This is a genomic window from Paenibacillus sp. 01T443 (assembly GCF_056398325.1).
This window is the reverse complement of the sequence record NZ_JBFTPE010000018.1, coordinates 1-115,343: the sequence shown is the minus strand read 5'-3', so window position 1 is coordinate 115,343 and position 115,343 is coordinate 1. Positions and strand designations below refer to the sequence as shown.

109 protein-coding genes, 1 tRNA gene and 2 other annotated features (1 of these 112 running past the window's edge) are annotated in these 115,343 nt (G+C 48.1%); of the genes, 11 read left to right on the top strand and 99 right to left on the bottom strand.

Annotated elements, in window-relative coordinates; genetic code table 11:
* The 14 genes from AC1DLI_RS26715 to cymR form a co-directional block, all read right to left on the bottom strand.
* Positions 1-631, bottom strand: the beginning of a protein-coding gene (locus tag AC1DLI_RS26715; RefSeq protein ID WP_477607554.1) for a methyl-accepting chemotaxis protein. The gene continues 1,586 nt to the left of window position 1, outside the view; only the first 631 of its 2,217 coding nucleotides appear in the window; its start codon is at positions 629-631; the stop codon falls past the left edge of the window.
* A 188-nt stretch (positions 632-819) separates the two neighbouring features.
* Positions 820-2,082, bottom strand: a complete 1,263-nt coding sequence (locus tag AC1DLI_RS26710) for a peptidase U32 family protein (RefSeq protein WP_477607552.1) — start codon at positions 2,080-2,082, stop codon at positions 820-822.
* Positions 2,083-2,219: 137 nt separating this feature from the next.
* The gene (locus AC1DLI_RS26705; RefSeq protein WP_477607550.1) at positions 2,220-3,152 is read right to left on the bottom strand and encodes a peptidase U32 family protein; all 933 of its coding nucleotides are present in this window, start codon (positions 3,150-3,152) and stop codon (positions 2,220-2,222) included.
* A gap of 54 nt (positions 3,153-3,206) precedes the next feature.
* Positions 3,207-4,319 carry an endolytic transglycosylase MltG gene (gene mltG, locus AC1DLI_RS26700; RefSeq protein ID WP_477607548.1) on the bottom strand — a complete coding sequence of 371 codons (1,113 nt, stop codon included), beginning with the start codon at positions 4,317-4,319 and terminating at the stop codon, positions 3,207-3,209.
* Between the two features lie 214 nt (positions 4,320-4,533).
* Positions 4,534-4,845, bottom strand: a complete 312-nt coding sequence (locus tag AC1DLI_RS26695) for a DUF1292 domain-containing protein (protein WP_308999923.1) — start codon at positions 4,843-4,845, stop codon at positions 4,534-4,536.
* On the bottom strand, positions 4,845-5,141 hold the full coding sequence (locus tag AC1DLI_RS26690) for a DUF1292 domain-containing protein (protein WP_308999924.1): 297 nt from the start codon (positions 5,139-5,141) through the stop codon (positions 4,845-4,847). The genes AC1DLI_RS26695 and AC1DLI_RS26690 overlap by 1 nt, the downstream gene beginning before the upstream one ends.
* A gap of 8 nt (positions 5,142-5,149) precedes the next feature.
* Complete coding sequence (ruvX, locus tag AC1DLI_RS26685; RefSeq protein ID WP_139990931.1) at positions 5,150-5,566, bottom strand: Holliday junction resolvase RuvX; 417 nt, start codon at positions 5,564-5,566, stop codon at positions 5,150-5,152.
* 26 nt (positions 5,567-5,592) lie between these two features.
* Positions 5,593-5,853, bottom strand: coding sequence for an IreB family regulatory phosphoprotein (locus tag AC1DLI_RS26680; protein ID WP_054028150.1), 261 nt, complete (start codon positions 5,851-5,853; stop codon positions 5,593-5,595).
* Positions 5,854-5,903: 50 nt separating this feature from the next.
* Entirely contained in the window at positions 5,904-8,537 is a 2,634-nt protein-coding gene (gene alaS, locus AC1DLI_RS26675) for an alanine--tRNA ligase (RefSeq protein WP_477607545.1), read from the bottom strand.
* 355 nt (positions 8,538-8,892) lie between these two features.
* Positions 8,893-9,963 (bottom strand): AI-2E family transporter, encoded by a 1,071-nt coding sequence (locus AC1DLI_RS26670; protein WP_308999926.1) that lies wholly within the window; start codon positions 9,961-9,963, stop codon positions 8,893-8,895.
* Positions 9,964-10,118: 155 nt separating this feature from the next.
* Positions 10,119-10,316 carry a hypothetical protein gene (locus AC1DLI_RS26665; RefSeq protein WP_139990934.1) on the bottom strand — a complete coding sequence of 66 codons (198 nt, stop codon included), beginning with the start codon at positions 10,314-10,316 and terminating at the stop codon, positions 10,119-10,121.
* 13 nt (positions 10,317-10,329) lie between these two features.
* A complete protein-coding gene (locus AC1DLI_RS26660) occupies positions 10,330-10,866 on the bottom strand; it encodes a PRC-barrel domain-containing protein (protein ID WP_477607542.1) in 537 nt (178 codons plus the stop codon).
* A 17-nt stretch (positions 10,867-10,883) separates the two neighbouring features.
* Positions 10,884-12,038, bottom strand: a complete 1,155-nt coding sequence (locus AC1DLI_RS26655; protein WP_477607540.1) for a cysteine desulfurase family protein — start codon at positions 12,036-12,038, stop codon at positions 10,884-10,886.
* A gap of 13 nt (positions 12,039-12,051) precedes the next feature.
* A complete protein-coding gene (cymR, locus tag AC1DLI_RS26650; protein WP_053374835.1) occupies positions 12,052-12,471 on the bottom strand; it encodes a cysteine metabolism transcriptional regulator CymR in 420 nt (139 codons plus the stop codon).
* Between the two features lie 201 nt (positions 12,472-12,672).
* On the opposite strand from cymR, the gene mnmA reads away from it, so the two are divergent.
* Positions 12,673-13,809 carry a tRNA 2-thiouridine(34) synthase MnmA gene (mnmA, locus tag AC1DLI_RS26645; RefSeq protein WP_477607537.1) on the top strand — a complete coding sequence of 379 codons (1,137 nt, stop codon included), beginning with the start codon at positions 12,673-12,675 and terminating at the stop codon, positions 13,807-13,809.
* An 80-nt stretch (positions 13,810-13,889) separates the two neighbouring features.
* Here the strand turns inward: mnmA and AC1DLI_RS26640 are convergent, their stop codons facing one another.
* Positions 13,890-15,230, bottom strand: a complete 1,341-nt coding sequence (locus tag AC1DLI_RS26640) for a hemolysin family protein (protein ID WP_477607535.1) — start codon at positions 15,228-15,230, stop codon at positions 13,890-13,892.
* Between the two features lie 375 nt (positions 15,231-15,605).
* Here AC1DLI_RS26640 and AC1DLI_RS26635 point away from each other — a divergent pair, with 375 nt between their 5' ends.
* Both AC1DLI_RS26635 and AC1DLI_RS26630 read left to right on the top strand, forming a co-directional pair.
* Complete coding sequence (locus AC1DLI_RS26635; RefSeq protein WP_477607533.1) at positions 15,606-16,181, top strand: copper resistance CopC family protein; 576 nt, start codon at positions 15,606-15,608, stop codon at positions 16,179-16,181.
* Positions 16,181-17,266, top strand: coding sequence for a copper resistance D family protein (locus AC1DLI_RS26630; RefSeq protein ID WP_477607531.1), 1,086 nt, complete (start codon positions 16,181-16,183; stop codon positions 17,264-17,266). The genes AC1DLI_RS26635 and AC1DLI_RS26630 overlap by 1 nt, the downstream gene beginning before the upstream one ends.
* Before the next feature lie 80 nt (positions 17,267-17,346).
* Here the strand turns inward: AC1DLI_RS26630 and AC1DLI_RS26625 are convergent, their stop codons facing one another.
* From AC1DLI_RS26625 to AC1DLI_RS26560, 14 genes are all read right to left on the bottom strand, one after another.
* Positions 17,347-18,648 (bottom strand): replication-associated recombination protein A, encoded by a 1,302-nt coding sequence (locus tag AC1DLI_RS26625; RefSeq protein ID WP_477607529.1) that lies wholly within the window; start codon positions 18,646-18,648, stop codon positions 17,347-17,349.
* 161 nt (positions 18,649-18,809) lie between these two features.
* Positions 18,810-19,487: a YdeI/OmpD-associated family protein gene (locus AC1DLI_RS26620; RefSeq protein ID WP_477607527.1), complete on the bottom strand. Its 678-nt coding sequence runs from the start codon at positions 19,485-19,487 to the stop codon at positions 18,810-18,812.
* Positions 19,484-20,239, bottom strand: a complete 756-nt coding sequence (locus tag AC1DLI_RS26615) for a tRNA threonylcarbamoyladenosine dehydratase (protein ID WP_477607525.1) — start codon at positions 20,237-20,239, stop codon at positions 19,484-19,486. The genes AC1DLI_RS26620 and AC1DLI_RS26615 overlap by 4 nt, the downstream gene beginning before the upstream one ends.
* Before the next feature lie 33 nt (positions 20,240-20,272).
* A complete protein-coding gene (aspS, locus tag AC1DLI_RS26610; protein WP_308998496.1) occupies positions 20,273-22,093 on the bottom strand; it encodes an aspartate--tRNA ligase in 1,821 nt (606 codons plus the stop codon).
* Between the two features lie 45 nt (positions 22,094-22,138).
* Entirely contained in the window at positions 22,139-23,386 is a 1,248-nt protein-coding gene (gene hisS / locus AC1DLI_RS26605; protein ID WP_477607523.1) for a histidine--tRNA ligase, read from the bottom strand.
* Between the two features lie 676 nt (positions 23,387-24,062).
* Entirely contained in the window at positions 24,063-24,233 is a 171-nt protein-coding gene (locus AC1DLI_RS26600; protein ID WP_308998498.1) for a hypothetical protein, read from the bottom strand.
* A gap of 94 nt (positions 24,234-24,327) precedes the next feature.
* Positions 24,328-24,771 carry a D-aminoacyl-tRNA deacylase gene (gene dtd, locus AC1DLI_RS26595; protein WP_308998499.1) on the bottom strand — a complete coding sequence of 148 codons (444 nt, stop codon included), beginning with the start codon at positions 24,769-24,771 and terminating at the stop codon, positions 24,328-24,330.
* Between the two features lie 55 nt (positions 24,772-24,826).
* Complete coding sequence (locus AC1DLI_RS26590) at positions 24,827-27,004, bottom strand: RelA/SpoT family protein (protein WP_308998500.1); 2,178 nt, start codon at positions 27,002-27,004, stop codon at positions 24,827-24,829.
* A gap of 197 nt (positions 27,005-27,201) precedes the next feature.
* Positions 27,202-27,732, bottom strand: coding sequence for an adenine phosphoribosyltransferase (locus AC1DLI_RS26585; RefSeq protein ID WP_477607520.1), 531 nt, complete (start codon positions 27,730-27,732; stop codon positions 27,202-27,204).
* Between the two features lie 33 nt (positions 27,733-27,765).
* Complete coding sequence (gene recJ, locus AC1DLI_RS26580) at positions 27,766-29,793, bottom strand: single-stranded-DNA-specific exonuclease RecJ (RefSeq protein ID WP_477607518.1); 2,028 nt, start codon at positions 29,791-29,793, stop codon at positions 27,766-27,768.
* A gap of 34 nt (positions 29,794-29,827) precedes the next feature.
* Positions 29,828-30,745 carry a cation diffusion facilitator family transporter gene (locus AC1DLI_RS26575; RefSeq protein WP_477607516.1) on the bottom strand — a complete coding sequence of 306 codons (918 nt, stop codon included), beginning with the start codon at positions 30,743-30,745 and terminating at the stop codon, positions 29,828-29,830.
* A 147-nt stretch (positions 30,746-30,892) separates the two neighbouring features.
* The gene (gene secF, locus AC1DLI_RS26570) at positions 30,893-31,807 is read right to left on the bottom strand and encodes a protein translocase subunit SecF (protein ID WP_477607514.1); all 915 of its coding nucleotides are present in this window, start codon (positions 31,805-31,807) and stop codon (positions 30,893-30,895) included.
* Positions 31,797-33,029, bottom strand: coding sequence for a protein translocase subunit SecD (gene secD, locus AC1DLI_RS26565; RefSeq protein WP_477607512.1), 1,233 nt, complete (start codon positions 33,027-33,029; stop codon positions 31,797-31,799). Before secD ends, secF begins: the two co-directional genes overlap by 11 nt.
* Before the next feature lie 84 nt (positions 33,030-33,113).
* On the bottom strand, positions 33,114-33,353 hold the full coding sequence (locus tag AC1DLI_RS26560; RefSeq protein ID WP_308998506.1) for a post-transcriptional regulator: 240 nt from the start codon (positions 33,351-33,353) through the stop codon (positions 33,114-33,116).
* A gap of 320 nt (positions 33,354-33,673) precedes the next feature.
* Between AC1DLI_RS26560 and spoVB the strand changes: the two genes are divergently transcribed.
* Positions 33,674-35,248: a stage V sporulation protein B gene (gene spoVB, locus AC1DLI_RS26555; protein WP_477607510.1), complete on the top strand. Its 1,575-nt coding sequence runs from the start codon at positions 33,674-33,676 to the stop codon at positions 35,246-35,248.
* Between the two features lie 54 nt (positions 35,249-35,302).
* Here the strand turns inward: spoVB and AC1DLI_RS26550 are convergent, their stop codons facing one another.
* Entirely contained in the window at positions 35,303-36,001 is a 699-nt protein-coding gene (locus AC1DLI_RS26550) for a YetF domain-containing protein (protein ID WP_477607562.1), read from the bottom strand.
* Positions 36,002-36,290: 289 nt separating this feature from the next.
* Here AC1DLI_RS26550 and AC1DLI_RS26545 point away from each other — a divergent pair, with 289 nt between their 5' ends.
* Positions 36,291-36,683, top strand: a complete 393-nt coding sequence (locus AC1DLI_RS26545) for a TIGR04086 family membrane protein (protein ID WP_477607508.1) — start codon at positions 36,291-36,293, stop codon at positions 36,681-36,683.
* A gap of 65 nt (positions 36,684-36,748) precedes the next feature.
* On the opposite strand, the gene yajC is transcribed toward AC1DLI_RS26545, so the two are convergent.
* The 57 genes from yajC to ispG all read right to left on the bottom strand — a co-directional run bounded on the left by yajC (position 36,749) and on the right by ispG (position 98,255).
* The gene (gene yajC / locus AC1DLI_RS26540) at positions 36,749-37,057 is read right to left on the bottom strand and encodes a preprotein translocase subunit YajC (RefSeq protein ID WP_477607506.1); all 309 of its coding nucleotides are present in this window, start codon (positions 37,055-37,057) and stop codon (positions 36,749-36,751) included.
* Between the two features lie 14 nt (positions 37,058-37,071).
* On the bottom strand, positions 37,072-38,205 hold the full coding sequence (gene tgt / locus AC1DLI_RS26535) for a tRNA guanosine(34) transglycosylase Tgt (protein ID WP_477607504.1): 1,134 nt from the start codon (positions 38,203-38,205) through the stop codon (positions 37,072-37,074).
* 22 nt (positions 38,206-38,227) lie between these two features.
* Complete coding sequence (queA, locus tag AC1DLI_RS26530; RefSeq protein ID WP_477607502.1) at positions 38,228-39,274, bottom strand: tRNA preQ1(34) S-adenosylmethionine ribosyltransferase-isomerase QueA; 1,047 nt, start codon at positions 39,272-39,274, stop codon at positions 38,228-38,230.
* Positions 39,275-39,284: 10 nt separating this feature from the next.
* Entirely contained in the window at positions 39,285-41,405 is a 2,121-nt protein-coding gene (locus tag AC1DLI_RS26525; RefSeq protein ID WP_477607500.1) for a SpoIID/LytB domain-containing protein, read from the bottom strand.
* A gap of 1 nt (position 41,406) precedes the next feature.
* The gene (locus AC1DLI_RS26520; RefSeq protein ID WP_477607498.1) at positions 41,407-41,862 is read right to left on the bottom strand and encodes a thiol-disulfide oxidoreductase DCC family protein; all 456 of its coding nucleotides are present in this window, start codon (positions 41,860-41,862) and stop codon (positions 41,407-41,409) included.
* Between the two features lie 5 nt (positions 41,863-41,867).
* Positions 41,868-42,869 carry a Holliday junction branch migration DNA helicase RuvB gene (gene ruvB / locus AC1DLI_RS26515; RefSeq protein WP_477607496.1) on the bottom strand — a complete coding sequence of 334 codons (1,002 nt, stop codon included), beginning with the start codon at positions 42,867-42,869 and terminating at the stop codon, positions 41,868-41,870.
* A 19-nt stretch (positions 42,870-42,888) separates the two neighbouring features.
* Positions 42,889-43,524, bottom strand: coding sequence for a Holliday junction branch migration protein RuvA (gene ruvA / locus AC1DLI_RS26510; RefSeq protein ID WP_477607494.1), 636 nt, complete (start codon positions 43,522-43,524; stop codon positions 42,889-42,891).
* A complete protein-coding gene (gene ruvC / locus AC1DLI_RS26505; protein WP_308998517.1) occupies positions 43,524-44,024 on the bottom strand; it encodes a crossover junction endodeoxyribonuclease RuvC in 501 nt (166 codons plus the stop codon). Before ruvC ends, ruvA begins: the two co-directional genes overlap by 1 nt.
* Before the next feature lie 168 nt (positions 44,025-44,192).
* Positions 44,193-44,828, bottom strand: coding sequence for a BofC C-terminal domain-containing protein (locus AC1DLI_RS26500; protein WP_477607492.1), 636 nt, complete (start codon positions 44,826-44,828; stop codon positions 44,193-44,195).
* Positions 44,829-45,030: 202 nt separating this feature from the next.
* On the bottom strand, positions 45,031-46,965 hold the full coding sequence (locus AC1DLI_RS26495; protein ID WP_477607490.1) for a LysM peptidoglycan-binding domain-containing protein: 1,935 nt from the start codon (positions 46,963-46,965) through the stop codon (positions 45,031-45,033).
* Positions 46,966-47,166: 201 nt separating this feature from the next.
* Positions 47,167-48,036 (bottom strand): prephenate dehydratase, encoded by an 870-nt coding sequence (gene pheA / locus AC1DLI_RS26490; RefSeq protein ID WP_477607488.1) that lies wholly within the window; start codon positions 48,034-48,036, stop codon positions 47,167-47,169.
* A 2-nt stretch (positions 48,037-48,038) separates the two neighbouring features.
* Positions 48,039-49,010 (bottom strand): homoserine kinase, encoded by a 972-nt coding sequence (thrB, locus tag AC1DLI_RS26485; protein ID WP_477607486.1) that lies wholly within the window; start codon positions 49,008-49,010, stop codon positions 48,039-48,041.
* Positions 49,011-49,015: 5 nt separating this feature from the next.
* Positions 49,016-50,302: a homoserine dehydrogenase gene (locus AC1DLI_RS26480; protein WP_477607484.1), complete on the bottom strand. Its 1,287-nt coding sequence runs from the start codon at positions 50,300-50,302 to the stop codon at positions 49,016-49,018.
* Between the two features lie 24 nt (positions 50,303-50,326).
* Positions 50,327-50,764, bottom strand: a complete 438-nt coding sequence (locus tag AC1DLI_RS26475) for an ACT domain-containing protein (protein WP_308998523.1) — start codon at positions 50,762-50,764, stop codon at positions 50,327-50,329.
* 134 nt (positions 50,765-50,898) lie between these two features.
* On the bottom strand, positions 50,899-52,224 hold the full coding sequence (gene obgE / locus AC1DLI_RS26470; RefSeq protein WP_477607482.1) for a GTPase ObgE: 1,326 nt from the start codon (positions 52,222-52,224) through the stop codon (positions 50,899-50,901).
* Between the two features lie 13 nt (positions 52,225-52,237).
* Positions 52,238-52,975, bottom strand: coding sequence for a Spo0B domain-containing protein (locus AC1DLI_RS26465; RefSeq protein WP_477607480.1), 738 nt, complete (start codon positions 52,973-52,975; stop codon positions 52,238-52,240).
* 134 nt (positions 52,976-53,109) lie between these two features.
* Positions 53,110-53,421, bottom strand: coding sequence for a 50S ribosomal protein L27 (gene rpmA / locus AC1DLI_RS26460; RefSeq protein WP_053374800.1), 312 nt, complete (start codon positions 53,419-53,421; stop codon positions 53,110-53,112).
* Between the two features lie 89 nt (positions 53,422-53,510).
* Positions 53,511-53,849 (bottom strand): ribosomal-processing cysteine protease Prp, encoded by a 339-nt coding sequence (locus tag AC1DLI_RS26455; protein WP_477607478.1) that lies wholly within the window; start codon positions 53,847-53,849, stop codon positions 53,511-53,513.
* An 11-nt stretch (positions 53,850-53,860) separates the two neighbouring features.
* A complete protein-coding gene (gene rplU, locus AC1DLI_RS26450) occupies positions 53,861-54,172 on the bottom strand; it encodes a 50S ribosomal protein L21 (protein WP_053374798.1) in 312 nt (103 codons plus the stop codon).
* A gap of 15 nt (positions 54,173-54,187) precedes the next feature.
* Positions 54,188-54,277 (bottom strand) — a sequence feature (ribosomal protein L21 leader region).
* A gap of 83 nt (positions 54,278-54,360) precedes the next feature.
* Positions 54,361-55,611 carry an Rne/Rng family ribonuclease gene (locus AC1DLI_RS26445; RefSeq protein WP_477607476.1) on the bottom strand — a complete coding sequence of 417 codons (1,251 nt, stop codon included), beginning with the start codon at positions 55,609-55,611 and terminating at the stop codon, positions 54,361-54,363.
* A gap of 37 nt (positions 55,612-55,648) precedes the next feature.
* Positions 55,649-56,530: a M50 family metallopeptidase gene (locus AC1DLI_RS26440; protein ID WP_477607474.1), complete on the bottom strand. Its 882-nt coding sequence runs from the start codon at positions 56,528-56,530 to the stop codon at positions 55,649-55,651.
* On the bottom strand, positions 56,523-57,434 hold the full coding sequence (locus AC1DLI_RS26435; RefSeq protein ID WP_477607472.1) for a peptidoglycan DD-metalloendopeptidase family protein: 912 nt from the start codon (positions 57,432-57,434) through the stop codon (positions 56,523-56,525). The genes AC1DLI_RS26440 and AC1DLI_RS26435 overlap by 8 nt, the downstream gene beginning before the upstream one ends.
* A gap of 158 nt (positions 57,435-57,592) precedes the next feature.
* Entirely contained in the window at positions 57,593-58,738 is a 1,146-nt protein-coding gene (locus AC1DLI_RS26430) for an FtsW/RodA/SpoVE family cell cycle protein (protein WP_477607470.1), read from the bottom strand.
* A 7-nt stretch (positions 58,739-58,745) separates the two neighbouring features.
* Positions 58,746-59,537: a septum site-determining protein MinD gene (gene minD, locus AC1DLI_RS26425; protein ID WP_053374793.1), complete on the bottom strand. Its 792-nt coding sequence runs from the start codon at positions 59,535-59,537 to the stop codon at positions 58,746-58,748.
* 3 nt (positions 59,538-59,540) lie between these two features.
* Positions 59,541-60,206, bottom strand: a complete 666-nt coding sequence (locus AC1DLI_RS26420) for a septum site-determining protein MinC (protein ID WP_308998531.1) — start codon at positions 60,204-60,206, stop codon at positions 59,541-59,543.
* Positions 60,207-60,271: 65 nt separating this feature from the next.
* A complete protein-coding gene (mreD, locus tag AC1DLI_RS26415) occupies positions 60,272-60,796 on the bottom strand; it encodes a rod shape-determining protein MreD (RefSeq protein ID WP_477607467.1) in 525 nt (174 codons plus the stop codon).
* Positions 60,793-61,656 (bottom strand): rod shape-determining protein MreC, encoded by an 864-nt coding sequence (mreC, locus tag AC1DLI_RS26410; protein WP_477607465.1) that lies wholly within the window; start codon positions 61,654-61,656, stop codon positions 60,793-60,795. The genes mreD and mreC overlap by 4 nt, the downstream gene beginning before the upstream one ends.
* Positions 61,657-61,714: 58 nt before the next feature.
* Positions 61,715-62,746: a rod shape-determining protein gene (locus tag AC1DLI_RS26405; RefSeq protein WP_477607463.1), complete on the bottom strand. Its 1,032-nt coding sequence runs from the start codon at positions 62,744-62,746 to the stop codon at positions 61,715-61,717.
* 39 nt (positions 62,747-62,785) lie between these two features.
* Positions 62,786-63,475, bottom strand: coding sequence for a RadC family protein (gene radC / locus AC1DLI_RS26400; RefSeq protein WP_308998535.1), 690 nt, complete (start codon positions 63,473-63,475; stop codon positions 62,786-62,788).
* 188 nt (positions 63,476-63,663) lie between these two features.
* A complete protein-coding gene (locus AC1DLI_RS26395) occupies positions 63,664-64,293 on the bottom strand; it encodes a Maf family protein (protein ID WP_308998536.1) in 630 nt (209 codons plus the stop codon).
* A gap of 54 nt (positions 64,294-64,347) precedes the next feature.
* Positions 64,348-64,590, bottom strand: coding sequence for a DUF4321 domain-containing protein (locus AC1DLI_RS26390; RefSeq protein WP_308998537.1), 243 nt, complete (start codon positions 64,588-64,590; stop codon positions 64,348-64,350).
* A gap of 61 nt (positions 64,591-64,651) precedes the next feature.
* Positions 64,652-66,103: an SPOR domain-containing protein gene (locus AC1DLI_RS26385; protein WP_477607460.1), complete on the bottom strand. Its 1,452-nt coding sequence runs from the start codon at positions 66,101-66,103 to the stop codon at positions 64,652-64,654.
* 899 nt (positions 66,104-67,002) lie between these two features.
* Positions 67,003-67,386, bottom strand: coding sequence for a hypothetical protein (locus AC1DLI_RS26380; RefSeq protein WP_477607459.1), 384 nt, complete (start codon positions 67,384-67,386; stop codon positions 67,003-67,005).
* Positions 67,387-68,191: 805 nt separating this feature from the next.
* Complete coding sequence (gene murC / locus AC1DLI_RS26375; RefSeq protein WP_477607457.1) at positions 68,192-69,586, bottom strand: UDP-N-acetylmuramate--L-alanine ligase; 1,395 nt, start codon at positions 69,584-69,586, stop codon at positions 68,192-68,194.
* A gap of 7 nt (positions 69,587-69,593) precedes the next feature.
* Positions 69,594-70,979: a bifunctional folylpolyglutamate synthase/dihydrofolate synthase gene (locus tag AC1DLI_RS26370; protein WP_477607455.1), complete on the bottom strand. Its 1,386-nt coding sequence runs from the start codon at positions 70,977-70,979 to the stop codon at positions 69,594-69,596.
* A 29-nt stretch (positions 70,980-71,008) separates the two neighbouring features.
* Entirely contained in the window at positions 71,009-73,651 is a 2,643-nt protein-coding gene (locus AC1DLI_RS26365) for a valine--tRNA ligase (protein ID WP_477607453.1), read from the bottom strand.
* 57 nt (positions 73,652-73,708) lie between these two features.
* Positions 73,709-73,952, bottom strand: a binding site (T-box leader).
* A 120-nt stretch (positions 73,953-74,072) separates the two neighbouring features.
* Positions 74,073-75,386, bottom strand: coding sequence for a LysM peptidoglycan-binding domain-containing protein (locus AC1DLI_RS26360; RefSeq protein ID WP_477607451.1), 1,314 nt, complete (start codon positions 75,384-75,386; stop codon positions 74,073-74,075).
* 89 nt (positions 75,387-75,475) lie between these two features.
* Positions 75,476-76,480 (bottom strand): RluA family pseudouridine synthase, encoded by a 1,005-nt coding sequence (locus tag AC1DLI_RS26355; protein ID WP_477607449.1) that lies wholly within the window; start codon positions 76,478-76,480, stop codon positions 75,476-75,478.
* Positions 76,481-76,565: 85 nt separating this feature from the next.
* A complete protein-coding gene (gene hemL, locus AC1DLI_RS26350) occupies positions 76,566-77,867 on the bottom strand; it encodes a glutamate-1-semialdehyde 2,1-aminomutase (protein WP_477607447.1) in 1,302 nt (433 codons plus the stop codon).
* Between the two features lie 4 nt (positions 77,868-77,871).
* On the bottom strand, positions 77,872-78,870 hold the full coding sequence (gene hemB / locus AC1DLI_RS26345) for a porphobilinogen synthase (RefSeq protein WP_477607560.1): 999 nt from the start codon (positions 78,868-78,870) through the stop codon (positions 77,872-77,874).
* A gap of 3 nt (positions 78,871-78,873) precedes the next feature.
* Complete coding sequence (cobA, locus tag AC1DLI_RS26340; protein ID WP_477607445.1) at positions 78,874-80,442, bottom strand: uroporphyrinogen-III C-methyltransferase; 1,569 nt, start codon at positions 80,440-80,442, stop codon at positions 78,874-78,876.
* 5 nt (positions 80,443-80,447) lie between these two features.
* Complete coding sequence (gene hemC, locus AC1DLI_RS26335; protein ID WP_477607443.1) at positions 80,448-81,416, bottom strand: hydroxymethylbilane synthase; 969 nt, start codon at positions 81,414-81,416, stop codon at positions 80,448-80,450.
* Positions 81,416-82,060, bottom strand: coding sequence for a precorrin-2 dehydrogenase/sirohydrochlorin ferrochelatase family protein (locus tag AC1DLI_RS26330; RefSeq protein WP_477607441.1), 645 nt, complete (start codon positions 82,058-82,060; stop codon positions 81,416-81,418). Before AC1DLI_RS26330 ends, hemC begins: the two co-directional genes overlap by 1 nt.
* 37 nt (positions 82,061-82,097) lie before the next feature.
* Positions 82,098-82,910, bottom strand: coding sequence for a cytochrome c biogenesis protein CcsA (gene ccsA / locus AC1DLI_RS26325; protein ID WP_477607439.1), 813 nt, complete (start codon positions 82,908-82,910; stop codon positions 82,098-82,100).
* A gap of 22 nt (positions 82,911-82,932) precedes the next feature.
* The gene (gene hemA / locus AC1DLI_RS26320) at positions 82,933-84,315 is read right to left on the bottom strand and encodes a glutamyl-tRNA reductase (RefSeq protein ID WP_477607437.1); all 1,383 of its coding nucleotides are present in this window, start codon (positions 84,313-84,315) and stop codon (positions 82,933-82,935) included.
* 199 nt (positions 84,316-84,514) lie between these two features.
* On the bottom strand, positions 84,515-84,913 hold the full coding sequence (gene speD, locus AC1DLI_RS26315) for an adenosylmethionine decarboxylase (RefSeq protein ID WP_138752416.1): 399 nt from the start codon (positions 84,911-84,913) through the stop codon (positions 84,515-84,517).
* Positions 84,914-85,192: 279 nt separating this feature from the next.
* A complete protein-coding gene (locus AC1DLI_RS26310; protein WP_477607435.1) occupies positions 85,193-85,864 on the bottom strand; it encodes a YjgB family protein in 672 nt (223 codons plus the stop codon).
* A gap of 168 nt (positions 85,865-86,032) precedes the next feature.
* Positions 86,033-86,623, bottom strand: coding sequence for a non-ribosomal peptide synthetase module (locus AC1DLI_RS26305; RefSeq protein ID WP_477607433.1), 591 nt, complete (start codon positions 86,621-86,623; stop codon positions 86,033-86,035).
* A 213-nt stretch (positions 86,624-86,836) separates the two neighbouring features.
* Positions 86,837-87,424, bottom strand: coding sequence for a ribosome biogenesis GTP-binding protein YihA/YsxC (gene yihA / locus AC1DLI_RS26300; RefSeq protein ID WP_477607431.1), 588 nt, complete (start codon positions 87,422-87,424; stop codon positions 86,837-86,839).
* Positions 87,421-89,790, bottom strand: coding sequence for an endopeptidase La (gene lon / locus AC1DLI_RS26295; protein WP_477607429.1), 2,370 nt, complete (start codon positions 89,788-89,790; stop codon positions 87,421-87,423). The genes yihA and lon overlap by 4 nt, the downstream gene beginning before the upstream one ends.
* A gap of 37 nt (positions 89,791-89,827) precedes the next feature.
* The gene (gene lonB / locus AC1DLI_RS26290) at positions 89,828-91,531 is read right to left on the bottom strand and encodes an ATP-dependent protease LonB (protein ID WP_477607427.1); all 1,704 of its coding nucleotides are present in this window, start codon (positions 91,529-91,531) and stop codon (positions 89,828-89,830) included.
* A gap of 210 nt (positions 91,532-91,741) precedes the next feature.
* The gene (locus tag AC1DLI_RS26285; RefSeq protein WP_477607425.1) at positions 91,742-91,984 is read right to left on the bottom strand and encodes a hypothetical protein; all 243 of its coding nucleotides are present in this window, start codon (positions 91,982-91,984) and stop codon (positions 91,742-91,744) included.
* 12 nt (positions 91,985-91,996) lie between these two features.
* Entirely contained in the window at positions 91,997-93,223 is a 1,227-nt protein-coding gene (locus AC1DLI_RS26280; RefSeq protein WP_477607423.1) for a Ger(x)C family spore germination protein, read from the bottom strand.
* Complete coding sequence (locus AC1DLI_RS26275; RefSeq protein ID WP_477607419.1) at positions 93,220-94,323, bottom strand: GerAB/ArcD/ProY family transporter; 1,104 nt, start codon at positions 94,321-94,323, stop codon at positions 93,220-93,222. The genes AC1DLI_RS26280 and AC1DLI_RS26275 overlap by 4 nt, the downstream gene beginning before the upstream one ends.
* Positions 94,320-95,891, bottom strand: coding sequence for a spore germination protein (locus AC1DLI_RS26270; protein WP_477607417.1), 1,572 nt, complete (start codon positions 95,889-95,891; stop codon positions 94,320-94,322). The genes AC1DLI_RS26275 and AC1DLI_RS26270 overlap by 4 nt, the downstream gene beginning before the upstream one ends.
* Positions 95,888-96,985: a GerAB/ArcD/ProY family transporter gene (locus tag AC1DLI_RS26265; RefSeq protein WP_477607415.1), complete on the bottom strand. Its 1,098-nt coding sequence runs from the start codon at positions 96,983-96,985 to the stop codon at positions 95,888-95,890. The genes AC1DLI_RS26270 and AC1DLI_RS26265 overlap by 4 nt, the downstream gene beginning before the upstream one ends.
* Positions 96,986-97,145: 160 nt before the next feature.
* Entirely contained in the window at positions 97,146-98,255 is a 1,110-nt protein-coding gene (gene ispG, locus AC1DLI_RS26260; RefSeq protein WP_309000404.1) for a flavodoxin-dependent (E)-4-hydroxy-3-methylbut-2-enyl-diphosphate synthase, read from the bottom strand.
* Between the two features lie 15 nt (positions 98,256-98,270).
* Here ispG and AC1DLI_RS26255 point away from each other — a divergent pair, with 15 nt between their 5' ends.
* Positions 98,271-98,456, top strand: coding sequence for a hypothetical protein (locus AC1DLI_RS26255; protein ID WP_477607413.1), 186 nt, complete (start codon positions 98,271-98,273; stop codon positions 98,454-98,456).
* 1 nt (position 98,457) lies between these two features.
* Here AC1DLI_RS26255 and clpX read toward each other — a convergent pair whose 3' ends face one another.
* The 4 genes from clpX to AC1DLI_RS26235 form a co-directional block, all read right to left on the bottom strand.
* Positions 98,458-99,714, bottom strand: a complete 1,257-nt coding sequence (gene clpX, locus AC1DLI_RS26250) for an ATP-dependent protease ATP-binding subunit ClpX (protein ID WP_076271649.1) — start codon at positions 99,712-99,714, stop codon at positions 98,458-98,460.
* Between the two features lie 16 nt (positions 99,715-99,730).
* Positions 99,731-100,324, bottom strand: coding sequence for an ATP-dependent Clp endopeptidase proteolytic subunit ClpP (gene clpP, locus AC1DLI_RS26245; protein WP_053374767.1), 594 nt, complete (start codon positions 100,322-100,324; stop codon positions 99,731-99,733).
* A 229-nt stretch (positions 100,325-100,553) separates the two neighbouring features.
* Positions 100,554-101,843: a trigger factor gene (gene tig, locus AC1DLI_RS26240; RefSeq protein WP_477607411.1), complete on the bottom strand. Its 1,290-nt coding sequence runs from the start codon at positions 101,841-101,843 to the stop codon at positions 100,554-100,556.
* Positions 101,844-101,931: 88 nt separating this feature from the next.
* Positions 101,932-102,753, bottom strand: a complete 822-nt coding sequence (locus tag AC1DLI_RS26235) for a hypothetical protein (protein ID WP_477607410.1) — start codon at positions 102,751-102,753, stop codon at positions 101,932-101,934.
* Positions 102,754-103,072: 319 nt separating this feature from the next.
* Here AC1DLI_RS26235 and AC1DLI_RS26230 point away from each other — a divergent pair.
* Positions 103,073-103,149 (top strand) — tRNA-Arg (locus AC1DLI_RS26230).
* 323 nt (positions 103,150-103,472) lie between these two features.
* Here AC1DLI_RS26230 and AC1DLI_RS26225 read toward each other — a convergent pair.
* Positions 103,473-104,081 (bottom strand): P-loop nucleotide/nucleoside kinase family protein, encoded by a 609-nt coding sequence (locus tag AC1DLI_RS26225; RefSeq protein ID WP_477607409.1) that lies wholly within the window; start codon positions 104,079-104,081, stop codon positions 103,473-103,475.
* A 154-nt stretch (positions 104,082-104,235) separates the two neighbouring features.
* On the bottom strand, positions 104,236-104,568 hold the full coding sequence (locus AC1DLI_RS26220; protein WP_477607408.1) for a hypothetical protein: 333 nt from the start codon (positions 104,566-104,568) through the stop codon (positions 104,236-104,238).
* A 141-nt stretch (positions 104,569-104,709) separates the two neighbouring features.
* Here AC1DLI_RS26220 and asnB point away from each other — a divergent pair, with 141 nt between their 5' ends.
* Entirely contained in the window at positions 104,710-106,554 is a 1,845-nt protein-coding gene (gene asnB, locus AC1DLI_RS26215) for an asparagine synthase (glutamine-hydrolyzing) (RefSeq protein WP_477607407.1), read from the top strand.
* Positions 106,555-106,715: 161 nt separating this feature from the next.
* Here asnB and rdgB read toward each other — a convergent pair whose 3' ends face one another.
* The 3 genes from rdgB to AC1DLI_RS26200 all read right to left on the bottom strand — a co-directional run bounded on the left by rdgB (position 106,716) and on the right by AC1DLI_RS26200 (position 109,506).
* Positions 106,716-107,378 carry an RdgB/HAM1 family non-canonical purine NTP pyrophosphatase gene (gene rdgB / locus AC1DLI_RS26210; RefSeq protein WP_477607406.1) on the bottom strand — a complete coding sequence of 221 codons (663 nt, stop codon included), beginning with the start codon at positions 107,376-107,378 and terminating at the stop codon, positions 106,716-106,718.
* Between the two features lie 5 nt (positions 107,379-107,383).
* Positions 107,384-108,121 (bottom strand): ribonuclease PH, encoded by a 738-nt coding sequence (gene rph, locus AC1DLI_RS26205; protein ID WP_309000412.1) that lies wholly within the window; start codon positions 108,119-108,121, stop codon positions 107,384-107,386.
* A gap of 335 nt (positions 108,122-108,456) precedes the next feature.
* Positions 108,457-109,506 carry a GerMN domain-containing protein gene (locus tag AC1DLI_RS26200; protein ID WP_477607405.1) on the bottom strand — a complete coding sequence of 350 codons (1,050 nt, stop codon included), beginning with the start codon at positions 109,504-109,506 and terminating at the stop codon, positions 108,457-108,459.
* 131 nt (positions 109,507-109,637) lie between these two features.
* Here AC1DLI_RS26200 and AC1DLI_RS26195 point away from each other — a divergent pair, with 131 nt between their 5' ends.
* On the top strand, positions 109,638-110,177 hold the full coding sequence (locus AC1DLI_RS26195; RefSeq protein WP_308999645.1) for a phosphatidylglycerophosphatase A family protein: 540 nt from the start codon (positions 109,638-109,640) through the stop codon (positions 110,175-110,177).
* 142 nt (positions 110,178-110,319) lie between these two features.
* A complete protein-coding gene (locus AC1DLI_RS26190; RefSeq protein WP_308999644.1) occupies positions 110,320-111,000 on the top strand; it encodes a TIGR00266 family protein in 681 nt (226 codons plus the stop codon).
* A gap of 237 nt (positions 111,001-111,237) precedes the next feature.
* Here AC1DLI_RS26190 and glpX read toward each other — a convergent pair whose 3' ends face one another.
* Positions 111,238-112,209 (bottom strand): class II fructose-bisphosphatase, encoded by a 972-nt coding sequence (glpX, locus tag AC1DLI_RS26185; RefSeq protein ID WP_308999643.1) that lies wholly within the window; start codon positions 112,207-112,209, stop codon positions 111,238-111,240.
* Between the two features lie 306 nt (positions 112,210-112,515).
* Between glpX and AC1DLI_RS26180 the strand changes: the two genes are divergently transcribed.
* Complete coding sequence (locus tag AC1DLI_RS26180; RefSeq protein ID WP_477607404.1) at positions 112,516-113,337, top strand: helix-turn-helix transcriptional regulator; 822 nt, start codon at positions 112,516-112,518, stop codon at positions 113,335-113,337.
* On the opposite strand, the gene AC1DLI_RS26175 is transcribed toward AC1DLI_RS26180, so the two are convergent.
* A complete protein-coding gene (locus AC1DLI_RS26175) occupies positions 113,334-114,371 on the bottom strand; it encodes an MBL fold metallo-hydrolase (RefSeq protein WP_477607403.1) in 1,038 nt (345 codons plus the stop codon). The two genes, AC1DLI_RS26180 and AC1DLI_RS26175, sit on opposite strands and share 4 nt — an antisense overlap.
* 2 nt (positions 114,372-114,373) lie before the next feature.
* A complete protein-coding gene (locus tag AC1DLI_RS26170) occupies positions 114,374-115,120 on the bottom strand; it encodes a class I SAM-dependent methyltransferase (protein WP_477607402.1) in 747 nt (248 codons plus the stop codon).
* Positions 115,121-115,343: the final 223 nt, after the last annotated feature.

The following is a 115,343-nucleotide window of genomic DNA, read 5'->3' as shown; positions in this document are numbered from 1 at the left end:
CAACGGTATCCATAAACCAAGCGGTTTTCATTAATCTTTCTGAAGCGCTGCTCGTTGCTGATCCGGCAGTGACAACCTCCAGCTTCGGATTTACCGGCAAGAGCATCAATGAAACAATCGTATTATTACCCATGACGTAGGATTGCATTTTTTCGCTTAAATTACGTGATGCCTCGAACTTCCCGTAATCGTCCGCGCTGTCCAACATCTTCCTTATGGTTTCATGAAAGTCTTTGTCAATTAAGATTTGTAAAGTTAAATCCTCGTATGTCTTATAAATAACGTCCAAATTATTCGATACTTGCTTAATCGTTTCAAAACTGGCATCCGAAACCTTACTTTCAATGATTGATTTCGATTTTGAGTATGCCAATAGTCCTACAGTCAGCACACATGCAATAATGCTGCAAAAAATGATCGTAAAAAGCTTCATACCTACTGATTTTAATGGGTTAGGCAGCTTCGTTCCTTTGACGGAAACCGTTGCCGCCTTCGCCGCTTGCGAAATTGCCTTCATTCCTGATTGCGCTTTCATACCAGGCTCTGATTTTGAGCCGTTTGCGCCGTTCTCGCTTGGTTCTTGCTTCTTTTTCTTCGACTTCTTCGCTTTTTGTTCTTCTTGGTTTTTCATTGGGTAAGACACCGCCTTCAAAATTGTAAGTCTGAATTAGTTCATATGCTTCTAGCGAATCTTGCCGAAATATGTATTTACCTCATATTATTTTATATCGACACTTTCTTGTCAATCTATTATAAGAAATCAAAAAAAAAGAGCCTTATTTTTTTAAAAAATAAGACTCTAGTCATACTTTTACAATTTTACTTTTTCGCTAGCTTCTTTCTCATCATATCCATCGGCTTAACTGGCTTTAGCGTACGGATTCGGATATGCTGCAAAGGATGCCTTGCCGCTTCGATTTCTGCGCCATCGATGTCAGTAATCTCCGTTATTGTTTGCTTAAAGAACATGCCATTCGGACCAACAAACTCGATTTCTTGGCCTTTTTTAAAATGATTGCGCTGCTGAACGGTCGCGAAACCTGATTTTGCATCGTAATCCACTACAATTCCTGCAAAATCATAAGGTGCCGCTTTTTCCTCAGGCTCATAAATATGATCCTCTGCTCCAGGCGTATCAAGAAAAAATCCTGTATTAAGCGGACGGTTCGCAGCCTTATTGATTTCCTCGACCCATTCCTGCTTCAGTTCAAAATGCTCCGGATCCGCGAAATAAGCATCTATCGCTTGACGGTATACGTTAACGACCGTCGCCACATAATGAATGCTTTTCATTCTTCCTTCGATCTTGAAGCTGTCGACGCCAACCTCAATGAGCTCAGGCAAATACTCAATCATGCACAAGTCCTTGGAACCCATCGTGAACTTGTCTTCCTCTTCGCCATACATCGGCATATCGTCAACAAACAAATCATATTTCCACCGGCATGATTGACAGCAGCCGCCGCGGTTAGAGTCACGATCCGTGAAATGGTTGGACAGTACGCAGCGTCCCGAGAACGAAGAGCACATCGCGCCATGAATGAAAGCTTCGATCTCGATATCGACATGCTTCTTTATTTCCGCAATGTCTTTAAAGCTCGTTTCGCGCGCCAACACGACCCGTGGCAAACCTTCTTCCTTCCAAAACTGCACGGCCTGCCAATTAAGCGTGGATTGCTGTGTGCTCAAATGCACCTCAAGCTTGGGAGCAACACGCTGTGCCGTTTCGATTATAGCGGGATCAGCGGCAATGATAGCCGCTATTCCGGCGTTTTCCAAGGCACGCAAATAATCCTCTAGACCGTCTATATCTTCGTTATGCGCATAAATGTTTGTCGCGACAAATACCTTTGCCCCATATCGCTCCGCAAACTCAACGCCTTCCTTCATTTCCTCAAAGCTGAAATTATCGGCATTCGAACGCAAGCCGTATTTTTGACCGCCTATATAAACGGCGTCTGCACCGTAATGGATAGCGAATTTGAGTTTCTCCAAGTTTCCTGCCGGTGCGAGAAGCTCCGGCCTATCGAGCCGATGTCGTTTGCCTTGATAGCGCGGAGTCGTTTTCTCTATTGTCGTCAATTGTGTGCACCTCCTAAAGTTTTGCGAAGCAAAACTCACTCCGTAAGCATAATCCTAAAGTTTTGCGAAGCAAAACTCACTTCGTAAGCATAATCCCAAAGTTTTGCGAAACATACTCGCTTAACTGCATTCGAATATCAGTAAACTTGCTCTTTATAAAAGAACCCGTAGCTCAGCTCGCGATTCGGATCCTGTACCTGCTGAATCGCTTCAAGCCACTCCTCATTGAAGGAGTATTCCGCTGGATCAGCCAAATAAGAATCGATCGCCTGCCGATAAGAGCGAACGACAATTTCATTGTATTCGATTGATTTCATCATTCCTTCAATCTTCAAGCTGCTTATACCCGCTTCCAATAGCTCATGAAGGTTCTCGACCATGCAAATATCGTCGGAGCTCATAATATGCGTTCCGTTACTATCTTCATAGATCGGATAACGCTCATCCTGCCGCTCTGCTTCCATCACGTACAAGCCGCGGTTCTTATCCTTTTGCGTCAGCCGTTCCGGCTCCGATTGATGCTCCATGTAGCTCTCCACAAGCGAGCGTTTGGAATGATAAATATTGGTCATGCCATGGACTTGTACTTGAACTTCAAGGTCGGTGCCCGTTGTCGTATCGATGACCTGCTCCATGTTCAGCTCGCGCGCTAGCACATACCGGGTTGCCCCTCTTCTCCCCCAATAGTTCGCCGTCACATAGTTGGTAGATGTCATCTCTGCATTCCAGTGCAATGCTACCCCGGGAGCATGTGTTTTAGCAGCCATGAGGACGGCAGGATCACCAAACACAAATGCATCCACACCCGCTTCGGCCAGCGCTGACACATACTCATTCAATGATTCTGCCGCATCGTTATCCATCAGGTTGTTAAGAGCCGCATAAATCTTTACGCCCTTTGATTTGGCGATCCCTACTGCCTGTTCGATCATATCCTTACTAAATTCTCCTGCTAAACGCGTACCGTAGCGTGCTTCGCCGATGACAAAAGCATCCGCACCTGCTGCAATGAGCCTTTCAAGCTCCTCTATCGATGCGGCGGTAGCTAACAATTCGGGCTTGTACGCCATGTCTGCTCCTCCTCAAAAGCTCTGAACGAACGCCTTTATAGATAAAGCAGCGTCCTACCCAGCAGTCTGGTTACTCTTCTCGATATTTCTTAAATGTTCTTTATAGGTTTTTGCGAATAAGTGAGACTGGCTGCCGTCTTTTTTGGTCACGTAAAATAAATACTCTGTTTCTTCCGGATACAAAGCAGCTTCAATCGATTTCAGGCTTGGGCTTGCAATAGGTCCTGGCGGCAAGCCTTCGACTTTATACGTGTTGTATGGGCTGTCGACTAACAGATCCTTCTCGTACAAGCGTTCCTTTGGCTTATCAAGCGAATACTGGACAGTAGCATCGATTTGCAGTTTCATGCCGTCGGCAATGCGATTGTAAATGACACCTGCTACCAGAGCCCTTTCTTCATCGACTACGACTTCCCGCTCAACGAGGGATGCAATGGTTAAAAGGTCATGGAACGAGATTTTTTTCTCCTCCAGCACATCCATCCAGCCTTCTGGCAGCTCAACAAGCTTCCGATCAAGCTCCGATACCATTCGTTTAATGATTTCTTCTTCCGTGCTTTCCTTTTTCATTTCGTACGTATCCGGGAAAAGATAACCCTCTAGACGCTCATGCAGTTTATCGCTATCTGGAATGGAGCGAACGGCTTCAGCGTCTCCCCATGTTTTTTGCGATGCAATCAGTCCAACAAATTTTTCTTTATCGATCAGCTTCTCCGCCGCAAGCTTATCAGCTATTTGAAGGACGGTAAAGCCCTCAGGAATGGTAAAGCGAATCGTTTCGGCTGCTACCGTATCACCCGCGTTCAATTTTGCTATTATCGCGTCATTTTCCATACCTGGGCTGAGCTCATATAAACCAGCTTGAAACTGTCCGCCTTGATCCTTCAGCTTCAAGTAATACTTAAAAATAAATGAGTTCTTGATGATCCCATGCTCTTCCAGTAGGTCAGCAACCTCATTCGCAGAAGTTCCTTTAGGTATCTCAAGTTTTTGCACTTCTCCGGCAGCGGTCGGCCGCAGGCTGTTCCAAACGTAAAAGGCTATGCTTCCGGCACCAATAATCATAATGCCCAGCAAGCTCAAAATAACCCATAATGTAATGCGGCTGCGCTTCGGACCGGATGATTGCTGGTCACGATGCTCAAACTGCTGTGATGGCTTGTCCAATCTTAGACCCCCTCTATATGCTTCTTAAATCTGTCTTTAGTCGATTTGCGCAGGCGAAATGGCTGAGACCATATCCTAGCGGCTCAGCTGATGCTGCATGATCCATTGTAAATCAAAGGCAGTTTCAACGCTTTGGAGTAATTGCCCCATAACATGGAACAAAAGAGCGGTTATAAACCGCTCTCTCGTTAAGTACATATACGCTTATTGCTCATTAAGGACGCTCGTCAGTAGCAAACAACAAATCATCATAAGCCTCAGACGCTGCTTCCCACTCTTCATCATCCTCGATGTTTTCCAGCTGCGGTTCYCCGCCAACTTGAATCACCCGGAATAACTCAACGTCTTCCTCGCCTCGCATCGGGTCCGATTGAAGAGCTGCATAAATACGATCACCCAGCTGAAATTCAGCCTTGATATCGTAAACCTCTACACTGCCGTCATCCGCTTCAAGCTCGATTTCATTGCCGAAAGCGGTTCTTAGGCTGTTTAGCTTCTTAGGAGCCTCATGCTCAGTGCCAGACATTAGTTTTCTTCCTCCATCTCGCCAAGAAGAGTATTGAATGTCTCCTCGACCATGTTCCATTCTTCTTCATCTTCGATCGTGTAAAGCTTTAGATCGTCGCCTTCTTCTTCATAACGGAAAGCGTATACTTCATCTTCCTCGTCATTTTCGCCAGTTAGCGGAACAACCATCATATATTTCTGATCGGAACCATCAACTTCAAATTTCATGATGACTTCGAATTCCTCTTCGTTGCCTTCTTCATCCGGGATATAAATAATTTCCGGCTCTTCGAATTCCAGATCTTCTTTTGTCATGTTTACCCTCACCTTTTCGCTTTAGAATCGAGATAATTTTGCAAAATAAGCGTTGCCGCCATTTTGTCTATTACGAGCTTTCGCTTCTTCCGGCTGACGTCCGCCTCAATGAGCGTACGTTCGGCAGCTACCGTTGTCAGCCTTTCATCCCAAAGGTGAACAGGTATGTTTAGTTTCTGCTTAATCTGTTCTGCGAATTCCATGCAAATTTCTCCTCGTGGACCGATGGTACCGTTCATATTTTTCGGCAGACCTACTACGATTTCACTAACCTCATGCTCTTTGACTAAATCGGCAATACGGTCAAATTCGCTTCCATCGCGTCTGCGTTCAATAACCCCGGTCCCCTGTGCGGTCCAACGAAAAGCATCGCTGACTGCAACACCTATGTTGCGGTCGCCATAATCCAATCCCATCAATCTCATGTCTTGTCCGGCTCCTGCCTCAATTGTTATTGTTTCTTATGGTTTAGGTAAAACCGGACAAGCTCTTCGATTAATTCGTCTCGTTCCTTCTTGCGAATTAAACTCCTGGCGTTGTTATGCCGCGGAATATACGCGGGATCTCCGGACAGCAAATACCCAACGATCTGGTTAATCGGATTATACTCTTTCTCGAGAAGCGCTTCATGCACCGATAGCAGAATGTCTTGAGAAGATTCAACCCCCTCCGCCTTCACGTTAAATTTCATTGTTTTGTCCATGGAACTCATCGCCAGCACCTCGCTTTCCAAACCGCTTTTCAATGAGATATACATTTATATCATATCACATTTGTTTGATTAAGAACTAGTTCTTCCGCAAGTTTCAAAGCTTCATCCAGCTTTGTTGTATCTTTTCCGCCCGCTTGCGCCATATCTGGGCGTCCGCCGCCGCTTCCTCCGCAGTGTACAGCTGCCTCTTTTACGATCTTTCCTGCATGAAAACCCTTTTTAATCAGGTCTGCAGAAACAGCGGCAGCCAGGTTAACTTTATCGTCTGCGATTGCACCAAGCACGATTACGCTCGATGCCAGCTTCAGCTTCAGCTCATCGACGATCCCGCGGAGCGCGTCCATGGACGGTGCGTTGACTTTGGCGCACAGCACTGTAATTCCGTTTACGGTTTTAGCATTTTGCTCAAGAGAACCAGCCTCTATGCGGCTCAACTTCGCTTGCAGTGATTCATTGTCGCGGGAGAGCTCCTTCACTTGTCCAAACAAAGCTTCGATACGTTTCGGAACATCGTTTGTATTGGATTTCAGCAGGCTGGCCGATTGCTTAAGCAGCTCAAGCTGACCTTCCAAGTAGTTATAAGCATGTTTACCTGTAACGGCTTCGATTCTTCTTACCCCCGAGCCAATTCCGCTTTCGCTTAATAGCTTGAATAGCCCGATTTGCGAAGTATTTCTTACATGACAGCCTCCGCATAGCTCCAAGCTATAGCTTCCTACCTGAACAACACGAACCTCATCGCCGTATTTTTCACCAAACAACGCCATTGCACCCATTGCTTTTGCTTCATTCAACGACTTGATGTCAATAGATACAGCCGTACCGAGCCAAATTTGCTCATTTACACGGCGTTCGATGGCTACGAGCTCTTCAGCCGTAATGCTGCCAAAATGCGAAAAGTCGAACCGCAGACGATCAGCTTCTACCAAGGAGCCTGCTTGATTGACATGATCGCCAAGCACCTCTTTAAGCGCTTTGTGGAGCAAATGCGTTGCCGTGTGGTTCTTAATCACATCATCGCGAACAGCTCTTGTAACAGCTGCCTCTACAGTATCGCCGGTGCGAACCGTACCTGATGTAACCAATGCATGATGCACGCTTTGCCCATGAGGCGCTTTCGTTACATCTTCGACCTGAAGCGTAAAACCATCGCCAGTAATCGTTCCTTTATCGCCGATCTGTCCTCCGCTTTCTGCGTAGAAAGGGGTGCGGTCCAGAATGACGACGACTTTACTGCCTTCAGCCGCATTCTCAACCAGCAAATCGTCTTGAACAATTGCGATTATTTTGGATTCTGTTACCAGTTCATTATAGCCAACAAATTCACTTTTAACCGTGAAATCGCCAAGCGGACCGCCTTGAACCTTCATGCTTCCTGTGTCTTGACGAGCTGCGCGGGCGCGGTCGCGCTGCGCTTCCATCGCTGCATCAAACCCGCCGCGGTCAACCGTCATGCCATTCTCCGACGCGAAGTCTTCAGTCAAATCAAATGGAAAACCGTAGGTGTCATACAGGCGGAAGGCATCGTCGCCGTTAATTTCTTTGTTGCCGGCTTTCGTTGCCGAAGCCACGAGCTCGGATAGCATAGCAAGACCATCGGATAAGGTTTCATGGAATCGTTCCTCCTCCGTACGGATAACACGCTCGATAAACTCGCGTTTTTCCACAACCTCGGGATAGTAGACGCCCATTACTTCACCAACGACCGCAGTCAGCTCATGCAAGAACGGACGGTCAATTCCGATTGTCTTTCCGTAACGAACGGCACGGCGGAGCAGACGGCGAATAATGTAGCCTCGGCCTTCGTTTGAAGGCATTACGCCGTCACCGACTGCGAATGCGACCGTACGAATATGATCAGCAATGACTTTAAGAGCAACGTCATGCTCCTCATTGGCTTTATAAGTTACCTTCGCGATAGCGCAGGTACGGTCAATAATAGGCCGGAACAAGTCTGTATCGAAATTCGAATCCACGTCCTGCAGGATAGATGCAAAACGCTCAAGTCCTGCGCCTGTATCGATATTTTTAATCGGAAGCGGCGTATAGCTGCCGTCTTTGTTATGGTTAAATTGCGAGAACACAACGTTCCAAACTTCAAGGAAGCGCTCATTTTCTCCGCCTGGCCAGCATTCTGGGTCCGATAGGTCTCCATACTTGTCGCCGCGGTCATAGAATATTTCCGTACAAGGTCCGCAAGGGCCCTCGCCAATATCCCAGAAGTTTTCTTCCAGCTTATAGATGCGTTCTTCAGGCAGGCCGATCTTCTTATTCCAGAATGCGAATGCTTCTTCGTCCTCGGGGTATACCGTTACGGATAAGCGGTTCGGATCAAAGCCGATCCATTGCGGCTCGGTTAGAAACTCCCATGCCCATGTGATGGCTTCCTCTTTGAAATAGTCGCCGATCGAGAAGTTGCCCAGCATCTCAAAAAACGTGTGATGGCGACGCGTTTTGCCCACATTCTCGATATCGTTGGTACGAATGCATTTTTGCGAATTCGTAATCCGCGGATTTTCGGGAACGATACGTCCATCGAAATAAGCTTTTAGCGGTGCCATACCTGCATTGATCCATAAAAGTGACGGATCGTTATGAGGAACAAGCGATGCGCTTGGTTCAATTTTGTGGCCTTTGCTTTCAAAAAAAGCAAGCCATTTTGCCCGGATTTCACTAGCTTTCATTAATATGAGCCCCCTTATCATAATAAAACACAAAAAACGCCCCTGTCATAGACAGGGACGAATAAATTCGCGGTACCACCCTGGTTATTGCTCGCTGTAAACAGCCTGCGCAATCGCCTTCATTAGACTTTAACGGGTCCAACCGGTGAAGTTCATTCACACTCCGAATAGAGCTTTCGGCCACTCTTCGTTATAAAAGCTCTCTCAACCGACGCATAACGGCTGGTAAACAGCCTTTGCGAAGAAGCTTTCTCTCTGGCTAACGGGCATTGGCTTACTTCAATTCGTCAACGCTTTATCACCTTATATTTGACACTTGATTATTTTAAAATTATAGCTACACCCTCTCTGCCTGTCAAATAATCTTTCTCCGCACGTAATAGGCAAACATATGCTGGATGATGACCTTACAAGCCGCAAAAATCGGAACAGCCAAAATCATGCCGACGATGCCCGCAATCTCGCCACCAACCAATAAAGCAAAAATGATCGATAACGGATGCATATGAAGCGTACGACCTACAACCTGCGGGGAAATGACATTTCCCTCGAGGATTTGGCATAGCGTATTGACCACCGCCACAAGAATGACCATTTTTAATGAAACAGTTGATGCCATCAGAAGCGCAGGCGCTGCTCCAAAGAATGGTCCTAAATAAGGTATCACGTTCGTAATAGCAACGATGCCTGCCAGAAGAAGCGCATAAGGCATACCGATAAACAAGTACCCGAAGTAAGCGAGGACGCCTACGATGACACAGACCAAGAATTGGCCGCGTATATAGCTGCCAAGCGCCGTATCAATATCCTTCAGCAATCTGACCGTGTTTTTGCGATGGGATTTAGGAACGTATGTAATAACCGTCCGCTCAAATACATCAAAATCCTTCAATATGTAGAAGGCGAGGAAAGGAATAATGAACGTGATGAACACGGTATTGACCATTGAGCCAATGTTGTTCACAAAATTAAACAGGCTTTCAGACAACTTTTTCTCCATATGCATGAGCGACTTATTTAACCCGCTGCGGATGCTTTCCGGCAAAAACGATGTATTGTTTATATCCGTCACGATATCTTGCGCTCGCATAGACAGCTCCGGTACATGGTGGTTCAATTCCTGCACCTGTTCAATGAACATTGGAATCAGATTCACGAGTAGAACTGTAATCGCTGCGCAAAATACGGCGTAAATAAGCAGCACGGCAATCGTCCGCGGAACCTTCCGTTCATGCAGCATGGTAACGATAGGATTCAAAACATACGATATGATCATCGCAATAATAAACGGAGCGAGTACAGCTCTGACAAAAACATATATACTCACGATCAACGGCTTAATCAGCAGCAAGAGATAAATGGCGAGCAAGCCTAAAATAAAATAAACAAGCCATACGAACAGACGGTTCTTTGTAAAGCGCTCCACCGTCCTCACCCCCGAACCTTCTTTTTCCGGCTTGCTTTACACAAGACAAGCGGAACTAGTTCAGTATATGTACAAGCGGTAGAAATCATCCGTTAACAGCAAAAAAAAGACGGCCAGTGACCGTCTTTTGGCATTCATCTTTATGGAGAAGCACGTCAGTTGACGTGAACCTGCGTTATTTCCTCTTCAAAAAACAAGTCGTCAAGCGAGCTTAACGTGCCATCTTCTTCAACTTGGTAAACCGACATTTTTTCGCCGTTAACCGTCAGTTCAATGAAGCAGCCCCAGCAGTAAAACTGGTGGGAACCGATCTTTCCGATATCTTTCGAATTACAATTCGGACATCTCATCATCTTTCATTTCTCCCTATCCTCTGAAATTGGAAGCTGCGACAGGCTCCAATTCCGCTTCACTGACAGCAGGAACAATGATCGCGTCTTCCCCGAGCAATACGCTATCCGGATCACTCGGCGCTCTCAGCCATCTGCGCCCTTCCATCAGATCCGAAACAAAACCGTCCGTAAGCTCGTAGCCTACTATTTGTGTACCCTCTTTTGGGTAAAAATAAACATCCGACACTCGACCAAGCTGAATGCCTTGAACCGTTACGACGGGCAAATCCTTTAATTTAATTAATCCAGTGTAAAAAGAACGCAGCAATTGCTTCGACTTCATCCGAACGATCGCTGCCTCACTTGCTATAATAACGGTGTCCTCACCGCAAGAAACAACGTGGGACCACTCCACTATTTTCACAGTTGAAGCAAACCATTTGGCACTATCGAGTATCAGGCCCTTTAGCTGCCAATGCTCATCGAACCAAGCATCCTTGACGGTTCCAACTAGCTTTCCGGAATGGATGACGATTACGGGAAGTCCAATAAGCCGTTGAAGTTTAATCACGCTTAAGCGGAGTCCTCCTAGTAGTTATTACGAATACGCCTCACGATTGTTCCAACTTTCTGTGCGGCATCTTCTAATTCCTCCAAAGTATTCCCCAAACCGAAGCTAAATCTTACAGCGGATTGAATTTGTTCCTCGGGCAATTGCATCGCCCTCAGTACATGGGACCTCTCAAGCGCCCCCGAGGTGCAGGCCGAGCCGCTGGCAGCCGCAATGCCCTCCATATCGAGATTCATTAGCATCGTTTCGGTATCGACACCGATAAAGCTGACATTTATGATATGGGACAAATGCTTATGCTTGCTGCCATTTATTACGATAGGCACCTGAACATGTTCATGAAGCAGTTCTATCCATCTCTTACGAAGCTCGTCCATATAAAGTTGCTTTTTTTCCCGTTCGTTCACACAAATGTCAACAGCAGCGGCAAAGCCAACGATTCCTGCAATATTCTCAGTACCCGCCCGGCGCTTTCTCTCCTGTGATCCGCCGTGCTGGAGAGCTTCTAAAGGCGTACCGGCAGCTACATACAGTGCGCCCACCCCTTGCGGGCCGTTGATCTTATGCGACGAGAAGCTCATCAGATCTACCGGCAGCTCACTGAGCCGATAATCGAACCAGCTTAAGGTTTGAACAGCATCCACATGAAAAATCACGCCGTTCTCTTTAGCGATCCGTCCGATTTCTTCAATCGGCTGAATCGTACCTACTTCGTTATTTCCATGCATGATGCTGATTAGGCCCGTTTCTGCTGTTATTGCTGCTTGGACCTGCTCTGGCGCTGTAAGGCCATCTTGGTCAACTGACAGCACCGTCAAGGTAAAGCCTTCTTCTTTGGCAAGCCATTCACATGTATGCAAAACAGCATGATGCTCACCTGCTGAAGTAATAATATGCGTTTTCCCGCGTTTGCGCTGCGCTCTGGCAGCTCCGATCAATGCTGCGTTATCGCTTTCTGTTCCGCCTGAGGTAAACAGCAGCTCAGCCGGCTTGCAGCCGATTGCTGCCGAGATTAAATCGCGTGATCGGTTTAACCGCTGCTTAGCATCTCTTCCGAATGCATGCATGCTGGACGAATTGCCGCCAGGTCCCTGCATGACCTCAAGCATCGCTTTGGCGACGTTCGGATGCATGGGCGTAGTGGCGGCATGGTCAAAATAATGATTTTTCATAGGTCAGCTTCCTTTAGATGTAGAACATGTAGCTATCAGGTTTGCCTTCATCTTCAAAATTGATAAGGTCAGCAAGTGTCGTCGAATCGAGAACCTCCGCGATGCTGTCACGGATTCTTAGCCATAGTTGACGCTTAGCCGGGTCGTCCTCTTCCGTAAAGTCAACAGGTGAGATAGGTCCTTCAAGTATGCGGATGATGTCGCCGGATGTGATGGTTTCCGGATCCTTCGATAAAATATAGCCGCCGTAAGCTCCACGGATACTTTTTACGAGTCCTGCATTGCGAAGTGGTGCTACTAATTGCTCCAAGTAGTGCTCGGAAAGCTGATTTCGCTCAGCAATGCTTTTGAGTGAAGTCGGGCCTTCGCCAAATTTAGCCGCAAGCTCCATCATAATGGTTAAGCCATAGCGGCCCTTCGTCGATATTTTCAAAGTGGCACCTCTTTTATTTGTTTTTATAGTGGTTCATTCATGAGTCTGCTTTATTTGCTGTTAAATCTCTGTATTCCCATTTCACTTATATGTTAACATATCACGCGAGCGCCGTGTGCAAAAAGCTTGACTACTTCATGAAAAAGTTTGCATCCTATGTTACAATAATAGTTGTTTGATTCGAGCAAGGTGGTGTTTACAATGGAGAAACCAAAAGCTTCGACAAGAGTTGTCGTCGGCATGTCAGGCGGCGTCGATTCCTCCGTCACAGCGCTGCTGCTGAAGCAGCAAGGCTATGACGTTGTCGGCATTTTTATGAAAAACTGGGATGATACCGATGAATTCGGTCATTGCACGGCGGAAGAAGACTCGGAAGACGTTCGCCGCGTATGTGAACAAATCGGCATCCCCTACTATACCGTTAATTTTGAACGGCAATATTTTGATAAGGTATTCACTTATTTCTTGGATGAATACAAGCGCGGACGTACGCCTAATCCCGATGTGATGTGCAACCGCGAAATTAAATTCGGCGATTTCTTGCAGCGTGCGATGGAGCTTGGCGCCGATTATTTGGCCACTGGGCATTATGCTCAGGTCGAGCGCACGGAGGACGGTGTGACGAGGCTGCTGCGCGGCGTCGATTCGAATAAGGATCAAACTTATTTCCTTAGCGCTCTAGGCCAGAAGCAGCTGGCGAAAGCAATGTTTCCAATCGGGCATCTTCCGAAACCCGAGGTGCGCCGCATCGCTGAGGAAGCCGGCTTATATACGGCTAAGAAGAAAGACAGCACCGGCGTTTGCTTCATTGGCGAGCGAAACTTCAAAACCTTCCTAAGCGGGTATTTGCCGGCGCAAGCAGGCGACATGATCGATATCCAAACCGGTGAGAAGAAAGGCCGTCACGACGGATTGATGTATTATACGCTTGGCCAGCGGCAAGGACTCGGTATCGGTGGATCAGGCTCAGGCGAGCCATGGTTCGTCGCCGACAAGGATTTGGAGCGCAATATCCTGTATGTCGTGCAGGGCGAGCAGCATCCAAGCCTTTACTCCGAGAGCTTAACGGCTAGCGGCATGAACTGGATCGTCCCAGCGGATCGCAGCAATGAAACCATCCGCTGTACCGCCAAATTCCGTTACCGCCAGCCCGATCAAGGCGTAAGCGTAACGTCCTTCGAGGATGGAACGGCTCATATCGTTTTTGACAAGCCGCAAAAAGCAATTACGCCAGGACAAGCTGTCGTGCTCTATGACGGAGAGGTTTGTCTTGGAGGCGGCACGATCGAAACGGTGCAAAAAATCGATGCTCCCTCGGCTCATGCCAAGCAAGCATAATCATTTAAGCACCAAATAAGGCTGCTCAGCACATTCAACGATGTGCTAAGCAGCCTTTTCTTTTTCCAAATGCATCTTTATCATCCGAAATGCTGACCCTCCTGTCCTGCTCTTCGTTCATCGATTCTTCGAATAAGCAGGCGGGAAATACGCAGATGATCCGTTTCCTCAATAATGAATTCGAATGCGCCCCCGTAATTGACCCGTTGGTTATTAACCGGAGGTATTTCGATTTTCGAATAGATCCATCCTCCGATTGTGTCGTAATCATCCGTCTCGATATCAAGGCCAAAAAAGCTGTTGACCTCTTCAATCAACATCAAGCCGCTGACGGAGAAGGTATCGTCATCCTTTCGTTCCAGCGGTTCCCGCTCCTCATCAAATTCGTCTTGAATTTCTCCGACGATTTCCTCCATGATGTCCTCCAATGTAACCAGCCCTGAGGTGCCGCCGTATTCATCAATCAAAATTGCAATTTGCGATCGCCGTTTTTGCATCAGCTTGAGCAGCGTACTTATCTGCATGGATTCGGGCACGGTAGTTATGGGCCTTGTAATTTGCCTAATGTCATGAAGGCTCTGCAGCGTATCCTTCAACAAATCCTTGATGTGCACAAAGCCGATAATGTTATCCTTGTCATTCTCGCATACCGGATAACGCGTCAGCATTTGTTCCAGCGCAAGTTTTTTATTTTCAGCCAACGTGTGGCTTGTATTGAGGCAAACCATCTCCGTACGGGGAATCATGATTTCACGAGCATTCGTTTCCGCAAAATCAAAAATATTGTCTACGAGCATCAGCTCGGTATTATCAATTAATCCGTTTTTATGGCTCTCCTTCATCAAAATGCGAATTTCATCTTCCGTGTGCGCGGAATCCTTTTCAGTCGCCGGCTCAATCCCTATCCTTCGAAGCAGTTGATTGGCCATCCCGTTCAGCACCCAAATGAAAGGATACATCAGCTTATAAAAGCATATAAGCGGCGTAGCGGTTAACAGCGTAACGGATTCGGCTTTGCGGATGGCTACCGTTTTGGGCGCCAGCTCCCCGAGAACGATATGAAGCACCGTTATTAAGGTAAACGCCAGTATAAAGGATAACGTATGAATGAACACCTCGTTGCGAATGCCGATATAACCAAAAAAAGGCTCGATTACTCTTGCAATAGCCGGTTCTCCGATCCATCCAAGCCCAAGCGAGGCAAGCGTAATGCCAAGCTGACATGCTGACAAATAGGCGTCTAAATTTCCCGTCAAATGAGTTGCGAGCCTCGCGCGTGAATGACCTTCGGATGCAAGCGTATCGATACGGCTCCCTCTGACCTTCACCATCGCAAACTCGGCTGCAACAAAAAAACCGTTCATAAAGACGAACAAAAAAATAAGCAGCAGGGACAAACTAATCGGCATGGGGTCATTCAACAGATTCCTGTCCTCCGCAATAAGGCGGGCAAATTGCGATGACAGGCGCACCTCCTTTTGGAACAAAGATACGGCGATCTTTGTGTAATGTGAGAGCTCTCCTAGATGCCAAGCCGCCGTGTCAAACGGTAAAGCCGCAGGGTAAGCCATTTTCAAGACCGTAATTATTTGTATTCGTCATGGGCTGGCCTTAATACACGGATTTCCAGCTGCTGCCTGCAATTTTTATGCTGCTGCGGAAACAGACTTCAACAAATGTTMATAAAGCCGCAACGAATTGATCATTTAATGTGAAGCGAATGCTTCAAGGAATCTGTTATAATGCAATCAGCTTACGATGCAAACTTTTCACTAAAATATGCAGGAGGTTCTCAAATGAAACGAATATTACTGATATGTCTTGCCGCGCTATGGCTCTTGCCAAGTGTTGCTTTAGCCCATTCCAAACTGGAAAACGCCGTGCCCGCGCAGGATGCGACGATCACAGCTTCGCCTGATCGAATAGAGCTGACCTTCAACACCAAGATCGAGAATTTGAGCAATTTCAAAATCGTAAATGCCGCTGGCGAGGAAATGGAAAAGGATAAAGTAGCAGTCGAAGGAATGACGATGAGCGGTACTATGCCAACGCCCCTGACTAATGGCATTTACACGGTTAAATGGGTTATTATCGGTGCAGACGGCCACTCTGTTGAAGGCGACTATTCCTTTACGGTGGAAGCACCTGCCGCAACCGAAGAGACTTCTCCAGAGCCTGAGGCAACAACGGAAGCGCCTGCCGACACGACTTCACCTTCACCATCCTCAGCACCTGATACGGGCACGAATGAGGGAGAGGGCAATCCTTCATCCACGACTGAAAGTGACAGTACAAACTATACCCCGGCAATCATCATAGGCGCAATTATTGCAGCAGCTGCAATCGCGTTGTTCATGCGGAGGCGCAAATAATGATTTACATTAGCGAAGGCCTTTTATACATTTGCTTCGCAATTTTAACGGGTTCCTTGCTGCTGCGCCTCGTGCCTGAGGATAGAAGGCCCACGGTTCATGTGCCGAATGGCTTGCTCCTTGCATGCGCAATTGCGATACCGATACTATCGTATGTTCCCATTCATAACTTAGCCCTTGTCTTCGGCAAGGATTTCGACATGACCTACGGTTCTATCCTTAAAAGCATATTACTCGATATCAATACGGGAAAAGCCTGGCTGTGGACGGCGATCGGTTCTGCTGGACTCGCATTTTTACTTGGGCTTAAGGCTTTCCGGGGCGACAAGCATATGCCTAAGGTCGCATTGTTTGTTACTTTTTTGCTTATTGTTTGGTTAGGCTATGCGGGACACGCTTCATCGCTTTACGGATTTAGAGGATTACTCACGCATGCTACCCACTTTCTCGCGGTTAGCGTGTGGATCGGGATATTGTTCGTAACCAGCTGGTTTGCCAAAGACGACGCCAACTGGCATGCGTTTTTGCGCTGGTTCTCGCCTGTTGCGATCATTTCCGTCGTTCTAACGCTGTTAGCAGGCTTTATCCTCATGTCGTTCACGACGCCTGAATACGTGAATGCCTGGATGCTTCCCTACGGTCAGATGCTGCTGATTAAGCATTTATTAATTTTGCCTTTGCTCCTTTTTGCCTACTCCAATGGCTTTGGTTACAAAAAAGCAGCAAAAAGCAATCCATCCTTCAATCCAAGAAGATGGCTGAAGGCAGAGAGTGTCGTTGCACTGCTTGTGCTTGCCGCTACAGGCGTGCTTGGACAACAGACACCGCCGCATACGGTAAAAGAAACCTTGCAAACCGTTTCTCCGTCACCCTTGTTCACAACTGTTTACAAAGGCAGCTTCAGCCCTGATATCGCGCTGAAATTCACGCTTCACATGGAGAGCTTGCTTATGTTTGCCGCGGCGCTGCTAATGGCTGTCGGACTCTTATGGATGTACCGTACCAACAAACTGATCCCCGCTTTTATAATGGGAATATTAACTGCGGTGTTCGGTTATTACGGCCTTATGTTTTCAATTGCTTAACCAATGTCATGTCCATGCAAAGAAAGGCTGCCCGCGAGTGATCGCCAAGGGCAGCCTTTCTTGTTTCTATTGCCGATTTGCTACTTACGTTTCTGCTGATTTTGCTTGATTTTATCTTCCATGCCCTGTTCGGTTGCCTTGTAGAAGGTTATGCTCCCAAGCGTGTTAGGCAAATACTGCTGCTTTACATAATGGTTCGGGAAGTTATGCGGATACTGGTACCCCTCATGGCCAAGCTGCTGCGCGCCCTTATAGTGGGTATCCCGCAGATGCAGCGGCACCTCCGCACCGCCCGCGCGTTCAATTGCCGCCTCAGCATTGCCAATCGCGATTGCCGTCGCGTTCGATTTCGGACTCTCTACCGCAAATAAAATCGCCTGCGATATGTTGTATTTCGCTTCTGGCCAGCCGATCTTATGGTAAGCATCCATGGCGGTAACCGCTTGGATCATCGCCTGTGGATTAGCAAGGCCAATATCCTCGCTGCATGCCACGATCAGCCTCCTGATGAAGGTCATCGGGTCCATGCCCAGCTTCTCGACCGCGTACAAAAACCAGAAGAGCGCGGCATCGCTCGAACCGCGTACGCTTTTGTGAAATGCCGATAATACGTCATATTGTGTGGACAGGTCGGCACGTATCGAAGGCTTTCGTATGGACTCCTGTGCAACTTCAAGCGTTAACCGCACAGAGCCATCCATCTCCGAGGGCGTCGTCACCGCGGCGAGCTCCAGCGCATTAAGCGCTCTGCGTATGTCACCGCCAGCCATCGAGGCAATATGCCGCAGCGCGTCCTCATCTGCTTGCAAATCCATGAAGCCTAAACCGCGCTCCCGATCGGCCAGCGCCCTTCTCATGGCTTCGTAGGCATGCTCTTCGCCTAGCGCCTCCAGTTGAAACAGTGTCGAACGCGACAAAAGCGCCCCGTTCACATGATGAAAGGGATTTTCAGTCGTTGCCCCGATAAAAATAATGATACCCTGCTCAACAGCGGGAAGCAGCGCATCCTGCCTAGCCGTGTTAAAGCGATGTACCTCATCTAAAAATAGAATCGTCTTCTTGCCATACATCCCTTTATTCGTGCGAGCCTGATCAATGACCTCCCGCACATCCTTAACCGAAGCATCCACCGCATTAAGCTTCACGAAATTGCCGGCCGTTCGCAAAGAAATAATATGGGCCAGCGTCGTTTTACCGCAGCCTGGCGGACCATATAACAAAATAGAAGACACCTGATCGCCCTCAATGGCTCTACGGAGCAGCTTGCCTGCACCTACTATATGTTCTTGCCCAATATATTCGTCTAATGTCTGCGGCCGCATACGATCTGCAAGCAGCCTGGCGCGCGGCAATTCTTCTTCTTGATAAGAAAATAAGTCCATCCTGCTCCCCAACCTTCTGCCATCTGTTATACCGATCATAGCATACAAGCACATTTGTTCGCCAGATATGCGGTTTAACGGCAGATGCCTGCCTATGAAAATAGCCGCTTCGCAGAAAAAAGCTTCATCAGCTTTAGTTGCGAAACGGCTATACTTGATTGTTATTTATCAAATGGAGATTTAAGGCCATTCTCCAGCTTTTCTATCGATGCTGTAACGCGATTCGCACGTGTTTCTGCCCGTTTCGCATCGGTGATCCATTTTACAAAATCACGTCTCTTCGCAGCCGTTAGTTTGCCGCGAAAAAATTGCTCTGCTTCGTTTGATGCCTGCAGGGCTGCTGCGAAGTCTTCCGGCAGCACCGCCTCCTCTGCCGATTGCGAAGACGTGGATACTCTGCCTATCGACAAGCTCTCCAATGCGGCGGAGGCTGTACGACGCTTTGTAACTTCATTGGCAGCGCCTGCTGGACGGTAGCGCATGGAAGACCAGGTATCGTCCATGGCAATCATGGCGACACCCTCCACGTGAAATGTAAGCATGAGTCTCCAGCCGGTGTCACGGTTAATATCCGTCTTTATCTTAGAGGTGCCCTTCGGATAAGAAATCCATAACAAACCATTCGGTTTAACCGCCTGAATGGCTGCCGGCGCATTCTCTTCCAGCTCGGCCAGATTCATAACGAACAAAAGCACAAAATCATAGTGTCCTTCTGCATCTGCGACGCTTGCGTCTGTGCTCAATCCAAGCTCTGTCAAATAATGCTCAGACGGCGGCTTAAGCACCAGTGCTTTCATCTCCGGCGTCAGCCTCAGCTTCTTGACAAGCCCTTCGTTCATAGCTCGATCCCGCCAGCTGCCAACAAGTCATTCACTACGACGCTGACCATAATGAGACCGGCAACCGGCGGAACAAAGGCATTGCTCGCCGGGGGCTGCTTGGCCTTACGAATCTCAGGCGCATTTTCCGGGACGATTTTTTTGGTAACATCCTCCCGCGGCTTCATTGGAAGCTCGGTCGAGAATACGACCTTCACGCCGCGTTTAATGCCTTCCTTGCGCAGCTTCGTGCGGATGACCCGAGCTAAAGGATCGGTATGTGTCTTGGAAATATCGACAACCTGAAACTTAGTCGGATCCATCTTATTTGCTGCACCCATACTCGAGATAATCGGTATTTTCCGCTCCAGGCACTGTTTAATGAGATGGATCTTATACGAAATCGTATCGGATGCATCCACAACGTAATCGAGCGGATACTCGAAAAACTGCTCATAGGTTTCTTCCGTATAAAACATCCGAAGCGCAACGACATCACACTCTGGATTAATAAGCTTAATCCGATCGCGCATAAGATCAGCCTTAGGCTGGCCGACCGTCGTAGTCAGCGCATGGATTTGTCGGTTCACGTTCGTTATATCCACGACATCCTTGTCAACAAGGATAATCCGTCCAACGCCTGTACGCGCAAGCGCCTCAGCGGCAATGCCGCCAACGCCTCCGATGCCGAGCACGGCAACCGTGCTCCCCTTCATTAGCTCAAGCCCTTCTGGACCAATCGCCAGCTCCGTACGTGAAAATTGGTGAAGCATCAGGCTGCCGCCTCCTTCGCATTCATTAATTGCTTATTTTTCGTTTGTTTCCGCAGCAGGTGCTGCAGCTGCTGCAGCTACTGGCTGCTTAGGCTTAATCACCGTACGGATATGCAATTGCTCAAGCTGCGATAGCTCGACCTCGGAAGGTGCGTCGCAAAGCAGATCCGTCGCACTTGCCGTTTTCGGGAAGGCAATCGTTTCGCGCAGGTTAGTACGACCCGTAAGCAGCATGACTAGACGGTCGAAGCCGAAAGCAATACCGCCGTGTGGAGGCGTTCCATATTCGAATGCATCCAGCAGGAAGCCGAATTTTTCTTGTGCTTCTTCCATGCTGAAGCCTAGTGCTTTAAACATTTGCTCTTGAACTTCACGTTTATAAATACGCATCGAACCGCCGCCGACTTCATAGCCGTTCAGAACAAGATCGTAGGCTTGCGCACGGATTTGACCTGGATCAGTATCGAAGAAATGAAGGTCTTCTTCATTCGGACGCGTGAACGGATGGTGCTCTGCTACATAACGCTTAGCATCCTCATCCCATCCAAGCAATGGGAAATCTACAACCCAAGCGAATTTGAATTTGGATTCGTCGATCAAGCCGAGGTCCTTGCCTAGTTTTGAACGGAGGTTGCCAAGGACATCAGAAACGACTTTTTTCTTATCCGCGGAGAAAGTGAGCAAATCGCCGTCTTCTACTTGCAGGCGCTCGGTTAGGGCAGCAATTTCTTCCGGCTTAAGGAATTTCACGATCGGACCGCGCCATTCGCCGTCCTTAACCGTAATCCAAGCAAGGCCTTTACCGCCGTAACGCGCAGCGAACGGCTGCAGGTCGTCTAGCTCCTTGCGGCTCCAGCTTGCACAGCCCTTGGCATTAAGTGCTTTGACAACACCGCCGCCTGCAGCTACGCTTGCGAATACTTTCACTTCGCTGCCGGATACGATATCCGTAATATCTTCAATTTCAAGTCCAAAACGAAGGTCTGGCTTATCAGAACCGTATTTGTTCATCGCATCTGCATACGTAATACGTTGGAATGGAAGCTCAAGCTCTACGCCGACTGTTTCTTTAAGAAGCTTAGCTGTCAGCTCTTCCATCATAGCAAGCAATTGATCCTGCGAAAGGAAGGATGTCTCGATGTCGACTTGCGTGAATTCCGGTTGACGGTCTGCACGAAGATCCTCATCGCGGAAACAGCGGGCAATTTGGTAGTAGCGTTCAATTCCGCCTACCATGAGAAGCTGCTTGAAAATTTGCGGCGATTGCGGCAGGGCAAAAAATTCGCCTTCATGCACGCGGCTCGGCACCAAGTAATCGCGAGCGCCTTCTGGCGTGCTTTTCGTCAAAATTGGCGTTTCCACATCGATGAAGCCTTCTCCATCTAGGAAATCGCGGAACACCTTAGCTGCTTTGGAGCGCAGGAACAATGTTTTTTGCATTTCTGGGCGACGAAGGTCCAGGTAGCGATATTTCAAGCGAAGCGACTCATCCACCTCTACGCCGTCTTCAATTGGGAAAGGAGGCGTTTTTGCAGCATTCATGACTTCGATTTTCGTAACACGCACTTCAATTTCACCCGTAGCCAGGTTCGCGTTGTACGTTTCTGCATCACGCTCTACGACTGTCCCTTGAATCGCAAGCACGAACTCGTTACGAGCTCGGTCAGCAATCGCTAGCGCGTCACCGGAGAAATCCGGGTTAAATACCGTTTGTACAATGCCTGAACGGTCGCGCAAATCAATAAATAGCACGCCGCCAAGGTCGCGGCGACGCTGTACCCAGCCGTTTAGGATTACCGTTTGACCAACGTCCGCTTTCGTTAAGCGTCCGCAATGATGTGTTTTCAACAACATAGTTTTCATGCTCCTCGTTTAGTTAGATTATTTATGGGTAGATCATTAACCAATGATTTCATCAGCGAGCTTATTAAGCGCTACAACGCGCTGCTCGCCTTTTGCCATATCCTTAAGTGAAATTTCGCCGCGCTCCAGCTCATCATCCCCTAGGATAGCGGTATAACGGGCTTGCAAACGGTCCGCAGACTTCATTTGAGCCTTCATCTTGCGTCCGAGATAATCGCGCTCCGCTCGAATTCCCCGCTGCCTAAGCTGGTAGACAAGCTTCGTAACCTCGCGTTCTGCCGCGTCACCAAGAGCAACAACATAAACGTCCACCTGGTTAAACGCAGGCAATTCCGTTTCTTGATGCTGCAGCAGCAAAATCGTTCTTTCAAGCCCAAGCCCAAGACCGACACCAGGCTGATCCGGTCCGCCGATTTCCGAAACCAGACCGTTATAGCGGCCTCCGCCTCCGACGGTATCGATCGTACCGATGCCTTCTGCCTTATATTCAAAGGCCGTATGGGTGTAATAGTCGAGCCCGCGTACGAGCCGGTGATTGATTTCATAAGGAATGCCCATATCGGTCAAGTACATTTTCACTTTATCAAAATGGAGCTGGCATTCCTCGTCCAAGCTGTCCAAAATAGATGGCGCGTCCGTAAAATGTTCTTGGTCCACCTTGCAATCGAGAACGCGAAGCGGATTACGGTCCATCCTAGACTGACAATCCTTGCAAAGCAGCTCCCGCTTAGGCTCGAGAAAAGCAAGCAGACGCTCGCGGAAGACTAAGCGGACAGCCGGAGTCCCGACAGAATTGATCTCGACTCGAACACCCTTAAGGCCAACCTCAGTATAAAAGGTATAACCAAGCGCGATAACCTCTGCGTCAATGGCAGGATCAACGGACCCCAAGGCCTCAACCCCAAATTGATGCAGCTGACGGTAGCGTCCAGCCTGCGGCCGTTCGTACCTGAACATCGGACCGATATAGTACAGCTTAGACACGTCCGGCTCGCCGTACAGCTTGTTCTCCACATAAGATCTCACCACGCCGGCTGTCCCTTCAGGACGCAGCGTCAGGCTGCGATTACCGCGGTCCGTGAAGGTGTACATTTCTTTCTCAACGATGTCAGTCGTTTCACCGACACCCCGTTGAAACAGCTCCGTGGATTCGAAGATCGGTGTGCGTATTTCACGGAAGTTGTAACGTTGGCAAATATCGCGCGCCTTTTGCTCCACATATTGCCATCTCTCTACCGCGCCAGGCAAAATATCCTGCGTGCCCGGCATTTTCTGAAATGCCATTGTAATTTCCCTCCTGGCCCCGTAATAAATGTTTTAAAGTTCGGAAAACGCAAAAAACTCCCGTTCCTAACAGCTTGCGCCATAAGGGACGAGAGTGAATCTCCCGTGGTACCACCCACATTTCGAGCCTGCATCCTATGCAACAGCTCGCTCAAAGACGGTTAACGTCCGTCATCCGCAGTCCAGCTAATTCGCGTAAGTTGCCAAGCCTATTGCTTGCTCCCTGCCGCTGTTCACCGTCTGTTCTCCGGGAAGTCTGTTCATTCTGCCGATATAAGGACGCTTGCAGCCTGTTGGCGCCCCTCTCTGGATATAGCGTGAAGAATTACTTTGTCCCATCAATGAATCCATATCTATACTGAGGATTAATTTTACCTCTGACAATGATTAAAGTCAAGATCGTTCTAGCCCTCTAGCAATCCTCSATTGAAATGGACAGAAAAAAACCTACAAAACGTGTTTGTAGGTCCAAAAGTAATATATATTTTTAAAAAGGGGGTCGAGTTCTATTATAGGTTAATGATGTTAAAAGAAAGTTAGAGATTGATTACAGTAATATTACAATTTCGAAAGCGTTTTTACGGCGCTTACTTGCTTCATTAGGAATTTGAGAAGTAATCAGCCCTATAAGCGTAACACCGCCCGAGCTATACACTCGGACGGCGTCCAGATCCACCTATAAATGACTCGGATGATCGCGCCTGGGATGCTGCGGAAAGCCTGCCCATTCTTCAGCCGCTTCAATATCATCCTCAAGCTCAGCAAACACTTTGGCTTCTCTGCGATCGGGATGCAGCAGTCTTCTAGATACCCGTTCGATACCTTGCTCTTTGCGTGATTGATGCATTCGCGAATTTCCTCCAATATTACATTAAGCTTAGGCAAAATTATTAATCTGCCTGCAAAGCTTATTGTCTATATTGTTTCCCGCGATCGCCGTCTTACATACTGCTTTCCAAAATTAACGTCACCGGTCCCGAGTTAACGAGTTCCACTTCCATCATCGCTCCAAAGCGCCCCGTTGCCACTTTTAAACCCATTGAACGAAGTGTGTCGTTAAAGCTGTCGTAAAGCTTCTCCGCCTGCTCCGGCCTTGCTGCCGCCATAAAATTCGGCCTTCTGCCCTTACGGCAGTCGCCATAGAGCGTAAACTGTGAAACAGAAAGCAGCTGGCCGCCGATATCGGCGACGGAATGATTCATTTTTCCTGATTCGTCTTCGAAAATTCGCAGGTTAACCACTTTTTCCGCCATCCACTTCACGTCTGCTTCCGTATCCTCATGCGTGATCCCTACCAGCAGTACGAGGCCTGAATCTATGGAACCAACGATTTCCCCGTCAATGACGACCTTAGCCTGTTTACTCCGTTGAACGACAACCTTCACTGCCTTCAGAACCCCCGATTTGCGCTTCGCTTGCCTTATTCCCCATGCCAATCGTTTATTGCATAATCCGTTGGACGGAATAAATATCCTGTACGCGTTTTATTTTCTCCACAACTGAGGTGAGATGCTCAATGTTTCGAATAAGCACCGTTATATGAATAAGCGACATGTTCTTAACCGTGCGTCCGGTTACAGCTGAAATATTCGTTTTGCTTTCCGAGACAGCCTGCAGCACCTCGTTTAGAAGGCCTCTGCGGTCATTACCCGTTATCTCGATATCAACGCTGTAGTTAGCGTCGATCGAATTTTCCCATTCCACTTCGATTACGCGTTCGCCCTCTTCACCTTGATCACCAAAAGGAATGTTCTGGCAATCCATACGGTGGACAGAGACGCCGCGGCCGCGCGTAATGTAACCAATAATAGAATCACCTGGTACAGGGTTGCAGCAGCGGGCAAAGCGAACCAGCAAATTATCGATGCCCTTTACCGTAACGCCTTGATTCGGTCTCGGCTTCCGATTGCCCGGCGATTTAATTTCCTTCACTTCGCTCGTAAGCTCAAGCTGGTTAGCCAGCTCCGCCTCTCTGCGCATCTTCTCCGTAAGCTTCGTGCAGATTTGAGCCGCCGTAATCCCGCCAAATCCGATGGCAGACATCATATCTTCGATGTCATTGAAGGCAAACTTCGATGCTGCCTCCTGCAGCTTGTCGTCCTGCAGCCAAGCTGAAGGCTCCAGTCCTAGCCGCTTCAGCTCACGCTCAAGCAAATCCTTGCCCTTCGATACGTTCTCCTCGCGCCGTTCCTTCTTAAACCACTGCCGAATTTTGCTTCGTGCATGCGAGGACTGAGCGATTTTGACCCAATCCTGACTTGGCCCGTATGAATGCTTCGATGTCAAAATCTCAACGATATCGCCAGTCTTCAGCTTATGGTCAAGCGGGACAATCCGGCCGTTTAGCTTTGCACCGATCGTCCGATTGCCGACCTCTGTATGAATTCGATATGCAAAATCCAGCGGAACGGAGCCCGCAGGCAGCTCAATGACTTCCCCGCTTGGCGTAAACACAAATACGAGATCGGCAAAAAAGTCCATTTTGAGCGATTCCATAAATTCAGAGGCATCGCGCGCCTCATGCTGCAGCTCCAATATTTCTCGGAACCAAGACATCTTGTCTTCGAAGTTGCCGCCAGGTACAAGCGTACCTTCTTTGTAGGCCCAATGGGCCGCAATTCCGTATTCCGATGTACGGTGCATCTCCCAAGTTCGAATCTGCACCTCTGTAGGCTCGCCATTTGGCCCGATAACCGTCGTATGCAGTGATTGATACATATTCGCCTTCGGCATCGCGATATAGTCCTTAAAACGGCCTGGCATCGGTTTCCAAAGCGTATGAATAATACCTAGCGTAGCATAACAATCCTTTATGTTATCCACAATAATCCGAATCGCAAGCAGATCATAGATTTCGGTAAACTGTTTGTTGCGATCGGTCATTTTCTTATAAATGCTATAAAGATGTTTTGGGCGCCCGGAAATGTCGCCTTCAATGCCCATCTCCTCAAGTTTCTCCGTTATTCGTCCGATGACATCCTCAATAAACTGCTCACGTTCCGCGCGTTTCTTCTTCATAAGATTTGCAATACGGTAATATTGCTGCGGGTTCAAATAACGAAGTGCAATATCTTCCATTTCCCATTTGATCGCTGAAATACCCAAGCGATGAGCAATGGGGCAAAAAATTTCTAAAGTTTCGTATGCTATGCGGCGCTGCGCTTCTTCCGACTGGAATTTGAGCGTGCGCATGTTATGCAAGCGATCTGCTAATTTAATAAGAATGACGCGTATGTCCTGAGCCATCGCGACAAACATTTTACGATAATTTTCGTTCTGCTGCTCTTCTTTTGAACGAAATTGAATTTTTTCGAGCTTTGTTAGACCGTCTACCAGCATCGCGCAGGTTTCGCCAAATTTCGCGCGAACCGTCTGCAAATCTACAGTCGTATCCTCAACGACATCATGAAGCAATGCCGCGATAATCGACAGCACGTCCATCTGCATATCGACAAGAATATCCGCAACCGCTACGGGATGCAAAATATATGGCTCTCCCGATTTCCGCACTTGGCCGTGATGGGCTTGCTCCGCAAAGTCATAGGCTTCCTGGATGCGTATAAGGTCCTGCTCTTTCATATAGGCGGATGCCTTCTCGAGTAAATGCTCAATGCCCATGAAACGTCCCTTTCTGATTACACTCCTGGCGGATCCCATTCATGCGTTTTCCGAGTTTTTATAATATTATGCCTGTAATACCAGCACCACGTCAACTACTGTGGGCCTTCCTTAATAAAATAAAACCGCCTGGCCTCCCCGCATATAGCGTTGGAAGTAACAGACGGTGCATGTGAAGGCAGATTAAACCGCGTAATTTATTCGTAAGTCATTACTGAAAAAACTTCAATTCCATCAAGCTTCTCACGACCTGTTAAGTAAGCAAGTTCGATGAGGAAAGCTGCGCCGACAACTTCTCCGCCAAGCTGGCGAATCAAATTGATCGATGTCGCTATCGTACCGCCCGTTGCCAGCAAATCGTCAGCAATGAGTACGCGCTGCCCTGGTGAAATGGCATCCTTGTGCATCGCAAGCTGATCATTGCCATACTCCAGATCATAGCTCGCTGTAATCGTTTCGCCAGGCAGCTTGCCGCTTTTGCGAATGGGAGCAAAACCGACGCCTAATGCAATCGCAAGCGGAGCGCCGACAACGAAGCCGCGTGCTTCAGGACCGGCAATAACATCGATTTTCATGTGCTGAACCGCAGCGCGCATTTCTTCAATAACAGCGCGGTACGCTCCACCGTCTTTCAATAGCGTAGTAATATCTTTGAAACGGATGCCTGGCTGCGGGAAATCTGGAATTACCCGGATGTAATCTTTAAAGTTGTATTGTGTATTGGACACTTGAGGTCAACCCTTTCCATTTCAAACTATTCATTATGATCTATGACTCGCAATCGACATTTGTGAAGCTTCGCATTGTTCTTTTGCCTTACGATAACGCTCAGAGCTTGCTAAATCTCGTTTTTGCGGCGATGAAGCTGCACTCATCAGCCCATTGCTGCGTTCGATAAACTGCAGTTCCTCAAACACGTCCAGCATGAGTTCCACTGTCGCTAAGGATAAACCGCTTTGCTTGGATAAACGAACGTTTAATCCTTCGAGAGGCACTTGGCTGAGCTGTTTCAACTGCTGATATACCTTGCCGAAATCCTCGCGTTCCGGAAACGGCTCTGCAGCGGGATCAAAATGCACATCATGCAGTTGAAGCTGAGGCTTTCGCTGCCCATTCCATTCATTTACGGATAATTCACCGATCACATCGATTTTGCTGCCGGGCTTCAGCCCTTCTGCCAGCATTCCCATACTGAAACCGATTCCGTCTAATAAACGGCGGCCGCTCCCGAGTGACAGCTTCAGATGCTTCGATTCCTTACCTATCGTTCGACGATCTGCCAGCTCGGTACGCTGGAAAAGCAACCTTGGCGATGGATTGCCCATACCAAAAGGCTCAAGCTGCGAAAGCTCATTGATGGTATCCAGCGTTGCTTCGCTCACGGAGCAAACAAGATCAACGGCCGTCTTTGGAATCCAATCATCAGCGCTTAGCCACTCATCCGCCAACTCGCCAAGGCGCTGCTCGAGAGCAGGCAAGCGATCACGATGAAGGCTCATGCCGGCAGCGGCCTGGTGGCCGCCGTAATGATCAAGCAGCTCTTCGCAAGCCGTAAGTGCTGCATGCAGATCAAAGCCTTCTATCGAGCGTGCAGAGCCTTTACACATCCCTGTCTGCCCATCTATTCCGAGAATGATAACCGGTTTATAGTTTCGTTCGAGCAGCTTTGAGGCTACAATCCCGATGACGCCGACGTTCCAGCCTTCACCAGCAAGCACGATGACAGGCGGGGACGCTGTCCCAGCCGCCTCGGCCTCCTCCATTTTGGCTTGCCACTGCTGCTCGGCTTCCTTCACGATGCTCTCCACTACGCGCTGCCGTTCCTTGTTTAGGCTGTCCAGTCCAATTGCAGCCAAGATCGCATTATCGTAATCCTCGGTGGTAAGCAGCTCTACCGCCCGTTTTGCATGATCCAGCCTGCCGGCTGCATTCACGCGGGGAGCCATTCCAAAAGCAATCCCGGTAGCCGTAATGGTATCCAGCTCTATGCCGCCGGCCTCCGCCAATGCCCGAAAGCCTACCCCGGCATGGCTGCGCAGCCGCTCCAAGCCGTAGCGGACTAAAATCCGGTTCTCATCCTTCAGCGGCATCAAATCCGCTATCGTGCCTAAACTGACAATATCCGCCCATTCGAGCGGCGGCCGCTCCAGCAAAGCATGCGCTAATTTAAAAGCCACGCCAACGCCTGCCAAACCTTTGAACGGATAGCCACAGTTTTCCTGTTTAGGGTTAACCACCGCGCAAGCCTCCGGCGTATGCTCCGGAGGCTCATGATGATCGGTTACGACGACATCAATTCCCAGCTGTTTCGCATATGCAATCTCTTGAACAGCGCTGATTCCCGTATCAACGGTTACAATTAATTTGACGCCCTCTTCAGCCGCAAGCTCAATCGCTTTATTGTTTAAGCCATACCCTTCCAAAGCACGATGCGGAATATAATAATCAAAGTTATAATTTAATGTGCGAAAGACATGCACAAGCAGAGAAGTGCTAGAAACACCGTCGGCATCGTAATCGCCATAAATCCGTATTTTCTCGCTGCGGGAAGCAGCCTGTTTAATCCGCTCAACCGCTTCTTTCATTCCGAGCAATAAATAAGGATCATGAAAATGCTCCATTCCGCCGCGTAAAAAGCGTTCTGCAGATTCCTGCTTATCAAATCCGCGCTGCACAAGCAGCTTAGCTACCAGCGGCGGCAAACTCAATTTCAATGCCAGATCCTTTGCTTTATCTTCATCGGTTACGGACCATGGCGCTAAAGCCCACCTTGTTTTCCTTTGAATCACGCTGCTTTCCTCCTCTCCTGCTGTTTCGCTGTTCTTATTGCAGCAGTGTCGGCATCTGCTCCTGATTAGGATCATGATTGGACTTATACGGATAACCAGGATCATATGGCTCAACATAAATCGATACATCCGTGACATGGATAAAACGCTTCATCACGAGCTGCTTTACCCGCTTTGCAATTTCCTGTCCCTCAAGAACCGAAATTCGCGGATTAACGCTAATAACCATTTCCGCAATAACATAATGCCCATGCTCTTTAGCTTTCATAGACTGTACGGTAATGACACCTTCAACCCGCTGAACGAGCTGCAGCAGCTCATCTGGATTTTCATCTGTTGAAGTCAAATGGCCATCTTTGCGAATAAAGACGGTAGCCATTCTGTATCCGTTGATAACAACGATTACCGCAATGACGATCGCTGCAGCCGGATCGAAATAATACAGTACCGGCATAGACAGCATTTCCCCAATAATCGCCCCGCTTGCTCCAACTAAAGCTGCAGCAGAACAATATATCCCGGTCAGCCGATCCTTCTCTGGAAAAAACAGCTGTTGCACGATCATTGTTAGCATGATGGCTGCTGCCGAGCTCCAATGCGGAGCACTCGTCACACCGTCAGAAATATCTCGAATGGCAGATATTCCAATTTCAAGCCCAATGATAAGAAGGACGACAGACAACAAAATCGTCGTCGCCGTCTCTCCTCTTAAATCCTCAGTTTCCGTCCCGGTAGTGGAGTGGTCCAACTTCCGTCGGCGGCTTGCCCGCAGTCCTGATATTGCAGCAACACCCGCGGCGACCTCAGCTGCCGTTCGAAACGCATCCGCGAGCAATGCTTTGCTTCCTGACAACCAACCTATTATGCCTTTAAAAAGAGCCAGCAGCATGTTTCCCCATAAGCCGGCCCAGCTTGCGGACTCTGCTTTTACATATCGCTGTGTGGTTGACATGATTACCTCCTACAAGATTTTGCGAATGCAAAACCTACTTCGTAAGCGTGTGCTTAGGTTTTGCGGATGCAAAACCTTCTTCGTAAGCGTGTGCTTAGGTTTTGCGGATGCAAAACCTTCTTCGTAAGCGTGTGTAACAAGATAAGGTTATGCCGTTGTTTTAACGGCGGCTTTCGGTTTCTGTTTTCCTTTAAGGAGCAGCCAGAGCGGACTTGCAATACAGATTGACGAATAGGCTCCGCTGGAGAGACCGATGATTTTTGCCAATGCGAACAGCTTAATGGACTCGCTGCCGAAAATAAACAAACATACAGCCACAATTAGCACGGCTAATACGGTATAAACATTTCTTGCCATCGTTTGCCAAATACTCGCATTAACCATTTCAGCAAGCTGCTCACGGTTTTTGTATTGACCAAAACGCAAATTTTCACGGATACGGTCAAAGATTACAATCTTATCGTTAATCGAGTATCCGATCGTAGTCAATACCGCCGCAATGAACGGCAGATCCACTTCAAGACGGAAGATTGAGAACAGGGCAACTACGACAAAAGCATCATACAAGATAGCGATATTCGCGGCCAGCGCAAAGCGCCATTCAAAACGAAACATAACGTAAATCATAATCGCGACGCTCGCGATTAAGATCGCCCAGATCGTTTTTATGCCAAGCTCCTGTGCCATATCCGGGGATACAACGTTGACCTCCGACGAAACCTGATCGCCGTATTTTGCTTTAAAGCCCTCTTGAATTTCAACGATTTTGGCCTGTGGAAGCACCTCATCAAAACGAGCGGATACACGTTCATTATCTGTTCCGCCGACAGTTGGCGTAATGCCTTCAATGCCTGCTTTCACGAGAATCTCTTTTGCATCCTGCTGAGTAGCTGCCTTGCCTACCAAAATATCCATATTTGTACCGGCCTTGAAATCAACGCCGAAATTCAGGCTAAAGAAAAGCAAGGATAATATCCCTACTATTGTTAACGTGATTGAGAACAGAAAGAACTTGTTGCGGTTCCCAATAAAATCATAACGGATCTTTGTATTAAAGTTCACGGATTTCTGCCTCCTTCACGCCATAATAGCTTGGTTTTGTAAATAGATTGCTCTTGATAAGCAGCATGATCAAGAAACGGGACAAGAAAATGTTTGTCAGCATACTTACGAGAATACTGAAGATCATAGTCAAGGCAAAACCGCGGATCGCGCCATTACCGATATAATACAGCACGGCACTCGCGATAATGTTCGTAATGTTCGCATCCATAATCGTACGGAAAGAGTTTTTGGAACCAGCTTTCAAAGAGGACAGTAAGCTCTTACCGCTGCGAATCTCTTCTTTAATCCGCTCGTACATGATGATATTCGCATCAACCGCCATACCGATACCGAGCACGAAGGCTGCAATACCTGGCAAAGTTAAGGTTGCATTCATTAAATTGAATACGACGATCAGCAGCCATGTATAAGTAACAACGGTAATGCCTGCTACTACGCCCGGGATACGGAACAAGATGATTAGGAATACCAATATAATAACCGTTCCTATAATGCCAGCCTCAACCGTATCCTTCAAAGAGGCAAGTCCAAGCTTTGCTCCAACGCTTTGCGTATACTTTTCAGTCAGCTTGAGCGGCAGTGCTCCAAGGTTGATCATATCTGCCAATTCGTTCGCTTCATCTACCGTGTACTCGCCCGAAATCTGAGCAGATCCACCGGAAATAGGAAAGTTAACAGACGGTCTTGAAAGCTCTTTATCATCGAGATAAATAGCTAAATATTGGCCTGTTAAACGTGTCGTAATTTCTTCGAATTTCTTCGCGTCTTTTAGCTCTATCGTAACAAAGGGCTTACTTAAGTTATCATAACCAATGCCTGCGCCGTTCGGTTTAAAATCGCTGCCGTCAAGCTCGATTTTATCGTCCGGACCGCGGAAGGTAAGATTAATTGGCTTGGCGAGAATCTCTCTAACTTCATTCTCGTCTTCTACTCCGGCTAAACGCAAGCGAATCCGGTTCATGCCTTCTGTCGTGATCTCAGGCTCCACAATGCCGAGCTCATCGATTCTTTTTTCCAAACTTCTTGCTGTTTCTTTCAGTGACTCCGGAGTAACCGCCTCACCGCCCTCAAGCGGCGATGCTTCGTACAAAACCTCGAATCCGCCTTTTAAATCAAGGCCTAGCCTTACATCTTTTACTAGCGATGGGCTTGTCCAAGCGATAACGCCAAACATAATGACTACGATCGCAAGGAAGGCAATAATTCTCTTCCCGAACATACGTCTTAATCCCCCTTATGATCTCAATATTCCTATTATACAGACGTGGTAAAAACGAGTCAAAAAAAAAAGAAACCCAGTTGTTTAGAACGAGGTTCCTTTGTATGCACTAATCGTCACAAAATTCATGAATTTCATAACCTTCAGAGATAAAATATCGTTCACTAATTCGTGAAGTTCGGGCAGCCCCGTCTTCTTGTATTTTTCGCTTACGCATTCCCATACCTCTTGGCCCGTTACATGTTCATAGCCAATGAGTTGAAATTCCTCAGCTTTGCTAATACATAGTTCTTCTATCATACGACTTAACTCTTCGTCTTCCATGCTGAGCCTCCTACAACCTTGTGACATAAAACATCATCCATATAAGTAAGAATCAGCTGCATGCTTTTGTCCGCCCTATAACCAAACACAGAATGCGCTGCCGCTAAGTCTGTTTCAGCCGTTTTAACTTTTCTAATCCAACTATTCGCTATGTCCCCGCCAAATTCCTGCCCGCTTCAGCTGCAATCTGCAAAATGAATGACATGGAATAGGACATGCCGCGCATAAAGATGATAGTACCGGCCTGTCTTACAGCTTCGTCTGATAGCTCAGGCAGGCGCAGACCAGCTATTCCACGATAGAGAAGAGGGTATTTCAATATGGCGAAGCAAAAAAATTCTACCAAACAGACATTTATAAAAGGCGCTATGATTTTGCTTGCTGCAGGCATCATTAACAGGCTGCTGGGTTTCGTGCCGCGTATCGCACTGCCGCGGATCATAGGAGCTGAGGGGGTCGGCTTATATCAACTGAGCTATCCCTTTCTTACGGTTATGCTCACCATAATTACCGGAGGCATACCTCTTGCCGTAGCCAAATGGATTGCGGAAGCCGAGTCCCAGGGCGATTCTAACCGGGTAAAATACATTTTCAGGACAGCCATGGGACTCGTCGCTTTACTTGGCATAATCATGACCGGCGTGATGCTGCTTGGAGCGAAATGGATCACGACGCATATCCTTCCGGATGCCCGTGTCTACCAAACCTTTTTGGTAATGACTCCGATGCTCATAATTATCGGTTTATCCTCGGTCTACCGCGGATACTTCCAAGGAAAGCAAAACATGATACCGACGGCCGTCTCCCAAATCGTAGAAACAGTGCTTCGGATCATCGCATCGCTTTCATTTGCTTACATGCTTCTGCCCCATGGGTTAGAATGGGCAGCGGCAGGAGCCATGCTCGGAGCCGTCATTGGAGAAATCGGAGGTCTAGTGGTTCTGCTTTGGAAATATTATCGTGATAAAGCTCGCATAAAACATGAAGAAGCCCATAACACCAAAATGCCAGCCAAAAATGAACCCGTGCTGCGGAGACTCCTCGGCTTATCGATTCCCGTAACCGGAAGTCGATTGGTTGGTTCCTTCTCCTACCTGCTGGAATCCATCCTCACCGCACGCAGCCTTGCGGCTGCCGGCATTGCAACAGGCATCGCTACTGCGCAATATGGCGCTCTTCAGGGAATGGTCGTTCCGCTTCTTCTCTTGCCGACGGCCTTAACGTACTCGCTTGCCGTTTCATTAGTTCCTTCTTTATCCGAGGCCGCTGCCCGGGGAGATCACTCATTAATTCATAAAAGATTGCATCAATCCATGCGGCTCGCGCTTGTATCAGGTGCTCCGTTCGTCGTAATAATGACCTTGTTCGCGGAACCTATTTGCCGAATTCTTTATAATCATGCAGATATAGCGCCAATGCTGCAGCTCATCGCACCCGTTGGCATATTCATTTACTTGCAAGCTCCGCTGCAAGCAGCCCTCCAAGCGCTTAATAAACCGGGAACAGCGCTAATCAATACACTAATCGGCGCAATCGTTAAACTGTTCCTTATCGTACAGCTCGCCTCTGATCCTGATTTTGGCATATATGGTGCCCTTATTGCCATCAACGTTAATATCGTGCTCGTTACCGTCTTGCATGGCATAAGTGTACTACGATTTATCGGCTTCCATATGAAGTTTCTCGATTTCGCCAAAGTAGGCGCAGCAATGATTATAATGGGCGCAGCCGCTCGATTTACAATGAATCAACAGCCGCTTTCCATGGAATGGATTAATCTGCTTCTTGCTTGCGCAGCGAGTGCAATCGTCTATTTGCTGCTTATGGTTGGAATGAAAATCATTGACCGCCATGACATGGTTCGTATCCCTTTATTCGGGAATTGGTTTAAATAATTGAACAGGCATAATTAAAAAACAACGATAGGAAAGGGAATTAATTCCCTTTCTTTATCGCTGTTTTTTGTCATGCGTGTCTACGAAAAGCTTTCCTTTATGGTCAATCGTGCAAAAAAATACGTCTTTAAAATCGGTGACGCCTTTTTCCTGCAACACATTTTTAAGCCAAAATCTTGTTTTCTCAAGTTTTTCTAAATTCTCATCCTGTACCTTGCCATCCATGATAAGTGGAATGGGCAAAATTTCAAATCGATATTTGGACGGAATGATTTTCGATTGGTTATACTGTTTAAGCCTATTTCCCTGCTCTGAGCTTTCCGATTCATGGCCTTCCATTCCAACATTCTCAGAAGCATGACTGCTTTCCTTCGGTATTACGGAAAGCTTTCCGCTTGTTTCTAATATAGCGAATTCCACGTCAGACACGGCGCTAATTTTATTTTCCCTAAGCTGCAGCATCAAGTCATCCAAATTATAACGCTGCTTTCGCATAACATCGCTATTCAGCTTACCTTTGTCAATAATAACACTTGGCTTACCGTCAAAGAGCAGCCTTAGCTTTCGACTTTTCATCGTCATAAAGGCACTGACCACTTGAATGAACAGTAAGATCGCCATCGGCACAATACCGCTCCATAACGGGCGCTCCATATCTTCGATTACAATGACAGCAATTTCTGCAATCATGACTGAAATCACCAGATCGAATACGGATAACTTACCGATCTCTCGCTTTCCCATAAAACGCATGATCAAGAACACTACAAAATAAATGATCACCGTCCGGATCAACAGGCTCCAGAATTCCAAGCGGAAACCGCCTCCTCAACTTTTGTCTGCGAGCTGATGTCAGCTCCTTTTGTCCGTAAAGGTATCATCACCAGCGTTCGATAACATCATACTCTGATCCTTACACGAATATATGGCAATGATCCTATTCGTGCTAATAATGTCTTTGAAGACATGCCGATAGTTGTACTATTCTGACTAGCTTGACCATATGGATAAGTAATACATACCAATCGCTGGGGGGAATTGGATGAGCTCGGTTAAACAAGCTGCTAAACCGCCATTAATTGCTTCACCTCTGCTTGCTGGAGTGCTTTTTTCAATCATTTGGCTAGCAGTAGGCGCCTTGCTGCTCTCGCTGCTTTTGCATTTTACGGGAATGAAAGAAAGCAGCTTATCCACGAATGCATTACTTGTTCATGGCTTTGCTTCATTAGCTGGAGGCTTTACTTCTGGCCGTCGCTCTGAAAGTAAAGGCTGGTATAACGGAGCGCTGCTCGGATTGATTTATGGCGCTATCGTGATCATTATCAGCTTCCTTGCATCAAATGCTTCACTTTCGCTGCACAGCGCTTTGCTGCTAGGCGCGTCTCTCTTGGCAGGCGCATTCGGCGGTATGATCGGCGTGAATTTAAAAAAATAAGCGGGTATACGCAAAAGAAAACGGCTGACATGCATGCATGTCAGCCGTTTTCTTTCACCTATACCTTATTCAGTTACTGCTGGTGCAGAGTTAATAATGGTGTTAATGGCACTGCGCTCAAACGTCATCTTTGTTGTATCGTTTACACGAAGTACAACCGTATCGTCGCTAAGCTCAACGACCGTTCCATGCAATCCACCAATTGTTGAAATCTTATCGCCTTTTTTCAATTGGTTAAGCATTGAAGAACGTTGTTTCTGTTTCTTCTGCTGCGGACGGATAAGTAAGAAATAAAACACCGCGAACATAAGCACAAACGGCCAAATCATACCTAGAATATTACTTTGTCCTGCTTCACCTGYTGCTTGCCACATCGAAATCCCCCCTTTCAAAACCCTTTCTCATTATCGAACAGGCCGTAGCTCGTGAAGAAGGAATCCCGGAAATCAAGCAACCGGTCCTCCATGATCGCTTGCCGAACGTCCCGCATGAGTTGAAGCAAGAAATGCAAATTGTGATAAGTCGTCAGCCTCATACCAAACGTCTCATCCGCTTTTATTAAATGCCGGATATAAGCTCTTGAATAGTTCGTACACGTATAACATGAGCATTCCGGGTCCAGCGGACCAAAATCCTCCGCATACTTCGCATTGCGGATAACGAGTCTGCCTTGGCTTGTCATCGTTGTCCCGTTTCGGGCTATTCGTGTCGGCAGTACGCAATCGAACATATCGATACCGCGGATAGACCCTTCAATCAGTGCATCCGGCGATCCGACTCCCATCAGGTAGCGCGGTTTATTCGCTGGTAAAATGGGAACCGTATAATCAAGAACATCATACATTAAATGCTTAGGCTCGCCTACACTCAGTCCACCAATAGCATACCCCGGGAAATCCATGGAAGTCAAATCATTTGCGCTTTGAATACGCAAATCCTTGTACATCCCCCCTTGTACGATGGCGAAGAGTCCTTGATCATGTGGCCGTGCATGCGCTTCGAGACATCGCTCTGCCCATCTTGTTGTCCGCTCCAATGATTTCTTCACATATTCATGTTCTGCGGGAAAGGGCGGGCATTCATCGAAAGCCATCATAATATCTGAGCCCAGCGCATTTTGTATCTCCATCGCCACCTCTGGAGAAAGAAACTTCTTATCGCCATTGAGGTGGGAACGGAAGTGTACGCCCTCTTCCGTAATTTTACGCATTTCGCTTAGGCTGAACACCTGAAAGCCGCCGCTGTCTGTAAGGATCGGCCGATCCCAGTTCATAAATTTATGCAGTCCGCCGGCATTTCTTACAATCTCATGTCCCGGTCTTAGAAAAAGATGATACGTGTTGCTCAATATAATATGAGCGTCCATCGCCTTCAGCTCTTCTGGACTCATCGTCTTGACTGTAGCCTGTGTACCTACCGGCATAAAGGTCGGTGTTTCAATAATGCCGTGTGGAGTGTGCACACGTCCAAGGCGTGCCCCCGATTGCTTGCATTGTTTGATTAATTCATATTTTACAGCCACAATTCACGCTTCCTATTCCTAGTTAGTAAATAAACATCGCGTCGCCAAAGCTGAAAAAACGATATTCATGTGCAATCGCTTCTTCATAAGCCCGCATGACGGCATCACGTCCGGCCAGTGCACTTACGAGCATAACCAGCGTTGACTTTGGCAAATGAAAATTGGTGAGAAGTGCATTAACGAGCTTAAACTCATAGCCTGGGAAAATGAAAATGGAAGTCCAACCGCTGCAAGCCTCAAGCGGTTTCCCTTCAAAACGCGCCGCCAAAGTCTCGAGTGTCCTAGACGAGGTTGTCCCTACAGCAATTATACGTGCCCCGCTTCGTTTGGCTTCATTAATTATTGCCGCATTCTGCTCGTTCAGCTCATAATACTCGGCATGCATTTCATGATCCTCCACCAAATCGACTGACATTGGACGGAAAGTACCCAATCCAACATGGAGTGTCACGTAGGCTAACTGGACTCCCTTTTCCTGCAATCTTGCAAGAAACTCATCGGTAAAATGAAGGCCCGCCGTTGGAGCCGCCGCAGATCCCGCATGTTTCGAGTAAACGGTCTGATATCTTTCCCGCTCTTCCAGCCTCTCCTTGATATAAGGCGGCAGCGGCATTTCTCCCAGTCTGTCCAGAAGCTCTTGAAAGATTCCTTCATACTGAAACCGAATCGTTCTTCCGCCCATCTCGCCTTCCTGCTCGATTACTGCTCGCAGCAGGGGGTTACCATGCCCATCATCGCCAAACGATAGCGCTGTGCCGATCTTCAGCCGCTTCGCTGGCTTGCCCAGCGCTTCCCAGCTGTCTCCCTCGAGCTGCTTTAGCAGCAACAGCTCGATTTTGGCTCCGGTATCACTCTTTATTCCTGTTAACCGAGCAGGAATAACTCTAGTATCATTTAAAACAAGCACGTCACCAGCCCCGACATACTGCTCCAAATCTGTAAAATTGTTATGTGCGATCTCTCCTGTTTGCTTGTTCAGAGCAAGCAGCCTCGAGGCTGTTCTATCCAGCAGCGGTGTCTGAGCGATTAGACGCTCTGGCAATTCAAAATCAAACCATTCTACATTCATATCGATTCAATCATTCCTTAGCGATGGTTACATCTTTGTAGTAGTATTTCAAAATATATTGATAGTCATACCCTTGCTGCGCAAGACTTAAAGCACCATATTGCGATAACCCGACGCCATGCCCGTTTCCTGTACCTATAAAACGGAATGACGGCTCTTTTGTTGCGGCACGCAGATGCTTGCTGCTATCCAAAATAAATAGGTTATCCTGATTTGCTTCGGTAACCTTTCCACCCGCGCCGATCATATAGATAGGAGCCGAATCTGCCGGTTTAGTCCGTGTAGCGGAGCCCGCGCCGAGCATCGCTACCTTAGCTGTTTCCTCAATTTGAAATAAGGTGCTTGGCAGCGAACCTTGTACGCCTAATGTACTTCGGAACATATCCGGATAGCTAACGCTAAGCTTCTCGCCGTTAGCCATAATTTCAGTTGCGCGCCCCGATGCTCCGCTCTGGCTTATTTCCAAGGTGCGAAGCGGACCAGCAATCTTTGTTTTTACTTTGGCGTTAATAACAGTCAGCATTTCCTGCGGGGTATAGGGCCCTCTTACCCAAGACATAGAACCCGTTTCCACTCTTTTCTCCAGCACAACGACCTGCGTTCCGCTGTCTGCCTGTGCTACAATGGGGATCGTTTCTTGAATTTGTGGATGCTTGCGTACCTTCGTTCCATTCGTGTTCACCTGCATAATTGCGCTGCCGGCTGCCGTTGTTTGTCCGGTCTCATCGAGCAAATCATCACGAACATAACCGATGGCTCCCGTAGGAAGCACAACGCGGTACCAGTTGTGTAATCCAACCTCTGATGAAGTATCCGGACTCTTAACAGGCTGCAAATAAGGAACGGCATTTCCCCATATTTCTTTGGCATCAGCTGTCATTCCTCCGCTGCTGGCCGCAAATAAAGCTTCAATGACTTTGCCGTTGTACAAAGCGACTTCTCCAGCCGTAGCTTCCACAGCTGCTATGGTTGTAGGACTTTCCGAGCCGACACCGTAATAGGCCTGACTTAGAGTCGTATCTACCACATGAGCGATTTGAAAACCGAAGCCTTTGTTCAGTGCATAGGACCTGGCTGCTACTGCTTGTGCCTTCAATGCCTCTGCCGGCCATGTCGAATACATTTCCACCCCAACGACTGAGTAAAGGTATTGCTCAAAGGGAAGCTCGTTTATGACTGCCATGCGTCCGTTAAGCACACTAAGCTCAAAAAATCCGCGATAGCTGCGGTTGCTTCTTTCCGTAAGTTTAATCGGCTCCGAGCCGATTGGCGAAACCGAAATTTCCGCTCCGCTGCCTGCAAACATATAAAGCTCTAAGCTGCTCTCCGCTTTAGCACTTACGGTGTGATCGTTTCGCACTAATAAATAGGCTGAGCTTGAATCACTATCGGTTAACGCGCTCCCGCCCGCAGCCTTTGCAGCTGCAGCCCGAACGATTTGCAGCTCTGCCTCTGTCACTGCAGCGCCTACCATAACCGAATAATTGGCTGTTCCGCTTTGTGTCGACCGAACCGCTACGAAAGCATCAAGCCCAACTGCACCAAAACTGCTTGCAGCTGCGATTGCTGCTGCTTTATTCGGTAAAGCCGCGCTCTCCAAATGAAGCGGTCCCTGCAGTACGGATTTAAATCCGCCAGCCAGCTTAGACAGCTCGCTATCGCTTGTCCATTTGGTTTGAGCGGCAGCGGCTTCTGCGGCTGTTTTGTATGTACCTTCAATGACCTGATAAACGATTGCGCCGTTCTTGGAAAGAGAGGTTAGAATTGCCGCTCCCTTCAAAGCCTGTAGCCTCTTTTGTACAGCTAGCGCTGAAGCAAAGGTTGATGACTCATATACCTTTACTTTAAAGCTGTCCACAGCAAAACGAGCAATTGCGCCTGCATCCACATTAAACCATTGGCGTACACCATCCGGTTGTCTTTCGCCAATGCTCATGCCTCCAGCTGACGAAAAGGTTGCCGCAGCCGTCGTTTCATCATATTTCCCAGGCAATTGCATAAACAAAGCTACGCGAATATTATCGAGCTTAGGCACAGCTGCTTGTGACGGTGAAGCAGTCCAAACCGTTGCAAGCAGTATAATCGTTAAGACCATAATCGTGTATCGCTTGATTGACCGTTTAATTGCCAAGCTAGTTTCTCTCCCCTCTATCCTGCGGCAAATCGCAGCCGTCAATGGAACAGCTTTGCTCGGTAGAACCAAACCATTCGTATCTTCTTTTTGCTACAAATCGATAGATGCGGTCCGCGATTCGGTTCATGCCCGGCATTCGATAGAAAGCAGACAGCCAGCGAAAGCCTTTTACCGTTCTTAAAATGCGTACAACCCCATCAGCACCCGCAAACAACTGCCCACGCTCATCGGCAACATGCATTTTCTCATAAAGCGCGGCAAAATCCAGCTTATCAATGCGCGGAATGAGCCGAGTAGTATCATGATCCGTTTCTAATTGCTGAATTGAAATAAATATCAAATCCGCTTTGGAATGGAGTTCCTTCAGCTTGGCCACGGAAGCAAGGCATAAATTGCAATATCCGTCATAAATGACGTACAGCTTCTCTGAAACGCGGTTGCCCGTATTGCTCATTGCCGTTACCTCCCTGGAACCGGAAGACCTAAATGCCGATAGGCTTGATCTGTAGCGATTCGTCCGCGCGGCGTGCGCTGCAGAAACCCGATTTGCATCAAGTAAGGTTCATATACATCCTCAATAGTTTGGCTTTCTTCCCCGATTGTCGCGGCAATTGTATCTAATCCAACAGGTCTGCCGGCAAAAGTTGTCATCATGGCTTGCAGCATCTTGAAGTCGATCATATCAAGTCCCATCGGATCGACCTGCAGCAGTTCAAGCGCTGACTGGGCAATATCATGCGTAATAACCCCATCGCCGCGAACCTGCGCAAAATCACGCACGCGCTTTAACAGCCGATTCGCGATACGCGGGGTTCCTCGGGAACGCATGGCGATCTCAGAAGCTGCCTCACCCACAATGCTGACATTCAAGATCTCGGCGGTTCTTGCAACAATGAATGCAAGTTCATCGATCGTATAGAACTCAAGCCGGCTCACGACTCCAAAACGATCGCGAAGCGGCGCCGAGAGCAAGCCGGCTCTTGTTGTCGCGCCAATTAAAGTGAACGGCGGCAAGTCCAATCGAACGGACCTTGCACTTGGCCCTTTGCCGATCATAATATCTAGTGCGAAGTCTTCCATCGCCGGGTACAAAACTTCCTCTACGGTCCGGTGCAAGCGATGAATTTCATCGATGAACAGGACGTCCCCCTCCTGCAAATTCGTCAGCAGCGCAGCTAGATCACCCGGGCGCTCAATGGCTGGCCCCGATGTCGTGCGCAGACTGACCCCCAGCTCGTTCGCAATAATGTTCGACAGCGTTGTTTTACCGAGACCAGGCGGACCGTAAAGCAGAACATGATCCAGTGCTTCCTTGCGGAGCTTCGCTGCTTCGATATATACCTTCAAATTTTCCTTGGCCTTTGATTGTCCGATATATTCGGCTAAATAGCGGGGACGCAAGCTTAGCTCAACCGCCTGATCTTCCATCATCAGGTTGGCGGAAATGATTCTATCATCCATTTGCTTTTATCTCCCTCCGTTACCCTTTAAACAGCTGCTGCAGCGCCCGTTTCATTAGAGAATCGACAGATTCCTCAGCCGTGACGCTATGCTGCAATCCATTCCATGCTTTATCCAGCTCCGCAGCCGTGTAACCGAGAGCCGCAAGGCCTTCTCTTGCCTCCTGCCACGCCGTTCCCGCTCCCTGGCCTGAGTGTCTGCTTGAAGTAAGGTCAAGCGCAACGCCTGCGGCTGTCAGCAAGCCTCCGTCAAGTCCTGCTCCGATCAGCTTGTCCTTGAGATCAAGAATCATCCGCTGCGCCGTTTTCTTGCCGATTCCTGGAAGCTTCGTTAGAAAAGCCAGGTTTTCCTGTTGAATGGCTGCAATAACGGCGTCTGGCCTTCCTCCCGACAAAATACCCAGTGCAACGCGCGGTCCAATGCCCGAAACCTCAAGCAGCTTGCGAAACAACGTTTGCTCTTCCCTAGTCTCGAATCCGAATAACAATACAGCGTCCTCGCGAACGTTATGGTGAATATAGACGGTTACGGGCTCCTCTTTTTTTGCAAACGCGTACGGATTAGGAGTAAATACACGATAACCTGTATCTCTTACGTCCAGAACGATATATTCGGATTCCAGATGGACAACATTGCCTCTCAAAAAGTCGATCACTAGCGTTTCACCTCGTTTATTTTCTGGTTCAGTACGACGGAATGGGCATGACAAATGGCCACTGCAAGCGCATCGGCTACATCGTCCGGCTTCGGTACTGCCGAAAGCTTCAGAAATACTTTAACCATCTCCTGGACTTGTTTCTTCTCTGCTTTGCCATATCCGACAACGGCCTGCTTTACTTGAAGCGGCGTATATTCACCGATCGGCAAACCGCGCTGTGCAGCAGCCAAAATAATGGCTCCTCTAGCTTGTGCCACATCAAAGGCGGTAGTCACATTTCGATTAAAGAACAGCTTTTCCACGCCGACCGTATCTGGCTTATATTTATCCATCAAGGCACCCGCAGACTCGTAAACCTGCAGCAAGCGCTGCTCCGGGGGCGTATGTGCTTCCGTCTGAATCGCACCGTATTGAACGGGCGTAAGCTTGTGTCCGATTTTATCTATGAATCCAAAACCTACGATTGCATAACCAGGGTCAATACCAAGAACGCGCAAAAGTCCATCTCCTCAAAAAACTTGCTTGCTCAGCGTACTCGCTGAAAGTTGCTTCATCCATTATAGCAAAAGATAACGGGAATGAGAACGCGCGTTTGATATTTCAGGCCATAGACATAAATAAAGAAGGCCGCACAGCGATGTGCGGCCTTCTTTGCGGTCCGCCGGTCAGTAAGCCGGCTTCATAACTTTCTGGTTTTTCGGTGAGGCATAATCACTATAAGTTGACAATACGCTGTTATACTCTTCCATGTCGCTTATTCGAATGCCTTTGGTGAGCTGATCCAGTTTATCCTGCGGCAGACTGCTTTCCATGTAATGCACGTCAAGCTGAAAGAAGGTGCGTACCACCTTTTCCTTTTTCGGCACTCCGTCATACAAATTTAGATTGCCCTGCTTGTCTATGCCCATATAAGCATTGGCTTTGCAGTGCTCGGACAGGTCTTCTACGCGCTGCTCGACATAAACGGTTTTATTCTCTTGGTCGAGCACCGTCTTCCATTCCGGATGTTTAAGCAAAAGCTGAACAATTTGTTGGCTCATCATCCGCCCTAACGGCTTCAATTCTTCTCCGCACACATAAATACGATGCACCTCCACTGTCAGCGGTCCATCTTCATTTTCGAGCTTTTGAATGATACTTTGTTTTTCAGACTGCGCCGGTGCTGCAAAAACGATATCATCTTGGGAAACCATGAGCCATCCGGCAAGCAAGAAAGGCACAACCGCGCCTAAAGTCCATGTTGGTCGGCGTTTTCTTCGAAGATGCTTCTTTAAGTTTTTCCAAAGGCTGAATTCCATCATTGGGAAGACCCCTTCATTATATTTTTTGATAGTATGCGCCAGTATTTCATAAATATTCAAAATGATTTATTTGCACAAAATATAAACCTAAACTTAGCAGCAAACTTCTATTAGATGCTAGGCTGCAGCCTGCTTGTCCTCTTAAAAAAAGAAGACAACCCTAATGGACGCATAGGCCCATCAGGGAAGTCTTCTTTTGTTATTAGCGATTAATCCACGGCTGATTGCCGCGATTTTTCGGTTTGTTTGGACGGGAAGATACCGTGCGGATAACCGCTTTTTTCCCATTTTTCTTTTGTACGACCGTCTTAGCCGGTTTTTCAATATCCGTATCCGCTAGCTTAGCGGAGGCTTGATCCGATCGATGGCCTTTGCAGCCGCAATCATCTTGATTGGATTGGAAGGCGCCAGCCGTTTGAGGCCAGCCTGGGTAAGGCGGATAAGAAGGATAGCCGTAACCGTAGCCTCCGTCATGCTGCGCTTGGGCTGGCATTACCATCCCATGACCGCCATGCCCATAGCCATAACCGTAACCATAATCAGGATGCATGCCAGTCGGTGATACCATTCCTTGGTTCGGCTGTGCCATTAACGGCGACACCATTCCTTGGTTCGGCTGCGCCATCAGAGGCGATACCATTCCTTGGTTTGGCTGCGCCATCAGAGGCGACACCATTCCTTGGTTCGGCTGCGCCATCATCGGCGATACCATTCCTTGGTTTGGCTGCGCCATCAGAGGCGACACCATTCCTTGGTTCGGCTGCGCCATCATCGGCGATACCATTCCTTGGTTCGGCTGCGCCATCAGTGGCGATACCATTCCTTGGTTCGGCTGCGCCATCAGCGGCGACACCATTCCTTGGTTCGGCTGCGCCATCAGTGGCGACACCATTCCTTGGTTCGGCTGTGCCGATAGCGGGGATACGAAACCTTGGTTTGGATTCGCTGATGCTCCTGCTACCATATGATTGTTTTCATTTACATCATGCTGGAGAGGGCTTACGCCAGGATATCCATAACCCCAGCCTGCTCCCGCACCCAATGGCATGGTCGAAGGTGATGGATAGCTTCCGACGAATACCGTGCCCGGAGGACAATCGAATGGTGCTTCATTTCCTTCACTGAGCGGGCTTACCGTACTTCCGAATGGAACAGGCTGCTGCCAGTTGCCATAGCCATACCCATGTTCCATTTGAGCCGGCATCGTCATTGGATGACCATATCCGTGTCCCATTTGAACTGGCATCGTCATTGGCTGGCCATAACCGTATCCACCGTAAGTAGGCTGCTGCTGGGCCGGAGAAACGGATTCGGGAGCTTTGGGTAAATCATACAAGGATAAAGCTTCCGTTGCCGGTATGCCGTATTGTTTGAACAAATCAACATTGGGCTTATACTCCGAATGAATCGGTTTAAGCTTTTTCTCCACTGGTTTCTCGATAGGCAGCGCTTTTTTCGCTGGCTCAACAGCCGCAGCTTTAGGCGCAGGAAGAGGCGCTGGCGCTACAGGCTTCACGATAGGGGCTGCAGGCTTTTTCTCTTGTACAGGAGCTATAGGCTTCTTCTCCTGAACAGGAGCCACAGGTGCAGGAGCTACAGGAGCAGGAGCGATTGGAGCCGTCGGCGTCTTGCCCGTGATTGGTCCTGTAGGTGTTTTCCCCGTGATAGGAGCTGTGGAAAGCTTTCCGACCCAGCCCTGAACGCCTTGCATAATGGATGTAGGATGAAGCATGTGTGCACCGCTGGTACCCTGTGCCGTGCCATGACCGGCACCATGACCGCCGGCGTCTTCATCCACGGTGTTTACCTTTGGTATGTTTACAACCTCACCTGTAAGAAGTACGTTAGGGTTTTTAAGCTGCGGATTCGCTTTTATCATGTCTGCAAGAGGCACTCCCCAAGCCTTAGAAAGCTTCCAAAGCGTATCCCCTTGTTTCACGATATGCTGATGCATAATTTCCATACCGCCTCCTGATCCTCCCGTATGGCTTGACGGAATCTTCAGCTTCATCCCCACCTCAATGGCGTCCGGGTTCGTAATACCCGGGTTCAGCTTCAAAATCTCTTCAAGCGAAACGTTATACTTTTGACCGATCAAGTATAAGCTGTCGCCTTTCTTCACAATATGGATTCTCACTCGCTGTTAACCTCCTGTCACGTTCTAAATAACCAGGCACTGCTAATGCCTATTATCAATCCTTACATCCTATGCAGAATATGGGCAGGTGTCTCCACTTTCACAAAAAAAATAGTAAAAAAGCCGAGCTCACCCTCTGTGGGCGAACTCGGCTTACTTCTCAAAAATGCTTCAATCTAGCTTTTAATGCCTTTGCTGGCTTTATTTTTTGTATTCCGTAAAGCTTGGGTAGCTGCCTAAAACACGGACCTGACACCCGATTGCCTCAATTTCTTGAATAGCAGAAGGCAGAAGCACCGTATCAAGCGCCATGTCGATGTCGATAAAGAAATAATAATTGCCGAGTTTTTTCTTTGTTGGACGCGACTCAATGCGAGATAAGTTGATTTTGCGCCATGCAAATGCGGCAAGAACCTGATGGAGCGCACCAGGATAGTCCTCGGGCAGCGTAATCAATATGCTGGTTTTTATCTGATCGGATTGACGTGCCGTGTATGGCTCTGTTCCAACCAGCAAGAAACGAGTGTAATTGTTATCATGATCCGTAATTTCGCTAGCGATAACATCAAGCTTCTCGTTCGCGGCAGCGGTCATCGTACCAATAGCTGCCCATCCGGCATTCGGGTTATTTTGAACGATTCTAACACCCTCTGCAGTGCTGCTGACATGCTCTGTCACCGCATGCGGCAGTTTCGTACGCAAAAATTGCAGGCACTGGGCGATTGCAACAGGATGGCTAATTACTTTGTTAATCCGCGAATAATCGATTGCCCCGGTCTCGTCCAGCAGCTCAGATTCGCGTCCAATCAAATTTTGAATAGACGGGTAAACCCATTCTGCTTGGATTGGAAGATCCACCTCATGCACGAGCCAGTCCATATGTAAGCTTACGGAGCCCTCGATCGTATTCTCAATCGGAATAATGCTGTAATCGCTTATTCCATTAACCGTGGATAAGAACACGTCTGATATCAACCTGTGATGCTTCCAATTAATTTCTTCGCCGTAAAAAAAATGTCTAGCCGCTTCGTCCGATACGGAGCCGGCAGGTAAAACCGCTATCGTCTTCATAGCTACATTGCTCCTTTAATCCTGTCCGGAAGAGGAATGGCAGGTTGATTCGATATATCCTCAACTGTAATCTGAGGACCATGAACGCAAGGTGACAGCCAGAGCGTTTTTGCATCGATGCCCTCCTGCTTCAACGTATCAAGCAGAAATTGTTCCAAAGATTGTTCCACTTCGGCTTTATCTTGGGCAAAGGCAATAAGCGTCGGTCCAGCACCGCTAAGCGCTACGCCCAGCGCCCCAAATTCTACCGCGCGCTCCAAGATTGTCGCCATGCCTGGTATCAGCGCTGCGCGGTAGGGCTGATGCAGCCGGTCCTTCATCGCATGGCGGATCATGCCGAGATCGCCGCTTGCAAGCGCTGCGACGAGCAATGAGCTGCGGCCGACGTTGAACACAGCGTCTGCCATACTGATTTGCGTCGGAAGCGCATGTCGCGCTTTTTCCGTCGACAGCTGAAACGCAGGGATTGCCACGAGCGTTTTGAGCCTGCGATCCGGCTCGATACGGATATATTCCGCTCTTTCCCCATCCCAAGCAGAAACTACGATGCCTCCGAATAAGGACGCTCCGACATTGTCAGGATGCCCCTCTAAGGCTGTCGCTATTTGAAACAGCTTATCGTCTGAGAGCGGCCCGCCGATTAGCGCATTCGCCGCTACGAGAGCCCCTACGATTGCCGAAGCGCTGCTGCCTAGTCCGCGCGTCAGCGGAATATCGCTGTGCATCGAGATCGAAAGCTCGGGTACGCTGACACCTGCTTCTTTGAACACAAGCTGAGCAACCTTGTAGATCAAGTTGGACTTGTCTTTCGGCAAGCCTTTCATTTGGTCGCCGTAAAAATGAAATTCCGTTTGCTCGCTGACGCGAAGCTCAATCCATGCATATAACGAGAGTGCCATTCCCAGCGTGTCAAAGCCTGGGCCTAAATTAGCTGTGCTTGCCGGTATCTTTACAATGACTCTGCGATTATTCATGAGGCTTACCCTTCTACGCGGTAAACGCTCTTCACTTTGTGAACAACATCCAGCGATTCGAACGTCGCGAGTACCTTCTTAATAGCTGCTTTGTTAGCGTCATGGGTAATGATGATAATTTCGGCTTCCGGATTAGACGGCGTAGGCTGCTGCAGTACGGACTCCAAGCTAACCTCAAAGTCAGCGAATACTTGCGTGATGCGTGCCAAGACGCCAGCGCGGTCTGCTACTTTAAGCAGCAAGAAATATTTGGATGAAATCTGATCATCTGTTTTGAGCTTCTTCTCTTTGTAAGCAAGGCTTCCCTGCATGCCGTTTACGCCGAGCTTCAGGTTTTTCACGACGGCAACTAAGTCAGACACGATCGAGGTTGCTGTTGGCAGCTCGCCCGCTCCGGCTCCGTAAAACATCGTTTCGCCAACGGCTTCCCCGTAAACATAAACCGCATTGAACACGCCGTTAACCGAAGCAATCGGATGTGATTGTTTTACCATCGTCGGCTGCACGCTGATACTGATCAGATCATCCTGACGCTCTGCTATACCAAGCAGCTTAACTTCATAGCCGAGACGCTTCGCATACAAAATGTCTTCTTTCGTTACCGAAGAAATCCCTTGAACCGACACATCCTCGAGCGCAACATTCGCACGGAAGCCGATTGTAGCAAGAATCGTCATTTTGCGCGCTGCATCAAGTCCTTCGACATCCGAAGTCGGATCAGACTCCGCATAACCGAGCTCTTGCGCTTCCTTGAGTACATCTAAGTAAGAGGCGCCTTCCTGGCTCATTTTGGTTAAAATAAAATTCGTCGTCCCGTTAACGATTCCCATGATTTTGTTGATACGATCGGAAGAGAAGCCTTCAACTAGCGTACGGATAATTGGGATACCGCCGGCAACGCTTGCTTCGTACATAACGTCACAGCGATTCTCTTGCGCTTTTGCCAAAATCTCAGGTCCATGCAGCGCCATAAGATCTTTGTTTGCTGTTACGACATGTTTGCCAAGCGAGAGTGCTTCCAAGATATATTCCTTCGTGAGGCCAATACCGCCCATAACCTCAACGATGACGTCAATTTCGGGATGACGGATAATATCCCAAGGATCCTCGGTTAGCTTATCCGCGTCTATTGCGATATTCCGCGATTTGCTTTTATTCTGAACGAGCACCTTCTCAATCACGATCGGTGAGCCGACTTGACTGGCAAGATCCTCCTGATGACCTTCTACAATGCGAACGACGCCTGTACCTACAGTACCAAGACCTAATAATCCAACTTTAACTGGCTTCATATATACCCTCCATTATCTATCCTGTTATCCTTGTCCGATGACCGAAGCTTTGCGTACGCCAGGCTGGCTGCGAAGCATTTCGACCAACGATGACAGTTCCCCGGAAAGCTGCGATATATCGACTGAAATGACGACGTTGGCAAAACCCTGAAGCGGAATGGTCTGATTCATCGTCAGCACATTTCCTTCCAAGCCAGCCACCATGCTGAGCACGTTTGAGAGCACGCCTGAGCGATGCTCCAAATCCATCGAGATCGTTGCTATTCGTTCCCGCTCGAGCTCATTTAGCGCATAAACGCCATCTTTATACTTATAAAAAGCGCTTCGACTAAGACCAGCGCGCTCCACCGCTTCATGAACGGTTGCCGCTTCGCCCCTGCTAAGCATCTCCTTAACTTGTATCGTCTTCATAATCGCTTCCGGTAAAATGTCCTCCCGAACGACATAATAGCGTTTAGTCACTATTCGTCCTCCTCAAAAAGACAATTGTTCATCTATAGTGGACATTATATCGAAATATGCGACTGGGGGCAATAGGTAAATAAGAAAAGACGGCTTCCGCCGTCTCTGTTCTTACTTATTTATTTATAGATCAACTAACCATTCGGGTTGTAATCGCTGCCCTCGAAGAATTCAAAAGCGAAATCACCGATTTGAACCATATCGCCGTCTTTGGCGCCCATTTTGCGAAGCTCAGCATCCACGCCCATTTTGCGCATCGTACGAGCAAAGCGCATAACCGCATCATAGGACGTCAAATTCATCCGCTTCATGTACTTATCAATGCCTTCACTCACGATCACATACACTTCATCTTCCTTATGGATGGTGAATGTCGTTTCTTCACGTTTCTCGTAAGTGTAAACCTTCCGCTCAGCAACATCCTTCACGTCTTCGATCTCAACCTGCTCGGATACTGTATCCAGTACATCAGCCGCTTTATACAGCAGCTCCTGTACCCCTTGCTTAGTTAGCGAGGAAATAGGCAGTATCACATACTGGCGGTCACCGCTGGCTTCTGCGAGCTGCTGCTTGAATAGCTCAAGCTGCTCCGCAGAGTCCGGCATGTCCATTTTGTTTGCTGCAATAATTTGCGGTCGATCCGCAAGCTTTTCATTGTAGAGCACTAGCTCTTCGTTGATTTTTACCCAATCCTCAAAAGGATCGCGCCCTTCGGAAGCAGACATGTCAATTACGTGAATAATCACCCGTGTCCGTTCCACGTGGCGGAGAAACTCATGACCAAGTCCCACGCCTTCATGTGCGCCTTCGATAAGACCAGGTAAATCAGCCATAACGAAGCTTCGGCCGTCACCTACGTCTACAACACCTAGATTAGGCGTAATCGTCGTAAAATGATAAGCTCCAATTTTGGGTTTTGCTCCCGAAACGACGGAAAGCAAAGTCGATTTGCCTACGCTTGGGAACCCGACAAGTCCAACGTCAGCCATGACCTTAAGCTCCAGCACAACCCAACGCTCTTGCCCTTCTTCGCCATTTTCTGAAATGTACGGAGCCGGGTTATTTTGTGTGGCAAACCGAATGTTTCCGCGTCCGCCGCGCCCGCCCTTTGCAATAACGATTTGCTGACCGTGACGCGTCATATCCGCAATGATTTCCTGCGTATCGTCATCGACAATGATAGTGCCTGGTGGAATACGAACGATTGTATCTTCAGCACCTGCACCGTGCATGCTTTTTACTTTTCCGCGTTCGCCGCGGTTCGCTTTAAAATGTTTCTGATATCGGAAATCCATTAGCGTGCGAAGTCCTTCGTCAACTTGAAAAATCAAGTCACCGCCGCGGCCTCCGTCGCCGCCGGCAGGTCCGCCCTGCTCGACATACTTCTCGCGGCGAAACGATACGATACCATCGCCTCCGTCGCCGCCTTTTACAAATATCTTCGCTTTATCGACAAACATGTTGTGCCCCCGTTCATGCGCGCATTTCCGCCCTCAGCAGCACCTTTGCATACGGCTGCTCGAAGTTGATCGGTTGCATTGGCGCGCCTTCCAACTGCTGTTGTATTTTTTGCTTCCATTGCTGTTCATTCATTAGTTCGCCATCATAATAGAAAGTAGCATTTAACGCATCCTCTTCCAGCGACAGCTCCAGCGTAAGAACAGCAGCATTACCATAGCCAGGCTTCGCCGCAAACCGATATGCGTTAATCGTATGAATGAGCGTTTCGGCTATTTGATCGGCATCTGCCGTTAATTCGTCTAAATGAATATCGCCTTTAATGACGAGCTGAAGCTCAAGCGAATTCGAAATCGTACGAAACGATTGAATGTAACTAATAAGAGACGGAACGCCAAGCTTGGAGATACTGCTCTCCACGGCCATCCGTTCACTTATTTTCTCCACATACTCGGCGGCTTTATCCAGCTTTTTTAGCCTAATATAGCCAAATACCACTTGCAGGTCATTCATCCAGTCATGGCGATGATGATTGAGAGTTCGAATTGCAGAATTATGCAGCGATTGTATCGTCCGCGTAGTCCGCTCCGCATGCTCTTTCCGTTCCGTTCGTATCCAGTAAGTCGCAACAGCTATAAGCCAAACGAGAAAGACAGCAGTTAACCACACTTTAGTGGGCCAAATAAGTACAGCAGCGCAAGGCAACAAAATAGTACCCGCCGCGTAATATTTCGCCGTTGTTAAGCGTCTCATCGATTAAACCTACTTTCTTCGTATTTCCTAGCTTATCCAGTATATCATGCGGCCGTCCAACGGTCATCAGCCTTGAAATAAAAAAACCCGGCCTAGCGATGCAGGCCGGGTCTTGGTGCATATATAAGGTTGTATTAAGCTTCTACTGCTGCAGCTACCGGAGCTAGAACTGCTGGATACACGCTCACTTTTTTGCGGTCGCGTCCCCAACGTTCGAACTTCACTACGCCTTCTACTTTTGCATAAAGCGTATCGTCTTTCCCGATGCCTACGTTAGTACCTGGGTGAATTTTTGTTCCGCGTTGGCGAAACAAGATGCTTCCAGCGGATACGGTTTGACCGTCAGCACGTTTAGCGCCAAGGCGCTTCGACTGCGAGTCACGTCCGTTCTTCGTGGAACCTACACCTTTCTTCGAAGCGAAAAGCTGAAGATTCAGTTTCAACATAGTTATTCCCTCCTTCTTAAAGGTTTGTGGAGCAAACCTACTCGGAAGCATGAACATTAAGGTCTGTAATGCAAACCTACTTCGAAAGCTTACGCATTAAGAAGTTCATGAATGACGACATGCTTGCCGTATGATTTTGCGATAGTGTCAAGCATAACCGCCATCGATTCCAGCAGCAGCTGCATCCGGCCGTCTGAAGCCTCGTCTGTCAGCGTCGGAATATCCGACGATAACCAGCCGTTCTTCATCTTGGCAGGCAGCTCTTCTCCTGCTAAAGCTTCGATCGCGTTAACGGTACCAACCGATATGGCCGATACACCCGCGCAAACAATATCTTTGCCGGGTTTCGCATATTTAGCATGTCCTTCGACTGCAAAAGATACGATACGTCTGTCAGCGGCTCTTCGTACAAAGGTAACGGTTATCATAGAAATTCCTCTTATGCTTGGATTTTCTCGATTGTTACTTTTGTGAACGGTTGACGATGACCTTGCTTACGACGGTAGTTCTTTTTGGCTTTGTATTTGTAAACGATGATTTTTTGGCCTTTGCCTTGTTTCTCGACTTTGCCTGTTACTGTAGCGCCGGATACAACCGGAGTTCCAGTTACAAGACCGTCACCTTTAGAAACCGCCAAAACACGATCAAACGTTACGCTCTCGCCTGCTTCAGAATCCAGTTTTTCGATGTAGATAACATCGCCTTCCTGAACTTTGTATTGCTTTCCGCCTGTTACGATGATTGCGAACATTGTTGGTGCACCTCCTTATTTTCGAAGACTCGCCTAATTCAGGTGGTCCGCAGCTTGCGCCGCATACGCTTATTTACCCAATCGGAGCGGTACTTGTACATCTCATTCCTTACGAGGTACGAGACACACACCCAAAGATTGTACCATACTATGCAAGCTATATCAATTGATCCTAAAAGAAAAATCGATTATTTATATGCGTCGTTACGTTTGACTGTATGAGCACCGCAGGCAGAGCAGTGATCCGTTAGCTGATGAACAGCATTCTCGCGTGCCTTTTTCCTTGTCATTTCAATCAGGCCGAGCTTGGTCCATCCCAAAATCGTACATTTCGTTTGATCATTGCGAGCTTTCTCACTCAGTCGTTGCATCACCTGCTCGCGATGCTTGTCCTGCACCATATCGATAAAATCAATAATTATAATTCCGCCTACGTCTCTTACTCTTAGCAATCTCGCAATTTCCTCGGCCGCTTCCATATTGGTGCGGAAAACAGTGTCTTCTAACCCCGAGGTGCCCGTAAATTTCCCTGTGTTCACATCGATAACCGTCAGCGCTTCCGTCTCTTCCCAGATAAGATGGCCACCGCATAATAGCGGAATTTTGCGCTCGAAAGCCCTCGTCACCTGCTCCGACACTCGGTACGCGTCAAATAAGGGAATGCCTTGCTTTGGCTCGTAGCGCTTCAGCCGCTCAAGAAGCTGAGGAGTCATTTCCTCAAGCAGAGCCGATGCTTCCTCAAATCTGTGGGCGTGGTCAATCCAAATTTCATCCATATCGGTTGTTAAGGTATCACGTACGGCACGCCGCATTAAGCCAGCTTCCCTATGCAGCTCGCAGGGAGGCTTTGCGTCCAAGCTGCGCTGAGCGATGCTATTCCAAATTTCTCTTAGCTGCATGACGTCAGTCTGCAAGGACAGCTCGCTCTCTGACGCGGCTGCGGTTCGTAGAATGATGCCTTCTTCCTGTTCCCGCAGCTTCTCTCCGATGTAACGCAAACGTGCCCGCTCGCCCTCGGTGCTGATTTTCTTAGAGACGCCGACATAGTCGGCGTTCGGCATATAGACAAGCCAGCGGCCAGGCAGCGTAAAATGCGTCGTCACGCGAGCCCCTTTGCCGCCAAGCGGCTCCTTCATCACTTGAACAAGCAGCTCCTGGCCTGGCTTTACAAGGTCTTGAATGAGCGGCTTTTGCTGAGGCTGCTTCTCCAAATGAGGGTGGAGCAGCTCATCTATATACAAAAAAGCATTTTTGGTTAGTCCTACATCAACGAATGCCGCCTGCATGCCGGGCAGAACGTTTACGACACGACCTTTATAGACATTGCCAACCAAACTGCTTGCTTTTGATTTTTCCATAAAAAATTCGACTAGGCGGCCATTCTCCAGCACTGCGGTTTGCAGCATCTCTCCATGTACGTGCATCAACATTTGCTTCATTTAGGGCTATCACCTGCCAATATGCTTTTCATCTATTTTAACTGAAAAGCTCCGACACTGCACGGTTGGGATTATTTTCTGATAAGCAGCCTTCGACAATCTTCTGCTCCGGCAGCACCTTAACTTCCTTGCTCTGCGCCTCCACCATATAAATTAAATGGTATCTTTCCCTTTGAAACAACCGTGCAACCGAGATGATCGACTGTTTTCCGTTCACGATGATCGGACTAGCAATGTGCCCCATTGTGAGAGCTTGCAAGGAAATGCGTTCGCGATACATCAGAAATCGATAAAATAAAAAGGGAACGCTGCGATAATACGTCCAGTTCGTCATGACAAGAAATAAGCCGACAATCAACAGGTTGAGCTGGATGCCATCCTTATAAACCAGCCATGGAAGAAATGCGGCTATGATCATCAGCATGCTGAACAGCATGCTGATGCGAGCAGACCACAGCAGCATTTTGTAGTAATTAACCGCGTAGCTTAAGGCTGCCTGCAGCAGCTTCCCGCCATCAAGCGGATGAATAGGCAAAAGATTAAATAAACCAATCATTAAATTTGCCTTCCAAACATAAGTAGCCCATTCCGGGTCCCATAACCCGAGCTGCCCGCAGCCCCAAGCGGCAAGCCCCATCCAAACGTTTTGCAGCGGACCTGCGATAGCTACAATTGCTTCCTCTTTTGCGGGCAAGCCGCCAGCTTCCTCTACCTCCACAACACCTCCAAAAGGCAGCAGCTTTACCTCTCGGACTGTCCAGCCGAAACCTAGCGCTACGAATACATGGCCAAGCTCATGCACCAGAACGAGCAAAAACAATGTAATGAGCTCGGCAAAATATCCGGTCATGACCGATCCTAGCATAATAATGACAAATAACGGATGGACCGACCATACAATCCCTTTCCATTTAATCAATCGGTATCACACCCACTGGATCGATATAAAGATCGTTTTGCTTCACGGCAAAATAAAGCAAGCTCGGCTGAGTACCTTCTGCCTTTAACAAATTGCCGATAGGATCTCCCGCTTCAACCCAGTCATTCACGCTTACCTTTGTTGTGCCGAGCAGCCCGTACACCGTTACGCGCTGATTGGCGTGCTGAATAACGATCGTTGATCCTTTCTCGTCCTGTTCCGTCAATAAAAGCACGCGCCCCGTTTCAGCAGCTACGACCTGTCCTTCTGATTTTCCAGCCAGCTCGATGCCGCTCAGCAGCTCCGCAAAGGTTCTAACGAGAGAACCATCCTCCAGAGGAGCAACGATGGGCAGCTTAACCGTCCCGTCAGCACCTACAGCGTCCCCGTTATTATCCTTAAAGATAGGAATAAAGGATGGAGCACCCGCAAACGTTTCTTTATACCATGCAGCAGCTGTCGCAAAATCGATCTCATCGGTAAGCGCCTGTTTAACGAGCGCTTGTCCTTTAAGCGTGTATTCATTGTCATAATGGAACAAGGCCCAGACGGCTGCGAAAAGCAAAAGCGCAACCGCCAGCTTCCATTTCAGCTCCTTGCGAAAGGAATGCTTGCCCGGTCCATATCGCGGATCCTTTTTCCCCGTGAGATCCGGCGGCTTGACAAAAGTCCTTTTATCCATAAATCCATTTTCGTCTCCCCAGCTAGCCCATGGATTCGGATTTGTTTTCCAGACCACCTCGGGATCAAGCTCTTCCTGCTCCTCACCTATAAAATATTCATGCTTTAATGGTACCGTTGAATTGGCATACAGGTCCTCGATTTGCGAGTCCCGTGACGATCGATCCGATCCAATTTTGCCTTTTTGCTGTCCCCGCTGTTTCTCGCTATCCTTCATCAGCATTTCACTTTCCTCCCCGCTTCCATCGTCATTGCGACAGCTTGTTTCTTTATACATGGATATGTGGAGAGTGAGACAAGTATGCGGACGCGGTAACGACAAAAAAGCCGCCCCGATACGGAGGATATCCGTTCAGAAGCAGCTTTGCCTGCAGGATGGCCTTAATCGGCCAGCTCATATTTTTCTTGATGCGCTTTTATGCTAAATACGAGTCCGATAGACAGCATATTTAGCAGGAGTGATGTTCCTCCATAACTTACAAAAGGCAGTGTAATTCCCGTAATCGGCATAATGCCAATCATCATCCCGATGTTCTGGAATACCTGGAACACGTACATGGATACGATCCCGATGACGATATAGGAGGCCCGCAAATCATAACATTTGAAAGCAATAATGATCATGCGATAAATGAGCAGGAAATATAGGAGCAGGAGAATCGCCGAGCCTTGGAAACCAAACTCCTCTCCGATTACGACAAAGATCGAATCAGAATATGGGTATGGCACGAAGCCGCCGTTCTTCATATCCCCTTGCAAATAACCGTCACCGCTTAAGCCGCCCGAACCGATGGCAATTTGCGCATTTTCCGATTGATGCTTGTCATTGGCCGTTGCGGTCTCCGGATTGATAAACGTATTGATCCGCTTATGCCAGTGTCCCATTTCATTAGCGTTCAAGTAATCATAAATTTCTTGGTTGAACATATTGAACAGAGAAACAAACAAGACTAAGCCCGCAATAACGACAGCAAGACCCGCAACAACATGCGTATACTTAACGTTTCCGATCCAAAGCATACCAAGCACGATAACCAGATAAATAATCGCGTTGCCTAAATCAGGCTGGATCATAACGAGCATAAACGGCAAAAAAGCAAATGCGGCTATCGGAAGCAAATCTTGCGTAACTGTCAGCCGGTCTCCCTGCCTGCGTCCCATCAGAAAAGCGATTCCGATAATAAGCACAATCTTGACGATTTCCGCGGGCTGAAAGGATTGGCCTGCAATGACGAACCAGCCTCTCGCACCGTTGATGACCGCTCCAAAAAAATATACGAGTATCAGCATGATCACGCCAATGCCGTACAGGATGTACCAGTTTTTCAGCACGATTCGGTAATCGAACAGCGTTGCCCCGATTGCGACAAAAAAACCTAAAGCATAATAACCGAGCTGTCTTGTATCTGATCCGGCATATTTCGGGAAATTTGCGGTAGCGCTATGGATAACAACCGTACTGATAATCATGAGGAATACTAAAATGATTAGAATTCCCCAGTCCAGCTTTTTTAGTTTGTTAAGCAATTCGTAATCATCCTATTCCAAGGAACTTGCGGAAACGTTTAAATGCTCCAGCTTTCTCATCAAGCAGCATGAGCGGAACCATATCGCCAAGGATACGGCGTGCGATGTTACGATAGGCGATAGCTGCGCGCGAAGCCGGATTCATAACGGTCGGCTCTCCGCTGTTTGCGGCAGAAATCACTTTCTCGTCATCAGGTACGATGCCAACAAGATCGACCGCCAGAACTTGACATATTTCATCGATATCGAGCATTTCGCCGGTTTTCATCATATTTTGACGAATGCGGTTGATGATAAGCTTACTAGGTATCTTCTCTTGCTCAAGTAAACCGATTACCCGGTCAGCATCACGAACGGCCGCATTCTCCGGCGTCGTAATAACGATAGCCCGGTCTGCCCCTGCTATTGCGTTCCGGAAGCCATGCTCAATGCCCGCGGGACAATCGATAATGACGTAATCATGTTCTTTTTTGAGCTCTAAAATCATATTACGGACCTGCTCAGGCGTAACCGAATCCTTATCCTTCGTCTGAGCGGCTGGCAGCATATAAAGTTCATCAAATCGCTTGTCTTTTACGAGCGCCTGATTTAAACGGCAACGGCCTTCAGCGACGTCAACCAAATCATATATGATCCGATTTTCTAGTCCCATGACCACATCTAGATTTCGAAGTCCAATATCTGTATCAACCATGCATACTTTCTTGCCAAGCAAAGCTAGCGCGGTACCCAGGTTTGCCGAGGTGGTCGTCTTACCAACGCCGCCTTTACCTGAAGTTACAACAATCGCTTCTCCCATATTCTACACTCCTTTAAACATTATAGGATTATGCCGTATGCGGAATAATTGCGCTAGCTTATCGATTTGCATTCGGCCTTCGCTTAAGAAGGCGAACTCCATTGATGCATCGCCGGTCATCCATTCCTCAGGCGGTCTGCTGATTACATCTGCAATGCGAAGCTGAGTTGGACGCATGAGCGATGTCGCAATGATGACATCGGTCCGTCCGCCAATCCCCGCATGCGCTGTGCCGCGCAATGCACCAAGCACATAAATGTCACCTGTGCACATGAGTGTGCCGCCTGGATTCAAATCGCCGATTAAAAGTAAATCCCCATCATGCTCATAGGTTTGGCCAGAGCGTACGATCGACGTGAGCACTTGCAGATTAGGTTTTTGTCCTAACAGAGAATCGACCTTAGGAGCGTCGGACTCAACAGATTGAACCATGAGGTTTCCTTGAGATCGTATCACGTTTTTGATTCGATCCTTGTCGTCATCTGTGACATGCCTAGTGCCAAGCTTCACGTGTACGTGTACGAGTGGACCAGTGAGCAGCTGCTGATGCGTTTTCTCCAGCTTGTACTGCAGTTCATCTAGGAGCGTCGCGAATTCACATTTATCGTCGAGAAGGAAGACGAGACCTTCTTTTACACCTTTTATAATAATATGCTGCTTATCGGTCACGTTCGTCCCTCCCCAACCTAATGGATTCTTGATACGCCTAACAAAATCCTGCCTGAGCAATTATTTTATTCCTCATCCTTTTCCGCTTTCGCTTTCGTCTGTCCCTCAAACAATCTTCTCGCAGGCACATAACATGCAAGCGCAAAAGCCAGCTGTAAGAACAAGCTCGGAAGAATATGATCAATGAGTGCCCATGCAAAGCTTTCATTTGTAATCCGAAAAACGCTGTAAATAAAATAGATGACACAATCATACAAGATACAGGCAAAACCAATAACTGAAATGGCCATCATAATGGTTGAACGGCGACGCTCTAGAAGCACTCCCGTAAAATAGCCCATTAACCCCATAATAAACGCATTAATCCCGAGCAAATGTCCAAAATAAACAACATCCTGAAGCATGCCGAAACTCACGCCCAGCAGCAAGGCCAGATGGCGTCTGCTGTACAATCCTGAGAATATAACCATCACGAAAACAAAGTGAGGAATGATCCGATGACCGAAGCCAGCTGGAATAATCCATGGCATCACAGCTCCCTCGATGATGAAAAGGAGAACCATCAGCAGGATAATTCGGTTCATGCTCATTTCTCGGCAGCCTCCAATTCAGGCACCTGAACGACAAACACCTCTGTCAAGTGATCGAAGCTGGCTGCCAGCTTTACAGACGCCGTATACGTAAGCCCGAAATCGCCTAGCTGCAAAGATTCCACGGTCCCAACAACAAGTCCTCTAGGATACACGTTTCCAAGCCCCGATGTGATGACGGTATCCGTAATCTGCATTTTATCGGTTTCCGCAATTTTCGTCATGACGATTCTGGATGTTTCCTTATTGTAGCTGCTCAAAATACCAAAGGAATCATCCTCGCGTCCCATGATCGTTACAGCGATGGAATTGAACGTTGGCGATGCTTCATCCAGCTCGGTAATTGGCGTTACGGCCGCCGTAAACGGCGTTACCGAGCTGACCAATCCGATCAATCCGTCGATGGTCGTAACGGCCATATTCGGTTTAATGCCGTTTTTGGAGCCTAAATTAATCGTCATTGTCCGATTGTTCGCTTCATTGCTCACGGAAATGACCTGTGCGATCAAATATTTATAATTATACATTTCCTTCTGCCGTTCTGTGAACGATAGTTCCTCTTGCAGACGTTTATTCTCTTTCTCTATGAAATTGTAATTAATCTTATCGCGAGAGTACGCGGCAGCCGTAATGCGAAGCTGCTCGTTCTCTTCATAGATTGTGCGCAAATTGCTGATATCCTCAAAGAAGCCCGCTATATAACCAGCGGGCTTGTAAAACCATTGCTGCACGTATGCTGCCGAGTCCTTTAGAAATTTCTCCGGCCATGATAATTCCTTGCGATCGCTTAGCGAGTAGCCGATGACCGCTATGCACAAAATAAACCCGATCATAAGCATAAACATACGCTTATTTCGCATTAGCCTAAACAGCTCGATCACCTGCCCATTTCATATCCGTTTCCCCAGCGGACCGTATTTAGCGTCTCGAACGAGATGCTGAGCTTCTTGCCTTAAATAAATGAATATTATCAAGTGAACGGCCTGTACCGATCGCCACGCAGTCAAGCGGATTATCAGCAACGATTACCGGCATGCCCGTTTCACGCTGCAGCAGCTTGTCCAAATTGCGCAGCAAAGCGCCGCCGCCCGTAAGCACGATTCCCCGATCCATAATATCGGCGGAAAGCTCCGGAGGACATTTTTCAAGCGTTACTTTAACCGCATCTACAATGGCATTGACCGTATCGGCTAATGCTTCCGTAATTTCATCGGATGTGATGGCAAGCGTCTTAGGCAAGCCGGATACTAGATCGCGCCCGCGGATTTCAATCTTCTCCGGACGGTCAAACGGAAGTGCTGAACCAATCTCCATCTTCAGCTGTTCAGCCGTGCGCTCGCCGATCATGAGATTGTATTGTCTCTTAATGTATTGCGTAACTGCCTCATCCATCTCATCACCCGCTACGCGAATGGAACGCGCCGTAACGATACCGCCTAATGAAATAACGGCAACCTCTGTCGTGCCTCCGCCAATATCGACAACCATGCTGCCTGTTGGCTCCCACACGGGCAAGTCAGCACCAATTGCTGCGGCAAACGGCTCTTCAATCGTAAAAGCCTCGCGAGCTCCCGCTTGCTTAGTAGCATCCTCTACGGCACGCTTCTCCACCGCTGTAATACCTGACGGTACGCATACCATTACGTTTGGATGGCGGGGGAATAAAGAACGCTGCTTCTGAGCTTGACGAATAAAATATTTAATCATCGTTGCTGTCGTCTCGAAATCAGCGATAACGCCGTCTTTCATAGGACGAATGGCGCGAATGTTGCCTGGCGTTCTACCGATCATTTTTTTCGCTTGCTCGCCTACTGCTTCGATTGTTTTTGTATCCGTACGAAGGGCCACCACTGAAGGCTCCCTTACCACAATTCCTTTACCTTTAACGAAAACCAACGTATTAGCTGTCCCTAAATCAATACCTAAATCTTTCGAAAAACCACCAAACATGTTGTTGCTCCCTTCTAATTGCCACATCACTTTATTATATTACATATGGCCTTGTTCCTTCAAACTTACGAATCTACCGTCTCCGACAACTAAATGGTCAAGCACTTCTATTCCGACTAGCTGTCCGGCCTCCGCCAAGCGTTTCGTTAACGAAATGTCTTCTGGGCTTGGCGTCGGATCGCCGCTTGGGTGATTATGAACACAAATAATAGATGCGCTGCTGCGCGATATGGCTGCACGAAATACTTCACGAGGATGAACTAGCGATGCGTTAAGCGTACCGACCGATAAGGTTTCGCGGGCTATAATATGATTTTTGGTGTTTAAAAACAAACATACGAAGTGCTCCTTTTTCAAATAACGAAGCTCCTCCATCACATAGTCCGCAGCATCCTGCGGCTTGCGAACGATAACCGCCTCGCCAATTTGACTGCGTGAAATCCTTCTTCCCAGCTCAATGCCCGCACGAAGCTGTATCGCTTTGGCGGGACCGATTCCTCGAATGGCTGTCATTTCTTCCATGCTCATATCCATCAGGTTACGCAAGCTGCCGCATTGCTTTAATATCGCGCCCGCCAAATGCACGGCAGATTGACGCTGCGTTCCCGTACGCAATAAAATAGCAAGCAATTCGGTATGGCTGAGTGCTTCTGCCCCATATTTCATCATGCGCTCTCTTGGACGTTCTTCATGGGGGACATCACGCAAAATCATTGGTTGCGGCAACATATCCCAATCCCGCCTTCTCAAAATATGGTTTATTCATATCCTGCCTAATTCTTGAAAAAAAATCCGATCGAAATCATAAAAGCTTTTGTTCAGACGTAAACGGCTGATACCGCCCTTTGAGGAAAAACAGGCCTTTCGCGGAAATATATAAGCTGATTTATAAGCAAAAACTTATAAATTCCTATATATTAAAAAACAGCAATGTCATAGGCAGCGAGCATGTCTGACAGCAGTGATAATGGCAGTCCAACGACATTAAAATAACAGCCGTCGATTTGCTCCACTAAGGTGGCACCTAAGCCTTGTATGCCGTAAGAGCCTGCCTTGTCGCGTGGTTCGCCGGTAGCTACGTATCTTGCAATCTGATTCTCGCTAAGAGGTTTCATCATCACCTTGGTCATACGGTGCGCAACCTTTGCTTCGCCAGTGGAAGAGTTCACGCAAGCTACACCGGTATACACCTCATGAGCGCGCCCTTGTAGGCGCCTCAGCATAGTTCGCGCCTCTTCATCATCAGCAGGCTTGCCAAGAACATCGCCGTCAAGGACAACAATCGTATCCGCGCCAATGATTATTGACGCTTGATCCTCCTGCTTTTGTTGCAGCAAAGGTATGGCTGCATTCGCTTTCCGCAAGCTGAGCTGCTCGACGACTTGTGCCGGTGACCACCCTGCTTCGATTGTTTCATCTGTGTCAGTAGACAAAATATAAACCGGCAAAGAAAGGTCCAGCGATGCGACCAGTTCCTTCCGGCGCGGTGACGAAGAGGCCAGTACTAGCTGGCTGAACGCTTCGTTGCGTGATTGGTTATATGCCATAAAATAATTGCTGCGCTCCTTCATGCTTTCCTCTAGCGGTCAATAGCCGCTGCTCTACATTTTGCGGTACAACCATATTGCAATAACAGCTCCAATGATGCTAAATAAGCTGAACTGAAGATGAAGCGTTAGGTTGAAACTGAGCACATATAGATCAATAGCGGGAGACCATGACGTTTCGATTGGTTTCGTTAAAAAAGAGATGCCAGAAACAGGGGCCAGCCACCGCGCTACTAAAGCGCCAGCTAATAAGCCAAGTATGATAAAAATGAGAAGAATCCAGCCGTTTTTCTTCATCTTTCAACGCCTCTCGCCATGAAATGACACCTAAGACCATTATACGCATGAACCTATTCGTTTACAATGCGTTGATGGGCTCAAACCATTCTTTTTGCGCAATAACCGCATTCATGACCGCCTTTTGCGTTGACCATAAATGAGCATGAGACGGCTTTTTATCATACTCTATCATCGTTTTAGCAGCTGAATTTATGGCTTGTATGATTTGATCAAGATACGCTTTTCCATCCGTATCACCTATACCTATTCGCATCACTGCTGCATTTTCTGTCCATTTTTGATGCTCGGCTTGCCAGGAGGCTGCTGCAGCTTTGCTCAAGGGTGACAATGCCGGCTGCTCCAGCTGGGCCAATGTTAATTCATCCAACATTTGGACGATTGCGCCAGTCTGTTCGAAGAAGCTTTGCGCCGTTGTCGATTCACCTGTAAATGGTATTTTTTCCGGATAATTGATACTCACTTCTTTAACGTACAGATCGATATCCGGAAGCAATCCTCGAACCGTCTGCGCTTTGCTGCGATCGCTTCCCATGCCTGCGTAGACGCGATAATCAGCAGCGCTGGTCATTGCAGCACCTGCAAGACCTTTCTTCGCCAGCTGATCAAGCGCAGCGTCTCTGCCCTCTGTATTGCTGAAGACGCCGAACTGCAGCATATAGTAGGTCTGGTCCAGCCCCTTAAGGCTGACCATCGCCGCATTAGCGTCAGGTTTTGGCTCCGAGTTATCATCTACGGCCGGCTGCGTTGTGTCATTATCTTCGTTTATATCGTTTACGCCTGTTCCAGCCCCTGTTTCATTGTTCGATACGCTGCCTGTAACCGCCTGTGAATCCGGCTTGTTCCCTGCTCCTCCCGGGAAGATGCTTGCGCCTGTAAATAAAGACAGCAGCAAATAGCCAAACAAGGCGCCGGTAGCAAGCGCAGCCGCCACCGATAAAAACACATTAAACCATGAAGGTGCCCCTGTCTTGCTTTTCATTCTGGAATATTGGCGCTTATTATTCCTTGATTCTTCGTACAAAAGCTCATCTTCATAAGGACGGTAAGTATCACGCGCTTCATTTGCAGAAAAAAATCTTTCATCATCAGTACCTGGATCATTCTCTTGCTCGTCGTTTGTCTCCATTGCAATTGGCTTCAAGATCGGCTTCACAATTGGCGAGTCGATTGGCTTTACGATTGCTGTCTTTTCTTTTGGCGCAATCGCCTGTTTCGGCGTTGATGGTTCCGGCTTGGCATCGGCATTCCTAATAAGCTGCTCCAAAGCGGCAATATCCTCTTGAAACGGGCTGTTCCAAGGGCTGACTTCGCTTATCGAATGCTGCTCTGTGGAAGGATATAATGGGATCACATTCATTTTAGCTAATTTATTCGAATTCGGAGCTGTGCTAGCCGTGGATGCAGGTTTGCTCTCATGGACCTCCTGCTGTTTATGGCTGCTTTGCCCATCTCCGTCGACAGTTTGCCCGTTCCGATCAAAACGGTATGTAATCCGATTTTTTTGCGTCATAATAACCACTCCTTGTCCCTTTCTTCTAGTATTAATCTATGAGACTTTTAAGAGATTTAGACCGATGAAGGGAGCACTTCTGCGTTTTACAGTCCCGCTCCAAACATCCCTTCTAAGGGAGAGAACCTATGGCATTTCCTCCGGCCAAGGGAGGAACCCATGACACCTATTCCGGGCACCAGTACCTTAACTATCGACGGAAATACGGTTGCGATTATGATCAGTGTGGAAAAGGGGATCACCTTTGGAGGTAAACTTCGGTTACTTTTATAACGTCTTTAACCCTGTAATCCTTGTGATTAGATGGTGAAATTCCTGTTAAAAAAAAACGGTGATACATACGTAGGGAAAAGAGCGGTAATGTAGTTTTTCCTGATAATTTCTTGGGAAGGCTAATGTAAATATCCTTTCTTAGTAAACGCTGAAGTCTGCACACTGACTAGCACAAAACGCGGACGATTGACCTTCTTCATAAAGCGATGAATTGTCTAGGTGAGCAGCGTTTCTCAAGGACACACAAGGCGTTTATCTGAATAAGCGAGGAATGAGTGAAAAAATAGAATAATAAATTGGAGAGACTATCTAGACAAGTTTCGAGGATTTATGAACGTTTGGCGAATTGGTCATTGATTTACATACTGTATACCTTTGTGCTCACTAACAAGGAAAATTATGAAATATATTAACGAAACGGTAGAGCTGATCGAGACTCTGCCTTTGCAATAAAAGCATAAATTAATCATTACCTTTAATTTCCGCGAATACGGCGGCATCATCAATAAATAAATGCTAATCACTTTAGTTCAGTCAATTATCAATGACTTGTTACATCTTTCTAAAATATTCTTTATAAACATAAAATTTTGTTAGGATAACCCATCCGGTTCCTATATGGCAGCTCATTCTAATTCTGATAATAACTTCTTTGCTTTTCGGTATAAGCTCTCCTTGATTTTTTTATCTCTCTCACCAATCTCAGGCTCCCAAAATACCTCTAATGCTTCTTTTGTTACTGCTTTCCGTTCTAAAATAAAATCCAGAGTCGTATATGCTCTCCTATTCAACAGTTTCAGCAAATCATCCGTATTTAAAAGCTCACCTGCTTTTACTGACTCTCGATATCTAAACGCCGTCGCTTCTTTAATAAATACTTCATTATCCACAATGTTTTCGGCTTTTTCCAACTGTATAACCGTAAGTCGATCCCTTTTTACCGCGTCAATTAATAGACTAACAAGAGCCAAATATCCTGTCGCAGAACATGCTTGAAGCAGCTCCTCCAAAAAGTGATCTGTTCGTATCCATTTCCGAAATAAAGGAATTTATTATTAAGAGTTCATCCTTTTGCAGCTCCAGCTCGCTTGATTCAAGAATATCTACCAATCCTTTCATATCAGTCAATTCGACCCCTCCTTAATGTTTCTGATAATAATCACTCCAGCCAGTTTGCCTGCTTTCCTAACTTACTCTAGCAAAACCCAGCTTCCGATTCGTTAACTCTCATCTATTACATCTGCGCAGCTGGTAATCATTTATCGTACTGGCTGAATAGTGAGCTTTACTTACTCTACTGACACCCCCTCTAAAGCAATCGGAAGAATACAAATCCGTAAGAGCTTCATCTATCCGCTCTCCCACAATACCGCCTCAAAAGCTACGTTGCACTTTATACAATAGAATTCGACGCAGCGCGGCAACCATCAACCTACAATGTAGTTTATGCAGTAGAATACTTGATTTCGATCGATTTCTACCCTGTAGGAGTGCTTTCTGTTGCATTTCCTGCAATGTAGCAGGTTGTCGGCGTATCATGTTAGGTTTACATTGCAGAAATTGCAACGTAGGAGAAAACTTAATTAAAACTGGTGCTCAGCCAGTCATTTTACATCGAATTTCGCCCTCCATTTACCTGAATGAAGGAATATGTATAGGAATCCGGTGTCTGTACTCACGCATTCGCTTGTACTGCTGATGCATTTGAGCATGCTTATGTTCGCACTTGTGCTTCTGCATTTGCCATTACTCGTATTTAGCGCTAAAAACAAAATGCCCGGTGATTCCGCAAAGGAACCGCCGGGCATTAACTGTTTAATGGTTCGATTTCAACGATTTGGCCAGCGAATCCGCTACCTTCCAAATGTCGCCTGCTCCCATTGTGATGACTAGATCGCCTGGTGCGACCCGTCCAGACAAATATTCGAAAACTTCGTCCTTAGTCGGAAGATACAATGTGTTTGCATTGCTGTTGCTCTTTATCAGCTCTACAAGCTTGAGAGAGGTCACACCCTCAATTTGAAGCTCGCCCGCAGGTGAGTAAATATCGGTAATAATGACTTCGTCTGCCTCAGGAAATGCACGACTAAATTGCTCGAACAGGAAAAATGTCCGCGTATAGCGCTGCGGCTGGAATACCGCAATAATGCGTTTTCCTGTTGCCTTAGCTGCACTGATTGTAGCTTTGATTTCAGTCGGGTGATGGGCATAATCATCAATGACCAGAATATCATTAACTTCACCCATCACCTGAAAGCGGCGCTTGGCGCCTCTAAAGGATTGAATCGCAACCGCGATTTTGTCGAAGCTCAAGCCTGATTCCAGACAGGTAATAATCGTAGCCATAGCGTTATACACATTATGAAGACCTGGAACCGAAAGCTCCACTTCTCCTAGAGTTGCTCCGTTATGCGTCATCGTAAAGGATACCTTGCGGTCTCCGAGCACGATGTTATGGGCTTTATAGTCTGCCTCGTTTTCTATACTGTAGGTGATTAGCTGCGATTTATCGATATTTCCTTTATACACTTGCGGTATCAGTTCGTTAACCGTCTCGTCATCCGCGCATACAATCGCCTTTCCGTCCGCTTTCACCTGCTGCAAAAATTGTACGTAAGCCGCCTTCAGCTTACCGAAATCGCCTTCATAGTTTTCAAGATGATCCGGCTCAATATTCGTTACGATAGCTAACGTTGGATGATAGTGGAGAAACGATCCATCGCTCTCATCTGCTTCGGCCACGACATACTCACCTTTGCCTGCTTTTGCGTTAGTCCCTACATTAACGATTTCTCCGCCGATAATATAGGTTGGATCCGCATCGCAGTTTTCCATGACAAGCGCAATCATCGAAGAGGTTGTCGTCTTACCGTGCGCGCCGGCTACCGCGATCCCTTTGCCTGCATTCATCAGCCTTGCGAGCATTTGTGATCGGTGCAAAACAGGGATGTTTAGCTCCTCTGCAGCCTTCCGTTCAACGTTATCCTTGGAGAGGGCCGTTGAATAAACGACCAAATCTGCTCCCTTTACATGCTCCGGCTGATGACCGATATAAATGCTGGCACCATTTGCTGCAAGCTTCTCTGTTAATTCTTGACGCGCGACATCGGATCCGGTCACCTTATAGCCCATTTCCAGCATAACGCGGGCAATGGCACTCATTCCGTAACCGCCGATTCCGATGAAATGAACGTGTTCTGCCGTATTCAAAGACGGTTCACCAACCTTTTTCAGAATCCGAGTTATACAAAATGCGGGAGCGAACGTCAGCTATTAAATAAAGCGTGCCTGTTACGACCCCAAGGTCTGTTTCCCCGGTTAACTGTTGTAGTTTTTGTAATGCTGTATGCCAATTCTGTTCCACTACAAGCTCGAAATCATACTTATCAGGCTGCTGCTGCCGCATTTCATTGACCAAATCAGCTAAAGCTGGGGCATCTTTTTTCATTCGAAAATCAGGCTCGGTCACAATAAGCGTATCCACTATTGGTAGTATATGCTTAAGTACATCCTGATGATTCTTATTCTCCAGCATACCCATCATAAGATGCAAACGATCATACTTGTAAGTGTTTTTTAGCGCATCCGCCAGCGATTCTGCGCCTTCTGGATTGTGTGCCCCGTCAATAAGAATACGAGGCTGCTGAGATACCATTTCCAGACGTCCAGGCCATGCGGCTGCCTTAAGGCCTTCAGCTAAAATTTCATCCTCAACAACAAGCGCATTGTACTGACGCAGCACCTCGAGGGTCATAACCGCTACGGCTGCATTCGTTCGTTGATGCGCGCCGTTCAGCGTAATGGTTAACGGCTCAATGCTTCGGAATAAATTTTCGAAACGGAAGGTTTGTTCATTTTCTTGAACCGACAGCGCGGTTTCATGGAATTGCTCACCCAGCAGGTAGAGCGTACTTTTCTTATCCGCAGCGACACGCTTGATCACATCAATCGCCTCAGGCTGTGCTACCGCACTAATGACCGGTATGCCCGCTTTGATGATGCCGGCCTTCTCGCTGGCAACTGCTGCGATTGTATCGCCCAGCCGATCCATATGATCATGACCGATATTCGTAATTACCGTAACAACCGGCTGTACGATATTCGTCACGTCAAGCCGTCCGCCAAGCCCTGTTTCCCATACGACATAATCGGGATAAGTAACCTTCGCGTAAAAAAGGATGGCAAGCGCGGTCGATACTTCAAACATTGTCGGCGAGCCAAGCTCCGTTTCTGCAAGCGCCTCAACATGAGGCTTCAGCTCATTCGCAAGCCTGAGAAGCGTTTCTTCGTCGATATCGATGCCGTTATATTGAAAGCGATTCGTGAATTTCGTTATATACGGTGATGTAAAGGTTCCTACGTCGTATCCGCTGCGCAGCAATACGCTGGTCAAATATGCGCATGTCGAACCTTTGCCGTTCGTTCCTGCAATGTGAATAAACTTCAGCCTGCGATGTGGATTCTCTAGCAGCTCCATCAGCTTTTCAATCCGCTCAAGACCTGGACGAATACCAAACGGAATTAGCCCTGTAATCCAATCCACCGCTTCCCGGTAGGATTGCAGCGGCCCTGCAGGCCGCTGCTCTATCTGTTGATTCGTCATCCTAATCGTTCCTTCTTCCGTTTGCAGCGTTATCCGCGCAATTCCGCAATTCTAGCTAGTACTTTGTCGCGTTTGTCTGCATAATCGTTCATTTTGGCGCGTTCTTCGTCAATGACTTTAGCCGGTGCTTTCGCTACAAAACCTTCGTTGCCAAGCTTCTTCTCAACCCGCTCCACCTCAGCATTCAAATGCTGGTGCTCCTTTTCGAGACGGGCGATCTCTTGTTCGATATCGATCAAACCTGCAAGCGGCAAATAAAGCTCTGCTCCGGTTAGGATAGCTGTCATAGCTTTGTCTGGGGCACTGATATGCAGACCTGTCTCCAAACTTGAAGTACCGCAGAAACGTTTAATGAACTCTTCATTGCGGGACATAATCGCGGCTTCCGCTTCACTGGACGGCTTGATCAGCATTTCAATCTTTTTGCTCATCGGCACGTTTACTTCCGCACGGATGTTGCGTACCGCACGGATCATTTCCATTAACAGCTCCATCTCTTTAACGGCATCCGGCGCATCAAGCGCCGTATCATACACAGGCCATTCAGCCAACGTGATCGTGTCGCCTTTATGAGGCAAATGCTGCCAAATCTCTTCACTGATATACGGCATGAACGGGTGAATCAGGCGCTGCGTGCGGTCAAGTACGTACGCGAGTACCGATTGCGTTGCCTTTTTAGCCGCCTCGTCCGTACCGTAAAGGCTAAGCTTAGCGAATTCAATATACCAGTCACAGAGATCATCCCATATGAAGTTATACAAAATCCGTCCGGTTTCACCAAATTCATAGCTCTCAATTAGACGGGTCACATCACGAACGGTTTCATTCAAGCGATGCAAAATCCAACGATCTGCTGTGCCAAGGTTAACCGTAATATCAATATCCTCAGCTTCAACGCCTTCTAGATTCATCAGCGCAAAGCGTGAGGCATTCCATATCTTGTTCGCAAAGTTGCGCGCTTGCTCAACCTTCTCCCAGCGGAAACGCAAATCCTGTCCCGGTGTGCTGCTTGTAGAAATCATATAGCGCATCGCATCCGCGCCGTATTTCTCAATAACCTCAAGCGGATCAACGCCATTGCCCTTCGACTTCGACATCTTCTGGCCTTCAGAGTCGCGAACGAGACCGTGAATCAGCACATCCTTGAACGGCGACTGATCCGTAAACTCAAGCGCGGTAAAGATCATCCGAGCCACCCAGAAATAGATGATATCATAGCCCGTTACAAGCACATCCGTTGGATAAAAACGCTTGAGATCCTCCGTTTGTTCCGGCCAGCCTAGTGTGGAGAACGGCCACAGCGCGGAGCTGAACCACGTATCAAGCACGTCATTGTCCTGGCTAAGGTGTTCTCCCGCCATGTCCTCGCGGGATACATGCATCTCGCCGGTCGCTTCATCGTACCAAGCCGGAATCCGGTGGCCCCACCACAGCTGTCTGGAAATACACCAGTCGCGTACGTTTTCGATCCAGTGCAAATAGATTTTCTCGAATCTCTCCGGTACGAAGTTAACGCCTTTACCAGCCTTCTGGGCAGCAATCGCTGCTTCAGCCAGCGGCTTCATGGCTACGAACCATTGCGTGGAAAGATACGGCTCAACTACCGCGCCGCTGCGCTCGCTGTGTCCAACCTGATGCACATGATCTTCGATTTGGATGCATACGCCTTGCTCCTGCAAATCTTTAACGAGCTGCTTGCGGCAGTCCGCGCGGTCAAGGCCTTGATACGGTCCTGCTTCTGCATTCATCGTGCCCGTCTCGTCCATGACAATGATTTGCGGCAGGCTGTGGCGCTCGCCAACCTCAAAATCATTCGGGTCATGCGCCGGCGTTATTTTCACAGCGCCTGAACCAAATTCTTTATCTACATACTCATCGGCAATAATCGGGATCTCACGCCCAACAACCGGAAGCACGATCATTTGACCAATCAAATGCTTATAGCGGTCATCCTCGGGATGAACGGCTACCGCTGAGTCTCCCAGCATCGTCTCCGGCCGTGTCGTTGCTACGGTGATAAAGCCTGATCCGTCTTTGAGCGGATAGTTGAGATGATACAAATGGCCGTTAATCTCTTTATGCTCAACCTCGATATCGGATAGCGCCGTGCGTGCGGCAGGATCCCAGTTTATGATTTTTTTGCCGCGATAAATAAGACCTTTCTCATAAAGACGAACAAACACCTCGCGAACAGACTTCGAAAGGCCTTCGTCTAGTGTAAACCGCTCTCTTGAATAATCCAGGGAAAGGCCCATTTTCGCCCATTGGTCACGAATCGTATTCGCGTACTCATCCTTCCATTCCCACACCTTCTCTAGGAATGCTTCACGACCTAGATCATAACGAGAGATCCCTTGCTCTCGCAGCTTTTGCTCCACTCTTGTCTGAGTCGCTATCCCCGCATGGTCTGTACCCGGCAGCCAAAGCGCATCATACCCCTGCATCCGCTTCGTTCTGATCAAAATATCCTGCAGTGTAAAATCTAACGCATGACCGATATGCAGCATTCCGGTAACGTTAGGCGGCGGTATGACAATCGTGTAGGTTTCTGCATCCGGACGTTTGCCTGCCTCGAAAAATTTTCCCTGCATCCAGTAATCGTACCATTTCTGCTCAGCTGCCTTCGGATCATAAGTTGTCGGCATTGCAGTTGTCGTTTGATTTTCTGACATTCGTTCCATCCTCCATAAATCGATCTACAAAAACAAAAAAAACCTACCGCCCTTATCATAAAGGACGAAAGGTTTAGCTTCCGTGGTACCACCTTTGTTCCACGCGAACAACAAGATCCGCATGACACTCAAACAGATAACGGCTGCGGCCGGCCTGACTTCGGTAGAGCACAGGTTGCTCATACTTGGCTCAGGCAACTCTGGGGCGACTCGTAGCAGTCACTTCCTGCGGAACCTCTCAGCGTAACGGTTCCACTCTCTGAAGGCTTTGCTGCATACTATTCCCCTTCAACGTCGTTATAACGCATATATACCTTTAATCATACCTTTGTTATACGGCTGAGTCAACCAAACTAACGCAAGAAATGCCCCTATTGCTCAACTTTTTGAGCAATAAGGGCATTTCCGACCTTCCTGACCGTTATGGAATGTAAAGCAGCTGTCCTTCCGACACGCCGGAATCATCCAAACGGTTATAAATTAGAATTTMTCTCGGATTTAAGCTGTATCTAGAGGCGATGACGTCGAGCGTCTCATCCCGCTGCACGATACACATTCTGATTTTTCGAAATTCCGTATCCTCAGAGCGTTTGCCAAGAAATAAGTTTTTCCATTCAATCTCGTCTCCTGATGCTTGCACCCTTGCTTGTTCATCTGCCCGCTGCTGAGCGATCACTTGCTCGGCAGCCTCGCGAACCGCTTGCTCCCGCCTGCTCGTCTGCAGCAGCGTGAGAATACCGATATCGGCTGGCGAACCCGTTCCGTCCTGAGGCTGCTTGCCTGTAAGAGCAATCCGCACCTCCTGTTTCTCCGGTTCAGGTTCAATCCTTTGAGGCGGCAATGCTTCTGCAAAAGGCGAAGGAGGCGGCTCGTTTGCTTCCGGCTCCGGCTCCAACTCCTGCTCTTCCCGCTCCTGATCAAACGCTGGCTGCGAGCTGATAAACTCGGATTCGTTCTGCTCGACGTTCGGAGCGGCATTCGCAAACGTTGAGGACGTTGCAAGCCATCCCTCGCTGCTGGTTTGCTGAGAGGCTAACGTGATTTCCCGCTCGTCAGCCAGTTCAGCCTCTTCTTCTTCTTCTGTCTGTTGACCCGGAGTCGCGAACAACTGGGATGATGACCAGCCTGACTCGGAAGCTATAGAAGAGATCGTAACGGTTGCCTCCGACTCATCCGACAATTCCGGCTGCTGCAGGTATGGAACCTCTTCTTGCGCAGCAAATTGTTGCTCTTCCGGTAGTATGTACGGCTGTTCGTTAGCGGCATTCTGGTTGTTAAAAAACTCCGCTGCGCGTTMGTCAAATGCTTCCCGCTGATGCACGACAGTGAATGGCTCTTCGCGCCAGATTTCCTCATGCTCTTGAACCGGCTGGGCAGAAATCCCGCGCAGAGATAAAACGCCCGTAATGTTTAAGGTGCGCGCGGACAATAAATCGACGTCAAAATTATCAATTTCAATCGAAATATCGTCCAGTCGTGATATTCGGTTCATCGGAAGCGTAATTTCGACGGGAATCCAATGCTCCAGCGTCAACGAGTTTTCGGAATCATTTTGACTCCTATATACCCCGCTCAAAAGAAGCTGCCCTCTAAGCACGGCATGATCCCCCTGATCGATCACCTGAATACGGGGAACAAGCTCAATTTCCTCCAGCTCGTCAATTGCCGCAACATCATCGGGCAAATGGACGCGCTCATACACGTCAAAGCGTAATCCGTTCGTTTGATCCGACACGCCTCAGTCCTCCCCTCTCATACTGAATGCTTGGTCTAACATTACATTCACTACTTATCTATATGGTAGGTTGGGCAGGAGCATGACTATCATTTTGAACGATGATGTATCTTTTCTGAAAGCTCAGTCAGCCACTCCGGCCAAGGCGAAGAAACTTCCTTAAGCAAATCCGTCCAAGGATGCGGAAATACCAGCTTCTCCCCATGTAGCGCTTGATGGCTCAGCAGCCTTGTATCGCCACCGTATAAGCCGTCCCCGATCAGCGGATGGCCGATATAGCTGAGATGAACCCGGATTTGATGCGTTCGGCCTGTCTCCAGCTTTACCCGTATGAGCGACATTTGGGTATTTGAGGCAAGCACCTCATAATGACTGATCGCTTGATCCCCATTCTCGGAAACCCGCCGTCTTGCGCGATGATGACGGTCCTTTCCAATCGGCGCATCAATCGTACCGCTCGGCTTGGACAGCTGCCCTTGCACCACAGCGATATAATGCCGATCAATTGCCTTTGACCTCATCGCCTCGTCAAGCTTCCACTGGGCCAGATCATTTTTGGCATATAAAACAGGGCCGGAAGTATCATCATCAAGCCTATGGATGTGACGCACATTAAGCGGATCTCCCTTACTTAGAAGATGTCTAGCTGCCGCTTCATCCAAGGTGCCGCTTTGTCCCGGAGCTGTTCCGTGTACGGCCATCCCGGCAGGCTTGTCGAGCACGATGCAGAAATCATCTTCATAAAGTACCGCAGGCATTCCCTCGTGCGCATGCGGCCGAATATTTCGGTATGCAGCATCGCTGCGCGGATCAACCGGCGGGAATGCCAGCAATTGAAGCACTTCCCCGTTCCACTGAATGCCTCCGATCGAAAATAACCGATTAATCCACTTCTGCGGAAAATAGGAACGGGCCAGCAGCCACTGCCGCACAAGATGCGGATGGCTGCCAGCCCGCGGCTGCGCAAGCTCCGGCAGAGCTGCCGGATCCTTTTCCGAATGGGGATCAATGGTTGGAGAGGCGGTAATGGCTGCCATAGCTGTCCTGTCTAGCTCCAGCCATTGCCCGTTCCTCTTCATATGACCATCAAGCATGTCATTTTCCTCCCAATTGTAATTACTGCAGCGGATTTCTGCTTTCTTACGAGCCTCAATCCTCTACCCTATGCTGCGCTTGGCCTTACAAGCGGCTAAATGCGATATCATGCGCTTCGATCGTAGCATCAATGTCTTCATCCGTATGAACCCCAGAGACGAACATGCCCTCGAACTGGGAAGGAGCCACGCTAACTCCCAAATCAAGCATCGATGCAAAGTAAGCCTTAAATCGCTCGAGATCGGAGGTTTTCGCGGATTCAAAGTTTATGACGGTCGAATCGGTGAAGAACGGACATACCATCGAGCCCACGCGATTGATCGTGTTCGGAATGCCATGCTTGCGCGCATTCGCTTCAAAGCCAAGCTGCAGTCTCACCGCTTGACGTTCCAATTGCTCATAAAGCTGAGGTGTAAGCAGACTAAGCGTCGCATAGCCTGCAGCCATCGCAAGCGGATTACCGGATAAAGTACCCGCTTGATAGATAGGACCGCTAGGCGCAATCAGCTCCATCAGCTCACGCTTTCCGCCATAAGCGCCAACAGGCAAGCCACCGCCGATTACCTTGCCGAAGCAGGTAAGATCCGGCTGGATGTCATAAAGTCCTTGCGCACAGCTGTAGCCTACACGGAAGCCAGTCATTACCTCGTCAAAAATAAGAACAGTGCCGTACTTCGCCGTTACGTCCCGAAGTCCCTGCAGAAAACCGGGCAATGGCGGAACGACGCCCATATTACCGGCAACCGGCTCAACGATAACGCATGCAATCTCTTCGCCAAACTTCTCGAAAGCGAGCTTTACCGATTCGATATCGTTGTAAGGCACCGTAATCGTATGCGAAGCTACGTGCTCAGGTACACCCGGGCTGTCAGGCAGGCCAAGCGTTGCAACACCTGAGCCTGCTTTGATCAACAAGCTGTCCGCATGACCGTGGTACGAGCCTTCAAATTTCAAAATCTTGCTGCGCTTCGTGTATCCGCGCGCGAGTCTTAACGCACTCATGGTTGCTTCCGTACCCGAGTTTACCATGCGGACAATATCCACCGAAGGAACACGCTCGCAAACGAGCTCAGCCATCAACGTTTCCAGCTCGGTAGGGGCGCCAAAGCTTGTCCCTTTTTCGGCCGTCCGTTTAATGGCTTCCACGACCTCCGGATGGGCATGACCCATGATGAGCGGTCCCCATGAAGCTACGTAATCAATATAGCTGTTGCCATCGATATCATAAATGCGGCTCCCTTGTCCTCGTTCCATATAAACAGGGTTCAAACCAACCGATTTGAAAGCTCTAACGGGGCTGTTCACACCGCCAGGTATAACCTTCTTCGCTCTTGCGAATGCAGCAACTGAGCGTGCGTCATTTCTAAGATTCGAATGATCTTTCATCTGCCTACACCTCTCCCTTTAACCAGCGTGCCGCATCCTTCGCATGATACGTGATGATGAGATCGGCGCCAGCGCGTTTCATGCCTAACAGGGTTTCTAATACGATCGATTTCTCGTCGATCCAGCCATTAGCGGATGCTGCTTTTACCATCGAGTACTCAGCGCTTACATTATAAGCGACAACCGGCAAATTATATTTATCCTTCAACAGTCTCAAAATATCCAAATAGGCCAGTGCAGGCTTTACCATCAGCATGTCAGCGCCCTCCGCAATGTCTGTCTCCGCTTCCCGCAGCGCCTCGCGCACATTAGCCGGATCCATCTGATATGTTTTGCGGTCGCCGAATTGCGGCGCGGAATGGGCTGCATCCCGGAAAGGGCCATAGTAGGCCGAAGCGAATTTCACCGAATACGACATGATCGGAACATCGCTGAAGCCTGCATCATCAAGCCCTTGACGAATTGCGAGCACGAAGCCGTCCATCATATTCGAAGGCGCGATAATATCAGCGCCGGCTTCTGCTTGCGACACTGCGGTCTGTACCAGCAAATCCAAGGAAGAGTCGTTATCTACTTCAGCTATACCTGATTCTTCATGCAAATGAACGATGCCGCAATGGCCGTGATCGGTAAATTGACATAAGCAGGTGTCCGCAACGACCACAAGCCCCGGCGCCCATTCTTTTACAGCACGAATGGCCTGTTGAACGATGCCATTCGAAGCATATGCCGAGGTACCCAGCGCATCCTTATGCTCCGGAAGGCCGAAGAGCAGTACGGATTGGATACCCGCTGCCACAACCTCGCGGATCTCTTGCTCCAAAAGATCCATCGAAAGATGATAAACGCCAGGCATTGACGGAATTTCGTCTTTTATATTTTGACCGTGGGTTACGAAAATCGGATAAATAAAATCATTCACGCTCAGCGCCGTTTCCCTTACCAGGTTCCGAAGAGCGGAGGTTTTGCGCAATCTGCGGTTTCTTACTGTCGGAAAGCTCATCATTTATAATTCCTCCCTTACCGTTATTGCTAGTTGTTTTTGCTGATAATCAACGATTGCCTGGAGGAGGCCGTCCAATGTTGAATCCTCCGGCTCGATGGTTACCTTTAGCCCAGCAGCGATTACGGTCTTTGTCGTTATGGGACCCATGCTGGCAATCGGAATACCCGCAAGAAACTCCACCGGATTCGTAATCCCTTTGCGTCTTAACACTTCAAGCAAATTTGTTACGGTGGAAGAGCTCGTAAACGTGATCATATGAATCGCCTTTTCGAGTATCCATTCCAGCGCCAGCTCATCCTGCTGTTCTGCAAGCACGGTTTCATACACATCTATTTCTGTGGCAAGCAGGCCCAAGGCGTTCAGCTCGCGCGGCAAGACTTCGCGGGCAAGATCGCCTCGCGGCAGCAGTACTCGCTCTCCCGCCTTCAGCTGCGGCCGAAGCTGCTCAAGCAGTCCTTCCGCATGGAATTTTAGCGGAAGCTCCTCGGCCATTAAACCATGAGCGGCTAATGCTGCCGCTGTCTTGGGGCCTACCGCTGCAATTTTTGCGCCAAAAAATCTTCTGATATCGATCTGGAATTTACGAAGCCAGCCAAAGAAATACTCTACGCCATTCACACTGGTGAACATAAGCCAGTTATATTGCTCAGCAAGCTCAAGCTTCTCGCGAAGGGCTTCAACCACATCGGGAGCGGACGGCTCGATCGTCTCAATGACGGGAAACTCGCACGGCTCTCCGCCTAGCGTTTCGATCTGATCCGCAAGCTCGCTCGCCTGCGCTCTAGCCCTCGTTACAAGCACGCGCAAACCGAACAACGGCTTGTTCTCATACCATTTCAGCTTTTCACGCTGAAGCACAACCTCACCAACGACAATAACGGCCGGAGGTTGGAAATTAGCCGCTTTAACGATCTCTTCGATCGTTTCCAGCGTCCCGACAATGGTACGCTGTTCCACTCGGGTACCCCAGCGCACAAGCGCTACCGGCGTTTGCGGCGGTTTGCCATGCTTCATAAGCTGATCGGCAATATATCCTATTTTGGCAACGCCCATTAGAAAAATAAGCGTTCCCGTTGCATTTGTTACTTTATCCCAATGAATGGAACGGTCAAGCTTATCCGGGCTCTCATGGCCCGTAATAATGGACAAGGATGAAGCAAAGTCACGGTGTGTAACCGGGATCCCTGCATATGCAGGAACGGCAATCGCAGAGGTTATGCCCGGTATGATCTCAAACTCGATTCCGTTATCATAGAGCAGCTCAGCTTCTTCGCCAACGCGTCCGAATATCGTCGGATCGCCGCCTTTCAGGCGCGTGACAATCTTGCCCTGCAGCGCTAAGTCCACGAGAAGCTGGTTAATTTCCTCCTGCTTCATCGTATGGCGGTCTGGCAGCTTTCCTACATAGATTCGCTCCGTCCCCGGCTTCACATAGCGAAGCAATCTCGGGCTTGCCAAACGGTCGTATACGACGACGTCACATTCCTCTAAGCATTGCAGGCCTCGCACCGTGATCAGCTTTGGATCTCCCGGTCCAGCGCCAACCAAGTATACCTTCCCCTTGTCCAAGTCTGTCATCCCCCAATTTCAGCTAAAATGCGGTCCGCACCGCGTGCTACGAGTGCCGCCGCAACATCCTTGCCCAGCTGCTCAGGGTCAGTCCCCTGCATGACTTCTTTCAGCAACGTTGCTCCGTCAGGCGAGCCGACCATTCCTGTCATCGTCAGATTGCGAATGCCTTTTTGGCCCTCAACCTCATCGCCCATGATGCAATATGCACCAATAGGAACCTGGCAACCGCCGTTCAGTGAGCCTAAAAAGCTTCGTTCTGCCCGAACGGTAAGCTCGGTTTCCTTGTCATTCAATAACGCAAGCAGCTCACGAATCTGCTGGTCATTCTCACGGCATTCTATGCCAAGCGCACCTTGACCGACAGCAGGCAAGCATATATCTACGGGTATATTCGCGGATATACGATCCTGCCAACCCATGCGCGTTAGACCTGCAGTTGCAAGCACAACCGCGTCGAAGCCTTCGGTTTCCAGCTTTCGGATACGCGAATCAATGTTTCCGCGAATGGATTCCAACTGCAGGTCCGGCCTGGCGTTTTTCAACTGGCATGAGCGGCGAAGACTGCTTGTTCCCACTCTCGCGCCTTGAGGCAAATCATCAAGCCCGCCACCTTGGCGGGTAACGAGGCAGTCTCTCGGATCAACGCGCCTTGGAGTCGCTCCGTTCATTAAACCCTCCGGCAGCTCGTAAGGCATGTCTTTCATGCTATGAACCGCCAAATCGATCTCTCCATCCACGAGCGCTTGTTCGATTTCTTTTACAAACAAGCCTTTCCCGCCAACCTTGGACAATGTAACATCGAGAATACGATCTCCCTTGGTCACGATCTTTTTCACTTCAAACGTGTAATCAAAGCCATGCTTTTCGCTAATCCGTTTCAGTTCGTCTATCACTTGCCCGGTTTGCGTCAATGCGAGCGCGCTTTGCCTCGTCCCTACAACGATGACGCGTTTTCCTTGATTATTATCCATTATGTAAGCCCCCTGTCTATCCGATGAAGCAAGCTCTGCAGCCACTCCTCGATGTCCCTATTGTACCGTTTGTGCTGCATGGCTTCTTCGGCTGCAAGCTTCAGTACGGCCTGCCTCTGCTGCTCATCCAATTCTTTGCTCAAAACCGTTTCGCGTAAGCGGCGGAGCTGGGCAGTTATTTCTTCGTATTCCAAACCATATTGCGCTGCAAGCTCCTTCTTAATCCGCTGAGATAGCGCTGGGCTTGCCCCAGATGCTGTAACAGAAAGCAGCAAATCCCCTCTTCGCAAGGTTGAGGGGGAAATAAACGAGCCGTTGCTTGCTTCATCCGCCGTATTGACCAAAATGCCAAGACGCTCCGCAGCAGCAGCGATGACTGCATTTACGCGTTTGTCATTTGTTGCCGCGAAAACCAGCCATGCTCCGCTCAGGTCGCCATCCACGTATTCTCTCCGGCAGCTGCTAATCTTCCCTGCGGCCGCTAATTCTGCCATCTTAGGAGTTAACAACGGGCTAATGACCGTTACATCATCTGCTCCGGCATCCAGCAGACCAAGCAGCTTTCGCTCCGCAATGCCGCCGCCGCCGATGACAACGCAGCGTCTGCCTCTAAGCTGTATAACCACCGGGTAAAAACCATTCATCGGAGCTGTGCCTCCCGTGCTTTATTCGATTGTTCCGTTAATGGAATGACGATAAATAATTAGAAAATAAATTCAACAGCAGCAAGCTGAATGAAAAGATGTACAGCCGGGCGAGCTGGAGTCCAGGCCGCTTCAGCATGGCTCTCTGATACACGTAAATGATATATACGATCAAGGTTCCAAAGGAAGAGAGCACCTTCCAGTCCAGCAGAAGTGAGGCCCTACCTTCAACGAGTAATGAGGTGACTGCGATAGCAAGGGACATGGCAAGCAAGGGAACCCCAATAATCACTGCCCTGTCTCCATAGCGCTCAATCAAATCCAAGCTTGGCAGCCTGCGCACAAAATTGGTCCATCTCTTTCGTTTTAACTGATTATGTAAAAACAAGTACATGCCGGCGAATAGGGCTCCAATCGTTAATGCTGCATAGGCGCATAGCACAAGACTGATATGAATGTATAACAGCTCTCTTGTTGTTTTCCAAACCCCAAGCGATTGACCGTTGCCTGGATTGCTGTAAAGATTCAGTGCCAACACCGCAAAACCGACGACATTAACGAAAAACACGATGAAATCGATTTTGATAAACCGGCTGATGACTAACGATATCGTAACTAAGAGCCAAGAAAATCCTAACCAATATTCGAATGCCGATACGGCGGTCATTTGTAAATGCGAGATGATGCGGGAAACCAAATAACCAGTCTGTAATACCCAAACAAAAATAAGCAGCCCTGTACCCATCCGTTTCGCTTTCCGACTTGCATTCATAAAGTCGGAGAAGTAAAACAGCAGGCTCAGGGCGTAGATATAAAGTATCGCATCATATAAAAAGTTTTGCGTCACCATAGCTCCTCCACCTTGCAGCCCTCTATCTTGTAATAGGTGCTAATACCGCCGCAGCTGCATGGGGTTGAACATTTTTCTTTTTTGCTGCAGCGACAGTATCTGTTGCCGCTTCAAGCTCCGCTTGACGCGTTTTAGCAAGCTCATCCTCCAGTGCAAACAGCTTAACGAACATGTCCATCGCTTCGTCCGCTCGTTTCTCACCGGCCATTTCTTTGATACGCAAAATCGGGTCTTGCATCATTTGGTTCACGATACTCTTCGTAAGCTTGCGGATTACCTTAAGTTCATGCTCGCCGAGGTCAGGCAGCTTATTCGTCAAGCTATTCATCGTTTCCGCATGTATGCCGGCTGCTTTGGTTTGCAGCGACCGGATAAGCGGAACAACGCCTAACGTTTTGTACCACTGCTCAAATAATTCCATTTCCTCCGCAATCATGGCTTCGATCTTGGCTGCCTCCTGGCGGCGATGTTCCAAGTTGCTCTCCACTATGCCTTCCAAATCATCGATATCATATAGGAAGACGTTCTCGACTGCAGCAATCGACGGATCCAAATCGCGTGGAACCGCAATATCAATCATAAAGAGCGGCTTCGCTTTTCTGCGCTGCATGGCAGCCGCAACTTGTTGGCGCGACAGCACATAGCCATCCGAGCCCGTTGAACTGATGATAATATCCGCTTCATGCATCCGCTCGGCCGCTTCTTCCATAGACCAAGCAACACCGTTAAACTTGTCAGCGAGCTGAGTCGCCCGCTCATATGTCCGGTTAACGACGACAACGCGGTCCGCACCGTTCGCGTACAAATGTTTAGCGGTAAGTTCGCCTGTCTCGCCAGCGCCGATAACCATAACTGTTTTTTTATTGAATTGTCCAAAAATCCGTTTGCCAAGCTCGACTGCGGCATAGCTGACGGAAACCGCCGATTCGCCGATTGACGTTTCGGAATGAGCTCGCTTAGCCAATGTAACAGCTTGTTTAAAAAGCATATTAAAAACAGTGCCAGTGGTCTTCTGCTGCTGCGCGAGCAGGAATGCGTTTTTCACTTGGCCCAAAATTTGCGTTTCGCCAATGACCATCGAATCAAGTCCGCTTGTAACCCGGAATAAATGATCGATCGCCTTCTCATCCTCATACATATATAAATGGTTTGTAAAATGCTCTCGCGGCAGTTTAAACCATTTTTCCATAAAGCTGCGAATGTAATGCCCACATAGATGGTGCCTGTCTACTACCGCATAAAGCTCCGTACGATTGCAGGTCGCTACTATGACACATTCCATTATGCTTTGTGTCTGAATGAGCTGTTTCACTGCCTCCGGCAAATCCCTTTCCGCGAACGCAAATTGTTCTCTCACTTCTACGGGAGCCGTTCGATAATTCAGTCCTACTGCGATAATGTGCATGCGCGGTCACCTGCCTCCTTCTCCTATGCTAATCAGCCATTGATGTTATCGATTATTATAGCATAAGTAGTCCTTCAGATAATGTTCATTTATGAATAATGTTTGAAAAGTACAGACTCATTATTCCCTTTTCATGCAAAGAAATAACCATGGATGAAATCCATGGTTATTTCGCTATGAGTAATAAGTTTTAAAGCTCTTATACGAGCTCAGTTTGTTTCATTTGTGGCTCTTCCACTTGCAGTTCGCCCATACCGCGTACTAGCTTCTTCGCATATGTCGCTTTTGGCTTCAGTACAGCGAGCATGTAGTCAATCGCAAGCTGAGGATCTACAGTTTCACCGCAGGTATAACAGTCTAGCGCAGCAAAGCCTCTCTCTGGATACGTATGAATCGAGAGGTGACTCTCCGACAGCAGCACGAGCACCGTTGCGCCTTGAGGATCGAATTGTTTTGCTTGAACCGACAATACAGTAGCACCACATGCTTCAGCAGCCTCTACCATGTGTGATTGCAAAAATTCAGCGCTGTTCAGTAGATCAAAGTCTACACCCCAAGTATCAACAGCAACGTGTCTTCCGAAAGTTGAGTATTCCATCTTCCGGTTCCCCCTTCCTAGGAATAAAATGTTTGAAAAATTTCATCCGCTAGGACCTACGTCATTCACTTCTCGAGGGATTAATCTCTCGCAACATAACTATGTCCTGAGTGAATCCTGGTTCCTATTATTAACATCAACAATGTTTTCAACGAGAATAAAAATAACATCTATCCGAGATAATTGCAATAGTTTTTTTTAATAGGCCGGAATTCGCTTTTCTGCGCCAACCCCGTTTTCAATGTATGATACGGCAGCTTATCCCGCAACGGACCTTTGTTACCCAGCCATATTATTTTTTGTATCGTCAGGACTATAAACAGAAATATGATCTACGTGTCCTGTCGACTCAGGAATCGCGAATTTCAACTGATATTGTTTATTTACCTCGTACGTATAAATCGTATCCGATCCGCTAACCGTCTTTTCATCTGCTGTGCCAAGGGCAATCTCCAGATCTTTCAGTGTGATCGCATGGAGGCTGTCTGCATAGGATCTTACGTCAAACACAATCATGCCTTTGTTATAGCCAAAAGCAACGCCCTTATCTTTGTAAGTTGCATACATTCCTTTGCCTGCGGATTCATTGGTATCTGCTTTGCCCCATTTTTTCTCGATATCATCATAATGCGAAGAGTGGGCCGCATAATCAATTCCGAGGATCTTGCCTTCCTTTGCTTGGTCATAGATGGAACCGATCAGCTCGCCGATCTCAGACCCGCCAGCCTCGTCTTGACTATCATTGCTTTCCCCTTCCTTGCCTGGCTCTACAGACGGCTCTGCGCTCGGCTGAGCGGTTGTATCCGTATCCGGCTGCTCACTCGGCGTCTCAGTCGCTGGCGGGGGTGTAGGATCCGCATTAGCGTCCTTATTGCTGCATGCCGTCAATGATAATGCAATCGCAAAGGATATGCCGATTGCGAACTGTTTGAAACGTTTGGTTTGATTCATTGTTGTCATCTCCTGTTAATCACTATAGGTTTGTTTGTTCATTTGTTTCTTTTCTCCCTTACCCTGCTACTAACTGCAGAAACCCAAAAAATGTTGCACATCGCCTTGCTGAAATATATTGGAAACAAAAAAAAGAAGCCGCAGCTGCGGCCTCTCTATTCGTCTTCTTTATGCTTCCAAAATGAAGAGCTTTCTCGTCAGATCGGTTAGACGCTCATCGATTTTACCGATTTCGTCCGCTTCCTTCGTTTGGTTGCGGAGATCAAGCAGTTCATTGACAGCGCTGCTGAGCAAGCCGATTTCACGCTCGATCAGTCGACTGCGGAAAACTCTCTCCAGCTGTCCAAGCGTGTCCTTGAATTCGAACACGACACGGTCACCTGATTTGGAGCTTTCGACAATTTGGTGAACGGAACCATTCTTATAATGATAGATCATCGTATAATGACTGTAGATTCGGTTGACGATCGCGTTGCCGCGGAAAGCAGATAGCGCCTTTCGCATAGCATTGGTCAGCCTCGGTTGCACAAGACGGCAAGATAGTACGCATACATAATAGTCTTGTTGACGTTCAAAGGTCAGTCGGACTTCTTCCCTCCCTGCTACATCTTCGAGAACGAGCTCCTGATTCCCATTGTCGAGCACCAACACCTGAAGGTGAATTTGCTGCTCTTCGAATAAACGGATAAATTCAGCCATCTCTTCATTCGTCAATTGCAGTTTGGCATTTACATACTCTGTGGCTAGCCGCTTAGCCATAAAAATCTCCTCAATTCTTTGAACTTGCACGCTTTAGTCTTGTAACACTGGTCTTGTTGCTTAAGTATATTATACGTGATCCGAACATTTTATTCCTGCCGTTCATCCCCGATATTCTCGCATATTCCACAAAATAACGGTAGAATTCACGAGGAAGGCCGACTTTTTCACTGTATCCTCTGCTTTATAGAAGAACTTGCTGCTCTTGCTACCTCATGTAGCAATCGCTTCGTTAATGATATTCCAAAGCTCTTCTCTTCCAATACCCAATTCCGAAGAAAATAAAACGACCGAATCACGCGGATCTGCTTCAAGCGTCTTTTTGATCATCTTGATATGCTTGTCCCATTTCGACTTCGGAATCTTATCTGCCTTCGTTGCGACGATACAGGTTGGAATTTCATAGTGCTTTAGCCACTTATACATTTGCTGATCCTGTTGTGAGGGCTCATGCCGAATGTCGATTATAAGCAGCTGCAGCTTAAGCGGCTCGCGGTCGCGAATGTACCGCTCGATCATTTCCCCGAACTGCACACGCTGCGTCTTCGACACCTTTGCATAACCGTAGCCCGGAAAATCGACCAAATAAATCAGGTCATTAACCCGGTAATAGTTCAGCTGCTGCGTTTTCCCCGGCTGCGAACTAGTTCTGGCTAAGTTTTTGCGTAAAATAAGTTTATTAATCAATGAAGATTTTCCTACATTCGAACGCCCTGCCAGAGCTATCTCTGGCAAGGCGTCCTCTGGATATTGATGCGGTTTTACTGCGCTGATGACGAACTGAGCTTGTGTAATTTTCATAAAATCGTTGTACCTGCCTTCTCCTCCGTTTGAACCGGAAGCAACGCATGCTGCAGAACTTCATCCATATGACTGACAGGAAAAAATTGCATATCATGACGTACGCTGTCGGGAATATCCCTTAAATCCCGTTCATTTTCTTTCGGCAACAGAATCGTGCGAATGCCTGCGCGATGCGCGGCGAGCGATTTTTCTTTCAAACCGCCGATCGGCAGTACGCGGCCACGAAGCGTGATTTCTCCCGTCATCGCTACTTCCTTGTTTACATAGCGGTTGGTAAGAGCTGAAATAAGCGCTGTTGCAATCGTAATGCCGGCCGATGGGCCATCTTTTGGAATGGCACCTTCGGGAATATGAATATGAATGTCGTTTTTCTCATGAAAGCTCGGATCAATGCCAAGCTCTATCGCTTTCGAGCGCGTATAGCTGAATGCCGCTTGAGCCGATTCCTTCATCACATCTCCTAGTTTACCAGTTAACGTTAGCTTTCCGCTACCCGGCATGACCGTAACTTCAATAACAAGCGTGTCACCGCCAACCTCGGTCCAAGCTAGACCGGTCACAGCGCCGATTTGATTTTCACTTTCTGCAAGCCCATAACGGAACTTCGAGGGGCCAAGCCATTCTTTCAGCAGCTCGCTTGTAACCTCAAGCGGCTCTGCTTCTTCTGTCTGTTCTTTGGCTACGAAATACTTTGCCGACTTACGGCATACCGCGGCTATTTGCTGCTCCAAATTACGCACGCCGGACTCGCGGGTATATTCCCTAACGAGCTGCAGCAGAACCTCATCAGTCAGCAAGAGCTGCTCCTCTGTTAAACCGTGCTCTTTCTTCTGCTTAGGCAGCAGGTAACGCCTGCCGATTTGCAGTTTCTCGAGCTCCGTATAGCCGGGAATATACAAGACCTCCATCCGGTCTAGGAGCGGACGAGGAATATTGTGCAGCGCATTGGCTGTCGTTACGAACATAACGTTGGATAAATCAAAAGGAACTTCAACAAAATGGTCACTGAACGTGTTGTTTTGTTCCGGATCAAGCACCTCGAGCAGCGCCGAAGCCGGGTCTCCACGGAAATCCATTGCCATTTTATCGATCTCATCAAGCAAAAATACCGGATTGGAAGAGCCAGCCGTCTTCATGCCTTGAATGATTCTGCCTGGCATTGCCCCTACATAGGTGCGACGGTGACCGCGAATTTCGGCTTCATCACGTACGCCGCCAAGCGAGATACGCACAAACTTGCGGCCAAGCGACTTCGCGATAGAACGAGCGAGCGAGGTTTTGCCGACGCCGGGCGGCCCTACCAAGCAGAGGATTGGACCCTTCAGCTGCTTGACGAGCTGTTGTACGGCTAAATATTCAAGCACCCGCTCCTTAGGCTTCTCAAGACCGTAATGATCATCATTAAGAATCGCTTCTGCCTTGTTCAAGCTTAAATCATCAGCCGTCGTCTTGTTCCATGGCAAAGATAGGAGCCAATCGATATAATTGCGAATGACGCCGCCCTCTGCTGAAGTGGAAGGCATCTTCTCAAGCCGATCGATTTCCTTCTCGATCTTCTCCTTCACCAGCTCAGGAACGCCCGACTCAGCAAGCTGCGACCGCAGCTCCTCAACCTCTCCTGCACGGCCTTCCTTCTCGCCAAGCTCTTTTTGGATCGCCTTCATTTGCTCGCGCAAATAATATTCCTTCTGCGTTTTTTCCATTTGCTTCTTGACGCGTTGGTTAATTTTGCGTTCAAGCTCAAGCACCTCACGCTCGTTGTTGAGAATATCGAGCAGTTTTTCAAGGCGCTCCCCCACATCAACCGTTTCAAGGATATCCTGCTTATCCTTGATTTTGAGAGACAAATGGCTCGTAATCACATCCGCGAGCCTGCCCGGATCATCGATGTCGGATACTGCCGCATACGTTTCGGGCGTAACCTTCTTCGATAAGGAAATATAATGCTCGAATTGATTTAATACGGAGCGCATAAGGGCGTCTACCTCAGGATCATCCGTCTCCTGCTCCGGCAATTCTTTTACAGATACCTCATAAAACTCGTCGTTCGGCAAATAATCCAATATCTCCGCGCGCGAGACACCCTCCACCAAAACGCGGATCGTGCCATTCGGCAGCTTCAGCATTTGCCTTACTTTCGCAATAGTGCCGACTTTATATATATCTTCCTCTGTCGGCTCCTCAATGTTCACTTCAGACTGTGAACAAAGCAATATCATATGATCTTCGACCATCGAGCGCTCTAACGCCCGAACCGATTTGTCCCTACCCACATCAAGGTGAAGCACCATGCTGGGATAAACGAGTAGCCCTCTTAGCGGAAGCAAGGGCAGCCGACGACCTTTCGTTTTACTAGGTCCCACACCAGCACCTCCAAATGTTAACGTCTACCCTAGTTTATCATTCTACGGAATCAGCCTGCAAATATGGAACGGCGGAAGCGATAAAAAGATCGGCTCCAAACGGCGCTTCGACCCGCACTGAGGAATTCTCGGCACCGGGAAACACGTATTTGAACACTTCCTCTACCTTTTCGACTGGAATAACCTTTAGACCTTCTAAATCCGCGAAAATCGCCTGCCAGTTCTCTCTCGGAATAATAACCGTATTCGCACCGGCTTGGAACGCCGCCTCTACCTTAGCTAATACGCCGCCTACGGGCTTTACGTTTCCATGAATGCCAACCTCGCCGGTCATCGCCAGCTTATTATCAATTGGAATTCCCTTAATCGCGGATGTAATGGCGGTTGCCATTGCAATGCCGGCAGACGGCCCATCGATTGGGGTGCCTCCAGGAAAATTGATATGCAAATCAAAATCCTGCGGATTCAGCCCAATGCGTCTTAATACGGTTAGCACATTTTCGACCGATCCTTTTGCCATGCTTTTTCTTCTGAGCGTCCGCGATCCGCCGCCCAGCTCCTCTTCGTCCACAACGCCTGTAATCGTAAATTGCCCCTTGCCGGCAGCCGCTGGTATCGCGCTCACTTCAATCTCGAGCAGCGTTCCCATGTTCGGACCATAAACCGCAAGGCCATTCACGAAGCCGACTTGCGGCGCTTCAGGCACCTTGCGATCAGGACGCGGAGGAATTTGACTGCTGTTCACGACCCACTCAATGTCACCGGCAGCGATGCTGTCCCGCTTCTCAGAGAGCGCTACGCCTGCTGCAAGCTGAATGACATTTACTGCTTCGCGTCCGTTTGTCGCATACCGTTTGACGACATCTATCGCTTCTGGACATGGCGCAAAACCAATTTTCTTCACCGCATTTTCCGCTACCAAGCCAATTTCCTCAGCCAGGAGCGGACGGAAGAATACCTCCATGCAGCGAGAGCGAATAGCTGGAGGTATCTCCTGCGGCGAACGTGTAGTCGCGCCCACGAGGCGGAAATCTGCAGGGAGCCCGTTTTGGAAAATATCGTGAATATACACGGGAATGTTCGAATCCTCCGAATTATAATAAGCGCTCTCCAGGAATACCTTGCGGTCTTCGAGTACTTTTAACAATTTATTCATTTGAACCGGATGCAATTCACCTATTTCGTCAATAAACAAAATCCCGCCGTGCGCTTTCGTAACTGCGCCAGGCTTTGGCTGCGGAATCCCTGCGACGCCCATCGCGCCTGCACCTTGATAAATGGGATCATGAACGGAACCGATTAACGGATCGGCAATTCCCCGTTCATCAAAGCGAGCCGTTGTCGCATCAATTTCCGTGAATTTTGCTTCTGGCAAAAACGGTGACGAAGGATTTTTTTTCGCTTCCTCCAATACGACACGCGCAGCTGCTGTCTTCCCGACGCCTGGCGGACCATAAATAATAACATGCTGTGGGTTTGCGCTGCACAGCGCCGCCTTCAAGGCACGCAGGCCGTCACGCTGCCCTACGATGTCCTGCATCGCCTGCGGCCTTGTTTTCTCAGCGAGAGGCTTCGTAAGAGAAACGCTTCTCAGCTTTCGAAGCTTGTCCATCTCCTTGCGCGACTCTCGGTCAACCGCAGAGCGGTTCGTCTTCTGATTGCGCAGCAAATTCCAGAAATACAAGCCGATAACGACTGCAAAAAACACTTGGATCAACATCAATACAACACTTAAACTCATTTGCAATCCGCTCCTTTCAAGCGTAAACGGTCGTAACCGCCATAGTTAGTTTCCTAGTAATAACTCGCGGCAACTATAATACATTTATGGAAATAATGTTAATTTTTCCATTAATGCAACCTCTCCATATTAAGCATGCGTAATTGATAGTATTGCCCCTACGAAGTGGTAATAACCGTTATCGCTGTTATTTTTCATAAGCCAATCCGTTTAGCGCATCCAGCTCATGATGTTCAAAAAACGCTTGATCGGAGCAAGCATGAGGGTCATGATTGATATGATTGTAAATGGCGGCCAATCGTACCACTGGGAAGCAAATAAATAGATGGACCACAGCATCATGACTGCATAAATCGCATAATCACGATATAGGCCTCGTTTAATAAACGGTTTGATCCCTGCCCATAGAACAGCGATAATCGTCACTGCAACTATTACCGTTATTAAAGTCATGACACGCCCCCTTTATTTTTTACCCTCTCGCAAATTATTGACGTTAACCGGCTGATTGCTAAGCCCCACATTGGTTAGCGTAACATCGGCTTCCACTTTTATTTGGATTTTAGAGAAAACCCTGTCCCAATCCTTCTTCCATGTACGCCACTGCTTACGATACTTGCGATGCGCCATATCTGCAAAGCCTACTGCATCCGTCTGCAATCGCTGAGATGCCTTCCATCCGGCATCTGTATAACGAAGAATTTCTTGTTCGGCTGCTTTCTCAAGCTCAGCTATGATCTCAGGCTTATACAGATCCATTGAACTGCAATCTGATTCCGTTAGCACAGCCTTGCTTTTTATGCCTACCTTCACATTTAAGTCTCCATCTTTGAGTGAGGGATTGAGCTTTGTTCCCGAGGTTATCAATTGTATCGTTAAATGCTTGTTTTTTTCCCCGGGACACACATAGGTCAGTAACGCTCTATTAACATCATTTCGCAAAAAAGCTACCCCGAGTGCCTCCTTTCGGGACAACCAGCCGACCATTTTGTCCTTCTTGATCACGGCAGCTCTGCCCAGTTTGATTTTTGCGGGCAATGTCGTGCTTTCGAAAACCTTCAACGAGGAGACATCCGATTTTCCTGACAAGAAAACTTCCGGAAGTATAGCGCTCGCTGAATCGCTGGACAAATTCATTGCCAGCTGGAACAGCTTCACTTCAGGAAGCACAGACGTGTGCATGGCTTCCAAGTGATTGATCTCCCTAATCCCATCGCCGGATATTTTCTGAATTTGCATCATTTGCTCCAATATCTTGCGGGCACTGCCCGGCGTAATTAATACGTCAACCGTTTCCCGCGCATCCATATTCCTTAAATACACATCCAATATGGGATTCAGACCTCGGCGCGCTGTCTCTTCACTGATGATGATGACACGGTTATGCGCAAAATACAGCTTACGCGGACTCTCAAAAAAGCTTCGAGAATTGGCTTCCCTTATCGTTTTTCCTATCGTCGAATAAACATTAACCGGTGCTCCGGAACCGCCTCCCGTAATCCCGATCCCTGAAGATATCGATGAAGGTATAAGAACCTGGAAAGAAACAAGCCACTCATCGCCCTTCCTGTCGATCGAGGTGGCTGACGTAATGGCAAGCTCATTTAATTCAATCCTGCTCCAGCAGCCTGACAGCATTACCCCGCACAACGTGAACATGAGTAGTAATCCAAACATTCGCGCTGCTCTCATACGCTCTCCTCGCTCGACCTCACCTTGTGACGTGTCAAATGAAGTCCACACCAGATCATCAGACTGATGGCATAATTGTTCAACAAAAAATAGATGACCAGCGTCGTATAGCTAAATTCAGTAACAGCGAGACTGCTAGGCCATGCAAACAATGCCGTTGCGAGAATACATATGCCGCAAGCAATGTGATGGGTGAAATGTGTTGTAAGCTTAAAGGTTTGAGAAACCAGTTGAAAAAAACCATACATAAATACCGACACCTGAGCAAACATGGAAACCGACCATGCCGATACCAGCAAAACTTCAACTCTTTCAATAAATTGTCCGATTTCGACCGTACCGATAGCTGCAAATGCAGGGTAGGATATTACGCCGATGATTTTGCTTCCAAACACCGCAATCGTCACTGCCGTAACGAGGGCTATGAGCAAGCCGGATATCACGGTTCCCCACACCGCCACCTTTATTGCGGACGCGGCCTTCTCCAGGTACGGCAGAAGCAGCAAGAGCACAGCAATTCCGGATAAACAGCCTAAGGGCATGAAACTCGAAGCGATATACTGATTCGGAGTACTTTCCATGATGGGGAGAAATTGTTGGAAATCAAGCTGCCCATAGATGAAAATCACATTCACGCCTACGGACAGTCCGAAAAACAGGAACACGACAAAAAGCACCCGAGAGAGTGATTCTATCCCTTGCGAGGCGATATATCCGGAAACAAGCACAATAATCGCAATTAACATGAAAAGGGGAGTGCTTAGCAGCGTTTGATCAGACATAAAACTAGAAAACTGCCTTACAACGGCAGCTGCAGTAATGCCGTAATAGCCGCATAAAAACAGCCCAATAACCGTTGCAATCCCTTTCCCAAACCGGCTTCGAAGCCATTCCAGCAGCGGTTTCCTTTCACCTTCCCGGCAGATATATCCAATAACAACGGCAAGCAGCAGAGAAACGGCCAGCGTAAGCAACACGGATATCCAACCATCCTGCTTTGAAATTTGGATCACAAAGCTGGGGATATAGAGAAATGAACTTGGAACGATCGCAAGCACAATGATTACGGTCGCCTGTAGGCTTGTTATCCGCTGCTTCACTTCTTCTCACCGCCTTTCTGAGATCGATCAGCAGCTTTGTCTGAAATGCTGCTCGGCGTTCCCTGACGAACTGTTCCCTCATGATTGTCATAACTTGGACGTTTCTTCATTGCCCACCATGGAACACGTATAAATACATCCTTTAAATTACCTGGTTTAAGCGGCGAAATTGGCGTCAAATAAGAAACGCCGAATGATCGAAGCGACGATAAATGAGTTAGAATCATCATCAGACCCGCTAAGATGCCAAATACGCCAAAGGTGCCTGCAAGAATCATTAATAAAAAGCGAATGAGACGCGCGGCCGTGCCCATATTGATGGATGGAATAACGAAGCTGGCAATGGCTGTAAAGGAAACGACGATTACCATCGCCGCTGAAATTAGTCCGGCCTGCACGGCAGATTGACCGAGCACGAGAGCCCCGACAATCGAAATCGCCGGTCCGATGATTCGAGGCATTCGCACACCGGCTTCGCGTAAAATTTCAAAAGTAAATTCCATGATCATCGCTTCGACCAATGCAGGAAACGGTACGCCTTCCCGCTGCGCAGCGATGCTGATTAACAGCTGGGTCGGCAGCATTTCTTGATGGAAGGTCGTGATCGCAATGTAGATGGATGGTAAAAGCATCGAAGCAAAAAATGAAAAAAATCGGATGATTCTTAAAAAAGTTGCAATATCATAGCGCTGGTAATAATCCTCGCTTGATTGAAAAAACTTAACAAACGTTACAGGTGCAAGCAGAACGAACGGCGTTCCATCCACAACGATTGCAAACTGCCCCTCAAGCAAGCCGGCGGCTACCGCATCCGGCCGCTCTGTATTTTGAAGCAGCGGAAATGGGGTAAACGTTTTGTCTTGAATAAACTCTTCAATATAACCGCTTTCTAATATACTGTCCGTATCGATTAGATCCAATCTGCTGCGTACTTCCGCCAAAACCTTCTCATCTGCGATTCCTTTCATGAAGATCAGAGCAACTGTCGTTCGAGTCTGATGCCCGATAATTCGGTATTCCATTCTTAGGTTAGTCGATTTTATTTTATTGCGAATTAGCCCCGTGTTGATGTGGAGCGTCTCCGTAAATCCTTCCTTTGGCCCGCGTACGACGGTTTGCGTGCTGGGCTCCTCGACTGACCGCTTCTCCACGCCGCAGGTATAAGCAGCGATAGCTTCATTAAACCCGTCAAGCATCACGATCGTATTGCCTTCCAGCATCGCAAGCAATACTTCATCTAGGCTATCTACCTTACGAACGCCGCCTATCGCAAGAGACCGGAACATCAAGCTCTGAAAAGGAGATTCTTCTTGATCCTCTCCGCTGCCCGCTGGAGACTCGGTAATCATGCTCATTACAAGCAAATTAACAGCATTGACATCCGTCATGCCCGCAATGTATAAGATAGCTGCTCTGCTGCTTTTAAACATATGTAAATGTCTGATAATGATATCCGGCTCCGTGCCGAGCTCGTCGGTTACCATCTTAATATTAATCTCCAAATTGGCAGACAAACGCTTCAGGCGTTTATCATCTTGTTCATTTCCCTTTGTGATTTCCTCATTCATTCTGCATGCACCTTTTCACTCCATCTCTTTTTGATGATTGCCAGCGTGAGCAGCAGCAGGGGAAACAGGATTTGAAAGACCGGAAAATGGTACTTTACATTGTAGCGGAAACCGAACCATACCTGCTCCATATAGTTCCTGAACAAAAGAGAACCCCAAAAAATGACTGCCCCGATCAGTACAATTACATATTTGCTGTGCCATTTAAATATCTGAGACAAAGCTAGTACAGCACCAAAATAATAGGCGGTCAGCTTAAAAAAGACTCCTGTAAAAAGCAGCAGGGCGACCATCGGATCTATTCTCTCTAAAAAACGAGCAAATTCGATCAAATTCGTGATCTGCATCAATGGAATGGTTACCGTTCCAGCAAGGCTGCCTAGTCCAGCGAAAATGAACACATTGGTGAAGGTAATGAACAAGCCCGAGAACATGAAACATTTTATTGTAAAGCTCACCATGCCAGCCGTCTTCTCTGTATATTTCCAAAACATCAAAAACAAAATAATTTCACCAAACGGAAAAGAAATCAGTTCAGGAAAGGCCGCATCCCACACAGGCATGAAACCATCTTCAAGTACTGGGGTTAAGTTCTCAAAATGCAGCAAACCCGATCCAGCCACCAGTAAAAATAGTATAAGATAAATGATTATTACAAGAGGCAAAACAGCTTCCGCCATTCGAAACATAACATCTACGCCATGAAATACGGTATAGGCGGACAATAAGCAAATAAATAGGATCAACGTTGTCAAAGGTGTATCGGGAAGCAAATACATGATCATTAAATCGCCGAACTCTCTAACATTTCGAACCGATTTATAGCAGAAATATATAACATAAGACAGTGATACGACATATCCGAGGGGCTTTCCCAATAAATCGAAAATAATCTCAATGAGACTCCTTTGAGGCATCAAGCGATACAAGGTTAAATTTACGCCCCATAGGATGATTAATCCGCAAAGCATACCAACAATAACAGCCAGCCAAGCATCCTTGGAAGCATCGCTCGCAAGCAAAAACAACGAGGAGCTGCCGATTAAAAACAATACAATCATGGATCCAAGCTGATTTAGACTAATACGCTCCAAATTCACCCCGCCTCTGCTTCTTGTATCGTGTAACCAATATTTTTCCTTACTTCCCGAAAATTATGCACAGTCTGAAGCAATGGCAACTGGTCATAGCAAAAGCACAATAAAAAAAGGCTTATTCACGTCAATAAATAACGTGAATAAGCCTTTTTGTTGGTTAAGCAGGGGTGTGATGCTTCCGGCCTGGAATTTCTCCGGTTGCCTCAAACACACGTACGATTTCATCTATTTCCTTCTTTAACTCATCCAGTAATTCAGCCTCAGGCACCTTCCGAATGAGCTCTCCGTAACGGAACAGCATACCCTCGCCCCTGGCTCCAGCAATCCCGATATCCGCTTCCCTCGCCTCGCCAGGACCGTTAACCGCGCAGCCGAGCACAGATACTTTAATCGGTACCTTGATTTTTGAAATGTAGTCCTCGACTTCATTAGCGATCGAGAATAAATCGATATCCAGACGACCGCAGGTAGGACAGGATACGAGCGTTGCAGCATTCGTGATCAGCCCAAAGGTTTTGAGCAGCTCGCGAGCTACCTTAACCTCTTCAACCGTATCAGCGCTCAAGCTGATGCGCAGCGTGTTGCCGATGCCTAATGCAAGAAGTGCACCAATACCTGCCGAGCTCTTAATCGTGCCCGTATGCAGCGTGCCAGCCTCCGTGATGCCTAGGTGAAGCGGATACTTGATAACCTTGGCAGCCATCGAGTAAGCAGCGATTGCCATCGGAACATCAGACGCCTTGAGCGAAACGATGATATCGTGGAAATCAAGCTCCTCCAAAATCCCAATATGGAAAAGCGCGCTCTCGACCATCGCCTCCGGCGTTGGATAGCCGTATTTCTCAAGCAAGTGATTTTCAAGTGAGCCGGCATTGACGCCGATACGAATAGGGATGCCTTTTTCCTTACAAGCCTTCACAACCGCTTCGACACGTTCACGGCGGCCGATATTGCCCGGGTTAATCCGAACCTTATCTATGCCGTTCTCGATAGCAAGCAGTGCCAGACGGTAATCAAAGTGAATATCAGCTACAAGAGGAATATGAATACGTTTTTTGATTTCTTTGATCGCTTCAGCTGCTTCCTTGTTGTTAACCGTTACCCGAACAAGCTGACATCCCGCTTCCTCAAGCCCCAAAATTTCAGCAACAGTTGCTTCTACGTCAGCTGTCTTGGTGGTGCACATACTTTGAATAATGACCTCGTTACTGCCGCCAATCGTTAGATTACCGACTTTAACCGCCACTGTATCTTGACGCAAGTACATAAGTTTATCTCTCCCATGAACGTCAAAGTCCACCCTTTGACTGGCGGCAATGCTGCCGCGCGGCTGGGTGGAGACAATGACGGTAGTCAAGCGTATACGGCAAAGCCGTCATTGGCGACAACAGCTCGTTACGCGGAGGGCTATAAGTTAAGCGTTATGTTACTTACGCATAAGCTCATAGCCCTTCTATTTGAACGCTAGCTTATGCGCTCTCTTCCTTCTTCTTACTCTTCTTAGCCGTAAGTTCTGGCATGATTTTCTCTTGAACAGTTTGCTCCGTTATTAAACAAGTACTTAGATCATCACGTGATGGTACCTCGTACATGACTTCAAGCATGATGCTTTCGATAATCGCGCGTAAGCCGCGAGCGCCGGTGTTGCGCTTAATCGCTTCTTTCGCAATGGCATCGAGAGCAGCCGGTTCGAAATCAAGCTTCACATTGTCCATTTCAAGCAATTTTTGATACTGCTTCACAAGCGCGTTCTTCGGTTCGGACAAAATCCGAACAAGTGCCGGCTCGTCAAGCGGCTCAAGCGTTGAAATAATAGGCAAACGTCCAACAAACTCTGGAATAAGTCCGAATTTCAGTAAATCCTCCGGCAATACCATTGTCAGGTATTCGCCAGCTTTCAGATCCTTCTGCAATTCGCCTGTGGAGCTAAAGCCGATTACCTTCTTACCGATACGACGTTTGATCAATGACTCGAGCCCGTCGAACGCGCCGCCGCAAATGAACAAAATGTTCGTTGTATCGATTTGAATAAACTCTTGATGCGGGTGCTTACGTCCGCCTTGCGGAGGAACAGAAGCAACCGTGCCTTCTAATATTTTCAGAAGCGCTTGTTGAACTCCCTCGCCCGAAACATCGCGCGTAATTGACGGGTTTTCCGATTTGCGGGCTACTTTATCGATTTCATCGATATAGATAATGCCGCGCTCAGCTTTTTCCACATCATAGTCGGCAGCCTGAATGAGCTTAAGCAAAATATTCTCGACGTCCTCACCGACATAACCTGCTTCTGTGAGTGAAGTCGCGTCAGCAATCGCAAAAGGAACATTCAAAATCTTTGCCATCGTTTGCGCAAGCAAGGTTTTACCCGATCCCGTAGGACCTAGCAGCAAAATATTACTTTTTTGCAATTCAACGTCTTCGATTTTGCTTCCGGAATTAATCCGTTTGTAATGGTTATATACCGCTACAGACAACGATTTTTTCGCGAATTCTTGACCGATAACATAAGAATCCAGGATGGCCCGGATATCTTTCGGTTTCGGAATATCCTTAAGATCAAGCTCTTCCTCATTGCCGAGTTCTTCCTCAACAATTTCAGTGCACAGCTCGATACACTCATCGCATATATAGACGCCAGGACCGGCAACCAATTTACGTACTTGATCCTGCGATTTGCCGCAGAACGAACATTTTAACTGGCCTTTTTCGTCGTTGAATTTAAACATGTAATCACCCCTTCGATTAAATCGTCGATACCGGTGCTGTAATCACCTTGTCAATCAAACCGTAGGCAAGAGCCTCTTCCGCGCTCATGAAATTGTCACGGTCGGTATCGCGGTCGATTTTTTCATAAGGCTGTCCGGTGCGATCTACATAAATTTGGTTAAGCTTTTGTTTCGTTTTCAAAATCCAATCCGCATGGATCTTGATATCAGATGCCTGGCCGCGTACGCCACCGAGCGGTTGATGGATCATAACCTCTGCGTTAGGAAGCGCAAAACGCTTGCCTTTCGCGCCCGCTGTAAGGAGAAGCGAGCCCATGCTTGCTGCCATGCCCATGCAAATCGTGGACACCTCAGGCTTAATATATTGCATCGTATCAAAAATACCCATTCCCGCAGTCACGGAGCCGCCGGGAGAGTTAATGTACAGATGTATGTCTTTCTCTGGGTCGTCGGCCGCCAGAAACAGCAGCTGTGCAATGATGGAGTTTGCTACATCATCATCGATTGCGCTCCCAAGGAAAATAATACGGTCCTTCAGCAAACGGGAGTAAATATCGTAAGAACGCTCCCCGCGATTCGTTTGTTCGACTACGATAGGTACTAGATTCATGCGACCAACCTCTTTTCGTTTATGACTTTGGTTACTTACTTATTGTAACACGTCGTCGTAATGATGTCATTTTTCCAATAATACATTATACGACGACGGCCGTTCGATATGTACGGAGATTAGCCTCCAAAACAAGCACAATTTCATATGTAGGGTCAAAATAAGGCACGTACCAATGACGTGCCTTATCCTGAGTCAAGCTTTTATTAAATTTTTCGTATGTGGCTTATTAAACAGCTTTGCTGTTATCAAGCAAGAACTTGATTGTTTTACGAAGTGCAATATCTTCTTGCAGGCTGTTAAGGTTCCCGTTTTTCGAGAAAATCTCGCGAAGCTCTTCAGCAGGACGGTTGTAAGATTTGGACAGCTTCTCAAGCTCTTCGTTCAAATCCTCGTCATTTGCAGCAATACCTTCAGCTTTAGCAATGGCATCAAGCACAAGGTTGTTCAGAACGCGTTTTTCAGCGTCTGTACGCATTTGCTCGCGAAGAACGGTTTCATTTTGACCGGAGAACTGGAAGTAAAGATCCATGTTCATGCCTTGCATTTTTAGACGGTTTTCAAAATCCTTGATCATGTAGTCCGTTTCAGAAACGATCATCGGCTCAGGAATTTCAACTGTTGCTGCTGCAGTAGCTTTGTCCACGACTGCAATTTCACGAGTTTGCTCGCCTTCTTGGTTTTTACGCTCTTGAAGTTTACCTACTAGATCTTGCTTGTACTCTTCAAGAGTATCGAATTCGCTAACGTCTTTTGCAAACTCATCATCAAGAGCCGGCAGGCTTTTGCGTTTGATTTCATGCAGCTTCACTTTGAATACTGCTTGCTTGCCTGCAAGGTGCTCAGCGTGGTAGCTCTCTGGGAACGTTACTTCGATATCCTTGAAATCGCCGATTTGCATGCCAACCACTTGCTCTTCGAAACCTGGGATAAAGGAGTTGGAACCAAGCTCTAACGAATAACGCTCGCTTGCTCCGCCTTCGAATGCTTCGCCGTCTACATAACCGTCGAAATCAATTACAGTGATGTCGCCGTTTGCTGCAGCGCCTTCTTCAACTACGGAAAGCTCAGCATGACGCTGTTGCAAACGCTCAAGTTCAGCTGCAATTTCTTCTTCCGTAACTTCGGCTTTAACGGATTCAACTTCCAAGCCTTTGTATTCGCCAAGCGTAACTTCTGGCTTAACGATAACTTTTGCTTTGAATTTGAATGTTTCGCCTTTTGCAAATTGCTCAACATCGATCTCAGGACGGTCAACCGGCTCAAGATTATGCTCGTTAACTGCTTCGGAATAAGCGTCTGGCAGCAGAATGTCAATTGCATCCTGATACAGGCTCTCGATACCAAAACGGGATTCGAAAATGCCGCGCGGCACTTTACCTTTACGGAATCCAGGTACGTTTACTTTTTGAACGACTTTCTTAAATGCTTGATCAAGAGCATCAGAGACTTTCTCCGCTCCTACCTCCACGTCGATCGACACGATGTTCTTGTCTATTTTTTCCCAAGTTGCTTTCATTTTATGCCTTCCCCTCCGAAAATGCTCATGCATCAGTAGTTATCACGTTTCATAAACCATTCTATTATAAACAAGCTGGGCCAGATTATCAAGACTCTGGTTCGTCTTCTCCGGATTGCTGCAGAACAGCAACCTGTCTCAATGCCTTGCATGCTTGCTCATAACGGAATCTTAAACCTTCGGTAATGCCGTATGTATCACGAATATCGTCATCGTTCGCCGAGCCATAAACGGTAAGAAGCAGCGTTAAATGCAGCGCAGCCGCAAAATAATCGACTGTGTCTTCGTCTTCTCTGAGCATCCAATGATATGCAGCCGTACCATACAAAAACTGTAAACTTTCTTTCCATAACTCTCTTGCAAAATGCGGCAATGTTGGATCATCGACCTCCGCCACCTGCTCCGTCCGCTCGAGTATCCGGATAATCGGAGTCGGAAAATCATCCATCGAAAGAGGCGTGGCATCCAGCTGGAGCTCGGCAGTTTCCCCTAATCTTTCCAGTATGATCTTTCCTTCGGCACCCCGTTTGCGCAAGCATTGAAGCGCCTTGAACTGCACAACTGGATGTACCTGCTGGGTGATCAGCCAATTCTTGATGGACTCATCCATATCCGGAGACTGAATATAGGCGGCCCGTTCAAGAGCAAGTATTTGCTGATCGATCATCGGATGATTTTGCATGATGTAGAGTACTTGGTTAACGTAAGCCTCGTCCTGGTCCGGCGGATTCAGAAGCTGCTCGCGTATCGTTGCTTCGTCCTCTTCCTTCTCTCGTTTGGCCATTATGAATCCAGTACCGTCACCATTTCCATCTTCAGGGAAAGCCATGTCGAGCCATGTCAGAAGGCTGTCCCACTCTTCATAATGGCGCGCATCCTCGCCCTGGCATTGCAGCAAAAAGCGCAGCAACTCCTTGGCCTCCCCGTATTGCTCCGCTTCTAGCATACGGGTTAACTGTACCTGATAATGGTCCAGCATGCTAGGGAACAAATAAACGTTGTCCTTGTTGTCGCCTTGTGTGTCATTGGGAGTTGTAATGATAACACCGCCTTATGGTCACGCCGTTTGTTCATACGTACAATCTTGCGATCGATTATACCATGTACAGTCAAAAGAAAAAACAAATGTCGTGTTCCGACCGCTTTTAATTCTTTTTTTATGTAAATAGAAGATAAAAACAAAATAAGGCTTGCAATAAAATATTCCTATGTGGTATATTATTTCTTGTGTCCCGGTAGCTCAGCTGGATAGAGCAACGCCCTTCTAAGGCGTCGGTCGGGAGTTCGAATCTCTTCCGGGACGCCATTAAGAACAAACGAAAGCATTTTTTTACATAAACCCGCTAAACCCTTGATAAAACAGGGAGTTGGCGGGTTTTTCTCTTTTTCCAGACTATATTGCTTGTATCCAATGATTATTTCCTTCATAAAGGACAAGAAGAGCCTATCCTGCGATAGGCTCTTTCATCTTAATATTTATCAAAAAAATCCGAGACGGAGCAGATTAAGTTGTCTTCACCACCGATCCACGTCGCGCATTCTCGTTGAAAGCAAAAAGGAAGGCTGTTCCGTAAGGTTTAAAACCTCTTGGAACAGCCCTCCAGCGTGGCCATCTATATTGTTGCCGGACTAAAACGACATTGTCGCTTGCTTTTCATTTACGAATTGGTATAATTGCTCCGATTTCTCTTCTGTAAGCTCGCCGCTATTATCGAAAACTAAAATCGAAGAGCTTGGAATATCCCAATTGATTTGAGGCACAAATTCAATACGCTTCTCAAAATCGCCCCAATTGTCCAGCTTCCATTGGTCGCGTTCCGTTTGACGGCCGACGATTCGGGTCTTCTGAAGCTCCATATCCTGCAGCGTAACGACAATGACCTTTATATCAACTTCATGCAAGGAAAAGCCGGCTGCATTAACAACTTCTTCAATCCATTGTTTATTTTTCAGCTCTGCCGTAAAAGGCGAAATCATAAATACGTTTTGTCCTGCCGATAAATTTTCTATACAAACGTCCTTAGCCGTATCGTATTCCAAATCACGCAAATGTTTTTTGTAATAATCCGAATCCCGGTCCCTTTTGTCCAGTCCGTTCAGCTCCAAGATCGCCTCTACAAATCTGCCGCCAATCGTATCACGGTCAAGAAATGCGGCGGGAATGCGATCTGACAGCTTTCTAGCTACGGTTGTTTTGCCTGTGCCTGCTACTCCGACGAAAAAAACTAACTTTTGCAAAAAGATAAACCTCCACTATTTTTTGTAGAAGTATATCATTTTTCATTTCGTTTTAATAGAAGAGAATGGGACTTAGGGTTATTATTTCAGTTGAGATGCGCACATGCAATAGGGGCACACAGTCATCATATGGCTGCCGCCCCCTCTTCTATGTTTAAAGCAGCTGCATAGACTCAATATGACGCTTTGTCGTATCCGTACCATGCTCGTACAGCTGTTTATAAATTTGTTGAATAAGCTCGTCATAGCCCGCACTCATTTCGCTGTCGCTTGCAGAGCCAAATGGATGGCTGGTAAAATGATACATCTCAGCCTCATCCATGCTGGACAGCTCGTCAAACATCTCCCTCAGCTTAATATGTTCTTGCTCATTCATGTTTATTTCAAGCTCATAGGCCGCAGCCTGTGGATCCTCTAATATTTGCCCCGCCTGGACGGATACGTAATATCGTTTGCGATCCTCTCCGCCAGCTTCCATATCAACCATTATTCGCGTGCTCCTTTCTGCTCTTTAACTTTTTACAGACCTCCCTAGCATCCCCCGTCGGACAGACATTTTATGCCTTTTTTCTGCATATAACTGATATTATCGCTACTTTGAGACCAGCAAAAGAGAGGAATGAGATCGATGTGTGGAATTACGGGCTGGATCGACTGGAACCGTGATCTGACTAAGCAGAGTGAAAGCTTAGAGAAGATGACTGACACCCTGGCACCGCGCGGTCCCGACGCTTCCGGTACGTGGATATCAGCGCATTGCGCTTTAGGCCATCGACGTTTATCCGTCATTGACCCTGAAAATGGAGCACAGCCGATGATACGCCATACCGGCGATGACAAATATGTCGTTGTCTATAACGGGGAATTGTATAATGCGCCAGAGCTCCGCAAGGAGCTGGAGGGCAGAGGCAGAACATTCACGACAAATTGCGACACGGAAGTGCTGCTGGTTGCTTTTATGGAATGGGGCAAGGCGTGCATCGAACGTTTTAACGGAATATTTGCGTTTGCAATATGGAACGTGGCCGAACAAGAGCTGTTCCTTGCGCGTGATCGGCTTGGCGTAAAGCCATTATTTTATAGCTTGCAGGATGGTTTGTTTATTTTTGGTTCGGAGCAAAAATGTATATTAGCGCACCCTGCCGTGAAACCGGAGGTTGGTGCGGAAGGACTTGCGGAGATTTTTATTCTCGGTCCAGCCCGCACTCCAGGTCAAGGCGTATATAAACAAATCAGCGAGCTAAGGCCTGGCCGCTGCATGACGGTCAATCACTCAGGCGTCAAGACGATAACGTATTGGCAGCTGGAGAGCAGCCCGCACGGTCAAAATATCGAAGAAACCGCAGAGCAAGTCCGCGAGCTGCTTAAGGACACCGTTGAGCGGCAGCTCGTTTCGGACGTTCCTGTATGCACTCTTTTATCAGGCGGGCTCGATTCAAGCGCGCTTACCACCCTTGCGGTCAACTATTACAACGAAAACGGGCAAGGAAACGTCCATACCTACTCCGTCGATTACACCGATAACGATAAGCATTTTAAAGCGCATGCCTTCCAGCCGAACAGCGATGCGCCTTGGATCGAGAGAATGACCACGCATTTAGGTACCATCCACCATCCGATCCAATTTGATACGCCTGAGCTTGTCGGTGCCTTGAAGGCGGCTACCTTCGCCCGCGATCTCCCTGGCATGGCCGATGTCGATGCATCCTTGCTGCTGTTCTGCCATGAAATCAAGAAAGATGCCACCGTGGCAATTTCCGGCGAGGCTGCAGATGAAATTTTTGGCGGCTATCCTTGGTTCCACCGCGAAGAGGCGCTAAGCGCCAATACATTCCCTTGGTCACTGGCTTCGGCCATGCGTGCTGATCTGCTTGCCCCAGACGTGGCCGCTTGGATCAAGCCACTTGATTACATTGGTGACCGTTACGCGCAGGCAATAGGCGAGGTTCCTCATTTGGACGGCGAAGGCGAGCAGCTCCGCAAAATGCGCCAGATGTCTTACTTGAATATTACCCGTTTCATGCCGAYGCTTCTGGACCGTAAGGATCGCATGAGCATGGCAGCCGGTTTGGAAGTCCGCGTTCCTTTCTGCGATCACAGGCTCGTTGAATATGTTTGGAATATCCCATGGGAAATCAAAACATCAGGCGACCGGGAAAAAGGCATTTTGCGCAAAGCGCTGCGCGGCATTCTCCCGGATGACGTACTGACCCGCAAAAAGAGTCCTTACCCAAAAACTCATAATCCCAACTATTTGGCCGCAGTCAAAGGGCTGCTGCTGGACGTGCTGAACGATCCCAGCTCTCCGCTGCTTCCGCTGATCAATGTCAATAAGGTAAGAGAGCTCGCTGAATCAGACTCCGCCAAATCGAATATTCCGTGGTTCGGCCAGCTCATGTCCGGCCCACAGCTGTTCGCATACTTGTATCAAGTAAATTTGTGGCTGAAGCAGTATAAAGTTGTCATTGGCTAAAATGGATTAACCTTTGGCAAAAGCTCGTTTTAAGGAGATATATAAGCACATTTATAAGTGAAAAGTTATAAATTCTTATATATTAAAATAAAGCAACCCCATCTGCAAAACGCCGTATTGAACGGATAAATGCGGATGGGGTTGCTTTATATATTCTTGGCTTACGCTTGTTCAAGCAGCGGAAGCAGCTTCCTAAGCGCTTCCCCGCGATGGCTGATCTGCTGCTTCTCTTCCTTTGTCAGCTCAGCCATACCTCGGTTCAAGCCAGGCACCCAAAATAGGGGATCATAACCGAAGCCACCAGTACCGTGCGGTATTTCCGTAATGACCCCGTCAACCGTGCCTTCCGCCTCAACAAATAAACCGGTAGCAGGATCATATAACGCCAATGCACATACAAATTGCGCCTTGCTCAGCTGCAGCGAACCGTCAGTCAGCCTTCCCAGCTCTTCCAGCTCCTGATTCTCGCGCATGCGCTTAAGTTCGCGAATCAATTTTGCATTGTTATCTTCGTCTGTTGCGCCCTCACCCGCATAACGCGCAGAGTAAACGCCTGGTTCACCGCCCAGCGCCGCAACGCGCAAGCCAGAATCATCGGCCAATACAGGGACGCCAAGCGCGTCACCTGTCGTTTTTGCTTTGATGCGCGCGTTAGCCGCAAACGTCTCGCCATCCTCCACGATGTCTGGAATTTGCGGATAATCCAGCAGACTCGCGGTCTCTTTGCCCAGCTTTTGGAGTGCATGCGCAAACTCCTTCACTTTGCCGGCATTTTTGGTAGCCACGACGAAAATCTCATGAGAGAGCACCGAATGGTTTGTCATGGATATTAACCTCCAATGCGGGCCGCCAAAGGACCAAGAACATCGCGTTGCTTACTGATCAGCTCCGTTATGCCCTCTTCTCCCAGTGCCAGCAATTGGTTAAGCTCATCACGTGAAAACGGTGCGTCCTCACCCGTTCCCTGCACCTCAACAAATTTTCCGTTCCCTGTCATTACGACATTCATATCGACCTTTGCTTTCGAATCCTCTTCATAATTCAGATCAAGCAGCGCTCTCTCCTGAATGACGCCAACGCTTACCGAAGCTAGAAAATCAGTAATAGGGTATTTGGCGAATTGAACCTTTTCCGAGATTTTATTGATTGCGATGGAAAGCGCGATGAATGCGCCTGTAATCGAGGTCGTGCGAGTGCCACCGTCTGCTTGAATGACATCGCAGTCAAGCGTGATCGTCCGCTCACCCAGCGCCTGCAAATCAACGACCGAGCGTAGGGCACGTCCGATAAGCCGCTGTATTTCCATCGTCCGGCCAGTAAGCTTACCCTTGGCCGCTTCACGAATGTTCCGCGAATGTGTTGCCCGCGGCAGCATAGCATACTCAGCGGTAATCCAGCCCTTGCCTTGCCCCTTCATAAAGGGCGGTACTCTATCTTCAACGCTTGCCGTACAGATAACCTTCGTCTCCCCAACCTCGATCAGGACGGACCCCTCTGCGTATTTATTGACACCTGTGGTTATGGTTACCGGCCGAAGCTGGTTCGGTTGCCGACCGTCGTTTCTCATTCTAATTTCCTCCTGAGCACTGCTTCATATTATTAGTGAACAAATTGATCCAATCTACAATCTTTCCTATTTTAACAAAGTAGCCTGCGAATTGCATCCGCAGCAGCCTAAAAAGAAAACACCGCAGCAGCAAGCCGTTCAGCTTAGGCGCTCCAGAGCTGTACGCACAAGCGTAAACGGCTGTCGCCGTTCTCTGCGGCATAAGCAGTCATTTCGCTTAGATATATAAGCACATTTATAAGTGAAAACGTATAAATCCTTTTATATACACAAAAGAGGCTGTTCAACAGCATTCGCTTTTGAACAGCCTCTTTATTCGAGTTTATGTTATTTCATTATGATTTAATCGCATTGACATGATGCGGACGGCCAACCGGCTCGCTGTAGGATTTATTTGCCTCATCGACTACATTCGCTTCGCCGTTCAATTTAATTTGAACCGTCGATGCGCCAGTATTTTCTGTCACGGACAAAACAAGCGCCTGCAGCATTTCAGTAGGGAGCTTCTGTCCTTCCTGGTAAGCCTCATCCTGCAAATCTACCGTGACGACATCGCCATCCTGCACGATGTTCTTCACCTGTACATCCGGAAGAATAACGCTGGTCAGCTCTTTTTTGTTAAGCGGACCCGAAATCAGTTGTTCAAGCGCTGCTTGTGCCGGAGATGACGAACGCGCCACAAGTCTTGTAACGGGTACGTAATATTGTTCATCGTTTAACGTTACTGCAGAGAAATAAAGGGTAACCGGCGTCGATTGCGCATAATTGACGCCTTCTGCCGCCTCAATATTAATGCCTACAGCCCGTGTCAGCGTTTCGTCTAACGGATAACCGTCAACTGGCATTTCCGGCAGCTTGGCGCCTTCATACCAGATTTCAACGCCTTCAATGCCGGTCATAGCCGTCAGCGTCCAAGTGATAGCCTCTACGATCGTACGCTCGTCCTGCACGTTGTAATCCTTGAACGGCTCGGAAAATTCAACCGTCGCAATCTTTTGCTCCTTATCGACTTTATACGATTTAATTTGTGTGCCTTGCGGAATCACCGCGCGGAAATCCTCAGGTAGCTGACTGGCATAAGCACCGTTTTCCACCATCATTTCAAGCGCCTTTTGCCCGGCTTGCTCATTAGCGCCCAGCGTGGTTTGAAGGGAGATCGGAGCCAAGTAGCCATTGCGATCTTCCAGATACACGGTCATTTGGTTTTCTTCGCCAACGACGGCCTGTCCGGTTTCAGCACCTTCCGTGCCATCCTTTACCTCAATCTGAGGCGGATCAATATTTTGGCTTGTCTCCTGCGAGAACAATCCGCAACCTGACGTTAGAATCGGCAAAACGAGAACCCCTGAAAGTACTGCACCCCTAATCCATCTTTTTTGAATCATATTGACCTTTCCTCCCTAATCGAGTTTTGCCTGGCGGCTTTGTACAACTCCTTATTTGTAGTACTATGTATACGAGCCCTTCCCTTTTTTAGACCAGTTTTGTCCATAAAATCCTAAGGGGGAACAAAAACATGTCCAATCCCGAAATTTACAGCCTCAACAGCCGCAAAGTGGCCGAGGCAACAGACGAATGGCTCATCAAACGCGGAGTAACGAAAATGGCTATTGCCGAGCTCGTGCATTTTTTGCAAAAGGATTATTTTCCTGACCTGACGCCTGAGGATTGTATTGTTCATGTGAATGCCGTCCTATCCAAGCGCGAGGTTCAAAATGCTGTTCTGACTGGCATTCAGCTCGATATTCTCGCCGAGGAAGGCAAATTGATGGCTCCTCTGCAGGATATGATCAAGTATGATGAGAGTCTTTACGGATGCGACGAAATTTTGGCTCTATCCATTGTGAATGTCTATGGAAGCATCGGCTTTACGAATTTTGGTTATGTCGACAAGCTGAAGCCGGGCATTCTGGTCAAGCTGAACGATAAAAGCGACGGGGAAATCCACACGTTTCTGGACGATATTGTCGGAGCGATCGCAGCATCGGCAGCAAGCCGAATCGCTCACCGCAGACAAGCCGAGCGGGAAGGCGTTACGCAGCCTCCCCTTGATTAATCGGGGCTTACGAAGCAGGGTTTTGCATTCGCAAAACCTTAAAGCCTAACCTTACGAAGCAGGGTTTTGCATTCGCAAAACCTTAAAGCCTAACCTTACGAAGCAGGATTTTGCATTCGCAAAACCTATAGGAGGTACATTCATGAATTACGATATTTTTTATAAAGGCGCTTTTGCCATGCTGAAAGTGAAGCTGAATCCGGGGGAAAGCGTTAAAGCCGAAATGGGCGCTATGGTCTCCATGTCGCCAAGCATCGACCTGAAGGGCACAGCCGACGGCGGAATTATGCGCGGACTCGGAAGAATGCTGAGCGGAGAAACGTTCTTTTTTCAAGAGATGAAAGCGGTTCGGGGTCAAGGTGAGGTTCACCTTGCTCCCCCCTCTCTTGGGGATATCGAGGCTATAGAGCTGGACGGTTCGTACAAGCTTTACGTCCAAAAGGACGGTTTCTTGGCAGGCACTAGCGGCATAGAAGTTAATACCAAAATGCAAAACCTAGGCAGGGGACTCCTGTCCGGCGAAGGCTTCTTTATTGTGGAAATCAGCGGACGGGGCACCGTATTCCTCTCCTCTTATGGCGCGATTCATGCGCTGAACCTGAGCGCAGGCGAAGAAGTCATCATCGATAACGGGCACTTGGTTGCATGGCCGGGTTATATGAATTATACGATCGAGAAAGCCTCCAAGGGCTGGCTGTCCAGCATCACGAGCGGTGAAGGCCTTGTCTGCCGCTTCCGAGGCGAAGGCGTCGTTCTGATCCAAAGCCGCAATCCTGCAAGCTTTGGAACTTGGTTGAAAAAGTTCATCCCTGGCGGTAATTAGCTAACAACAATATAGTGATTCAGCTTCTTTACTCCCAGAACTCATTACATAGGATCAGCTCGTCTAATGACGGGCTGGTCCTTTTTTCTATTCGCTGCCATGTGAGGTAGAACCATACGCCCAGACGCTTGCACAACCGGCACAAGCGCTTCAGGAGACCACACAAATAAATTCACCATGTAATAAAGAGGGCTGCCTCTAAACGGTCATTGTGACCTTTAGGAGCAGCCCTGATTTTTATTGATTGCCGTTTAGAAATGTTTTGTTTGGCAAATAGTGCAAAGCGCGCACGAACCGCACGGTTTTGGTCTTGGCCCGCATCACGATGGAATGCGTCTCTGCCCGTTGGTCCGGGAAGTACTGCACCCCGCCCAAAAACTCGCCTGGCGTAACACCCGTTGCCGCAAAGTATACATCTCCCGTCCCGATCATGTCCTCCATCGTAAGCACGCGGTAAGGATCTTCGATCCCCATTTGAACGCAGCGATTATACTCGTTGCCGTCGGCCGGCATTAAGCGCGCCTGCAGCTCGCCTCCCAAGCATTTAAGCGCAGCGGCGGCGATTACACCTTCCGGTGCTCCGCCGGAGCCCACATACAAGTCGATTCCCGCTTCAGGGAAAGCCGGAGCCATCGCACCGGCAACGTCGCCATCCGACAAAAACTTGATGCGCACGCCTACCTTGCGAAGCACTTTAACGATGGATTCATGACGCGTGCGGTCCAGAATCATTACCGTCAGATCCGATACTTTCTTGTTAAGAGCATCAGCTGCTTTACGCAGCGTCACATCCATCGGATCCGTTATGGAAAGCTTGCCTACAAGAGCAGGACCGAATGCAAGCTTCTCCATGTACATATCCGGCGCATGCAGCAGCTGCCCTTTGCCAGCGACTGCAAGAACGGACATCGCATTATTTAACCCTTTCGCTACGATTTCCGTGCCTTCAAGCGGGTCAACTGCGACGTCAACCTCCGGTCCGTTCAGGCTGCCTACCTCCTCGCCTATGTACAGCATAGGCGCTTCATCCATTTCCCCTTCGCCTATGACGACCGTTCCGCGAATGGATACAGAATCAAACATTGAACGCATCGCGGATGTAGCCGCTCCGTCAGCGCTATTCTTATCGCCTCTCCCCATCCACGGCGCGGATGCGAGTGCTGCTAATTCCGTTACCCTTACAAGTTCTAATGCCAATTCTCTCTCCATAATCCAGTCTCCTCTGCTCTCTTATGACGGAATAGATCATTAGCACACATGTTGAAGTCATTTCCGTTATTTAATATGTATCATATATTTATATATGTCGCAATATATATTTGTCATCTTCATTAAATCATCATTATTAGAATGTAAACTTCCTAATGCTCAAAAACTACGTGATATATAACAACAAAAGAGCATCTCCTCGCAGGATATGACCTGCCCAGAAATGCTCTCTTGTTTATTTTGAGATATCAAACAATAAAATCCGGCTATTCGTAAATCTCAATTTCAAAAAGCGAAGGGCCGTATGTGAAGCTCTACTTAAAGGGCACCATATCGCTTGTGCTTACGAAACAGGATGCATTTCCGCATGAAATGCGCGAAACCTATGACTTTTCGCTCATCAATTTTAGGCAGCGCATCGGAAGTGAACGAGGTTTTTTATTGACATTGACAGAGGAAGCGCAGCATGGAGAGGCAAACTCCCTTTCTCATTTGTATAACCCGCCGCTGTTGATCCATTTGCTGGAGGCCGGTCAATGGGAGACGATTGAGGAGAAGCTGAAGCTGGTGTTCGAGGAGCTGGAGCATAAATGGGGAGAATCGCATGAGCATATTTTGGAGACGTATTTTATGGTTGTCAGCTCGCTTAGCTTCTCGATTCACAAAAACAAGCTTTGGATGGCCGACATCATGGGTCCGGAGTTCAACCAGCTGCTAAGCGGCCCCAACTTTCATACCATAAAGCAGCTTCGTACGTGGACAGCTTCGGTGCTTGATGCCTATAGAAGCCATATGAGCAGCAGAGTTCAGCACTCCCGTTCCAGTACTGTCCAGAAGGTACAAGAATATGTATCCAGCCATCTGGAGGAAGCATCGCTGCAGACGATTGCCTCTCACGTCTTCTTGAATCCCTCCTACTTATCGAAAATTTACAAGCTGGAGACAGGCGAGGGCATAAGTGAATACATTTCCAGATTGAAAATGGAAACCGCAGCGCATATGCTCCGCACCACCCCGGAAAAAATTTACGAAATAGCTGCCAAGATCGGCTACTTGAAAACGAGCTATTTTATCAAAGTGTTTAAAGACCGCTACGGCATAACGCCGCAGGAATTCCGTGACCGTTAGCCTTTGACCGCAGAGAAATAACAGATGCCAGAAACGGCAGACGAAGCAATACGAGCCTTTCGCTCCAAATGAACCAAATGCGCCAGTGTCTCCGACATCGCAAATCTTAATTGATGGGCATTGCCGTTTAAACGGCTTCCGAATAGTGCCTCGCACATGCCATAGGCGGTGCGGGGCTCTTCTGCGAGCATCGCTGCCATTTTGTCGAGCCTGCGGCTATGATGCTGCTGAAGCTCCGTAATTCTGTCATTAAAACCGGCGAAGGGATCACGATGTCCAGGAAACGCCAGCGAAACCTCGAACTGCTTAAGTGCCTGCAGGCTTTGGAGAAATTCCTCAAGCGGGTCTCCGTCTTCTCCAGGTACGATACTAACATTTGGCGTAATATGGGGCAGCACCTGGTCACCGCACAGCATCCAATTCCGTTCCTGCTGATAGAAGCAGAGCTGACCGCTCGCATGGCCTGGCGCATCAATTAACAGCCAGCTTAGCCCCCCCATCATGAGCTGTTCACCCGCTTCGAAATAGGTGACCTCAGGCTGCGGAGAAACCATGCTTACAAACGTCTCCAGATTCTCCGCAATAGCCTCTCTTTCCTGAATCGGCATGCCATGCTTCTCATACAGCGATTGCAGCTGCTGTGAGAAATCACTCCCTTCTCCCCAGAGCCTTACCGCATAAGCATGCGCCCTGCGAGTCATATAGACGGGTGCGCCGCTTTTCTCCTGCACATAACCCGCCMGTCCGTAATGATCGGGATGCTGATGCGTCAGAACGATCCGTGAAATGTTCTTCCACTGCAAGCCCTGCCGCTGCATGACGGCATCCCATACTTTTATGGCTTGATCCGTCCGCAGTCCAGGATCAACAAGCGTAAACCCGTCGGCCTCCGGGATCAGATAGCTGTTTACCCATTTCAGCGAAAAAGGTACAGGCACCTTTACCTGCAGCCACCCCTCCTGCCAGGCTGTGGCGTATAAAGAAGCATCCGCTTCTAATTCCGGAAAATGCGTGTCATTCCTTTGCTCTGTCATCTTTATTTAGCCCTTCCTGCCATAATCATGCGTGGCGATATTGAAGACTCATAAGGGGAACCGTCGTAATTGCCATACAGCTGCTCCAAGACCAGCCCGCAACTTGCAAGATGGGTTTTGAACCAGTCCAGCTTGTACAATTTTACCCGTTCCAAATACTCCCTTGGCGCTTCTTTGCTCTGTGGATGGAAAACGGTAATTTCCTTCTGCACCCAGTCGTCTGCAATAGACCGAAGCTCTTGGATCACTAGCCCGGTATCTTCATCCCTTCGTTCCGATCGGGGCACTAGGGTTTGTTCCACATAAACGGGATTAAGGAAATCGATAAGAAACGAACCGTTCGGCCGCAACACTTTGCGAATATTACGGAGTACCTTCACATTGTCATCTTCATACGAGAAATAGCCGAACGATGTGAAAAAGTTTACGGTCGCATCGAAGGTGCCTGCTTCAAACGGCAGCTCGCGCATATCCCCCTGCTCCCATTTTACGGCGCCCTCTATATCATGACGGCGGGCTTCCTCCAGTAAGCTCGGTGATAAATCGATGCCGGTTACTGAATAACCGAAGCTTGCGAGCGCTAGGGCATGTCGTCCCATTCCGCAGCCGATATCAACCACCTGCGCTCCTTCGGAGAGTCCCAGCCAAGAGATCATTTGGCATACTTCTTTAGCGGCATTTTCCCAGTTGCGATGTTTATAGACAAGCATATAGTCGGAGCCGAAGCTCTGTTCGTACCATGGTTTCATTTTCGTGCTCTCCTTCATTATGAACCTAAGCCAAGAAAATCAATTTGATTGCTTAATTGTACTTGAATTCCAACTTACTCGCAAAACAGTTTCCACCAGGCATAATTTTTGGGTTTTAACACAAACTATGGAAGCTTATCCAATAAGTCCATTGTATGATTCGCAAATGAATGAAAGGGGGAAACCGGAATGAATGAGCGTATTCGGTTGTTGTTTGCTTTGC

Excerpts from the sequence above, each read along its gene's own strand:
- tig (WP_477607411.1), bottom strand. The coding sequence starts at position 101,843 with ATGAAAGCAACTTGGGAAAAAATAGACAAGAACATCGTGTCGATCGAC.
- rph (WP_309000412.1), bottom strand. The coding sequence starts at position 108,121 with ATGAGAAACGACGGTCGGCAACCGAACCAGCTTCGGCCGGTAACCATA.
- AC1DLI_RS26550 (WP_477607562.1), bottom strand. The coding sequence starts at position 36,001 with ATGCGTTTTATGGGAAAGCGAGAGATCGGTAAGTTATCCGTATTCGAT.
- radC (WP_308998535.1), bottom strand. The coding sequence starts at position 63,475 with ATGTTGCCGCAACCAATGATTTTGCGTGATGTCCCCCATGAAGAACGT.
- ruvX (WP_139990931.1), bottom strand. The coding sequence starts at position 5,566 with ATGAGATTGATGGGATTGGATTATGGCGACCGCAACATAGGTGTTGCA.
- hemC (WP_477607443.1), bottom strand. The coding sequence starts at position 81,416 with ATGGATAATAATCAAGGAAAACGCGTCATCGTTGTAGGGACGAGGCAA.
- AC1DLI_RS26255 (WP_477607413.1), top strand. The coding sequence starts at position 98,271 with ATGAACGTCAAAGTCCACCCTTTGACTGGCGGCAATGCTGCCGCGCGG.
- AC1DLI_RS26655 (WP_477607540.1), bottom strand. The coding sequence starts at position 12,038 with ATGAAAAATCATTATTTTGACCATGCCGCCACTACGCCCATGCATCCG.
- AC1DLI_RS26195 (WP_308999645.1), top strand. The coding sequence starts at position 109,638 with ATGTCCAATCCCGAAATTTACAGCCTCAACAGCCGCAAAGTGGCCGAG.
- ispG (WP_309000404.1), bottom strand. The coding sequence starts at position 98,255 with ATGTACTTGCGTCAAGATACAGTGGCGGTTAAAGTCGGTAATCTAACG.
- AC1DLI_RS26520 (WP_477607498.1), bottom strand. The coding sequence starts at position 41,862 with ATGAGCAATACGGGCAACCGCGTTTCAGAGAAGCTGTACGTCATTTAT.
- AC1DLI_RS26690 (WP_308999924.1), bottom strand. The coding sequence starts at position 5,141 with ATGACAAAAGAAGATCTGGAATTCGAAGAGCCGGAAATTATTTATATC.
- AC1DLI_RS26620 (WP_477607527.1), bottom strand. The coding sequence starts at position 19,487 with ATGAACGAAGGGCTTGTCAAGAAGCTGAGGCTGACGCCGGAGATGAAA.
- hemA (WP_477607437.1), bottom strand. The coding sequence starts at position 84,315 with ATGCACATTATCGCAGTAGGACTGAATTATCGAACGGCTCCCGTAGAA.
- AC1DLI_RS26370 (WP_477607455.1), bottom strand. The coding sequence starts at position 70,979 with ATGACGAATCAACAGATAGAGCAGCGGCCTGCAGGGCCGCTGCAATCC.
- AC1DLI_RS26305 (WP_477607433.1), bottom strand. The coding sequence starts at position 86,623 with ATGGCTAAGCGGCTAGCCACAGAGTATGTAAATGCCAAACTGCAATTG.
- pheA (WP_477607488.1), bottom strand. The coding sequence starts at position 48,036 with ATGAAGACGATAGCGGTTTTACCTGCCGGCTCCGTATCGGACGAAGCG.
- ruvB (WP_477607496.1), bottom strand. The coding sequence starts at position 42,869 with ATGGATGATAGAATCATTTCCGCCAACCTGATGATGGAAGATCAGGCG.
- AC1DLI_RS26220 (WP_477607408.1), bottom strand. The coding sequence starts at position 104,568 with ATGGTTGATATGGAAGCTGGCGGAGAGGATCGCAAACGATATTACGTA.
- mnmA (WP_477607537.1), top strand. The coding sequence starts at position 12,673 with ATGGAGAAACCAAAAGCTTCGACAAGAGTTGTCGTCGGCATGTCAGGC.
- AC1DLI_RS26355 (WP_477607449.1), bottom strand. The coding sequence starts at position 76,480 with ATGCTTGATGGTCATATGAAGAGGAACGGGCAATGGCTGGAGCTAGAC.
- AC1DLI_RS26405 (WP_477607463.1), bottom strand. The coding sequence starts at position 62,746 with ATGTTTGGTGGTTTTTCGAAAGATTTAGGTATTGATTTAGGGACAGCT.
- AC1DLI_RS26445 (WP_477607476.1), bottom strand. The coding sequence starts at position 55,611 with ATGAAGCAAATGTTGATGCACGTACATGGAGAGATGCTGCAAACCGCA.
- AC1DLI_RS26200 (WP_477607405.1), bottom strand. The coding sequence starts at position 109,506 with ATGATTCAAAAAAGATGGATTAGGGGTGCAGTACTTTCAGGGGTTCTC.
- AC1DLI_RS26480 (WP_477607484.1), bottom strand. The coding sequence starts at position 50,302 with ATGAAGCCAGTTAAAGTTGGATTATTAGGTCTTGGTACTGTAGGTACA.
- AC1DLI_RS26575 (WP_477607516.1), bottom strand. The coding sequence starts at position 30,745 with ATGTCAACCACACAGCGATATGTAAAAGCAGAGTCCGCAAGCTGGGCC.
- AC1DLI_RS26390 (WP_308998537.1), bottom strand. The coding sequence starts at position 64,590 with ATGAAGAAAAACGGCTGGATTCTTCTCATTTTTATCATACTTGGCTTA.
- AC1DLI_RS26615 (WP_477607525.1), bottom strand. The coding sequence starts at position 20,239 with ATGCTTCACCAATTTTCACGTACGGAGCTGGCGATTGGTCCAGAAGGG.
- obgE (WP_477607482.1), bottom strand. The coding sequence starts at position 52,224 with ATGTTTGTCGATAAAGCGAAGATATTTGTAAAAGGCGGCGACGGAGGC.
- rplU (WP_053374798.1), bottom strand. The coding sequence starts at position 54,172 with ATGTTCGCAATCATCGTAACAGGCGGAAAGCAATACAAAGTTCAGGAA.
- AC1DLI_RS26630 (WP_477607531.1), top strand. The coding sequence starts at position 16,181 with ATGATTTACATTAGCGAAGGCCTTTTATACATTTGCTTCGCAATTTTA.
- AC1DLI_RS26310 (WP_477607435.1), bottom strand. The coding sequence starts at position 85,864 with ATGAATCAAACCAAACGTTTCAAACAGTTCGCAATCGGCATATCCTTT.
- AC1DLI_RS26285 (WP_477607425.1), bottom strand. The coding sequence starts at position 91,984 with ATGACTTTAATAACGGTAATAGTTGCAGTGACGATTATCGCTGTTCTA.
- AC1DLI_RS26365 (WP_477607453.1), bottom strand. The coding sequence starts at position 73,651 with ATGTCAGAAAATCAAACGACAACTGCAATGCCGACAACTTATGATCCG.
- yihA (WP_477607431.1), bottom strand. The coding sequence starts at position 87,424 with ATGAAAATTACACAAGCTCAGTTCGTCATCAGCGCAGTAAAACCGCAT.
- queA (WP_477607502.1), bottom strand. The coding sequence starts at position 39,274 with ATGAATGTAGAATGGTTTGATTTTGAATTGCCAGAGCGTCTAATCGCT.
- hemB (WP_477607560.1), bottom strand. The coding sequence starts at position 78,870 with ATGAGCTTTCCGACAGTAAGAAACCGCAGATTGCGCAAAACCTCCGCT.
- AC1DLI_RS26625 (WP_477607529.1), bottom strand. The coding sequence starts at position 18,648 with ATGGACTTATTTTCTTATCAAGAAGAAGAATTGCCGCGCGCCAGGCTG.
- AC1DLI_RS26545 (WP_477607508.1), top strand. The coding sequence starts at position 36,291 with ATGAGCTCGGTTAAACAAGCTGCTAAACCGCCATTAATTGCTTCACCT.
- AC1DLI_RS26560 (WP_308998506.1), bottom strand. The coding sequence starts at position 33,353 with ATGGAAGACGAAGAGTTAAGTCGTATGATAGAAGAACTATGTATTAGC.
- AC1DLI_RS26270 (WP_477607417.1), bottom strand. The coding sequence starts at position 95,891 with ATGAATGAGGAAATCACAAAGGGAAATGAACAAGATGATAAACGCCTG.
- secD (WP_477607512.1), bottom strand. The coding sequence starts at position 33,029 with ATGTTCGGGAAGAGAATTATTGCCTTCCTTGCGATCGTAGTCATTATG.
- AC1DLI_RS26590 (WP_308998500.1), bottom strand. The coding sequence starts at position 27,004 with ATGGGCATTGAGCATTTACTCGAGAAGGCATCCGCCTATATGAAAGAG.
- clpP (WP_053374767.1), bottom strand. The coding sequence starts at position 100,324 with ATGAATCTAGTACCTATCGTAGTCGAACAAACGAATCGCGGGGAGCGT.
- AC1DLI_RS26395 (WP_308998536.1), bottom strand. The coding sequence starts at position 64,293 with ATGGCATATAACCAATCACGCAACGAAGCGTTCAGCCAGCTAGTACTG.
- AC1DLI_RS26330 (WP_477607441.1), bottom strand. The coding sequence starts at position 82,060 with ATGAATGGTTTTTACCCGGTGGTTATACAGCTTAGAGGCAGACGCTGC.
- aspS (WP_308998496.1), bottom strand. The coding sequence starts at position 22,093 with ATGTTGTTGAAAACACATCATTGCGGACGCTTAACGAAAGCGGACGTT.
- AC1DLI_RS26705 (WP_477607550.1), bottom strand. The coding sequence starts at position 3,152 with ATGGCGTACAAGCCCGAATTGTTAGCTACCGCCGCATCGATAGAGGAG.
- spoVB (WP_477607510.1), top strand. The coding sequence starts at position 33,674 with ATGGCGAAGCAAAAAAATTCTACCAAACAGACATTTATAAAAGGCGCT.
- rpmA (WP_053374800.1), bottom strand. The coding sequence starts at position 53,421 with ATGTTGAAACTGAATCTTCAGCTTTTCGCTTCGAAGAAAGGTGTAGGT.
- AC1DLI_RS26635 (WP_477607533.1), top strand. The coding sequence starts at position 15,606 with ATGAAACGAATATTACTGATATGTCTTGCCGCGCTATGGCTCTTGCCA.
- thrB (WP_477607486.1), bottom strand. The coding sequence starts at position 49,010 with ATGAATAATCGCAGAGTCATTGTAAAGATACCGGCAAGCACAGCTAAT.
- mreC (WP_477607465.1), bottom strand. The coding sequence starts at position 61,656 with ATGCGAAATAAGCGTATGTTTATGCTTATGATCGGGTTTATTTTGTGC.
- AC1DLI_RS26600 (WP_308998498.1), bottom strand. The coding sequence starts at position 24,233 with ATGCATCAATCACGCAAAGAGCAAGGTATCGAACGGGTATCTAGAAGA.
- AC1DLI_RS26665 (WP_139990934.1), bottom strand. The coding sequence starts at position 10,316 with ATGATGAGATGTCCGAATTGTAATTCGAAAGATATCGGAAAGATCGGT.
- AC1DLI_RS26465 (WP_477607480.1), bottom strand. The coding sequence starts at position 52,975 with ATGAGACGCTTAACAACGGCGAAATATTACGCGGCGGGTACTATTTTG.
- AC1DLI_RS26280 (WP_477607423.1), bottom strand. The coding sequence starts at position 93,223 with ATGAGAGCAGCGCGAATGTTTGGATTACTACTCATGTTCACGTTGTGC.
- AC1DLI_RS26170 (WP_477607402.1), bottom strand. The coding sequence starts at position 115,120 with ATGAAACCATGGTACGAACAGAGCTTCGGCTCCGACTATATGCTTGTC.
- ccsA (WP_477607439.1), bottom strand. The coding sequence starts at position 82,910 with ATGGTGACGCAAAACTTTTTATATGATGCGATACTTTATATCTACGCC.
- lonB (WP_477607427.1), bottom strand. The coding sequence starts at position 91,531 with ATGAGTTTAAGTGTTGTATTGATGTTGATCCAAGTGTTTTTTGCAGTC.
- hisS (WP_477607523.1), bottom strand. The coding sequence starts at position 23,386 with ATGGCATTTCAGAAAATGCCGGGCACGCAGGATATTTTGCCTGGCGCG.
- AC1DLI_RS26435 (WP_477607472.1), bottom strand. The coding sequence starts at position 57,434 with ATGCTGATGAAGGATAGCGAGAAACAGCGGGGACAGCAAAAAGGCAAA.
- minD (WP_053374793.1), bottom strand. The coding sequence starts at position 59,537 with ATGGGAGAAGCGATTGTTGTAACTTCAGGTAAAGGCGGCGTTGGTAAG.
- clpX (WP_076271649.1), bottom strand. The coding sequence starts at position 99,714 with ATGTTTAAATTCAACGACGAAAAAGGCCAGTTAAAATGTTCGTTCTGC.
- rdgB (WP_477607406.1), bottom strand. The coding sequence starts at position 107,378 with ATGACAAACCATTCGGTGCTCTCTCATGAGATTTTCGTCGTGGCTACC.
- AC1DLI_RS26385 (WP_477607460.1), bottom strand. The coding sequence starts at position 66,103 with ATGACGCAAAAAAATCGGATTACATACCGTTTTGATCGGAACGGGCAA.
- mreD (WP_477607467.1), bottom strand. The coding sequence starts at position 60,796 with ATGAGCATGAACCGAATTATCCTGCTGATGGTTCTCCTTTTCATCATC.
- glpX (WP_308999643.1), bottom strand. The coding sequence starts at position 112,209 with ATGGAGAGAGAATTGGCATTAGAACTTGTAAGGGTAACGGAATTAGCA.
- AC1DLI_RS26680 (WP_054028150.1), bottom strand. The coding sequence starts at position 5,853 with ATGAGTTCCATGGACAAAACAATGAAATTTAACGTGAAGGCGGAGGGG.
- AC1DLI_RS26500 (WP_477607492.1), bottom strand. The coding sequence starts at position 44,828 with ATGATGGAATTCAGCCTTTGGAAAAACTTAAAGAAGCATCTTCGAAGA.
- AC1DLI_RS26190 (WP_308999644.1), top strand. The coding sequence starts at position 110,320 with ATGAATTACGATATTTTTTATAAAGGCGCTTTTGCCATGCTGAAAGTG.
- hemL (WP_477607447.1), bottom strand. The coding sequence starts at position 77,867 with ATGAAAGATCATTCGAATCTTAGAAATGACGCACGCTCAGTTGCTGCA.
- AC1DLI_RS26455 (WP_477607478.1), bottom strand. The coding sequence starts at position 53,849 with ATGATAACCGTTACCTTTGTACGAAGAGCCGCTGACAGACGTATCGTA.
- alaS (WP_477607545.1), bottom strand. The coding sequence starts at position 8,537 with ATGAAAGCTAGTGAAATCCGGGCAAAATGGCTTGCTTTTTTTGAAAGC.
- speD (WP_138752416.1), bottom strand. The coding sequence starts at position 84,913 with ATGGAATACTCAACTTTCGGAAGACACGTTGCTGTTGATACTTGGGGT.